The following is a 107,949-nucleotide window of genomic DNA, read 5'->3' as shown; positions in this document are numbered from 1 at the left end:
TGGACCAGAACGAGGAGATCTTCGTTCGGTACATGAACGACTCGCCATTCCGGGAGATCGTCAGCGGCTGGATGTCCGCCGAAGCATACCGGCGACTGCGGGCCGGCTCGGGAGTAGCGGGGGCCGCTGCTTCCGGCCCGGCACTCCCGCCAGGCTTGCGGCTCGTCGAAGGCCGTCCCGAAGAGCGTTACGTCACCTGTGTTCCGCTCGTTCCGCTCAAGGCTGCGGCCGGGGCGTTCAGCGATCCACAGCACATCGAGGACCAGGGCTTCGAGTGGGTCGCTGTGAACACGAAGCGCCGCCTGCGGCCAGGCATGTTCGTCGCTCAGGTGGTCGGCCGTTCGATGGAACCGCTCATCCCGGATGGGTCTTACTGCCTCTTCGCCTCTCCGGTCGTGGGCAGCCGGACGGGCCGCATCCTGCTGGTTCGGCATCGAGACATCTCCGATCCTGAGACTGGCGGCAGCTTCACCGTGAAGAAGTTCGACAGTTCCGCGGTGGCGGGCAAGGACACAGCCGAGCGACGCGGTACCATTTATCTCAGACCCCTGAACCCCGACTACCAGCCGATCGTGCTGACCAATGTACCGGAAGATGAGGTCGCCGTCATCGCGGAATTCGTTGAAGTTGTTGGGCACAACTGAGGAAAGTTTAGTGAGCCATTTGCTATATGCTTGCTCAATCCTTCAAGGAACGGGTTCATGAGCTCGTCCAATTAGCTTTCGAAGACTGCAGGACCCAGGCACGGGACGACTTCTCGAAGATGAGCGCCGATTATGCTCTGCGAGGTTTTAATCAGCCGATCCATACCATCATGATCGCCCACGCTGTTGCCTTGAAACAGGTTGACGTTCGTGTCTCAACCGTTTGGGAAGCCATGCAAAGAGTCCTGATCAGCCAGGATATCGCCTATTCGACCGGGCTCGCAGGAGAGCTTCAAGAATTCCATGCTTTTTACTGCCCGCTGAGCTTGTGGGACTTACCGACTCTCTATCAGGCCGTTGGTAAAGAGCTCGACGAAACTCAACGAAATGACCTGTTAGCCCAACGAGACAGAGGGATGAGCCGGGTAAGAGCTGAGATCAACTTGTTTGTCGACAGACTCCGGTCGAAGGCCCAGGCGCCGACCTCGCTTCAGCAGATGGAATTGGATCAGAAATCCGGTATCCTACTAAGTCCTGCCCAAGCGCCGCGAGACTTTGCAAACTGGCAGAAAGAGCTCCTAGATGCCCCCATGGGGGTGCTGTTTTTGGACTTTGACAGATTCAAGGATTTGAATACGCGACACACCGAAACCACAGTGGACCGCACCATCCTGCCCGAAGCTATGCGCCTGTTGAGAAAATTGACACACCTCCGAGGAGGCTGTTACAGACAAGGCGGTGATGAGTTTCTGGTGATCTTGCCGAACCACAATGCATCCGAAAGTGTCGCGTTTGGAGAAATACTTCGGTCAACTCTGGCTGCCAAGGATTTCCTGGTTGGCAGCGTAACTGAACGTATAACGCTCTCAGTGGGAGTCGCCTGCTGGCCAGATCACGGTGAGACTTTCGAAGAGGTTCTACAGAAGGCTAACGACGCAAAGCAGGTAGCAAAATCACGCAGGAATTGTGTTGTGTTAGCCGTTACTGAAAGGAAACCGTTTCCTATCATGATGTGCACGAATGTCCCGGTCATGACGCAGTTCATCAGACGTTATGTTACGCAGTTGATAGGTTCCAGTTACGATGTGACCTTCTCCGAGGTGGCAACGGCAGAGGATGTGAGGAGACTAGCTAATAGTCAACCAGTAGATATGTTCATCTTGGTCCTCAACAATGTCATGGTGAGGGGGCTGGGCCATCGCCCTGGGGAGCGTGCAGGGGTTGTCAAGCAGCTTGTCTCAGACCTCGCTAGGGAATACGGGAAGCCGATCATCGCCTTGAGCAGCGACGATATCTTCAGGTTTCAGGAATTAGAAGGCCCCGGAATCGTCTTCCTTAAGATCCCCTTTGACAGTGAAGCATTTGCTGGAGCTGTGCGGACTGTCCTTCGGACAAGCTCGTAGTGGAAGCAGTTCGCCCAGAATTGCGAACAACTAGCCCTGATCCGAAAATAATGGTGCGGTCCGCGAACTGTGTTCCAGCGGGTGGCGTGGCGAGCAGGCCCCCCGTCGCCCGCAGCGGAAGGGGCGAGCAGCCACACGGCAACCAACGAGCAGGTTCAGCAAGGGCCCTTGCGGCACCGACTCCCGTAAGGCCCCCCACGGGGGGATGGGTGGAGCGAGGACGACGGGGGTGATCGCCCCGACAGGACCCGCTGGAGCTTGTGTCCACATCATCGAGTATTTTCGGATCAGGGCTAGTTCGAGCGTAGGCTCCCTTCAAACTGAAAGGCGCTAGATTGGTGGCTTTCTGCTAGTCTCTGAGTACCGACGCGTCTGCCCGCAGCCGATCCGCCAGCGCCTGGATCGTGAGTGGGGTATTGCCCTCGGCGCGGTTGTTGACGAGGACGTAGGCGCGTCGCTCTTCTTGCACGGCCTGACGAACTAGTTCTACCGTATCCCGCCGCATCTCTGGTAGCTCCTCGGTGATCTTGTTGTACGGTTCGGCGCGTTTCTTCGCCTGTTCGTAAGACATCTTGAGCGGCGTGAGCAGGCGGAGCACGCAGAACGGCGCCGTGAACGTCGCCATCCGCTTGTGCTGGTCTGCCAACGAGGGCATGTAGGACCAATGGTTGTAGACGTGCGCTACGCCGTGGGCAGCGAGCATGTCCCGGTAGCGCGGTCCGAGTAACCCGGCGTTGCGGACCTCGACGGCGTAGCGCACGTCCTTCGGGAGCTGGGCGAAGAATCCGTCCAGCTTGCTCACGAACTCGTCGGCCGTCATCCCGTGACGCTGGAACTCGAAGATCATCGGGCCGGCGTGGGGGAGAAAGTTGGCTTCGCGGTAGGGCGCCAGCACGAGGTCGGTGAACACCTGGGCATCGAGAAACCGCGGGTTGGGCAGGCCCGCTTTGGTCCCGTACCGGGCCTGTTTCGCGTAACTCGGGATCGTGAGTTCCTCCCACACCTTGAAGCACATCTCGAAGTCTTCGGGAATCTGGTTGAGATAACGCCGGAGCTGGTTCGCCGTCGGGGGGCGATAGAAGGTGCTGTCGTTGCCGACCGTCCGGAAGAGCGGCTCCCCCTTGTATTGATATTGGCAGTATTCCCCCAAGCACTCCGATGCGAAGCGAGTCTTGGCATACGTGCGCTTGTAGGAGGTCTTGTCAATAGGTGTGTAAATGGAATCAGGCGGCGGCCTCCTTCGGCGTGGCCGGTTGCTGAACGCCATCGACGAATCGGACGCCGACGTGGACCAGCGGCAGTAGCTCCGGGGCATTCAGCCGCCGGAACGTACGCTCCGCCACCTGCAGCAATTTCCAGATCACTGCCGTCGCCGACTCGACCCGCTTGTACCGCTTGGCCGCGGTGGTCCGCAGCCGGACCGCCGCAAAGGGCGACTCGACCACGTTGGTCGTGCGCAGATGCCGCCAGTGCTCACGGGGGAACTGATAGAACGTGACCAGGCGCTCCCAGTCATGATGGAGGCGCTCCACCGCCTTGGGGGTCACGAGCAGGAATCGGCGACTGAACTGATCGCGTAACCGTTCGCACGTGGCCTGCGTGTCGGCGTACGGCATGGCTTTCAAGAGGGCGCCCGCCGCCGCCTGGTGTTTGGGCGGCAGGGCATCCAGCACGTTGATGATCTTATGGTTCCAGCACCGCTGCTCGGCCACGCTGGGCTGCTGCTCGGCGAGGGCGGCCCAGATCCCGAGGTGGCCATCGGCGATGGTGCAGCGCCACGGCTTCAGCCCGCGGGCTCGCAGATCCCGCAGCACCGCGCCCCAGGACTCCTTCGATTCCCGCTGGCCGCTCTCCACGGCCAGCACCACCTTGCGGCCGTCCGTGAGGGCGCCGATCAGCACGAGCAGCGCCGCCTTGCTGTCCTCCAGGCCAGCCTTCACGTACAGCCCATCGGCCCAGACGTACACGACCTCCAGATCATCCAGCCGGCGGGTCTTCCAGGTGTCATATTCCTGTTGCCACTGGGCCTTGAGCCGCTGCAGGGAGGCTGGCGCCAAGGGCGCCCCGTCGCCCAGCAGGCCCCGCAAGGCCAGCTCAAAGTCCCCGAGCGCCAAGCCGTGCAGATATAAGCGGGGCAGCAGCTCGCCCACCTGCTGGGTCCGCCGCTGGAACAGTGGCAGCATGCGACTCACAAACCGCTCGGCCAGGCCCCGCCCCCGCGGCCGCTGCACGGTGATCGTGCCGCAGGTGAGCGTCAGCTTGCGCGGCTTGCCGTACCCGTTGCGATATCCGGCCGGCGCATCGACCACCGCGCGCCGTTCCGACTTCACCCGGCCAAGCCGCATGGTGACCTCTTCCACTAAGAGCCGCTGGACGAACTGTTGGATATGGGCACGCACAAACTCCTCCAGGTGGTCCCAGAGATTCCTTGACTCGGCTCGCGTCTCTGTGCTCTGCTCCTGCATGGCGGTGCCTCCTTTCATGGCCGGGCGTCAGCCCGGTGGGTTTGGTCACCCGAAAGGTTGCCACCGCCTTTTTCCTATTTCCACACTTTCTGACTATACCGCGGAGTCAATCTTCATCCGACCATCACAGATAGGCCCATTGGATACTCAACCGCACTATGTTGCCTACAATCGAGAAGGCGCCAAGACCTGGCTGTATTCAGAGCCTCACCAGATCGAAGGATCTGTAGAAAGTGAACGATTCTTTTCCGAAATTCAGCATGCAGTTCGAGAGGCTCTGCCTCGCCCCGGTATTGAAGAGTATCTCGATGCCATGGCGACCGAAATGATCGCCAGCTTGGGGAAAGCAGCATTCCTCGCTGAAGAAGCGGCTAGGCAGTGGACACGTAGAGCCCAGGAGCCTCTCAGCCCGACATGGCAATCAGGCTACGATGAGCCGCCACGTGTACGAGCTGAGCGGGTAGAAGCTGAGGCTCGCAATAGATACAGGCTCGTACTTGAGCGTTTCGGCGCGAGCCGCGCCGCCGGTTACATGGCTAGGTTTTACTTTGACTGCGAGCTGCTCATCATGGCGACCGATTAGAAGCCTAATTGTCCAGGATCGGGGTGTTCTTATGAGAGTCACTGCCTGGAGGAACGGGAGTTACGGAATCCGAGTCGGCCTCCCTAATGTGAGGCAATACTTCAATCGCTCTTGGCGGACAATCGAGGTCGAGATTGATGGAGTAAAGAGAACGTTTTGCCTGAGCCGCACCTTCTGGACAACTTGCCCTGAGTTCCGCGGCAAAGTCATCGAGACCTGGCTGCGGAAGCATGGATTTGCTCAGTGGCCTGCTGGCCACCCGCCACGCCTGACCCTTGTTCATCTTGGAGGGAACAAGTTCCGTCTCAGGCGCTGACACCGGAGGATGCCAAGACAGCCAGTGAGGTTACGTTTCCAAACGACGGAGTTCCCAGTTCCCTCACCTCTTCGATCGGATAGGGTGCGCACCTGCGACATCAGCAAGGATGACGACCTTCTGGTGGGCACGAAGAGGCGTTCTGATGAGGGTAATCGTTGGAAGAGTGGTGCGCTTATGAGCACGGATTGGCGCAACAACGAAGAAGTCCAGCACGCGGTACGTAATCTCTTCTTGGGTGTGGTGCCAGAGCGCCGTGATGAAATGGCTGACATTTGGGCTCGGTATCAGCTCCGCTTTAATGTTCTGCAGGAGGTCGAGCCGGAAGGCCGGTTCATTATGGATGCGGGGGCCTTCCGAGATGTCCGGTTCAATCATCGCACAATGAGAGCGTTCTGGCTTGCTGGGTTTATTGCATGGGAAGGATATACCGCAATACACAGGACGTTGGTAACGGGCCAAAAGGATTTTGGGCGTTTCAATGGAATGATCGAGGTCTTCTTTTGCATTTTACGGGCAGACGACTCGACAATAGTACCGCTGCCAGAAGGGGTGCCCGAGCCTGGGACATATCCGGACGGAGCAGAAACTCGGGTTGCGGCCGAGCTGTCCACGTTTGCAGTAGGTTGGGCATTGTTGCACGAGGTTCGGCACATACGCCATCAACATGAAGGAACGTCGACAGGCCAAGACGCGACGCTGGCGGCAAAGCATGCTGAGGAGCTATCATGCGACGAGTTTGCGACTCGTTTCATGTTGGAGCGGGCTGACGAGTACGCATCAGCGCATAGCGTGGATGCCGGGTTGGTGAGGCAGAAGCGAGAGATCGGCATTTACTTCGCGCTGTTTGCGTTGACCCTGGTCGGAGCGGACAGTTGGGGTAGCTCCGACACCCACCCGGCAATGCAGACCAGGATTGACTCAGTCATCCGGCAGATGAACGGAAATGGCACACGGATGTCTGATGCGATCGCTCACGCAGCGTTCGGTGCCCTGTGGTTTCGGTGGTCGAACGCTCCGGGTCCCTTCAAGCAACATTAAGATGATTCATCTGCCCGTAACCGTTCCGCCAGGGCCTGAATCGTCAGCGGTGCGTTGCCCTCTGCGCGGTTGTTGACGAGGACGTAGGCTCGTCGCCCTTCTTGGACGGCCTGGCGAACCAGCTCCAGCGTGCCCCGCCGCATCTCTGGAAGCTCCTCGATGAGCCTTGTGTATGGCTCGGCGCGCTTCTTGGCCTGCTCGTAGGACATCTTGAGCGGCGTGAGGAGGCGGAGCACGGTGAACGGCGCCGTGAACGTCTCCATCCGCTTGTGCTGCTCGGCCAACGGCGGCATGTAGGACCAGTGGTTGTAGACGTGCGCGACGCCATTCTCCGCGAGCATGTCCCGGTAGCGCGGGCCGAGTAATCCCGCATTGCGCACTTCGACGGCGTAGCGCACGTCCTTTGGGAGCTGAGAGAAGAAAGTATCGAGCTTGCCGACAAACTCGTCGGCGGACATCCCGTGGCGCTGAAATTCGAACAGGAACGGCCCAGCGTGCGGCTCGAACTGAGCCTCACGGTAGGGCGCCAGCACGAGGTCGGTGAAGACCCGCGCATCGAGAAAACGTGGGTTGGGCTGGCCCGCCTTGGCCCCGTACCGGGCCTGCTTCGCATAGGCCGGGATCGTGATCTCCTCCCAGACCTTGAAGCACATCTCGAAATTTTCGGGGATCTGGTTGAGATAGCGCCGGAGCTGGTTGGCCGTCGGGGGCCGATAGAAGGTGCTGTCGTTGCCGACCGTCCGGAAGAGCGGCTCCCCCTGGTACTGATACTGGCAGTACTCCCCCAAACACTCCTGCGCGAAGCGGCTCTTGGCGTACGCCCGCTGGTAGACCTGGCCTTGCCAGCCTTCATAGGTCCAGGTGGACGTCCCAAACCGCACGAGGGGAGAGAGCGGCATCGCGCTCAGTGTACGGCTATCCGGCGATTTCCTCAACCGGCTCGCACGGTATCCCCGCGTCGCGAGCGGTGAGGAGCCGCAGCGTCTTGATCGTGAGGGTGATGGTCGAATACTGCTCCTCGACCCGGCCGGTCACGACATAGGCGTGGTTCGGCGCCAGGAGATGACAGGACCGGCGGTAGACGGCTGGAAAGAGCGTGGCGTCGAAGAGGGCCGTCTGATCCTCGAGGGTGATGAACTCCATCGGCTCCCCCTTCTTCGTCGAGATGATCTTCTCGGTCATGAGCCAGCCCACCACCGTCACCTCCTCGCCGACGTGCCGGGCCAGATCCTTGGCGGGCACGTGCGGGATGCGCACGAGCACGTCCGTGAAGAGATCCAGCGGATGGCAACTCAGCGGGAAGCCGAAGAGCGCATGCTCGTGGGCCAGCTTTTGCCGGAGTGAATACTCGGGCGGAATCGGGAGGTAGCCCGGCGGCTTGGCCGCTTGGGACGCGAACAGGCGCCAGAGCAGCGCGGGTCGCGTGAGCTCTCCCGCGATCGAGTCGAAGCAGCCCGCCTTGATCAGGAGCTTCGCCTGGGCAAGGTCCGGCTGCACCCGGTCCAAAAAGTCCCGCAGCGACCGGTAGGGGCCGTTCGCCCGGCGCTCGGCGACGATCCGCTTGGCCAGGTCCTCCTGGAGGCCCTTGATCTGCATGAGCCCCACCCGAACGGTCTTACCCGAGCCCGTATAGGCCCAGTCGCTCGCGTTGAGGTCCGGCGGGAGGATCGTGAGCCCCATCCGGCGCCCCTCGGAGAGATACGCGTAGGTCGAATAGTAGCCGCCCTGATTGCTGATGACGGCCGCCATGAACTCGGCGGGGTAGTGGGCCCGCAGGTAGGCCGACTTGAAGCTCACCTGGGCGTAGCTCGCACTGTGCGGCTTGCAGAAGCTGTAGCCGGCGAAGCTCATGATCATGGCCCAGATCTGGTCGATGACCGGTCGCCGGACGCCGCGTGCCGCTGCACCGGCATAGAAGTGCCGCTGGTAATCGCGGAGCTTCCGTTCTTTGTGCTTCTTGCTCAGGACCTTTCGGAGTTGATCGCCGTCTTCCACGGTGAACCCGCCCAAGGCGACGGCGACCTTCATGACGTCCTCTTGGTAGACCATGATGCCGTGCGTTTCGGCGAGCACGTCATCCAGCACCGGATGGAGCGAGGTATAGGGCCGCCCGTGGGCGCGCCGGACGAACTCGTCCGCCCAGACGTGGGCGGCCGGCCGGATGATCGAAGAGACGACGACCAGGTACTCGAACACGTCCGCCTGCGCGCGCCTGGCCGGCGGCATGCCGGTCCAGAGCTTCTTGAGCAGGAGCCGGGTGGCCGGGGATTCAATGTAGAAACACCCCATCGTGTCGCCCCGCCGGATCAGCTCGTTGGTCGCCGGATCGCTGATGGGGTCCCAGGTCGCATAGTCGATCACGCGGCCGGTGTTCCGGGCGATCGCCGCCAGCGCGTCCCGGATCACGGCCAGGGACCGGTTGCCGAGGAGGTCAATTTTGACCAGGCCAGCCTCCTCGGTCTGGTCTTTCTCCCACTGGATCACGGGGAGGCCGGAGGCGGAGATCTCGACCGGGACGTAGCGCCGGATCTCGTCGGGCACCAGCACGACGCCGCCCGGATGGAGCCCGAGGTTCCGGAAGTGTCCGTGAAGCTGGACGGCCCAGCCCAGGATCTCTGGCCAGGGGGATCGGAGCCGCAGGGCGACACAGACCTTCTCCGCCCAGGTCCGGACGGTCATCCCGGGCGTCACGTCCACAAAGTCGGCGCGCCGCTGAATCAGATCCAGGGCCTTGCCGATCTCCTCTGCCGGCATTCCATACACTTTGGCGAGCTCGCGCAGGGCGGCCCGCGTCGCCAGGGTGTTCTGGTTGGCTACCATCGCCGCCCGGCTCTGGCCGTACTGGGCAAAGACCCAGTCCAGAATCTGTGGGCGCTCGTCCCAGGGAAAATCAATGTCGATGTCCGGGGGATCGTGCCGGCCGGGGTTGAGGAACCGCTCGAAGAGCAGGCGGTGGCGAATGGGATCGACGTGCGTGATCCCGAGGCAGTACGACACGATGGAGGCCGCGGCGGAGCCCCGGCCGCAGGTCCGCGGCGCTTGCCGGACGATCTCCTCGACAATGAGGAAGTAGTGGGCATATCCCTTTTCCCGGATGACGGCAAGCTCCTGCTCGATCCGCTGCGTCACGGCCTCGGACAGGGCGCCGTAACGCCAGCGCGCCCCCTCGTAGGTCTTGGCTCGCAGCGTCTCATAGGCGGCCCCGGCGGAGAGCTGCCGGAACGCGGGGAAGATTGTCTCCTTGAAGTCCCAGTCGGTGTGGCAGGCGTCCGCGATGCGGCGTGCATTGGCGAGCGCTTCAGGGAGGTTCGGGACATAGCGGGCCAGGACCGCCTCCGGCATCAGCCACTGCGTCGGTGCGGCGCAGGACTCCGCGCGGAGCCGGGAGAGGGTCGTGTTGTCCGCAATGGCCCGGAGCAGCCGGTGGGCGTGGTAGTCACCCGGCCGAAGAACACACGCCTGGGCGGTCGCTACCGGCGGCAGCCCTCGCTGCCGGCTGAACTCGATGGCCCCATGCAGCGTCGGGCCGGGCGTCAGCTCGACATAGAGATCTTCGTCCGACTCCTGCTGCCAGGCGGTCAGGGCGGCGCGGTCATCCGAGAGGATGACCAGCCCGGTCCGGTGCCGGGCGACCGTGCTCGTGACGTCGAAGGCGTCATCACAGTGGCGCGCCGAGAGGATCCGGCACAGGTTGGCGTAGCCGGCCGGGGTCTTCGCCAGCAGCCCCGCTCGGTGGGTCCCATGGACCAGTTCCGCGCCCAGGATGGGTTTCAAGCCGGCGTCCCGCGCCACCTCGAGGAACCGGATGGCGCCATAGAGCCCGTTCGTGTCCGTGAGGGCGAGCCGGTCCTGGCCCTGAGCGCGCGCCGCCTCGCAGAGCGCCTCCAGGGTGGGGACCCCCTGCATGGGGGAGTAGCACGAATGGGTGTGCAGGTGCACGAAGGCGGCCGGCACTCAATGACTCCTCCCGTAGCGAATCGCCCGCTCGCCGAACCGGGCTTGGAGCCGGTCGAGGGCCACAGCCAGGGCTTGGGCGCGCGCCCGCCTGCGGGGCTCGTCCCCTGGCTCTGCGTCGAAGAGCGAGCCCTGCTCCGCGTAGACCGTCAGGCCGGTCAGGCTGACCGTCATCCGGCGGAGGCGGACCCGGCGCCGGAAGCCTCGCTGGAAGAGTGACGCGAGCACAGGCGCGAGATCGTATTCCCAGCAGGTCTCCGGCGTGACGCGCGCCTGCTTCGTGACCGCGACCTGGTCGCTGTAGCGGATCGTGAGAGACAGCCCGCCGCAGGCGCGCCGGTGGCTCCGCAGCGTCCGGCAGAGGCGTTGCAAGATATCCAGCAGGCGCCCCCACAGCACCGGGTCGTCCAGCTCGTCCGGATCGAGGGTGACGGTCTCGTCGAGACGGGGTTGCTGGGCGGGGGGCAGCACCGGCACCTGGTCGATCCCGTGGGCCCATCGGAAGAGTTGCCCCGCATAGTCGCCGACCGCGAGGGCCAAGGCCTCGATCGGACTCTCCGCCACCTGGCCCCAGGTGAGGAGGTTGAGGTCGTCTAGCCGTTCCAGGACTTTTCGCATGCAAGGGCGCTGGATCCCCGGCAGCAGCCGGACCGAGAGCGGGGCCATGAAGGCGCGCTCGGACCCCGATCGGACCTCGTAGAGTTCCGAGGGCTCGATCAACGTCGCGGCCGTCTGGGCCACAAGTTTGTTGCTCCCGACGCCGGCCAGTCCGTCGAGCCGATACCGGTCGAGGACTTCCCGCTGGACGTTTGCCGCCACGTCACAGGCGGGCCCGAACAGCCGGCCGGTGCCCGTCACGTCCAGCAGGACGGCCCCGGGCCGGCAGGGCTCCCAGACCGGTGCATAGTGCGTGACCACGCTCAGGAGCGCGTCGTTCCCGGAGCGGACCCGATGCGGGTCGGGCGGGAGCACCGACAGAGCCGGGCACAGGCGCAGCGCCCGGTCGACCGGCATGCCGATGGAGAGCCCCTCCCGTGCCGCTTCAGGCGAGACCTCACGGAGCAGGGCGCGCGGCGTGCCGAGCGGGGCCAGGGCGAGCGGGCGGGCCCGGAGGGTCGGGTCGTTCAGACGGGCCAGCGCGAGTTCGAACGACGGAATCGCAAAGCAGATGATCTGGCGGTCCATGGTGCGGATGCAGCAGGCTCGAGCGCGGACCTATTTCCGCAAATGACGGATGACCCCCACCACGATACCCTCGATGCGGAGGGTGTCGGTCTCCTTCACCACGATCGGCCGCATGCTCTCGTTGGCGGGACGGAGTTCCACGACCCCGCCCTTGCGGACGTACGTCTTGATCGTGGCCTCCCCGTTCACCAGGGCGATGACCGTCTGCCCGTTCCGGGCCGTGGTCTGCTTCTGGACCACGACCACGTCGCCCGGGAGAATCCCCTCGTCCCGCATGGACTCCCCCTTGACGCGCAGGGCGAAGGTCTCGCCGCGACCGACCATGCTCCGGGGCACCTCCACCGCTTCCGTTTGCGGAAAGGCTTCCAGGGGATCCCCGGCCGCGACGGTGCCAACCAGGGGAATGCGGGTTGGCGTAGTGAGCTGCTGGATCGCGACCTCCACCAGCCAGGGGATCCGGCGGGTGCCAGTCTCGTAGCGCACCACGGTCACCCGGTCGGTCCGGAGCGCTTCGGCGAGCGTCGCCTGGGTCCATCCCAAGGCTTGTCGGGCACGTTTCAGGTCTTGTGGGAGCATGTAACCATTGGCTACAATGTAGCCAATGGTTACATAGGCCACGTACAAAGTCAACCTTTGATCAAAGGTTCGCTAACCTCTTAAATGCACAAAGAGTTCCGGCAGGGGACCGCTCGTCTGTGACGGGGGAAGCGTGACGGGAGGTCTCGCTCGCTTCAGCGCGATGAGTCGAGCAAGTCGCGCACTTTCTGCAGAAGAACCGGGAGGCTCACGGGCTTGGGCAGAAGCGGGACATTGAGCGACGCGATCGGCACGCGGAGATCCTGCAAGGCTGTCCCAGATACAACGATGACTGGAGTCTGCGGGCGATGCGGGTGGGTGGACGAGGTCGCGCGCACGGCCTGGACCAGATCGAAGCCGGTCATCTTGGGCATGATCAGATCCGTAATGATCAGGTCGATGGAGTCGGGGTGTTGAGCAAAGCGCGTGTACGCCTCCAGGCCGTCCGACGCTTCCAGGACCGTGTAGCCCTGTCTGAGGAGGGTGGCGGCGATGAGGCTCCGGACGGAAGGGTCGTCATCTACGACCAGGATGGTCTGCTTCCGGGGGTCCGCCTGAGGTGTCATCACGGTCTGAATCCTCGGAATAGAACGCCGTAGTAGAACAACAGGGTCATTTTCTATTCGCTGGATTGAGAAGTCTATCTACAAAGTTGAGTTTGTCAACATCATTCTACCTCAAAGACCGTTGCCTCCCGAGTCGGTTCACGGTCTCATGCTCGGGAGGCACCCATGCAGGACTTCTCACGACGACTTGGAGTCCGGATCAAAGAGGTCCGGAAGGCGCGCGGCTTGACGCAAGAGCAGCTTGCGGAGAAGGCCGGCATCAGCACGCGCTATCTCAGCCGGCTGGAAGTGGGGATGCAGATCCCGTCCCTGGAGACGCTGGTCGACGTGGCCGATGTCTTGGGGGTGGAGCTCTGGGAGCTGTTTCAGATCAGGCATGCGGCGCCGGCGAAGGAGCTTCAGGACGAGCTGAAGAAATTGATCCGGGAACTCGATGAGGAGAAACTACGCCTCGCCGTGCGAGTGCTTCAGGCCCTCGTCCGTTGACCCGTGCGTCATGTGGCGGCGGCGCCACGGGCCCGTAACTGTGATTTCGGCGTATTTGTTGAGGATCGCAGGGTGAGCGGGATGCACCCGCACCGGAGTCGGGTCCCATAATGCCGGTTGCGATGTCTGGGCGTATCGTGATAGAGTTTAACTCCGTTAAACTGGAGGGAACCCCGTGGGACGCAACACCGCGGTGCTGGGATTCTCCGTGAATCCCGAGCTGGCCAAGGAGTACGAGCGGCTGGCCGCGCAAGAGGGCACCACGAAGAGCGAGCTGTTTCGCCGGATGATTGAGTGTTACAAGGCGGAGCGTGAGGAGGAAGAATTCTTCAAGCTCCAGCGGAGGATGACTCGGCGCACGCAGAAGGCCCGTGTCCTCACCGAGAAGGAGGTCGAGCGGATCGTGTTCGAGGACCGCTAGTGAGGGTGGTCTTCGATTCGAATGTGTATGTCTCTGCGTTCCTCGTCCCAGGGGGCAAGGGTGAGCAAGCCTTCCTCCTCGCACGCCGACGCCAGGTTGTCCTGTACGCTTCCATTCCCATTCTGACGGAAACCGCCCGCGTCCTCCGAACCAAATTCAATCAGCCGGAGCAGGATATCAAGGCCGCTTTGAAGATGATCGGCCGCGCGGCTCAGATTCTGCAACCGGCACGCAAGGTCACCATCCTTCAGGATGCGCCCGACAATCGGATCCTCGAGTGCGCCGTGTCCGCCCATGCCGACCTCATCGTGACAGGCGACCACCATCTCCTGGTCCTCAAGAAATTTGAGGATATCCCCATTGTGCGGCTTGCGGACTTTCTGCGGTTGTTCCCCGGAGGCGAAGGCGCGAGCTAAAGCTTCTTGACTCTTTTAGGTGCCCCCGCCATAATCCGCCCCTCGTAGCTTCCACAAGAGGAGACTTCACGTATGGCAAAAGCACTGACGAAGGCCAAGATCGCCGAGATCCTGGCCGGCAAGCACGACGGGATGACGAAGAAGACCGCCACCCAGGTCCTCGACGATCTGGCAGCCTTGGCTTACAAGGAAGCGAAGAACACGTTCTCGATTCCCGGCATCGGGAAGCTGGTCCTGATGAACCGGAAGGCCCGGATAGGCCGGAATCCGCAGACCGGCGAGGCCATCAAGATTCCCGCGAAGCGCGTGGTGAAATTCCGTGTTGCCAAAGCGGCCAAGGACGTCATCCTCGGGAAGAAGTAAGCCTCGGAGCAGGGGCAGGCGAGGGCGGCGTCCGGTGGTGCTGACACCCCGGCATCGCCAGGTGGTCAAGCTCGTCTGCAGCGGTCTGACCAACCGGGAGATCGCCGAGCAGTCCGGGATCAGCGTCCGGACTGTCGAGGTGCACCGGTTCAACCTCATGCGGCGGCTCCGCGTCCACAACGTGGCCCAACTCTACCAGGCGGCTGTCCGGCTGGGGCTGGCCTCCGGCCGGCAGCCACACCGAGCATCGACTCCGGCACGCCGGAGATCGGCCTAACGGTCGCCGCTATTTTTCCCCAAATTCTGCTTCCTCTTTGGTGTAATCAGGTCAGAAACACCAGTCATACGCTGTAGCGTATAAGTGTCTGATATACGCTAATGCGTATATTTCTCTGCCATACGAGAACTCCAATCAGAACCGAGCAACCGTAAGCAGACACGTCCCGTTCTCCACCCACAGAGTCAAACCGTTCTGTCAGATGGCCGGCCCGCTTGTGCTCGTTTCCGGTTAGGGCCGGACTCTTTACTTCGCGCTGTCCCGTGGCGGCCGATGGCTGTAATACTCCCGTGGAACCCACTCGGGAACGAGAGGGATCAACAACCACAATCCACAAGGAGGGTCTCAGATGTCGGCAAGCCGGGGGACGATCGCGCTGGCGATGGTGCTGAGCTTCGGGATCGGGGCGATGACGATGGGGGCCTTGCAGGCGTCCGCGGAGCATCCATGTCCGGTCCAGGAGGCGCTGCTGGCGTTCATGGGGGACGAGGAGGACAAGGCGCCGGAGGAGCCCAAGGACCACGAGGACCAGCACGACGAGAAGAAGGACGAGTACGGCGAGTAGGTGTGTTCGGGGCTGGCCAGCGCGGAAGCTAGGCGCCAGGCCCGGCTTCCGCGTCCGGTAGGCGAAGCCCGAGGCCCCGTGAGCCGGCTGTAATATGAAGGATAGACGGTGTCGCTGCTGTAGGCCGGTATCGGCCGAACTGCCCCTCTTTGATCTCTCGCCGGGCTGAGTACGTCCTGCTCCCTGTTCACCGCGGGTCAACCTCGCTAGCGGCAAGGACAACCTTCCCTGAGTGTTGACTGCGCATCTGCTCATAACGCCGTGGACCACAAGCTCTTCTCCAGCGTTCCTAAACAACTACGTGAGCTTCTACCTTCGACAAGGAGGTGCGATGTCGTTTCTCGACCAGATCAGGGCCGCGCGCCGTGTGTCGGTCCCGCTCGTGGCGGTGACCACGCCGGACCAATACGGCACGATCAATTCGCTCATCGAGCCGCTGACCAGCGGGAAGGCGGCCCCGGTGCTCAAGTACGACCTCACCCACGGGCTGACGCCGCTCAATCAACCGGGCAGGGAGGCGTTGGCGGAGCTGCTGCGGGATCTCGACCTTGCTGCCAAGTCTGACCCAGTGGTGGCATTGAGTCGCCTGGAATGGCTGCCGGCCGGCGGGATCTGCCTGGCCCTGAATGCGCACCGGATCTTGACCAATCCGGCTGTGTCCCAGGCCGTCGGCAATCTCCGGGACGCCTTCAAGGAGAACAATCGCATGCTGATTCTGCTTGCGCCGAGCCTCACCTTGTCGGCGGAACTGCAGAACGACGTGTTGATCCTGGATGAGCCCTATCCCACCCCGGCCGAGCTTCAGGCCGTGCTCGAGGAGCAGTATGAGGTGGCCAAGGCGGAGAAACCCGACCCTGACCGGCTGTCGCGGGAGGTGGATGCCATACGGGGACTCTCACTGTTCACGGCGGAGCAGGCGGTAGCCCTGTCCATGCGCCGGACCGGCGTGGAACTGGACCGGTTGTGGCAGCGCAAGGTGAGCCTGATCGAGCAAATCCCCGGCCTGACAGTTTGGAAGGGACAGGAATCCTTTGCCCAGATCGGCGGGCTCGCCGCGCTGAAGGCCTATCTTCGGCAGATTCTCAACGGGAAGATCCGGTACCGCGCGATCGTCTTCATGGACGAGATCGAGAAGATGCTGGCGGGAGGGATCGGCTCCATGCAGGATCCCACCAGCCGGGCACAGGTCGGCAAGCTGCTCACCTTCATGCAAGACCGGAAGGCATCGGGCCTGTTGTTTGTCGGCCATCGGGGGACTTGTAAGTCGCAGGTCGCCAAGGCCGCCGGCAACGAAGTAGGCATCCCGGTCTTGTCCTGGGACGTCGGCTCGACGAAGAACTCCCTGGTCGGCGAAACCGAACGGAACACTGATCTGGTGCTCAAGGTAATCAGCGCGGTGTCGGACGACGCGGCGCTCTTCATCGCGACGAGCAACAACTGCCAGCAGCTCCCCCCGGAGTTGCTGCGCCGCTTCAAGCTCGGCACGATTATGTTCGATCTGCCGGATGACGAAGAAAAGCCGGCCATCTGGAAGATCTACCGGACCCAGTACGAGATCCCGGACCACGACCCTCAGCCGGACGACACGGGTTGGACGGGGGCGGAGATCGAACAGTGTTGCCAGACGGCGTGGAACCTGAACCTGACGCTGATCGAGGCCAGCGCCTACGTCATCCCGACCAGTAAGGCGGCGCCGGAAGCGGTCGAGGAGCTCAGGCGGCAGGCAGCCGGACGCTACCTGTCGGCGAGCTACCCGGGCGTCTACCGGTTGCCCTCCGCGCCGGACGTGGCGGCGACGAAGAAGAAGCGGGCGATCGGCCTGAACTGACCCGTCCCGACTCCCTGACCAACCTCACCTCCCTTCGGTCCATCCCCAACACAGAAAGGATTCTATGGCCAACGTTCGGTTTTCGCCGGATGAGTTCGCCGCCACGCGGTGGGACACGCCGGCAGAGAAGGCGAAGTTCGCCAACCACTTCGTGACCTTCGTGGAGGCGGACTTCCCCGAGTCACGATTCTACACCTGGTTCTACGAGCGACTCAGTCACACGTTCGGCCACATCGCCCATTACAACCGGCGGGGATTCTACGACGAGTGGTTCAGCTCGACGGCCCGGAAGGTGCGGTTTCTGGAACTGACCGTCAAGGCGCCCGGGTACCTGGGCGGCGACCCCGCGCACTCGTGGAGCGACGTCGAGGGCACGCTGGCCGAGTGGGTTCGGGCCAACGGCTGGCTGGATCGTTATCGGGCCCGCCTCGCCGCGGAGATCGAAACGGCCGAACGGGCTGCCCTGGCCCGGCTGCTGGAGAAGTACGGGCCGGTGGCTGGCGCCGGGTCGGCTTCTGTCCCTGAGGTCCAGACGTCACAGAGCAAGGACGGCCAGGCTGCCTGACCTCACACGGAGCTTCATGGCATGGCGAAAGTATATACAGTGCAGATCGAGGTCGAGGAGTACGACAAGAAGAAGGATCGGTATCGGACTCTCGACCTGCAGTTCACGCCGGTGGCGACCTTCAAACAGGACAATGATGCGGTGAGGTTCGCGACCTTCCTGTACGAGTTGGCCCGCCGGCTGATCCTCGAACTCAGCGGGAAACCGCTCCGGATTGTGGATACGGAGGACTGAAGGACGGACGTGGGAGAGCACGACATGAGTCACATCACCGACATCACAGAAGACGCCGTGGATATGAAGGATCTCGACGCGCTGGCGGAGGGCTGCGCCCTGTTGGGCCTGGAGCTGGTCCGGGGCCAGCGGACGTACCGCTGGTATGGCAGGAGTGTGGGCGACTATCCCTTGCCGGCGGGGTTCGAAGTCGAGGACCTCGGCACGTGCGAGCACGCCATCCGGATCCCGGGAACCGAGCAGGCCTATGAGATCGGCGTCGTGCGACGCCGGGATGGGCGCCCGGGCTATGCGCTGCTGTGGGATTCCTGGCAAGGCGGGTACGGGCTGGCCGAGAAGATCGGCGAGCAGGGCGAAACGCTGCTGCACGCGTACTCCCTCCAGGCCACCCTCCGGTCGGCCCAGCGACATGGACGCACGGTGAAGGGACAGACCGTGCTGGAGGATGGGTCGGTCGTCCTTCGGATCGGCCTCGGGACTATCGGGGGGGCTTTCGGATGGAAGAGCTGATCGTCACCATCGGTCCGACGGGGACAATCAGGATCGAGGTGCAGGGTGTGAAGGGACCGGGGTGTCTGAACCGGTCTAAGTGGCTGGAAGACGATCTCGGGATCACCAGTAACGACCGGAAGACCGCGGAGTTTTACGAAATGGAGCACATCCATGGACACCTTCGCAATCAGGGTCAAACCTGACGGCTCGCTGATCATGCTTTACGACGATGCGCTCCAGCCGCTCATCGCGGACCTGGGCCGGCCGACGATCCGGCGGGCTTCGCAGATCGAACCGACCAGTGACGGCTGGTGGCTCGTGGATCTCACCCCGGTCGGCGGGCCGGTGCTGGGGCCCTATCCGCTGAGGAGTCAGGCGCTTGAGAAGGAACGGGAGTGGCTCAACGGCCATGTGCTGGGGCTGCCGGCCGGAGAGGGAGGTACGCGATGACCACGGAGACCTTGGAACGGAACGGCACGGAGACGGCGCCGGCTGAGCCGCCGGCGCGCCCGTCGGGGCTGACCTACGCGGACCTCTGGAAGAACGCCGTGGCGCTCGTGTTCGAGTGCAAACGGATGGGGGTGACACGGGTGGTGACCGGGCATACGCCGGCCGGCGCCGACCCGGAGATGACCCGCACGACCAAGTACATCATCAAGGACAAGCGGTATCGGGCGATCGCCAACCTGGACCACCGGATCAAGCACCAGATCGAGAAGATCGGGCTCCCGGTGTCCAAGTATTTCAAGGGGGTGGTGATCGTGCCCTTGAACCTGATCGACAAGGCGGAGGCCCTGCTCGCGCGGTACGAGGCCGAGCGGCAGGCGGCCGTCACCGTGCTCAAGGAGGCCTGGGACGAGGTCGTCGCACAGTCCGTGGCCCGTTTGGGCACGGTGGGCGACCCGAGCGATTATCCGCCGAAGGAGCAGATCCCGGACCTCTTCTCCGTCTCGACCAATTACCTGACGTTCGATCTGCCGGGCGTCCTGGATGTCTTCTCCTCCAAGGCGCAGCAGCGCGCCATGGCGGAAGGGGGGCGCAAGCTCGAGGCGGCGGTCGAGGAGATGCAGCAGCATCTCCGGGAAACCATGGCCGGGCTCGTTACGCACTTGTCGGACCGGCTGACCCCAGACCCGGTGACGGGCGAGGCGAAGGTGCTCTACGCGCGGACGGTGCAGAACTTGAAGGAGTTCCTGGACCTCTTCGCGGACCTCAACGCGGCGGCCCGTGACCGTGACTTGCCCACGCTGGTGCAGCAGGCCCGCCAGCTCCTGGCAGGCGTGGAGGTGCCGGCGCTGCGCAAGGATCAGGCCCTGCGCGACGTCGTCCGGGAGGGGCTCGAGGCCATCGCGACCAGGATGGACACGCTCCTGGTCAAGAAGGGGGCGCGGCAGTACGTCTGGGATGACGAGGAGGCGTAGGTGACGGAACGGACCCGCGGGCCCCTCTCGGATGAGCTGATCCGGCGGGCCCGCAGCCGCAACCTCATCGAATACCTCATCGGCCTCGGCCATCGCCCGGCGGCCCCGGTCAAGGGCTCCAAGGCCATGTTCCATTCGCCGCTTCGGACCGATAAGAACCCGTCGTTCTCTGTCGGCGAGAAGCACGGGGCGTGGGTCTGGTATGACTTCGGGTCCAAGGAGCATGGCGACGTCATTGACTTCGCGATGCAGTATGACGGCTGGTCGTTTCAGGAAGCCGTGGAGCACCTGGCGGGAACGGCTCCGGCCGCGCCCCGCCGGGCGGCCCCACCGCCTCGGCCTCCCGAGGGGGACAAGTCTGACACGGAGAGGGTCCTCGAAGTCCGAGCGCTCTACCGGCAGGTGAAGCTCGCGCAGACGGCGCAGGACCAGGCGGCAATCGCGGCGTACCTGTTCGACCGGTATCGCCTGCCGGTGCCCCCGGAGCTCCATGCCGTGGTGTTGCCCTGGATGGAGACCCGCTATCTCGCCGTTCCGATTCCGAACCTCACACTGATGCGCGGGCTGGAGTGCCGGGCCCTGGATCCGGACCGGACGCCGGAGGCCTGGCGGAGGATCACGCTGGGCAAGAAGACGCTCTGGGTGCTCAAGCGGGATTCACCCGCCGTGCTCGTGACGGAATCGATCGTAGACGCGCTCGCCGGGGATCAGCTTTACCCGGACTGGCACTTCACGCTGGTCGGGCTCAACGGGATCGGGAACTGGGAGAAGCTCCCCGGATTGGTGGAGCAGCTCAAGCCCAAGGCAGTCTGGCTCGCCTTGGACAACGACGAGCCTGAGAAGGGCCCGGCGACCGAACGGGAGATCGCGGCATGTTTGACGCCCAAAGGCGTGGACGTCCGGTACGTCCGGCAGCACCACGCCCATGGCGTGAAGGATCTGGGAGCGCTGTGGCGGCAGGTGGCGATCGCCAAGGTACGTTCCGCATGACGCCCAGGGAGCCGACATGGTGAAGCAACCGAGCTATCATCTCATCGCAAGGTTTGAGCACCTGCGGGTCAAGGACGCCATCCAGGAGGCGCGCGTCAAGGCCGGGAATCCGGCGACCGCGGTGGCGCGGGGCTTGCGCGAAATCCTGGCCCGAGACGGAGTCAAGGGACGCCGGCACCGGCAGATCAAGATGGTCCTGATTCGCGAGGACGGCAGGCCGGGGACCGAGACGTAAGGCGGGAATTAATCGAGGACGGGGAGGGGCAAGACACGCCTCTCCCCGTTTTTCATTTTCGGCCGGGTTGGGCGGCCTCGGCCAGATCGAGCAGTATTCCGCCATGAACATATCATGCAACGCCGCGGCGACGCGCAGCCGTCGCCTGGAAACAGTGGCAGCCGGAGAGGTATCGGTTGACTGTCGTGCCGCCTAACTGTATGATTTTGTCATACAGAGGTGTCGTATGAAACGGAGTCGGGTGCCCGTCACGCTCTCCGTGCCCTCGGACCTAGCGGTCAAGTTCACGCGGATGGCGAAAGCCGAAGCCAAGAACAAGAGCCAGCTTTTCAGGGACATGCTGGCGACCTATGAGCAACGCCGGTGGGAGGAAGAGTTCTTCGCGCTTCAACGGTATGGCGCCAGACAAGCGCGCAAGAAGGGCGTCCTGACGGAAGCCGACGTTGAGGCCCTGGTGTTTCGGAACCGCTGACGGTGCGGGCGGTCTTCGACACCAACATCTACATCTCGGCCTTTGCCATTCCGGGTGGCAGGGCGGAAGACGCCTATCTGCATGCCGTCCGAAGAGACTTCAGCCTCGTCACCTCCCCGGCCATTCTGACCGAGGCGGCGCGAATCCTCCTGACCAAATTCGACTGGTCGGACGGAAAAGTCCAGGAATTCGTCGAGTCCGTGGGCCGGCTAGCGATCGTGGTCAAGCCGCGCGTCCACCTGCACCTGCTTCAAGATGAACCGGATAACCGCATTCTCGAGTGCGCGCTGGCAGGCCAGGCTGAGTACATCGTGACGGGGGACCGCCCTCTGCTGGCCCTTGAGCGCTACGAGGGGATCTGCGTCGTCACCCTGGCAGGGTTCCTGGACTTGCTTCGGCAGCCGTCTGCCTAAGCGGCCCCGTCACTGATCTCTACCGCCAGCCAAGGGGGGATGGTCCATGTTCTGGACAGGTTGCGGCGCACCAGTGACACTCAGGTCTTGTTTGGCTAGTCATGCGGAGCCGCTCTGTCGGTCCTGGTAGGAACGCTTGACGACCACAGGGAATCAGGGCAACCTTTCCTGCGAACGTCTGGCTGCGAAGGAGGCGCTGGTGAGGGAATTCCACAAGATCTGGATCGAGCAGTGTGAGGCTGCCTGTGAGATCAAAGAGCGGTACGGGACAGAAAAGTCGCTGGGCTACCTGATCGGCGAGAAGCTCGTGGATTTCGTCCGTGAGGCGGACGCACACCCGGAGTGGGCGGCCGAGCTTCCACACTTCGTGGCGGAGATCGAACGGATCTTCGAGCCATACGAGATCCGCGAGTACCTCGACAACATTCGTCGGGTGGGGCCCGCGGGCCACATCGGCACGGAGGAAGAGGTCGAATTCATGCAGGAGGCCGGGGACTTCGAGGACGATCCGGTCCTGGACGCCGAAAACATCCACGTTGTCGAACGCATTAAGAAGATGCTGCTGACATGAGCAGGGGCGAGCCCTTTCTGGGGACATGGCGAATCGTCGAGATGGAGGCCTGGGACCAGGAGGCGTTCGATCTCCTGGGCTCGGCCCACTTCACATTCCGCAATAGCGGACTCGGCGACTTCCAGTTCATCGCGGTTGCAGGGGACATGGACTGCCGATTCGGTGAGCGGGAGGGGAAACCGCTCGTGGAATTCACCTGGGCTGGGCATGACGAGACTGATCCCGCCAGCGGCCGTGGCTGGGCGGTCCTGGATGGCGAGGTCCTCACCGGCCGGATCTTCTTCCATTGCGGTGATGACTCTGGGTTTAGCGCAAAACGCGGGGACGACATGGGAATGAAGGTGAGGAACCCGAGGCGGCGAGTCGGACGATCTGGCCGCTAACGCTTCGGGCGTTTCCGTTTGAGCCCTCCGTCGGACGCCACTTCCTTGGACGCTCGATCGGCGAGCTGCGCTGCCAGCTTCGGGTTGGCGTTCCGCCACCGCCGAAACCACGCCTTGAGTCCGAGCAACTGAACATACACCTCCAACACACTTCCACGAACAGCCCGTACCTGGCCACCCTCGATATCGTTCACCCGATACTGCGGCACACCGAGCAGGCGGGCGGCGTCCTTGGCACTCCAGCCGCGTACCATCCTTGCTTGGCGACAGCGGGCGCCGACTGGACCGAAGCGGAGCGAGTCCTCAAAGGAAATGCCATAACGGTCGAACAGGCCGACGAATTCCGGGCCCAAGAGCAACGGCATGGTCTTCTTGAACAGCCGCAATTCGGAGGCGAACAGGATGGTCGTGGGTGTGAGTGTCCGTTTCAGGCGCACCGGCATGTGAACACCTCTATGGCGCAATCCACTGCTGGGGGGGCAGCTACCTCGCTTTGCTCAATGGCGGCGGGATTGTCCGGAGTTCCCGAGGCCTTGTCAAGATAAGATTGACCAACGCTGGGCTAACCACAGCCCTGTCGAGCCGTAATACAGATAGAGGAAGGGATCTGCGTGGAGGAGAACCGACAACCGGGTAACGGGGCTCAGGACGCCCTCGCGCGCCTGCGGGAGCTCGGCGCCAGCAGGCCGCTGGTGCGGGGGAGGCCGGACCAGACGGTCCTGGGCCTGGGCGCCGACCTCGACTGCCCGGAACAGGAGGGGTACATCTCGATCCGGGACGCGGAACGGAGCGGCCATTTCGGCTGTTTCGGGACGACGCGCGTGGGCAAGACGAGGCTGATCGAGAACATCATCGAGCAGGACATCGCCAAGGGGTACTCGGTGATCGTCTTCGACCCGAAGGGGGACGTGGAGTTGTTCAGCCGGATCGTGCAGGTGGCGGCGCAAACCGGGCGCCTCGACGATCTGATGCTGCTCACGCCGGTGTTCCCGGATTGTTCGATCCGGATTAACCCGCTGGCCTCGTACTACATGCAGGACGAGGTGGTGAACCACATCGTGAGCGGCATCAAGGCCAAGGAAGACTACTTCATCGCCGTGGCGACGGAAGTGTCCCAGGCCGTGGTGGCCGGCCTCATCTTCCTGGCGGAACGGCGAGGGGAGGTACCTCGATTAACCTTTGAAGAGATCAAGGCGCGGATCAGTCATACCGATTTAACGAACCTGGGCACGTCGGTGTCCGGGTATCGGACGGACCCGGAAGCCTTCAAGATCTGCCAGACGATCGAGCACATCACGTCGGGGCCGAGCCAGGCGGACTTCTTCAGCAAGATCTCCTCCTCGCTCCGCACGATGCTCTCCGCGCTGACCTTTGGGGCCACCGGGCAGGTCATCGGGACGGCCCAGGAGAACGAGATGATCGCCCGGCTGGAATCGGAGCGGCCCGTGATCGTGTTTGTGAACACCGGCTCCATGCTGACCCGCCGCACCTCGCACATCATCGGGAAGGTGCTGCTGTCCATGATCCAGAGCTTGGTCGGCCGGATCTTCGCCTCCGGACGCAAGCTCAATCCGCCGCTTTGTCTGCATCTGGACGAGGGACACAACCTGCTGTACCAGGACATCCAGGAACTGTTCTCCAAGGGGGGCGGGGCGAACTGCTGGGTCCATTTCTACTCCCAATCGCAGGCGCAGATCGAGGAGGCGATCGGTCCGGCCGCGGCGCAGTCGCTCATGGACAATATCAACACCTGGGTCTACATGCTGGTGAACCACCCGGCCACGGCCAAGTACGTGGAGCAGGCTTCCCCGCAGGTGGCAAAGCGGAAGGGGGTCGTCGCCCTCGGCGGCGGAATCACCAGCCAAGCCATGGACAGCCCCCTGGTGCCGGCCTACCAGGTGCTCCAATTGCCGAAGCGGTGGTTCTTTCTGCGGTCCTACGGGAAGATGTTCAAGGGGCGGACGTTGGAGACGAACCCACTCTGGATCCGGGTGCAGTTTCCGCGGCTGGAGCCGTCAGCCCAGGCGGAGCCGGCGGAAGAGCCCGCGGGCGTGGCATGACGAACGGATGGCGCGTGCATCACAAGGTGACGGAATTGGTCACCGGCTCGGCCGTAATACAGGGGTAGGTCGTGTCGGTGTCGTAGGCTCCGTTGAGAGTCGAATATCCCCCTTTTGCCCCTGCTGAGTCTGCGGCTGTCCTGCTGACCGGCCGTAGACCGCCCGGATCTGCCCGCCTTCCCCTTCCCGCCAGGTTTCTCTTTTCCGTCTGATCACATCCGTATCTGCTCGTCCCTCGCGCTCAACCCCCTCACTCTGTCCGCTGATTCCACCAGCTCGGCTTCAATCGCCGGTACCCGACCAATCCCGGACAGCTACCTTTCCGTTCACGCGCTTCCTGTACCCATTCCATCAACCCAACGCACTCATCCAAGGAGGTGTCCCATGTTCTGCTCGGCCCGAGAAGCGTTCGCCATCTACACGTTCGCCACCGATCGCCGGCATCAGGCCCGGAGTCGGAAGGCGCTGCTCGACAAGATGGAGCAGCACCCCCACGTGGTGGATTGCTGGCTGCAGTCCTTCCCGAAGCACGAGCTGCGGGAAGTGGCCCTGTTCTACCGGAACCGGGCCGCACGCCGCGGATAGGCTCCCGGTCGGTCCTGAGAGGAAGGGGAGGCCCACCATGATCATCGTGTTTGCCGTTCTACTCGCCGCGCTGGCGCTCAGCGCGCTCACCGTTCGCCATTGACAGCGGCCGACCAAGGCCACCCCGACTGTCACCTAAGCACACGGAGGGACCCATGAAGGACCTGAGGAGAGTGAGCCTGAAGGACATCCTCGTCACGGCGATCGTCGTGATCGTGGTTGTGGCGACCGGGTGCTACGCGATCACCGACTACCTGAACGGCCCGAGCTTGGCGGAGACCATCGCGGCCGAGCTGACGAAGCTGACGGCCGGCCCGGGCTTCTGACCCGGTATCCGGTAAGGAGGCGCTCCTATGGTGCTGTACTGGAAGCATAATCGGATGGCCATTCTGTCACGGCGCGGCAGGACGCACATGGCGCGGGCCTTTCGGCGATACGGGTGGGTCCGCCGGCCGGAGCTGATGCCGGCAAGCGTAGACCAGATGACCAACCTGCTGGCCTTGGAGGGGCGGCGCAGGCGTTAAAGGGTTGGGGTGTAATACAACAGGGAGGATAGGGAGACCGAGCACGATGCCCACGACGTATCGGATCGCCTACCGCACGGACTTGAACCACTTGGGCGACTGCACGGTGCCGAACCTGGAGCCGCTTCGCCGGGCTCAGGCCTCGGATGCCCTGGTGCGCTTGCCGGACCAGGCGCGGATCCGTCCGAGCTGGCTGGTGAGCATCGCCCGGTACGAGGACGGCCGGTCGGTCGTCGCCTGGCTGGTCAGTCAGCATGGCCTCGATGGCACGCGGTCGGCCGCCGACGAGGCAACCCCATCGGGGTTCAGTTGGCTGCAGGCCTGGCGGGATGTCGTCGCCATGACGGAGGGGGTGACCGCCGAGGATCCGCGCCTGCCGGCTGTGCTGCAGCGGCTGGACGAGCTGGAGGCTGCCTATCAGGCCGGCGATCCACCCGGCTTTCTGGCGCTGATGGACAGCCTGCGGCGCGACCTCGCGGCCTCCTGACTCACCCAATCGAGGACTCCATGCTGCTGTGTGATTTCTGTTCACAATCGATGCCGGTCTATGCCTATCCCTGCCAGACCTTCACGATGCCGGGAGTGCCGGCCGGGTCGGCAGGGGGATGGGCCGCCTGTGAGGCGTGCGCGGCCCTGATCGACGCCGAGGATCTCGACGGGTTGGCCGACCGCGCGGCCCGACTGGCGGATCGGAGCCTGCTGCTCGGCCACCTGCCCCTGGATCTCCCGTACCACAAGGCGTTTGCGATGATGCGCGACCTGCACCGGCTGTTCTTCGCCCATCGCACGGGCGAGAAACGGCCGTGCATGCTGAACTGAGGTCGGGCGGACGCCCCGGAGGAGGCTCCTGCATGAGCACGGACACCCATCCGATCTTTTCGTCCCAGGCCCTCACGGTCCTGCGGGAACGGTATCTCCAGAAGGACCCGCGCACCGGCGCGGTCATCGAGACCCCGGCGCAGTTCGTGCGCCGGGTGGCCCACGGCATCGCGCAGGCCGAGCGACGGTACGGCGCGGACGAGGCCCGGGTGCAGGCCATCGCCGAGGAGTTCGAGCGGCTGATGGCTAACGTGAAGTTCCTGCCGAATACGCCCACGCTGATCAACGCCGGCCGGGCCAACGGCTACCGGCAGTACAGCGCCTGTTTCGTGATCCCGGTCGAAGACGACATGGGCAGCATCGCCGACGCCATCAAGGCCGCGATGCTGATCTGGCAGTCGGGCGGGGGCACCGGCTTTGCCTTCAGCCGGCTGCGGCCCAAGGGGGATCGCGTCCGGTCGTCGGGCGGCGTCGCGAGCGGCCCCGTCTCGTTCATGAAGATCATCGATACGGCCGCGGAGCAGGTCGCCCAAGGCGGCACCCGCCGGGCCGCGAACATGGCGATCCTGACCTGCGACCATCCGGACATCCTGGAATTCATCCGCTGCAAGGCCACGGACGGGCAGATCCGGAACTTCAACCTCTCGGTCGGGGTCACCGACGCCTTCATGCAGGCGGTACAGGCGGACGCCGAGTGGGCGCTGATCAATCCCCGGACTCGTCAGGCCGTCAGGACCCTGAAGGCCAGGGCGATCTGGGACGTCCTGGTCGAGCACGCCTGGACGAACGGGGAGCCGGGCCTGTTCTTCCTCGACAGGGTGAACGCCGACAATCCGATCCCGCACCTGGGCCGGATCGAGGCCTGTAATCCGTGCGGCGAAAAGCCGCTCCATCCCTACGACGCCTGCACGCTCGGGCACGTCAATCTGGAGCGGCACCTCCTGCGGCATCCGGAGACCGGGCGCGTCGAGCTGGACTGGACCGAGCTGACAAAGACCATCCGGCTGGGCGTCCGGTTCCTGGACGACGTGGTCGAGGCCAACGATCATCCCTTGTCGGAGATCAACGCGATGACCCGGACGACGCGGCAGATCGGGCTGGGGATCATGGGCCTAGCCCGGGTGCTGTTCGCCAAGGAGCTGGCCTACGATTCGGAGGGGGCGCTCCAGGAGACCGAGCGGATCATGGCGCGGTTCAGGGAGCTGGCCTGGCAGGCGTCGGCGGAGCTGGCCGCGGAGCGCGGCGTGTACCCCGGCTGGCCGGGCGGCCGGCACGAAGCGGAGGGCCGGAAGGTTCGGAACAGCTACGTGACGACGATCGCGCCGACCGGGACCACCGCCATGCTCGCCGACACGAGCTACGGCATCGAGCCGGAAGTCTCGCTGCTCTGGTTCAAGCGCGTGCTGGACGGCAAGGAGCTTCCCTACGTCTGCGAGCCGTTCGAGCGGACTGCGAGGCGGGACGGGTGGTGGACCGACGACCTCATGGCGCGGATCACGGCGAACCACGGGTCGTGCCGGGGCCTCGTTCAAGTGCCGGAGCGATGGCAGCGGGTCTTCGCGACCGCGCATGACATCGCGCCGGAGTGGCACGTGAGGATGCAGGCGGCCGTCCAACGGCACATCGACAGCGGGGTGAGCAAGACCATCAACCTGCCGCGGGGGGCGACCGTCGAGGACGTCGCGACGGCCTACCGGCTGGCCTGGGAGCTCGGCTGCAAGGGCATCACGGTCTACCGGGACGGGTCCCGGAAGGATCAGGTGCTCAACGTCGGGCACGCCCGGCCGGCGGACCCGGCGGCGGGCGGGAACGGGTCCCTCGCAGGGAACGGCCGTCCGACCCCGGACGGGCCCGCGCCCGCGGCCACGCGCGTCACCCTCCCGGCGATCCTCGAGTCCAAACGCATCCTGGTGAACTCGCCGGACGGGCCGATCTACGTGCACATCGGTCTGCACGAGGGCCGGCCGATTGAGCTGTTCATCACGACGCCCGAGGAGGCCAAGCACGAGGAGGTGTACGAGGTGCTGGCGCGCTGGGGGTCGGTGGCGCTCCAGTATGGCGCGCCGCTGGCGAAGCTTCTGAAGCACGCCGATGGAGCCAACAGGAAGTACGGCTCCGTCGCGACGATTCCCGCGGCCCTTGTCCGGGCCTTCCGGATGATCGAGCGGGAGGGGAGGCCGGACGCTGCCTGCCCCAAATGCACGGGCACGGTGATCGACGCGGAGGGTTGTCTCAAGTGCCTTACCTGTGACTGGAGCCGGTGCGAGTAATCAAGTCGCGCAACGGGCACAGGTGCCCCGCGCGTCGCCGGGAATCCCAAGCCGGGCTGCCGTTCATCCACGCGAGCGGTGGCCCTTCGTGTTCCTAACGGCTGAAACGGAGGGAAGAGAGCCTATGCACATCGTGGTCGAGGTGAATGGGGGTGCGGTCCAGGCCGTCTACGCGGACCGCCCGGACGGCGTCAGGGTGACGCTGGTGGATTGGGACAGTCACGAGGCAGGAGGGCCGGCGGCCTGCGAGACGGACGTGGAACCCCTGACCGCCATGTCCGAAGACACCGCTCAGGCAGTGGGCGGCATGCGCCCCGCGGTCGGTGGCGGGCGGTGACCTCGAATCGGAGCGAGCCTGACGATGTATGACATCCCCCGGTACCGGCTGATGCTGGTCCGGGACAAGGGCGGGGCGAGGAGGAACAAGCCGCCCCGTGTGCGGAACTCGGAGGATCTCTACCGGTTGCTGACGAGCTACTTTGACGCACTGGACCGCGAGCACTTTATGCTCGTCGCGCTCGACGCCAAGCACGCGATCATCGGCCTGCACACGGTCTCGGTCGGCAGTTTGACGCTCAGCATTGTGCACCCGAGAGAAGTCTGGAAAGCGGCCCTGCTCATGAACTGCGCCGCGGTCATCCTGGCTCACAATCACCCCAGCGGGGATCCGACCCCGAGCCAGGAGGACCGGGCCCTGACCGCCCGGCTGGTCGGGTGCGGAGACCTCCTCGGGATTCGTGTCCTCGATCACATCATCTTCGGGGAGGACCGGTACTGGAGCATGGCGGACCGGGGGCAGATGCCCGCCCCAACCGAGTACGCGAACTCAGTTGCCGCCTAGGTGGAGATCCATGGGGAGACAACAACATGAGATTGGCCGAACGAGCCTGATATGCTATCCTTGAGCCAAACGGACGGAGGGCAACGCAAGCGACTCGCGGACATCTGTGAGAAGCTTGGCGTCACCCTCTTCGCGGGAACGATTCTCCAAGGGTTTATCGCCGCGGCAACCAGTGTTCTTCAGATCCTTGCCGTCGTCGCTGTACTTTCGGCAGGCACTGCGCTGCTCGGTGTTGCGGTCATCCTCTCAAAGGAGAATTCTCCATGATGAACTTGGTGCTTGCTGCGGTCTTTGCTCTGGGATTCGCCTTCGCAACCTGGTGGTATCTCAGCCACCAGCATCGGTGACGTCTAGCCGGTTTCGATCAGAATAACCGCCGCCCCCTTCCGCTTGAGGCCAGGGCAGGCCGAATCGTCAACGAAGAGCCCCGGGTCCCCCAAGGATCCGGGGCTTTTTCCTGGCCTCGAGCCGCCCTTCCTGTCGGCCGTAATACCTGAAGGAAAACCGTGTTGGTGCCGTAGGCCCGCCTCGTGGTCGTGCCGAACCCCCCTGGTTACGCATCTCCGCACACGTGAACACTTCATACAATCCGAAATATCAATGCGTTAGGTCTGGAATCTCACCGAACACAGAAGGAATGATTGGAATGAATCAGGGGATCAGACCATCAACCGTTTTCAATCAGGAGGGGAAACCGATGCCCCGTTATTTGGTGACCTGGGAAATGGACATCGAGCAGGCGAGCTCGCCGCGGGATGCGGCCGAACGGGCTTGGGCGGCCATGCGCCGTCCGGGCAGTACCGCCAACGTCTTCACGGTGTACGAGCATGATCAGGCCGGGGAGGGGATCACGGTGGATCTGCAGGAGCCGCCGGAGGCGGCGTAGTGCGCAACATGGACTCGCTAAACAAGAAACAGAAACGGCGGCTTGTGCTCCTGGACGATCGCCGCACGCCGACGTGCCGGCGAGCTGATTGCGATCGGGTTGAGAACCCGACCCATTGGGTGGACGCGGAACCGTCGCGTGAGTTGATCGAGCTCGCGCGGATCGCGCGGCAGGTCGTAAGAGACTTCTACGGGATGGAGAAGCTGAGCCGCGTGAGTGACGCGATCGAGGCGCTCCGCGAGCAGTTGTCCATCGTGGATGCCGTCGCACGGGGCAGATCGTAAGGGAGTGATGGCCACGGAACCCGCACGCAAGGTCATGACGCGGTCCGCTCACACGGATCTCCTCCCGAGCGCCTACGCGCTCAGCCAGCTCTGCCACCCGGATCATCCCAGTCTGACGCGAAAGCAGTTCGTGATGGTCCAGAGCCGACGCCGGCGGCGGCTGGTGTGGCTAGGCTTCGGCGCCGCCCTCGGCTGGTTCGTCTGGATGCTGGTCTGAGCCGGCAAGGTGCCCACGATAGGAACGTCGAACCTGCGGGAAGAGGACCACTTGCCGTGATCACTATTCTCAGCAATGGATCGAAGTTTTTCGGCCAGGAACCGGACAGCATTGCGGACCTGATTGCGGTGCTGCTGCGGGAGCCGCTGGATCCGCGTTTCGAGGACTACGGCGGCGTTATTAAGATGGATGGAATGCGGCCCGGCTCACTTCGCATCCATGGCAACTTCCTCCGCCTCTCGCACGTGTTCGACATCCGAGCGGATGCGGAAGAAGAGGTGGACGACCTCATCCAGGCCGTCAAAGCGAACCTGGCCAGTGAAGCTTACCAACAGGCCCGTGCGGTGCAGACGCGGTATCGGCGGAAGCGCAGGAAAGGAGGATCGCTGCCATGAAGTTGGAGCCTGTGACCTGCCCCGATTGTGGCGGGGTGGTCAGAGGGACGCGGGATTGGATCCCGGGCATGGCTGTCCTCAACATCGATGGAAACGGCAACGCCCAGTACGGGGGAGAAACGGAACTGTTCTGGGATGACCAGACCACCCAGGCTGGCGAGCCACCGAACACCGTGCGTCTGGTCTGCGGCAACGGCCACGAATGGGATGCCACGATCCTGGATGCGAACGGCCTGGGCGGTCGAGTGCGGGTCACAAAGGCGGACGGGGACGCGCTCCCGCTGCGCCCCGCGATCCGTTGGGTAAAGGACCTGCATCCGGTTGGCCAAGAGCCCGATCCGTGGACAAAGCTACTTGGGTCTGTCGAAATACTGGGAGCTTCGTTCCACGTCGAAGCTTGGCAGGTCACGAACGAGGAGGTCGGGCAAGTAGTGGTCAATCCGATGGAAAACTGCTACCACTTCATCACCCGTTTCATGACCGAAGGGGACGGGGAGACCGTGAGGATCAACGACCGGGACTACTTCCTCGTGGTCACCCCCTTCCAGAGATAGGGGAAACGCTGACATGGGCACCAAAACAGAATGCACGATGACGAACAGCACAACATGGACCGTCCAGTCTCGGCTGTTGGCCGACGCCTTGGAGCGGATACTCCCGGTGGCCGCAGATCATTGCCTGTCCCACGAGGCCACGGTGGAGTTGTCAGTCGAGCCGGGCGCCTTGCGGGTGCGGGCGGCCAATCAAGCCACCGAGGTCAGTGTGACGCTGCCGAGCGAGGCCGACGCACCGACCGTTCTCGCCATGCCGGCCCGGACTCTGCGGGAAACTGTCCGGGTGCTCGCCGGGGACCTCAAGATGACTCACAAGGGCGACGCCGTGGTCCTGACCATGGAGTCCGGCGCCTTCAAGACGACGCTGCACACCACCGACAGGATGCCCCAGGCCAGACCTCCCGTCTTGGAGGAGGAGCCGCATGCCAAGGTGATCCTGCCGGCGCCCCGCCTTCGTACCATGCTCGAGGCGGCGGCCTCCTGTGTCGCCCATGACACCTCACGACCGGGGCTGAACGGCGTTCTGATGGAACTGGATCCGGACCGGCTGCGCGTGGTCGGGACCAATGGGTTCCAACTGGTCAGCGTCTGGGAACCGGCCGAACCCCTCGGCTCCTGGACGCTGCCGACCAGGACAGCCATCATGCCGGCCCTGGCGGCTCGGACGACCATCGGCATCCTGCGCATGACTGAGGCGGCCAACGAGGAAGATGCCTGGGTTACGGCGATCTTCAGGAAGGAAGAGATGGAAGTCACGATCGGTCCCTGGTGCCTGCGGACGGAATACCAGCCGGGTCCCTATCCGGAGTGGCGGAGGGCCGTCGAGAGCAGCTCGTCGGAGCGGAACGTCAGGACGCTGACGGTTGACCGCGACGAGGTGATCGCCGCCCTCAGACGGATGACGGTGCTTGCGCCCGAGGGGCATCCGGCCATCGACTGCCTGTGGATCGACGGCCTGCTCAGGCTCAGTACGAAAAGCGACCTGGGCCAAGCCGAAGAGGAAGTGCCGGCCACGTACAAGGACGAGGCTCACTCCGCCTGCTTTAACCCGCACTTCCTCCTGGATGTGCTGAAGGCGTTCAACACCGAGCAGGTGGGGCTGTCACAAGGGGCCAACGTGACGTCTCCTCTGGTGCTCGCCGGAAAGGACGACGAGAAGGCCATCGGCATTGTCATGCCGCTGAGGAAATGACTGTCAATCGAGAGGCCCCGGGGCATTAGGCTCCGGGGCTTCTTTTTACGGTCCGAAACGGCCTCCTATGGACGCCACGGCGCCCGAGGAGTTTTGTGGAATTGAAGGTATGGCGTTGAGTCTGCAATCAGTAATACCGAGATAGGTGTGGAGTCTTGGGTCCAGCGATCGACACTGGCATCGGGACGGACCGATGAAATGGTTAGCTCACTTGGCTTTCGTCACCGTTGCGCTGACGCTCGGTGGGTGTGCATACCTCGATTGCGAACGGCAATGGCGTGAGAGCTATGCCCCGCCGCTCACGATGGAGAGCTCCTCGGCGACCCGGGCGGACATCGACCGGGGCCGGGAAATGATGAAACAGGACTTCATCCGCGCCTGCATGGGCTACAATTGAACGCTATTCCGGTTCGACCACCCAACTCTCGCCATCGCCTGCGACAGGAAGGTCCTGCCTCTGGCTTCGGCTTAGCCTGCTCAATCAGTGAAGGGATAGAATTCTGGCCAGGGGCATTCCGATGTAGCAGGAGTTAATCGCCCTTTCTACGGCTTTTACGCGGGGTCGAAAAGAGGAATCAGGCCCGATCAACCGACCTTGCCTAATTCCGGGGAGTCAATCCCATTTTTAGTTGAAATTGCGAAGCGGCCTCCTGCATGGGTCGTGCGGGATTTCCGCGGACGCACGAATGTTGGGGCCTCCAGTCTGAAAACCGGCCTCCGCATTTGCCGGAGGATCAACGATCGTCATGCGGTCCATACCCAACCCTGGGGTCCTGAGGTCAGGCGATGCGGGCCTCGGGCACATCCTCGCGCTGGATCTCCCGCTGGAGCGCGGCCTGGAGCTGAGGCAGATGCCGATAGCCTTTGATCCGCCGCAAGCGGGGTTCGATCGCCAAGAGGGCGCTCGCCACCCAGCGGTGCTTCTGATCCGACGTGCGCCAGCGGTCCACCTTGTCCGTCAGTTGGCCGAGTTGGGCGTTGAGCGACTCCAAGCAGTTCGTGGTCTTGAGACTGCGACCCAAGGCGCCGAAGACCCCCAGCCGATGCAGTGTCAACGTCTCCTCCCAGCCTTCCTCCAAGCTGGCCGCCGCCGACCGGTTGACGAGCCGCAGCTCCCGCCGGAGGTCCAGCAAGGCGGCCCGCGCTTCCGCAGAGGTGGGCCGTTCGTAGGCCTGCCGCAGTCGTCGGCGCCACGGGGTCTGCTGACCTTTCGGCAGATAGGCCACCACGTTCTCCCGTTTATGCCACTGACAGCGTTGCACCACGGCCTGGCGGCCGAACACCGCCTGGATCGCCTTGTGCAGCCCTTTGGCGCCATCGATCACGCAGAGCAAGCCGCAGTCTGTGCGCAGTCCCCGCTCCACCAGGCCCCGCAGGAACGCCGTGCAGACCGCGGCGTTCTCCGTGGCTGTCTGCACCACCCCCAGGAGCTTTTTCTCCCCCGTCCGCAGAATCCCCAAGGCCAGGACCATGCTGTCCTCAGCGAAGGTCTTGCCGTCGAGCACGAGCACGACCACGTCATCCTGCTCCAGCCGGCGCTCGCTGAACGTCTTCAGGGCCTGGGCGCTGGCCCGGATGAACCGCCGCGAGACACTGGAGGCGCTCAGCCCGAAGGCGTCGGGCACCGCGTCGGCACAGGCTTCATACCGGCGGCAACTCAGCCCGTGCAGCACGTTGCGGAACAGCCCCGCATCAGCGGCCCGTGGGGCGCCCAGGGCCTGGTAGGTCGGCAAGGGCACCTCCACGTTCCGGAGACGGTCCCGGACTCGGGTATAGGTCACCGGCACTTTCTGATCGAGCAGATAGACCGAGCCGCGCTGCCGGCACCAGCGCACAGCCCCCGGCTGGCCCCCCGTCCGGCTATACCGTTCGCCCGCGAGGTCGGTCACCTCTTGCTGCAAGACGTCCTCGACCGCTTGAAGCCCCAGCGGGATCACCGCCTGGATCAGGGCGACCAGGCTTGCCCGGTCCTCCACCGCCGGGATTCTGTCCAGGGCCCGCCGACGGACCGGTCGGACCTTGCCTTCTTGGGTGATTCAGACTACTGTGCGCATGAAGCGGCTCCTTTCGTTGGTGTGGGGTGGTGGTTGTCTGATCCACGCTCAGCGCCCGCCCAAACTGGCTCATGGGCTTTGCGCCGGCAAGCTGCTCGGCCACCGTCGGCTCGGCCGGCGACTGGTACGTCGTATGCTTATCGGCGTAGACCGCCAGCGGCAGCCCATACTGCCTCACGTAGCACTGGAAGCTGCCCATGGCCGGAATCGTCCCTTCATACGCATAGAACCGGGCAAACACCCGACTGGAGGCATCATCGATATACGCCATCAAGACACAGGCGGGACCGCGGCCCTCCAACCAGTCGTGGTGCGACCCATCAAGCTGGACCAGCTCACCCACATGGGCTTTCCGCTCCCGCCACGCCCGATGCGGGCGCTTGCGCCGCCGGAAGTGCGTCACGCCCTGGGCCAAGAGCCAGCCCCGCAGCGTCTCCGCGCTCACCGCGATCCCATGCCGCTCGGCCAGCTTCTCGACCGCCAGCGTCGGGCCAAAGTCCCCATACCGCTTGTCGTACAGCGTGAGCGCCTTGGTCTTGACCGGCTCCGCAATCCGCCGGTTCGACGGCTTGCCGCGCCCGCGATGCACCAGCCCCTTGTCGCCCTCCTGCGCCACCCGCCGAATGAGGCGCCGGATCTGGCGATCCGTCAGCCCCAACAACGTGCCTGCCTTCACCTGGGTGATCTGCTTGTCCATCACGTGGCGGATCACATGGACCCGCCGCAACTCCTTGGCGCTCATCACCACCCGGTCCTCTCCGACCATCCCGCCCTCCTTGTGAGGGCCGGCAGTCTACCAACGAAGAGGACATTTCTACTTTGGCGAAAGCGGACATTATCATTTTGGGATTACAAAGCCCTGTGATCCTTTCGTGACAAGCCTGTGCTAGATATGTACAATCACAGTTCTACCCAGCCTCGCTTCACCATGTCGAGAAGACTCCTTGTGATTGAAGATGACCGGGACATTGCCCATCTTTTGAGCCTTCACTTGCGAGATTTAGGGTGTGAGGTCACGCTGGCCCATGATGGCACGGCGGGTTTGGCGCAGGCTCTTTCCAAACCGTACGATCTCATCATCCTGGATCTGATGCTGCCGGGCATCGAGGGCTTGGAGCTATGTCGGCGGCTGCGCACCAGAGTTACGTATACCCCTATCTTGATGCTGACGGCGAAGTCCTCCGAGCCGGACCGGGTCCTCGGTCTCGAGGTTGGCGCAGACGACTATTTGACCAAACCATTCAGCATCCGAGAGCTTCTCGCGCGGGTGAAGGCGCTGTTCCGGCGTGCGGAGGCATTTGCGACGGAGATCTCCCCCGTGGCAGAGAAGCCAATTCGGGTGGGTCATCTGGCCATTGATGTTAGCAAGCGCAAGGTGACGGTGGATGGTAAGCCGGTAGATCTCACGGCCAAAGAATTTGATCTGCTGCTCCAGTTTGCTCAGCACCCCGGTCGAGTGTACACGCGCTCGCAGCTCCTCGATCTCGTGTGGGGATATGGGCACGAAGGTTACGAACACACCGTCAATTCGCATATCAACCGGCTGAGGGCCAAGATCGAGAGAAGCCCAGCCCGTCCCGAGTTCATCCTGACCGTGTGGGGGGTTGGCTACAAGTTCTCGGATCTAGAGGACCTCAGGAAGAAGTAGCGCGATGCGCAGGACACTCTACGGAAAGTTGGCTGCTGTTCTCCTCGGTCTGTTCTGTTCAATCGGGATGCTGGACGTCCTGCTGACCCTGTTCACGACCCGCGCCTATCTTCAAGAGGTAAACCAGAAGCTCAATCGCACCCTTGCTAGGCATCTAGTGGCCGAAAAGATCCTCATGAAAGAGGGTCAGGTGAATGAGGAAGCGCTGAAGGAAATTTTCCACATGCTCATGGTCATCAACCCCGGTATCGAAGTCTACCTGCTCGACCCGGAAGGGACCATCCTGGCATTCTCTGCCCCGCCGGGAAAGGTGAAGCGATCGAAAGTTTCCTTGGAACCGGTGAAAGGATTCTTGAGCGAGACCGATGCGTTTCCCATCCTGGGCGATGATCCCCGTGACCTCGATCGCAAGAAGGTCTTCTCCGTGTCACCTGTCCCAGTGACGGGAAAGCCTGAAGGCTACCTGTACGTGGTCCTCGGCGGTGAGGAATACGATTCCGCGGTTCAGATGCTTCAAGGCAGCTACATTTTGAGGTTGAGCTTGTGGGCGGCAGTGGCCGGCCTGCTCTTTGCTTTGCTGGCAGGGCTGCTGCTCTTTAGCCTTCTGACCCGGAGGGTCAGAAGGCTTGCTTCCACTATGGAGTCCTTCGCGAAGAGCGATTTTTCAGCACAGCTTGATGTGGCGTTGTGCGTTGAGCCTCCCAACCGTGAGGGCGATGAGATTGACCGGCTCGGGACCACCTTCAACCGGATGGCACAGCGAATCCTGCAACAAGTCACGAAGCTCAAGCAGACCGACACGCTCCGCCGTGAATTGGTCGCCAACGTGTCTCACGATCTTCGTACACCGCTTGCCTCGCTCCACGGATATCTCGAAACATTGCTCATGAAACAGGGGAAGCTGACGGCCGAGGAGCAGCGGAATTTTTTGGAAATCGCTGCGAAACAAAGTGGGCGACTGGGAAACCTTGTGGCGGAACTCTTTGAGCTTGCCAAACTGGACTCACAAGAGACACCGGTTCACTGCGAAGCATTCTCCTTGGCAGAGTTGGTCCAAGACGTGGCCCAGAAATTCCAGCTTGCCGCAGAACATAAACAGATTAGACTGCAAACCCATTTCCGAGCAGACCTTCCGTTCGTGTTCGCGGACATTGGGCTCATCGAACGGGCGCTTGAAAACCTGATCCAGAACGCACTTCGTTACACTCTCCAGGGCGGGACTGTCACCGTGGCGCTGATTCACGAACAGAGTAAAATCACCGTACGCGTTTCGGATACCGGCTGTGGGATCCCGGGCGAGGAGCTGCCGTATATCTTTGATCGATTCTATCGCGTGGGAAAGGATCAACGATCGGAGGGTGCTGGCCTTGGTCTAGCCATCACCAAGAGGATCCTGCAGCTACACGGCAGCATGATTGAGGCCCACAGCACGCTGAATGCCGGAACCACCATCGGATTCCAGCTCCCCGTATATTCGTCCTAAGTGCATCTGAGGCACATCTACCACGACGCTCAGGCCACGCGCCAGGCGTCACATTGCTGTTCGAATTCAGTGACAGGATGATACTTGTTCCGCTCTCAAAGCGACTTCATGGGGTAGCGTGATCAAAAAGTGACCGTTTTGTGAGATTCATGTGAGATGTGAGGAGGACTATCCTGATCGAGCCAGGGAAAACGGTTTAAGCGGTGTCCGCGTGGGGTCCCACACGTTCACAAGGAGAAACCACTATGAGCACGATCAGCCGTCTCACCTTTCATATCTTCGCGTCGGTGCTGGGGGTACTGATGGCGTTCTCGGTGCACGCGGCAGTGGACCGGGACAAGCTCTTGAAGGACCCCGGTGTGTACGGGACGTTTGCGGTCTTCAAAGCGGACGAGGAGTGGTGGAAGCTCGACAAGGCAAAGAGACAGTCGGCGGTTGCCGAGGCTAAGGAGGTCATTCAACAACATAGTGAGAAGGTCGCGATCGACGTCTATCTGCTGCGAGGCCTGGTGGAGCGCGCAGATTTCTTCGTTCGGGTTCATTCCACCGACCTGCTGAACAACCAGAATTTCCTCGTCGACTTGATGGGCACATCGCTCGGCAAATACCTTCAGAACATCTCGACGTTTAATGGGCTCACGAAGAAGGCGAATTACGTCCCAAGCTTCCCCGAGGACTTGAAGACCGGGCTGAAGACCATGACGGATGCCGGGCCGAAGCCGTACGCGATCGTCGTGCCGATCAGGAAAGACGCGGAATGGTGGATAACTGGCCAGGATGGGCGTACCGAGATGATGAAGGAACACACGGAAGCGGCCATGGCCTATCTGAAAACGGTCGCAAGGAAGCTCTACCACTCGAGCGGCCTGGATGACCTCGACTTCGTCACGTACTTCGAGACCGCCAAGCTGGAGGACTTCAACAACTTGATCATCAGCCTTGAGCGGGTGAAGGAGAACCGCCATAACAGGCAGTTCGGACATCCGACTCTCATAGGGACGATCCGCCCGCTGGATGAAATCTTGGAAATCCTGGCCAGGTGAGCAAGTTGGCGAATCTATCCTTATGAGACCGGGCCGGCGTCGAGAGCGGCGCCTACGGCGCTATTTGCTTCTGCTCTGATCGTTGACTTAACAAGGAGAGGGGATGATGAAGGCTCGGATTTTCCCCTTCTATCTGGCTCTCGGGAGTGTCGTAGCCATTGCCCTCTTGAGCGGTTTGGCCTTACAGGCTCTGTGGCCAAACTGGCGGTGGGAGAATAGTCCGCTTCATTCCACTGTGGAATCCATAGGAGGAATGGCAGCGGTTGGAATGGCGAAGTCAATATCGCGGTCCAATCAGATCTTTCCGTGGAGCGGGGGCATAAAATCGCTCCAGAAGTCCAACACCAGCTCCTTCATCACTTGCCATATCTGTCAAATGCCATCATCCACGTTGATCCTTTGAGTGCGTCAGGCGAAGCCCATCATCGAATCATCAAGCATGCCCATGATCAACTCTCGACTCATTCCCACTAGGAGGGGCAGACGGATTGGCACCATATCGAAGAAGGTTCTTGGAACCAGGCTGATGCTTTTCTCCCTCGTATCCTTGCTCGGCGTGGTCACAGGGCAATTTGGCACGCCGAAGGGGGATCAGGGCACGTGGATCCCTGTCAAGCCACCTGACACTCTTACACTGTAGGGGAGTTGACCTTCCACCGACTGGAAGGTTTAGACTATAAAATATTCACACTCTTACCATGACGAAGACGCCATTCCTCACGATCGCGAAGGTCGCCGAGCTGACCGGGGTGAATCCCAAGACCATCCGCTACTACGAACAGATCGGGCTTATTCCGAAACCGAAGCGGACTCAGGTGCCGCATGGGAACGGGTACCGGATCTATTCCGATAAGGATGTTCGTCGGTTAACCTTCGTGAAGCAGGCTAAATTGCTGGATCTGTCCTTGCGTGAAACCCACGAGCTCCTGGCCGCGGCGGAGGAAGGATGTTGCGCATCGATGAACCCGAAGCTTGGGCTGCTCATCGACCAGAAATTGGGCGAGCCTGACACACGTCTTGCTGAGCTTGAGGCGCTTCGTAGGAATTTAACGCGGCTCCAGCAGCAATTCAAAGACAGTCTCATCAAACCTCAGAGGCGACCAAACAAACTCGTGCTTTTCCACGTCCCGTGTCGAGATGATACCTGTGTCAATGGCAAGACCTGAGGCCCGGAAGCTTCTTCCGAGTCTCAGGCACCAGCAGAAAGGCGGTGAACAGAGATGACCACACCGTGCACACGACTCAAGGTGATCGCGCTGCTGGGGTGGCTGGCTTTGCTTGCCGGTCTCCTGGCCCCGATTACCAAGGAGACTTTGGCCGGACAGCCTGTGAGTAACGAGGGGCTGCCGGCCATCGAGGTGATCCACAAGCAGAATATTGGCCAACTGCATGGCCTGCACCATGAGATGCGGGCGACCCTCAAGCAGTTGAGTAAGGGCCGAAGTGACCACGACGCGGCCCGGCAATTGGCAAGCCAGCTTAGGGCGGTGAATCAGGTCTTAGCTACTATCGCGGCGACAGAAAAAGACCACCCGCAATGGGCCAACAGTTGGAGTCAGCGGCATGCCCGACTGGTCCTGCTCACTCAAGACATGGAGCTCCTCCTTGCCAGACAAAGCGGGGATGATAAACGGCCGACTGACCAGCTCGGTAAAGTGCTTCAGCAGATGAAAGAGATCCTGGATATCTGGTGAGCTGGCCAACTCCTCGGCTGGCGGGCTTTGCTGGCGCGCCGGCCAGGGCGAGACATCCAGTGGCCGCTTCCTGGAAACTTATTTCTTGGGCGCTGGCGCCATAGCAGTTTGAACCCCGAAGAGCTGTAACCCTTTCAGAAACCCGTGCGCTGCCCTCTCGTGCTTGGCATCCCGATCCGGGGGCATAGCGCCCTCCGCCCGGTAGGCCTCGATCAGATCCAAGGTCGTATTCATTTCCAGGAGCGCATGCGCTACATCGGCGTGGAACTTGGCTCGTTCTGGATGCTCCTGAGCCTGTGCAGCGGGTGTGAAACCTGCGAACCAGACTCCCACCGCCACAATAAAAGCAAGGGAAACTCTTCCTGCGAATGTTGTGCTCCTCATGGTGCGTCCCTCCTCTAGTTGGGATTGCTCAGGGGGTGCGATCTATGACCCGGCCGTTCTCCAGAGACTCGGCCCTGATGAAGAATTATCAAGTGTCCAGTGGCTGGAAGGTCAACGGGTGTAGGGGTAGCTCGACAAAAATTTGTCTTGACCTTCCAGCGGCTGGATACTGTACGTAAAGACCAACCTGGCCTGACTAAGCCAGGTCTCCAGTTCGGAGGATCCGCATGGCAGAGCCACAAGAGGCAATGAAAGAAGCAGTCCAAAACAATCTGGAGGAGATCCTCGCAGAGGATGGGATGAGGTATAGTCAGAAAGTGTGGAAATAGGAAAAAGGCGGTGGCAACCTTTCGGGTGACCAAACCCACCGGGCTGAGGCCCGGCCATGAAAGGAGGCACCGCCATGCGGGAGCAGAGCACAGGGACGGGAGCGGAGTCAAGGAATCTCTGGGACCAGCTGGAGGCGTTTGTGCGCGGCCACATCCAGCAGTTCGTCCAGCGGCTTTTAGTGGAAGAAGTCACCATGCGGCTGGGCCGGGCGAAGTCGGAGCGCCGGGCCGCGGTGGACATGCCGGCGGGATACCGCAACGGGTATGGCAAGCCCCGGAAGTTGACCCTGACGTGCGGGACGATTACGGTGCAGCGGCCACGGGTGCGTGGGTTGCAGAGCGCTTTGTCAGTCGCATCCTGCCGCTGTTCAAACGCCGGACCCACGAGGTCGGCGAGCTGCTGCCCCGGTTATACCTGCATGGGCTCGCGCTGGGCGACTTCGAGCTGGCCCTGCGGGGCTTGCTGGGCGACGGGGCACCCTTGTCGGCCGCGTCGCTGCAGCGGCTGAAGGCCCAGTGGCAACAGGAATATGACACCTGGAAGACCCGCCGGCTGGATGACTTGGAGGTGGTGTATGTCTGGGCTGATGGGCTGTACGTGAAGGCAGGCCTGGAAGACAGCAAAGCCGCGCTCCTGGTCATGATTGGGGCCCTGACGGACGGCCGCAAGGTGGTCTTGGCCGTAGAGAGTGGCCAGCGGGAATCAAAGGAATCGTGGGGCGCGGTGCTCCGGGATCTCCGCGACCGGGGCCTGAAGCCCTGGCGCTGCACTGTCGCGGATGGCCACTTGGGCATCTGGGCGGCCCTGGGGGAGCAGCAGCCCACCGCCGCGGAGCAGCGGTGCTGGAACCACCGGATTCTGAACGTGCTGGATGCCCTCCCCAAGAACCACCACGCCGAGGCGACGGCCATGCTGAAGGCCATGCCGTATGCGGAGACGCAGGCGACGTGTGAGCGCCTGCGGGACCAGTTCAGTCGCCGGTACCACCTGCTGGCCCCCAAGGCCGTCGCGCGCTTACACCAGGACTGGGCGCGGCTCGTCACGTTCTACCAGTTCCCGAAAGACCACTGGCGGCATTTGCGCACCACCAACGTGGTCGAGTCGCCGTTTGCCGCGGTGCGGCTGCGGACGACGGCGGGCAAGCGGTACAAGCGGGTCGAGTCCGCCACGGCGTTGATCTGGAAGCTGCTCCAAGTTGCGGAGTGCCACTTCCGGTGTCTGAATGCCCCGAAGCTGCTGCCCCTGGTCTACGCCGGCATCCAGTTTGCCGATGGCGTTCAGCAACCGGCCACGCCGAAGGAGGCCGCCGCCTGATTCCATTTACACACCTATTGACAAGACCTCGCTTCCATTCGTAGTGGAGCCTGGGCAGGTGTGCGGATCGCGCGCAAGGGAAAGACAGGCAAGGTGGGCGTTCTCTCGCGGCACAGTCCGGTCCAGCATATTGCCCCCGGTGAGGTCGCAGCGAAGTCCCAAGTAGGAACTGTACTGTAACCCCCATGGAGGGGTCAACTCTAGGGGGTAGGAAAACTTGGCCAGAGGTGAGAACTGCAACCGCACACTGACAAGATCGGCTCAAGTGTAATCATCTCAACGATACTTGTAGGACACATTTTCCGCGGACTTGGCCTGGGGCGATTATGGCGACCACGAGGCCCCGCGGCACAACAGGCGCGGTGGGCGGTACTGGTACCACCCGCTGAGAAGGTCTTCCTCCACGCACATCGGCACGACCTCGTCCGGATCCTCAGGTTCCGCGGGGAGCGGGAAGACGGCATCCCAGAACGCCTGCTCGGCGGGCAACTCTCCCCCTGAAGACACCATCATCTGGGGAAACCAGAGAAAGGGGAGGGGGCAGGGCCCGGCTCGACCCAAAACTGGCGAGATCGCCAGGGTCGGGGGACAGCCGGGCAGGAGTGTAAGGGCTGGTGGCTCCGCCCAGGCTGTCGAAGGCGGGAGCCAGAGCCCAACCAGAAGCAGCAGGGCCGTGCTGAGGAGCCGGACCATCTGGGACTGGGTCACGAAGCAGCCATCTGGCGCGGGACGGTTCGGACCGGATGGATGGGGACCGCGGGGGATGGCCAGCCGGGAGGAGCTAGTGGCGCTTGGTTGAGTGGCCATGGCCGACGGACCCCATGGTATCCAGATAGTCAGCCCATTGCTGCATCATCTGCCGCCGTTCCGCCAGAAATTTGGTGCGGTTGTAGGCCTCGCCATTCGGATCGCGGACGGTGTGCCCGAGCTGGTGTTCGATGATATCAGGCCGGAACCCCAGCCGCTCGGCGAGGATCGTCCGCGCGATCGCCCGGAACCCATGCACGACCAACTCGTCCTGTTCAATGCCCAGACGACGGAGGGCCGCATTGAGCGCATTGTCGGACATGGGGCGGTCTTTACTCCGGAGACTCGGGAACACGTACGGGCTGGACCCGGTCACCGGCCGCAGCTCCCGCAGGTAGGCGACGGCCTGTCTGGCTAAGGGGACGATGTGATAGCGCTTCTTCTTGATCGGTGTCCTGGTTTTGCTCAACGGAAATTCCCACTGCGCAGCGTCCAAGTCCATGTCAGCCCACCGAGCTTGCCGGAGTTCCCCGGGACGAACGAAGACCAATGGGGCGAGGCGCAAGGCCGTGGCCACGACGAGGGTCCCCTTGTAGCCGGCGATCGCCCGAAGAATCTCTCTCAGCTTCTCCGGATGGGTCGCGGCCTCGGCCGCGAAATGTCCCTGCTGCGTGGGCTTCAGCGCCTTCGCTAAGCGGCGCGTCGGATCCTTGTCCGCCTCGACCCGTCCGGAGGCCATGGCATACGCGAAGAGATCCCGGCAGTTCCCGAGGACCCGATGGGCGGTTTCCGGAATGCCGCGCTCCTCGATCTTGCGGAGCACGCTGAGCAGCTCGGGCGCGGCGATCTCCCGAATCGGCCGGCTGCCCAGGAACGGGAACAGGTAGCACTCCAGCCGGCGGAGCACCTTCGAGCTGTAGGAGGCGGCCCAGCCCGACGCCTGGTTGGCGAACCACTCCCGGGCGACGACCTCGAAGGTCTCGGCCTGGCAGCGCGCCTGGGTCTGCTGGGCCTGCGCGCGATGCGCCAGGGGGTCAACCCCGTTGGCGAGCAGCCCCAGCGCGGCATCCCGTTGCGCCCGCGCGTCGCGGAGACTGATCTCCGGGTAGGTGCCGAGTGAGAGGAGGTGTTGTCGGTGCTGCAGCTTGTACCGAAACCGCCACCATTTGCCGCCCCCGGGTGAGATGAAGAGGAAGAGCCCGTGCCCATCGTACAGCTTGTAGCGCCGGGCCTTCGGCCGGGCCGTCCGGATCTTCGTGTCGGTGAGCAGCCCCCGCGTCCGATTGGGCGGTCGGGCCTGCGCGGTCGCCAGTTCCAACATGGGACGTCCTCGCCGCGTGGACACCGCAGAGTGGGGACACTCCTCGGGATCACACTGGAGTGTCCCCACCGAGTGTACCCACCCTGCCCGGAGCTGTCAAGCGACCGCTTGAGTGGGTGTGACAACGAGAAGTGAAGAAAACCAATGACTTGTAGAAACGGTGAGACGGCCAGACACCACGTGAAAAGGAGGGATGGTGGCGGTGGAGGGTATCGAACCCCCGACCCGCGGCTTATGAGTCCGCTGCTCTACCAACTGAGCTACACCGCCAACAAATTGAATTTACTTAACTTTATTGAGCTTCAGCCTCCTGGTCATGGCAGGTGACGATAGCAGTTCGATAGTAGTTGGAACAAGGCATTTCGGATTCATCGCTGCCGCCTGCTCCATCGCTGCCCGCTTCGCGGGATCATGCGCTCGCGTGTACAGTTCGGTCATGCGGATATCACTATGACCGAGGAGGTCTTGCAGGATCCTCGTGGGGGCTGTCTGCCCTCCCCTGGTCGCGAATGTATGTCGGAGCGTGTGAAAGTCTACTTTTAACGCAGACAGCCCTGCGTCTGCAACTGCTTTGCGGAAGTGTCGCCGATACCAGTTCGCATGGTTGATCGGCTTCTCAGGATTCAAGGCCTGCGGGAACACCCATCCCTGTTCGGGTTGGCCTTGCTGCTCCCACAGCCAGCGCAGGTACAGCATGCCTTCGCTAGGGATCGGCAATTCCCTCGCCTGGTGACACTTGAATTTGGGCAGGTAGAACAGGGCGGCTGGCCAGGAGAGCCATTCCCAACGGAGCGTGAAGAACTGCGCGCGGCGCAGCCCCAGCACCACGTCCAGTCGCGTGAAGAGCCGATCGAGCGGCCGGAGCTGCTTGTAGAGCCGATCTTCCTGATCCGGGGTCAAGGGGATCCGGCGGGCCTTGTCCTGTTCCGCGTCATACCATTCGATGTCGGCCCAGAAGTCTAGGACCCAGGATTTGGGCTTGATCTTGCGGTTCATGAAGGCCCGGAGGAATTTCCCATAGTGGTTGACGGTCGAGGCCTTGCGACCCTGGGTGTGCAGCTCGGCGAGCGCCGCGGCGACCTCGGATGGCTGAAGCGAGAGAGGCGGCCGATGGCCGTACCGCTGTTTCCAGAACTTCGCGAACCGCTCCTGCCCGCGATAGTCCTCGCGCTTGCCTTTCAAGTCGAGAAGGTACTGATCGATGAGCTGCTCCATCTGGCCGGTGGTCGGCTGGACCTGGCCGGGGGCTTGTTTCTGCTTGCGCTCCTCGGCCTTCTTGTCTTGGATCGCGTTCAGCGCCGCGGTCTTCGTCTTGTAGGGCCCGAACCAGGTCATCTTTCCGAACCAGGCAATGCGGATGCGGTGCTCGATCTGCCCAGTGCGTTTGTTCCGGGTCGGGAAGTAGCCCTTCTCTCTAGACGGCTTCTGCCGGCGTGGCATGGCGATGGCCCTTCTTGGTGAGCATCGGACGAATGCCCTGGTCGAGCAGGAACTGCACGATGTCCGGTGTCGGGTGATACCACTCACCGTGTGAACGGCTCTTGTGGAACAAGAGGTGCAGGGCCTTTTCCTGCTTCTCCGTTCCTGGCAGAACCCCCAGCAGGGTCAGCGGATGGGAGTTCATGAACTGAAGACCACGGAGGCGCTTGGCGATGTTGGTTGCGTACCCGAGCTTGATGGGGCCGCCCGGCCCGCCTTGGACAATGTAGATGCCGGGGCCCTGTGGTGCCTGATCCATCCTCGCGGGGAGCCGAGTGATGATGCTGCGGTGAATCTCCAGGGGAATCGAAAGGCCGAGATCTGCGCGGTCTTTCAGCGCGCGCTGATGGATCTTCTTCTGTTCGATCGTCTGGAGAGCCTCGTCCTTGGAGGCGTAGGGGCCAAATCCCTTCATCTTCCCGAACCAACTGATGCGAATCCAGTGCTCCACAGCGCCCGTTCGCCTGTTGATCCGTGGAAAGTAGCCTTTCTCGCTCGCCGGCTTCAGTCGTTTGGGCATAGGTCCTCCTACAAAGCCCGTCCCCACATCTCCAGTTCCCAGGTATCGAGATGCTGCAGGCGGGGGCACCAGGTGCACTCGTAGGCCGTTAAGGCCTGCTCGACCTGCGCCCGGATCCCGGCGGGGTGGGTGACGGCGATCCTGGCGACGGCCGGCTCGGCATAGCGGCAGGGGAAGTACCACGGTCGGTATCCAGGGCCGGAATACTCCACCTGGCTCTTCCCCGGCTCGTTCGAGCAGCCTTCGGGCCCACACCCCAGTTCAATCGTCGTTCGCACGGTGTAGGTGATCGGGATAAGCTGCGCCTCGAAAAAGCCCTTCTGTACAGTGTAGCAGTGGGCCTTCCACTGACTCGGCCCGAAGCTCTTCTCGTAGCACCGGAGGATGCTGACGACGCGCTGAGGGTTGACCCGCTGGCCGTTCCCGTAGGCTTCCGCGCAGGGATGCCGGAGGAGGAGTTCTGCCAGGGAGAGGGCCGCATGCACCTGTGCTCTGGAGGACAGGGCGAACGTGACCTGATACCAATCCCCATCCTTCATCGGCGTGAACGGAGTCGTCAGGTGGCCCTGTTCGGCGACCTGCAGCATGGCGCGAAGCCGTGCCGACCGGTAGTGGGTGAAGCGGAAGGTGAGGGTGGGGGGCGCCATCGTGTGTTTTCGTGCTCCCCGATCTACTCCCGCAAGAGGTCAAAAATCGTCTCTGCAATGCGGAGCCTCTTTGGATCAGGCCTCCCCTTTCCGCCCAGCGACCCATCTGGTCGTAGGTACTGATGAATTTCCACAACCCATTGTCCAGAAGGCTCGCAATACCGTATGACCTGGCTCCGCGTTCCTGGGGGCTCGCCGCGGAGGTGCGGTTCTTGCAAAACGCTATCCCAGAGCATCACGGCATTAAGTTCTCCGGCTGCGATCCGATTAGGATATTGACTCCGGTTGAATAGGTCGCGCATAGTAGCAGCAGACACTCGCTTGACCGGCAGGGGAGGCATTATGCTGGAAACTCGACTTCAACAGTTTGCGGCGCTTCGACAGGTTATTCTGTCGTATCTCACCGGCGAGCGGTCAATGGATGAACTCGAAGAATACCTAGTTGGTAATCTGCAGGACATCCTCGATTCTGGTGAGCAGGCGGCGATCGATGTAGCAAACGAAGTGGATGCCTTGCTCATCCAGTTCGGCGAAGGGCTGCTTGCTGAAGACCAACTCAAAGCGCGATTCACGGTGTTGTTATCCGAGATGCATATCCCTTCCATGACAACGGGGGCATGCAACACGATCACCGTCGATACACCAGTTGTGTCCTCTCTGCCTACGTTTATACGCGTGTCCCACTCTTTTGCTCAGGTTGCGGGAGGTAAATGATTCTGAACGGAATCCGGCTCACCCGCCGGACGCGCCCTTGCCCGCTGAGCCAAACGTCAAACCACCAGAGCCCCGGCACGTCAAACACCACCTCCATATCGGCAATGATGCCGACGCCTCGATCTGCGGGTGATTCAAAGTTCACTGCGTATACTGCAGGCCGTAACTTTTCATTGCTTCCGGGTTTGATGGGCTGAATGGTGATTTGATAGGGGCCGATTGCCTCCCCTGACTTAAGCGAGATCAGGAGGCCCATTCGATAGGGAAATGGATCCATGACCTCTTTACCGCCATGGACGGCGTGGGTCACACGGTCAATGATCCGAACCGCTGAAATCACGCCGTCCTGTTCCCGCAAAATCTTTTCACAGATGAGCGCGGCAGTCAGGTACGGCCCATACTCCTCCGGCGTCTTGGCTTCATCATCTACCGGCATTGTGCCCCCCTAGTCATTCAACCACTTCTTGAGCCTCTCAACGGCGTCCGCTCATTCTCATCTGCCGATCGGCGGCCTGCTAGGGTGATTGCTCTTCACCCGTCCACGGCAGCGCTTCCTGTGGAGACCCTGCCTGCTTCGCCACTGGGGCTTTCTTGAACGTCACATTGGCCCTCGTGGGTGGGTAGGAGACCGGCTTCCCACCGAAGAGCTCTTCGACCGTGAGCAGTTGGAGACGCGGATACTTCTTGCCGTCCCAGGGAGACTCGTAGAAGCCAGCCTTGGCGGCCTCGCTCCTCATCGGCTTGGTGGGTTCTTCCAGGGAGATGAGGACGCCGATCTGGGCTTTCTCCCGTTCGACGACGCCCCTGAGGTCTCGCACGAATTCAGCCTTCAGTTTCCCGGCCTTCACTGAAAAGACGATCTGTTTGGTCTTTCCGCCAGCCTCGTCGTGGAAGTACAGTCGACCATCAATGCCCTGGTCAGCCCCTTTCTTTTGCTCCGCAGGTCTGGCACCGACGAGGCCCAGTGCCCACCATTGGAACTGGTATGGGTCCTGCTGAGCAAGGACCTCGGCGCTGGCTGCGTCCACGGGTTCCCCAATAACCTTGTAACTCGCTGTGTCGCCAAACGCGCTTTTCAATCTGTGCTTGATCAGGGTGATCGCTAGGTGGGTAACGTCAATTCCAATCCATTGGCGGTTCAGAAGCTGAGCTGCCGCGATTGTCGTTCCACACCCACAAAATGGATCAAGGATATTCCCATCTGCAGGGCATGAAGAAACGATGATGCGTTCTAAAAGGCCCACAGGCTTTTGAGTTGGATAGCCCAGCCGTTCGGCATCGTGCTCGAGCCACTTCACATCTTCATCGATGCCTTCCTCGGTTCCGTAGAGGCAACCCTGTGTATATGGCTGGTATGCCCAGATGTCCTGAAATGGCACTCCTTTGCCAATATATTGTTTGTACTTGGGCTGGCCAGCTCCGTCGCGAGGCACATAGATCAGCTTTTTCTCGTAAAGATAGTCCAGCACCTGCTGAGTATCCCAAGAAGATGCCTCCGCCGGCAGCTCGCCACGAACGGACGCAGGTATGGCCCAGTGCCTTCCTACTGAGGACGGATTGAAACCGCGCCATGGTTTTCCGCTCGACCCGGTGCGGGTTCCTGGTCCAGTCAACATGTTTGTCCGGAACGGCCCCTTCTCGTCCTCTCCGGTAAACCATTCACGAATATAGCCGCTCATTGGTGGTCGTGTCCCTGGCTGGAAATACATGCTCTGGGTTTTTGAGTAGAACAGGATGGTGTCGTGGACTGGCCCATATTGTCGAGTGACCTTGTTGTGGGCATTGCTACGACGCCAGATTATTTCACTTCTGAAGTTGCCTGGTTGAAAGACAGCGTCCAGTAGAAGTTTGAGGTAATGGCTGGCTGTCGGATCGCAGTGGAGATAGATGCTCCCGGTTGCCTTCAGTACACGGCGGAGTTCGACAAGACGTGGGGCCATCATCGCCAAGTAGGCCAGCATGTCATTCTCACCCAAGAACGTCCGGAACGCCTGCATGGCCAGAGAGACTTTCCCGCCCCCTTCGACGACTTCCTGATAGGCGATGGCCGCGGCCTGGTCCCACCGCCACGTATCCTCAAATGCCTTGATCTGTGCGGCCGATCTGGAGCCGTCCTGTTCCGCAAAGAGGACATTGTAATTCTGGTCACTCTTGAACGGCGGATCCAGGTAAACAAGATCGACCGATTCGTCCTTGATGTAGCGCCGCAGGACGTCCAGGTTGTCGCCGTAGTAGAGCGTGTTCATATTAGCGTTTGCCGGCACCAGTGCCTCCCTGCGATTCTGGAGCCTGAAAGTCTGTCTCGGTGATTCCCGCCAGCGCCAACCAGTCCTTCTGGCCGTACAGCCGGATCCGGACGCGGCACCGCACGGTCTGGTGAAGTTCAAGACCGTAATTCGTAATCGCTCGAAACCGCACAGTCGAGCCCGGCTCCAGTGGCCCAGGGATCAAGGTTGGACCATAGGAGTGTCCAGTGGGGCGTGACCCTTCTGGGGCAAGCAAGGTGGTCTCGATTTGTATGTTTGCCAGGGGGCGCTGGGTTAGGTTCCGCAGCGTGCCGGTTGTAACGACCAAGGTCTGGAGACCTGGCTCTGGCCGCTCAGTCGTGCAGCGTAGGGCATCCACAGCCACGGCTGGATTTTGGGCGGCAGCGGATACGGGAAGGAACAGGGCCACCAGCCCAAAAAGACCGGTAGCGGCTCGACCGGCATAGAGGAGTCGACTCAGCATGAGATGCCTATCCTCTGGTTTCTAAGAGGGGGACTGCCCAGCCATGCGCCTTGGAAGGGCAATCCGACGCGGTGCGCTGCCACGTCCGGGCTAAGCCCGCCGCTCTAGCTTCATCCCACCATCATGGCTGATACGCCTCTCCTGGTCCGGAGTAAGGTAGACGTAGTACGTCCAGACGCATCGGCAATGTTCGTGGAGAGGCATGGCCGGCACCTTGCGTTCTGCGGATGTTCGCAACCTCAAGCGGCCATCCGGGAGGCGCTTATAGCGCGTTGACCGTCGCCCCACGTTGAGGGCCACCTTCCCCACCCACACATGAGACTCCGGATGCTTCATGACATTGGCAGGATGAACGACTGTAAAGACTCTCCCGTTCAGGGCCTGGCAATGCCGGCAGGCTCCGGGATGCGCGAGCCACTTGACCTGGCCACCGCAGGGGACACTGGCCAGGAACCGTTCGCTGCTCAGCAAGGCGGTTTCGGTGACGGCGATCCGGCGCCAGTCGCGGTTCAGTTCACCGAAGCTGTCCCTTAAGGCTTGTTCCAGCGAGGACCACTGCCAGTCATCAATCCGTTGCCCAGTTCTGACCTGCTCATACATCAAGATCAATTGCCGAAGCCCTGCACGCTGGGGTTCGGTTAAGTCCGTCACGAATCGTCCGACGTGTTGAGTCGGGTCCACGCTGACTATGCCCCTACACCCGCCGGCCTGCCACCCAGACCACCTTTCCCAAGACCTTGATCTGATCCTGGCGCACCGTGGGGCGCTGGTACCGTTTGTCCGGGTTGTCACTGTGGATCTCGACGAGCCCCTTGTCCTTGAGACATAGTCGTTTGACGATCGCGCCCTCATCTTCATCCCGCAGCACGTAAATCTGATCGTGGCGGATCTCCCTCCGGCTGATATCGAAGAGCACCAGATCCCCATCACAAATCGTCGGCTCCATAGAGTGGCCGGAGACCTGGATCAGTTTCAGGTCGGCCACATTTGCGCGGAGCTTGCCTTTGATCCAGGCTCGCTTGAAGGCGAGCTGGTCCAGTCGGCGTTCGTGTTCGATCAATGCCCCACCGCCGGCTGCCGCCTTGAACTCCATGAGATCCACATACGCGAGGTCATCTGTTGCGGCGCTTTCTCCGGACTGCAGTGATTGCCCGCCTCCCCCGACAAATGCCCGCGCGTAGTCATGGGGAGAAGCGCCCATCACCTCCAATAGCTTCGTCATTGTCTTGCAGGTGGGACCTTCAGGGCCGCGGACTAGTCTGCGGTAATTGGCCCGCGACATACCTCCCTTCTGCTCGATGACAGAGAGAGAGACGTTCTTGACGTCGACCCGCACGATCTCCAAGGCCTTCCCCCATGGAGTCTCCGTGGGAATCTTTTTGATTTCCTGACCCTTTCGCCGCTCACGCATAGCCGAGAAATTTATTTCAACCGGGAGAAAAAAACATCTTGACTGCATATAGAGCCGGGTGTATAACTACCCACTATGCCCAAGCGCTCTCGTTTCAATCCTCAGCGGCTTCGTGATCTCCGGGAACTCCAAGGCTTGTCGGTCGAGGCCTTCGCCAAGCGCATCGGCAAGACTGGTCGCTCGATCATGAATTGGGAACGAGGGGTAACCTCGCCCACCATGCGCGATCTGGAGGCCATTTGTGAGGCCTTCGACGTTGATCTGGCTTCCTTCTTGGTGAGCACGCCGGCTCGCCAGAAGGAGTCCGTTGTCCTTGCGCGCTGAGGACACCATGGTTCGCACCGGCCCGGCACACGGGCCCTGTTCAAGGAGGTTGCGTCATGAAGTGTTCACGGTGTTCCGCCACGATGATCGTCACCTTCCCTCTCACCTGCTTCGCCCAGCCGCAGGACCGGCCCTCGGTGCGGCCGGGGACCTTCGAGCCGCCAGCGTGGCACTGCCTGATCTGCGGCAACTACGAGGATGGCGTCGTGTTGACCAATCGGCGCGCCCAGCAGCTCGTCCGGCGCCGGCAGGCCGCGCTCAGGCTGGGCAATGAGGCCGAACTGGTCGCGGAGGCCGAGGCCATCGCCCAGCGGGCCTTCTTGGGGACAGACGGGGAGGCGGTCGCAGTCTGATGAAAGAGGACGATCCGATCCTGAACACGCGGGTGGACCAGGCCGTCAAGGATGCTTGGGCGCTGTCGTCCCAACGGCTGAAGAAAAAGCCCGGCCCTCGGCTCCGCGAGCTGGTCCTGCGCGAACTCCTGGCCGAGATCGCCATCGAGTGTGTGGAGCGGGTCGGGTTCGTTGAGACGTGCAAGAGGTTGAGACAACCCACCTATCCGGCCCATGGGTCAGATGGTAGCAGGGGGGACGTGGAAGGAACCACGAAAACTTCGTTTTACAGCGGACACAGGGACCCGGTTTGTAAAACGGGGTAAATGCAGCATGGAGACGGGGCGTCTCTCCGCGCGGATTGCGACGTGCACCAAGCTCTGGTCGGGGGCCACGGACCCCGAGGTTCGGCAAGGGTATTGGCTGGAACTCACGGGGCTGCGCGTGGCGGCGGGAGAGAGTCACCCCCTACGGATCGATCCGGGAACTCCGGTGAGGTGGCAGCAGGCCTACCAGCAAGGCCTACAGGACGGGGAGCTGTTGAGGCAGTTGGACGAGGAGGGGGCGCGTGCGGCACCGCAGAGAGCGACGGACGTCGGGGATGCGACTCTTGAAGCGGCGCTGGTGGGTCACGAGACGGCACCGCCGCCAGATGGCGAAGGCCGACCGGCGCCGGAATCGGAGGATGACATAACGGGCGTGGGGCCCGACGCCCATTGAGCCAGCCTGGATCATCACTCCACGGCTTCTTCGCCGTGGCCCCATTGAAGGGCGATGAATTGCACCAGGCGGCTCGGGCCGGGAAGGGCGCGGGGCTCCGGACTCTCAACCGGAGCCTCGCACTTCCGAACCAGGTGAGCACGGGAGACCGATGGCGAAGCATCAGGCCACCTATCCAGCAGACACGGTTCAGTCGTTGGCGCCAGGCCAGGAGACCCTCGAGTCCTCTGGGGCCGAGCTTGCCCCGTCAGGACTTCGAGAGCCGTGGGTCAAGGCCACGGACTTGGAGCGGCGACTCGGGTTGCCCCCGCACACGCTCTACAAGGCGGTCGAGCGGCATGGCTGTCCCCACTATCGCATCGGAAAGGCGATCTGGTTCGTCGAGAGTGAAGTGCTCGCCTGGTGCCGGAGGAACCGGACTCTGACCGACACAAGGGGACGCGGATGAGGCGGTCCGGGATCCTGCGACTGGCTGAACTGGTGCCGATGAAGCCGGCCCATGAAGCCTGCGCCACGCTGCGGTGCGCGGGGGCGGGGCGGGTCGAATACCGCGGGGCGTGGTGGTGTCTGGATTGCTACGCGGCGGCGCTGGTCCGGGATCATCGGCTGTATGTAGCGAGGAGGCGCAGATGGACATCCTGTGGAATCTGCTGTTGGCCATGCGAACCCTGTTGGACCTCGTGGTTCTCGTCGTGCTGGGACTGCTCCTGTGGAAGCTCCGCGACCCGAAGCCCCCGCGCCGTCGCCCCACGCGACCGAATGTGCGGAAGACGATCGAGCCGGGTGCGGCGTGATGTGCTGGCAGATGTTCATCGGCATGGGGCTGCTCAGTCTCGTCGAGCTCCTGGTGATCATCTGGTTGCTCGACCGTCTGGAGGAGACCCGCCCCCTGGGGATGCCGCGGCCGGCTGAGCCTCGCCAGCATCTCCCGTTCATGGAAGAGGAGGAACGTGATGAGTACGAAGCCCACGCCCGCGCCGGTGGCGCCCGAGGAACGGGGCCTCACCGTCGTGCAACAGATCAATAAGGAACTCGAAGCCAAGCAGAAGGAAGGCTACATCGTGCTGGGGGTGCCGACCCTGCAGCATCCGCCGGCGCTCCATCGGTTGGTCGTGAAGAAGGTGACGCCCGATCTCACGATCACGAACGAGAAGAAGGTCATTTCGACGGACCTCTACCCGCAAGCCGGCGGCATGGTGTCGTTCCGCCGGAACTTCTACGACAAGCTCGCCGACGCGGCCGGGATCAAGTGGGCGTATCACGCCTTCCGCCGGATGGACAGCGGCCGGGACCCGCGGTTCTGCCATTACCAGGCTGTCGGCCTCATCAAGGGCATGGATGGGCAGTGGCGGCCGGTGGTCGCGGACAAGGCCTTGCACATGGACACCATGGAGCAGGAGCTGCGGGACAACTACCGGGCCAAGGCCGAGGCCTACCTGCACGATCCCAAGGAGGGGCCTGACTTCAAAAAAGCGTTCCCGACGCCACGCGATGTGGAGGCGTGGATCGAGGAGAAGGTCAGAAAGGACGCGCTGCAGATCCAGAAGCACATCGTCGCCCGGGCGCAAACCGGGGCGATGAACCGGGTGGTGGAGAAGGCGCTCTCGCTGCGCAAGGCCTACAAGCCCGAGGAACTGAAAAAGGGGTTCGTGTTCGCCACACTCATGTTCAGTCCGGACCCCGACCACCCCATGGACCGGCAGCACATGCTGGACGAAGCCTCCGGGGCCAAAGCTGCCTTGTGGGCTCCGGCTCCGGCCACGGAGGTCCCGCCCGAGATCATGCACAGCGGCCGGAGCCCCGAGTACCCGGAAGTCGACGGCGAGATCATCGAGTTCGAGCGCAAAGATACGGCGCCCGTCGGCTCCGCGAAGGAGGAGGCGCAACCGGTTAAGGCCACCGAGGCGACGACCAAACCGGCCTCATCCACGGACCCAGGGACGCGCCCGAGTCCCGCCGAGCAGGCCCGGGCGGACTTTTAGGCGGCCGACGTGGAGCAGCAGCTCAAGATTTTGAACGAGCTGATTCAGCGCAAGCAATTCGACACGAAGAAGGTCCAGGGCAATCCGGCCAAGTGGACGGCGCTGCACCGGCTGCAGTTCTACGACCACCTGATCGGCCTGGCGGATCCGGGCGGTCCGACGACGGCGCCGCTGCCGTGGGAATGAGATAACTCCGAGTGCCTGGCACGTGCGGCGTGGCTGCGCCGATCAGCCCCGTGCCTGTAGCGGCTGCCCCTGCGACCAGCCGTGAGCGCAATGGGGGACGGCCCGGAGAGACGGGCAACACTCAGAGTCGAGCGGAACCGCTGCAGAAGAGAGGTGAAACGTCATGATTCGCTTGGCCCATACTGGCGATCTCCACCCCAATGCGAACGCGACCTTCGCCGGCAAGTTGGTGATCGACCAGCAGACTGGCAAGAACCAGGCTTTGACCGACCTCCGGAACAGCCTCGCTTTTGTGCGCGAGACTGCGACAGCCGGAGAGACGCGGTGCGATGCGCTCCTGATCGGGGGCGATGTCTTCGATTCAGTCAAGCCCACGATGGATGAGGTCCAGGTGATCCTGGAATGGGTCGAGTTGATGGCCGACTCGATGCCTGTCGCGATCATAGCCGGAAACCACGATATGGGCCTCTCCGGCAACATGGCGACGGCGCTGGAGCCGCTCAAGCATCGAGACAACATCTTCCTGATGGAGCGTCCGGAGTCGCTGCTCCTCAAACTCAACGGCCAGTACGTCAGGATATGTGGATTGCCTTACCCGCAAAAGGGCCGGCTCTTGGCGATGGAGCAGCACAAAGACAAGTCGCCGGAAGAAATCCTCGCGCTGATCAACCAAGGGTTGGCGGCGATCCTGCGCGGCTTCACGCTGGAGATCGAGCCCGGCATCCCTACCGTTCTCCTGGCGCACGGCTCGGTCGGTAACGCCAAGGTCGGCGTGCAACCTCGCTCGCTGAGCCAGGACATTCTGATTCCCCTGTCGGAGTGTGCGGCCTTCGAGTACGTCGCGCTCAATCACGTTCACGCCCACCAGCAGATTGCCTCGAATGCCTGGTACAGCGGCTCGCTGATGCGGAACGGGTTCGGCGAGGAGCACGAGCCGAAGGGCTTCAACGTGGTCGAGATTGAGGCCGGCCAGGATCCCCGCGTCACCTTCGTCGAAAACCCGCACGCCAGACTCTTCAAGACCATCACCCTCGTGGATCGGCGGGGCGATGCGGTCGAGGGGCCGTTCTCTCTGGGGGAACTCGCCTGGCAGCACGTGAGTCCTGAGCACGTCTACCGGATCAAGGATTGCGTGCCGCCAGACACCTACGAGCAGCACACAGCCCTGATCGAGCAATGGACAGCGGACCATCCTCTGACGCAGCTCGACATCGAAATCGTCCAGGAGGACCGGGCCCGCGATGCGGGCATGGCCCAGTGCTTGACGATGGAGGAGGCCTTGACCCGGGCGCTGGCGGGACACGTGGACGAGACGGATCAGGCGGTCATCCTCGGGAAACACCGACGCCTGGTAGAGGAATTGGCGGCGTGAAGTCTGGGGTGTGCACGATCACGGTCCACGAGGTCGGGCCGCCGGAGTTTCTGAAGGGGCTCGCCAGGGTCCAGGTCACGAGTCCGTATGACACAGAATTCGTCGAGGCCCTCAAGAACCTGGCTCCCCATCGAGCCCGGGCCTGGGATCCCGAGGAGAAGTGCTGGTGGTTCACGGAGGCCTACCTGGATCACCTCAAGGTGTTGGCCCAGGAGTTCGAGGACGCCTGGCTGGTGGAGCGGGATGTGCGGATCAACCTGCACACGGGCGAGCGCGTCGAGCAAATGGGCCTGTTCACGGGAGACTGACATGAAGCTCGAAACGATCAGCGTAGCGAACTTTGGGTCCTACGTGCAGGCCGACCTGGATCTCAGAGGGGTCAGCGCCGCCACTGTCGTGGGGCCCAACGGGGCCGGAAAGTCCACCCTCTGCGTGGATAGCGTGCTGTGGGCGCTCTTCGGGAAGTGCCGGACTGAGACAGACAAGATGATCCGGATTGGCGCGGAGACGATGAGCGTCGCCGTCATCTTCCGGCTCCACGGTCAGCGGTATCAGGTCAGGCGGACGCGGAGCCTCAAGACCAAAGCGGGCAAGAGCGAACTCGTCGTGATGGTGGAAGCCGATGGACGCTGGCAGCCGGTGTCCGGTGCCCGTCTCGTCGACACCCAAGCTAAGATTGAGCAACTCCTCAGCGCCGACTACGCTCTCCTGGCGTCGACGGGGTTCCTGCTGCAAGGTCAGGCCGATCGCTTTTCCCGCGCCACGCCGGCCGAGCGGAAGGCCATCCTCGCCCAGATCCTCCGGCTGGATCAGTACGCCCTGCTCCGCCAGGCAGCGAACCGAGAAGGGATCACGCTCACCGCGCGCCGGCCTGATCTGGCGGCCGACCTGGAGCAGGCGGGCGCCCAAGCCGCCGAACTCCCCACGCTGGAAGCCTCCTACGAGCAGCAGTCCGCGGCCGAACGGCAGGTGCGGCAAGCCCTCGCGGCTCTGGACGGGGAACAGGCCGCCCTGCGTGCGGAGCGGGACGCTGGTCAGGCCAAGCTCGATGCGCTCCCGGCGGTGGCCGACGAGTTGGAGGCGGTGAGGACGGCCCTGCGCGACACCGAGCAGGAGATCGCCCGCCTCACTTCGCGCCAGGCAGAGCTGATCACCAGCCACCAGCGAGATGCCTTGGCCGAGGAGACGACTCGGGAGGCCCTGGCCTTGGCAGACCGGACCCGGGCATCTCTCGTCGAGGCGCTGACGACGTGTCGGTCCTCTCTGGGGCAGGTGGCGGATGTCGAGGCGGACCTCACGGCCCACCGTGATCGCCTGCAGGCTTTGGACACCCGGTCCCGCGCGCTGAACGAGCGGCGGGACCGGCTGCAGCGCATTCTGAGTCGGGCCGCGGACATCCGGGCCAAGGTCGGGGAACAGGGCGACATCGAACGGGCGATTCAGGCGGGACTGGCCCACACGACCCAGTGGCAGACGACCCTGCAGTCCCTCGATGCGGCGTTGCAGGAGGTCCGGCAGAGACGGGAGCACGCGCAACGGCTGCAGATGGAGGCCCTGGCGAAGCGGCAGGAGATCGCGACAGCGGTCCGAGCCTATGCCGATGAGACCAAGCAGCTCGAGGCGGCGCTGGAGCGGGACACGAAGGCCGTGGCGTTGCTCGGGCAGGTGCCCTGTGATGCCGGTCTGCAGGCCCGGTGTCAATTCACCGTCCAGGCGGTCGACGCTCAACGCCGGATTCCGGAACAGACGACCGCCTTGGCGGCGAGACCGCGCACGGAGGAGGCCATTGCGGCGCTCGTCGTGCCGGACCTGGTGTCGGTGCTCGCCGGGCTGGACCAGGAGCGCGAGGCCGTGCTGCGGGAATGCGAGAGTGAGGACAGGCTCCAGCAGCAGCGGGCGGGTGTCCTGTCCAACCTGCAGGCGGTCACGCGCGAGCAGGAAACCTTGCAAGGCCGTCTGACGAAACTCCGGGAATGGACCGTGCTGGTGCCGGAGCTGGAGCAGGCGGAGCGCGAGTTGCCGACGTTGGAGGCCGACCTGGCGAACCTGCAGGCGGAGATGGCCGACGTTCAAGAGCGTCGGCAGGCGCTGGAACGGCGTCGGGAGGAACAGCACGAGCTTCGAGAGCAGGAAGGCCGACTCCTGGCCGACCTGACGGCCTGCGACGCGCAGAAGCAAGAGCTGGAGACCTCGCTCCGTGATCTCCTGGCCCGGTTGGGTCAAGCCCAAGCGGAAGGGCCCACCTTGGCGGCCGCGTTGCAGACCGCACGGGACCAGGCGGCGGCGAGCCGACGACAGATCGCGACGCTGGAGCAGACGCTGGCGGAACGTCAGGCACTGAGCGAGCGCCAGGCGACCGTGGAGGCGGCGCTGGCGGCCTGTGACCAACAGCGTGCCTCGCTGGACACGCAGCTTCGCGACGTCCTCATGCAGATGGGCCAGGTGGCGGAGCGGATGCAGGCGGCTCGGGAGGCTCAGGCAACGGCCGGTCGTCTCCGCGCGGAGCTGGCCGCCCTGGACTTGGACCTCCGGCACTACCAGGCGTTGACCGACGCCTACGAGCGGATCCCGATCCTCATCCTGGAGAGCGCGATTCCCCTCTTGGAAGCAGAGACCAACCGGCTGTTGGCCAGGATCTCCGCCTCAGGGATGCGGATCACCCTGGCGACCCAGCGGGCCCTCAAGAGTCGGGAGGGCTTGGCGGAAACGCTGGACATCACCGTCCGCGATGTCTACGGCGAGCGGCCCTACGAATCGTTTTCGGGCGGCGAGCGAGCGCGGCTGGATCTGGCCTTGCGGGTCGGGCTGTCGAAGCTGCTCGCCCATCGGGCCGGCGCCAGGATCGAAACCCTGGTCATGGATGAGGCGTTCGCGGCCGTGGATCGGGAGGGGGTGGAGGCCTTGGTCGAATGCCTGCCGATCCTGTCGCAAGAGTTCTCGCCGTTGTTGTTCATCACGCATGACGAGGCGTTCAAGAGCGCGGTCGCCCAGCAGATCATGATCTCGAAGAACGGTGCGGGATCGACCGTGGCGCTGAGTACCTGATCGGCTGGCCTGGGGATCCGGGGGCCAGACCTGCACGGGCGAGCGGGCCGGTGCAGGGCATCAGCCGGGCCCGCGGTAGGGCGTGACGCCCCCTGCCGCGCCTCATAGCGGCCGGGTCCCCCAGTCGTGTGCCGGCTGGGGGCCCCGTGCGCCTTGTAGAGGCCGGTGGGCTCTACGGAGGTTGGCCATGCAGGCCAGGACGACTCCTCAGATTCCCAACCGTGAACTTCAAGTTCTTGCGCTCGTCGTGGAAGGCAACACGACCAAGGAGATCGCGGCCGTGCTCGGGCTCTCGCCCTCGATGGTCACCGGCTACCGGAAATCGCTCCATGCGCGGCTCGGTTGCTCCAACGCGGCGTCGCTGGTGCGTATCGCGCTGGAGTCCGACCTGGTGCCCCGGCAGACACGGGCTGCTGGCTAAGAGGGGTGTATGGGGCACGGCACGGAGACCCTGTCTTTGTTCGATCCGCCGGTCGGCAAGGCGGACTCTGTGCGCTTCAACGGGCCGGACTACGACCCAGCGCACGATCGAGACCGGCTGGCGAGTCAGCTTGGGCGGGTCTTTGAGGTGATGCGCGACGGGCGGTGGCGCACGCTGCAGGAGCTTCAGGAGGCCATCGAACAACGGTTCGGCGTCCAGGACCCGCACGCGAGCTGCTCGGCTCAACTTCGCCACCTTCGGAAGAGCCGCTTCGGTGGACACACCGTCGAGAAGCGGGCGCGCGGAGAACGATCCCATGGTCTCTATGAGTACCGGCTGCTGGTGTGCGCGGATGGCTTCACGCCCCTAACCCAGTGAGCGAACCCGATGGGCCTCGAGGAGCACTTCGTCTGCGATGTGTGCCAGGCGATCAAGCGGGACGTGAACCGTTGGTACGTGGTCGGAGCTGGTCCGGTGCAATTCGGCATCACGGTGTTCACGGACGAGGCGGCGCGGGTCCCTGGGGTCAAGTTGGCCTGTGGGCAGTCCTGCCTCAACGCGCTCCTGGGGCAGTGGATCCAGGGCATGGTGCATCGGGCCTCGTCATGAACCGGGCCCATCGCTATGAATCCCTGATCGTGGAGGCGCAGGACGAACTGATTCAGCGCCTGAAAGCCTTGCGGTACGAGGGATCGCAGCCGAACGGCGCCGGCGCCATCATCGGCATCCAGTGCAGGAAGGAAGGCAAGACCTACACGACGTTTCTGTGGGGACCGGGCGAGACGTTGGGTGCGGCGCTGGCCCGGGTGGACGAGCAATCCGCCTCGGGCGGGCGGGCGACAAAGAAGGGCGAAGGAGCGGGGGCATGAGCGAGCTGATTGTGGACAGCTTTGCGGGCGGGGGCTGGGCCTCCCTGGGGATCCTGTGGGCGCTCGGACGTGGCCCGGACGTCGCCATCAATCACGATCCCTCCGCGATCGCCATGCACCGCACGAATCATCCGGAGACCGTGCACCACACGGAGGATGTGTGGAAGCTCTCGTCGCGGATGGTCACGCGCGGCCGGCCGGTCGGATTGCTCTGGTGCAGCCCGGATTGCACGCACTTCAGCCGCGCGAAGGGTGGCAAGCCCGTGGAGAAGCAGATCCGGAGCCTTGCCTGGGTCGTGGTCAAGTGGGCGGAGCAATCCCGGCCGCGGGTGATCGTCCTTGAAAATGTTCGGGAGTTCGAGCAATGGGGCCCGCTCGTACCACGCTGGCGGTGCGGAGAATGCGGCTGGAAGGGGACGGAAGGGCAGGCCGTCTTGGATCGGCAACGACGGGCCTGTCCTCGCTGCGAATCGGCGGCACTGAAGCAGACGCCCGAGCTCGTTCCGGATCCCGACCGGATGGGCCTCACCTTCAAGCGATTTACGGGGCGGCTGCGGAACCTGGGCTATGAGGTCCAGTGGCGCGTGCTGAATGCAGCGGACTACGGCGCCCCCACGCATCGTCGCCGGCTGTTCCTGATCGCCAGGAACGATGGGCAGCCGATCGTCTGGCCGGCGCCCACGCATGGCGACCCCGGGCGGGCGGCGGTCCATCGCCTGCCGGCATGGCGGACGGCCGCCGAGTGCATCGACTGGTCGGTACCCTGTCCCTCGATCTTTGAGCGGAAGCGCCCCCTGGTTGAGGCCACCCTGCGGCGGATCGCCCACGGGATCAAGCGGTACGTGCTCGACAACCCGAAACCCTTCATTGTGCCGGTGACTCATCACGGCGAGCGCCGGTCCCATGACCTTGATGAGCCGCTCCCCACGGTGACTGCGGCGAACCGGGGCGAACTGGCGCTGATCGCCCCCACCTTGATCCAGACGGGCTGGGGCGAACGGCTGGGACAAGCCCCGCGGCAACTGAACCTGTTCCGGCCGATGGGGACGATCGTGGCCGGGGGCTGCAAACGGGGCCTCGTGGCTGCCTTCCTGGCCAAGCATTTCGGCGGTCAGGTCGGCGTCCCGGCTGATACCCCGCTCCCGACCACGACTGAGCGGGGCACACAGAACCAGCTCGTCACCGCGAACCTGATCCATCTGAACCACGGAGACAAGCAGTGGTCCGGCGTCGACGAGCCGATGCGGACGATCACCACGGGCAATCACGCCTTTCTGGTCTATAGTTTCCTCGTCAAGTACTTCGGGACCGGGATCGGCCAGCCGGTCGATGAACCCCTCCATACCGCGACCAGCAAAGACCGGTTCGGCGTGGTGACGGTCGAGATCGACGGCGAGGCCTACGTGATCGTGGACATAGGCATGAGGATGCTCACGGCCCGGGAACTGGCGAGGGGCCAGGGGTTCCCGGACAGCTACATCCTGACCGGCTCGCATACGAGCCAGGTGGCCAAGATCGGCAACAGCGTGGCGCCTCATGTCGCGGCAGCCGTGGTCCGGGCGAATGTGGCGGAGCGGCGCGCTTATGGGGAGGCGATATGAAGGGCGTGTCTCATCAAGACGGGGACACGCGTGCTGCGGGATGCGCGGTCAGTGGAGAGAGCATGAAACACGCGCCGCCCGCTCCACGGTGCCCGCTTGCCGTGGTCTTCGTCTGTCCGGGCTGCCGAGTGGTCTATGAGGAGCCCGGGACTTGTGAGGACTGCGGGGTGGCCCTCGTGGAGATGGTTGTGCGTCTCACCACGATGGCTGCGGGAGACACCAACTGAGTCTGTTCTATCGGATCAGCGCGAGGGGGCGAGTGGGGAACTATTCGAGGATTCACGTGCAACTGTGGAGCGACGACAAATTCATGGCCTTGTCTGCCCCGCCGCCGAATGCCCAGACGTTGTGGCTCTACCTCTTGACCGGGCCGCATGTCGGCCCGGTCCCTGGGCTGTTCACCGCCGGCAAAGCGTCGATGGCGGAGGCGCTGAACTGGGCCACGGAAGCCTTCGGGTATGCCTTCGAGGAAGTCTTAGGGAAAGGGCTCGCGAAGTACGATGAGCGGGCCCGCGTGGTCTGGATCCCCAACGCCGTCATCTACAACCCGCCGCAGGCGCCGAACGTGGTCGTGAGTTGGCGGTACGGCTTCGACGGTATCCCTGAAAGTCCCTTAAAACATGAGGCGTTCGCGCGCATCAAGGCGTACCTCATGGCTTTCGGTAAGCCTTTCCGTAAGCCTTTCGATGTGCCTTTAGGAAAGCCATACGGTAAGGGCTCTTCTCTCTCCTCTTCTACTCTGAGTTCTTCGGAAAGAGAGGAGTCCGAGGAGAGAAAACTGCCGCGCGCGAAGCGACTGTGGCCGAATGACTTCGCGCTCACGGAGGCGCGCCGCGATGTCGCGAAAACGCACGGCGTCCCGGAGGACTGGATCGAGCACGTCTGGACCGAATGGGAAACGGCGTGCCGGTCGAAGGGCTTCGCGTATGTCGACTGGGACAAGGCGTGGGTGAACAACTGCCTGCGAGCAGTGGAGCGGTGCCCGTGGGGGCGGGGCGGGGTGCGGCCGAAACCGCCTGCGATTCCGCCATGCACACAGAGCGTGCGTGACGGGACGCGGCTGAAGCCCTGCGGGGCGCCGTCTGATCCGCGCGCAGTCAAGGCCGGGCTCAAGGCCTGTTCGGCCTGTCTGCCTGCGCTCCTGCAGCACCTGGAGCGGATCGGGAAGCCGGTGACACTGTGATTTGTCGCGAATGCCAGCAAGCAAAACCGGTCGGCCAGATCCGCACGTGCTGGTGTCAGCAGGATTTTTGCGACGCCTGTCTCGCGGCCCATCTGCTGGCCTGCGAGCAGCTGGGGCAGCTTCCGCCGGCACCGAAGCCGACGCCACGTCGAGACCAGACGCCGGCGAAGATCGCGGCGGGGTTTCAGCGGCTCAGCGAAGCGATGCGGAACACGCAGATCGGGAAAACGCAAAAGCCCGTTCGTCGCTGGCGGGACCGGTAGCATGGCGTGGGCGATTTGTACCTCCTGCCAGCATCGGGTGCACTGGAGCGCCACGCGGGGCAGCCGCTTGAGCGATCAAGCCTGTCAACACTGTGGACAACGAACCTTGCAGGGGCAGACCGTGGGGCGGCCATCCACGGTCAAGGGGCAGCGGTTTCAGCCCTGCGCGGTCTGCCGGCGCCGTCGTCTGGAGAGAGCCATGATGCGGTTGCCGTATCCAAGCCTGACCACCTACGGCGGGGCCAGCCGGGAACTCTGCGCAGGGACCCTCATCTGCCGCGTGCACCGCGAGTTCGTGGAGCCGTTCGGGTTTGTCCGCCCGAGCGCCATCCTGACACGGGACCATATCGTGACCTGGCAAGAGCTGCGGCGGATTCCGGAGTCGGCATGAGCTCGGTGAAGGCCAGGATCGGCGGGCGGGAGATCGAATTGCCGGTCGACGTGACCGGCAACCGGGCACGAGTGGTGCGGGGAATGGCTGGGGCCGTTCAGGCCGAGGGGAAAGGGAGCCGCGCTCCGCTCCAGCCGACCAGCCGGGGACTCGGGGCGGCCACTGGCGAACCCCGCTATCGCTCCAAGTGGGAGCAGGCCTACGCGCAACATCTGGATCTCTTGCAGAAGGCTGGCGAAATCCTCGGCTGGTGGTACGAACCGATCAATTTCCGTCTACTCGGAAGGCGAAACTTCTACAAGGCGGACTTCCTGGTGCAGACACGGACGGGCATGCAGGTCCGCGAAGTGAAGGGGTACTCCAAGAACCGCCGGGAGGGCATTGTGAAGTTCAAGTCAGCCGCGGAACTCAACTCGTGGGCCGCGTTCTGCTTGGTCTCGTGGGACCGGGAACAAGGCCAATGGATCGAGCAGTGGGCGTGAAAGGAGTCTGACGGCATGGGGAAGCTCACGATTGGGTCAGGGTTCTCGCTGCCGCCAGAGGCGGTGACGCAGACGTTTGCGATTCTGGCCAAGCGCGGAGCGGGCAAGACGTACACCGCGCTCGTCTTGGTCGAGGAGTGTCTCAAAGCCTCCCTGCCGGTCTGTGTCGTGGACCCGGTCGGCGTGACCTGGGGACTTCGTGCGGCCGCCGATGGAAAGGGGCCTGGGCTGCCCATCGTCGTGATGGGCGGCGATCATGGGGATGTGCCGCTGGAAGGAGCGGCCGGTGTCGTCGTCGCAGATTTCCTCGTCGAAGAAAGGCGGTCGGTCGTGCTGGATCTCTCGTTGTTTCGCAAGGCCGAACAGGTCCGGTTCATGACGGAGTTTGCGGAACGGCTGTATCACCGGAACCGGGCGCCGTTGCATGTCCTCCTGGACGAAGCGGATGCCTTTGCTCCGCAGCGGCCGCTGCACGGACAGGAGCGGATGCTGGGCGCCATCGAGGACCTGGTGCGAAGGGGACGGGCTCGTGGGCTGGGGTTGACGCTCGTTACGCAGCGCGCGGCGGTCTTGAACAAGGATGTGCTGACCCAAGTGGAGGTGCTGGTCTGCCTCCGGACGATCGCGCCCCAGGATCGTGAGGCGATCGATGCGTGGATCAAAGTCCACGGCACGCCGGCTCAGCGAGAAGAACTGATGGCCTCCCTGCCATCCCTGCCGATCGGCACGGCATGGTTTTGGAGTCCGGGCTGGCTCGATGTGTTCAGGAAGGTCGAAGTGCGGCGGCGCGAGACCTACGACTCCTCGGCGACGCCCAAGGCAGGTGAACTCACGCGTGGCCCCAAACAACTTGCCGCGGTCGACCTTGAGGCCCTCAAGGCGCGCATGGCTGCCACGATCGAGAAGGCCAAAGCCGAGGATCCTCGGGAGCTGCGCCGGCGGATTCAGGAGTTAGAGGCCGAGATTCGGAAATTGAAGGCCCAGCCAGCGCCAAAGGCCGATGTGCAGGTCAAGGCGGTGCCCGGGCTGAAGGAGGCAGACTTCAAGCGACTGGAGGCGGCGCTGATCAAGTTGGACGCGGTGCAGGAGCGCGAGTCCAAGCTCCAGTTCGCGGTTTCGTCGTCGATCGGCGTTCTGCGCGAGGCTCTGTACCAAGTCAGGACATCCGGAGCCGCTCCAGCGCACCGTGCTCCGACCAGCAGGCCAGTTCCTCCGGTCCCCCCGCGGGTTGGCACTCGGGAGGACCGGCCGGCGGGAATGGCATTGCCGGGCCCGGAGCAGCGGATCCTGGATGCCGTGGCGTGGCTGGAGGCGATCGGGATCACGGAGCCTGCACAGGCGGCGGTCGCCTTCCTGGCCGGGTACACCGTCGGGGGCGGGGCCTTCAACAATCCTCGAGGGGCCCTCCGCACGAAGGGGCTGATCCGGTATGTGGGCGATCGGCTGGCCCTCACGGATGCCGGCCGGCAGCAGGCCCGCTGCCCGGAGACGCCGCTCACAGCCGAGGAACTACATCGCCGGGTCCTCGATCGGCTCCCGGGTCCGGAGCGCAAGCTTCTGACGACCCTTCTCGAAGCCTATCCGCAGAGTGTCTCGAACGAGGAGCTGGCAACCCGTGCTGGCTATCAGCCGGGCGGCGGCGCCTTCAACAATCCGCGCGGCCGCCTGCGGACGTTGGGCCTGATCGATTATCCCGAGCGGGGGCAGGTGCGCGCCTCATCGTTGTTGTTCTTGGAACGCTGAACCGTGGGAGAAGGGAGTGAAGGGTGAGCCAAGCGAACTACGTCGTGATCCAGGGGTGGCTGGTGCAGGATGCCGAGACCTCATGCAGTCGGGAGCAAGAGCCCGTCACCACGTTCCGGATCAGTCATCGTCAAACCCTTGGCCGCCGGGGGCAGCGGCGCGAGGATCTGTCCTTCTGGGACGTGGTCACCTTCGGTCCGCTTGCGGTGTCGTGTCGGGGCTTGAAGAGCGGACAGGAAGTCACGATCGAAGGGCTTCTGACGCAGCAGACGATCATGAAGGACAGTCGGGAGCATCGCCGGATCGAGATCCGCGCGAGCAAGGTCCACTTCATCGGTAGGCCTGGGGAGTCAGCCGCATGATGGAAGGACGTCCGAGCAACCTCCGGGGCCGCATGACCGCCGCCGACCTGATGGCGGCACTCCGGACCCGCTTTGCACCGCCTGCGCATGCCTTCTTTGAGGAAGTGCGGAACGGGACCGGGTACTCCCGGCGAGAACGCACCGCCGATGCGCTCGCGATGTCCCTCTGGCCGAGCCGGGGGCTGGAGCTCCATGGCTTCGAGGTCAAGGTGTCACGGGGGGATTGGTTGCGGGAACTGAAGGCCCCGGAAAAGGCTGAGGAGTTCTTTCGGTTCTGTGACGCCTGGTGGATCGTGGTCGCCGACCGGACCATCGTCCAGCCGGGTGAGCTGCCGCCGACGTGGGGGCTCATGGTGCCTCGCGGCGCGACGGTCAAGATTGCGGTGGAGCCCAAGGTGCGGTTGCAGCCTGAGCCGTTCACGAAGCTCTTTCTCGCGTCGTTCTTGCAAGGACCGACTGGCAAGCTGTTGGGATTCACGGGGAAGCGGATGCTGTGACTGGCGCGACTTGGGGAGGGGCGTAATGGAACACTGGAGGGGAATCGGAAAGGTGATCGAGGAGTGCGGCGAGGTCTTGCAGCTCCTCGGCAAAGCGATCCCTTTTCCGACTGGTGATCATCCGGACGGACAGGGCGAGGTCCGGTCGCGGATGGACTATTTCATCGAAACCAATCACCTGGACCCCGAAGTGATCGATGGCCGCTATGTTCAGAAATTGGAGCAGTTCCGTGCCTGGGGACTGACAGGCATCGCGGCCAAGCAGGGAGGGGCGTGATGGAGCTGTCCGGCGGGGTAAGGGTCACGCGGCGGGTGCTGCGGAGCGGTCGTGTGGTCTACACCGTTCGCCCCACCCTCCGGTTGCCTATCTATCCCGGATTCACAATCAAGCGACACTTCGAGGAAGTTGTGCGGCTCATCAAGGAGGGCAATAGGTGAGCTTCGAGTTCATGCGCCCCGAACATGGGCTGCGAGAGGAGCCATGCGGCTGTCGGTACTGGGCACCGACTGGCGTCTACACCGCGCGGTGTCCTCGGCACCGGGGGGATAGGGTGACTGAGATAGACCGCAAGCAGGACCCGATCGACGTCTTGCGCCTGGACAGTCTCTTGCACGAGTCGCAGCGATACGACTCCTTCATGACGCAGATGCTCCATGTGGATAAGGAGCACGCGGTCCCGCTCATGCTCATGGCGGTGGCGCGCCGAACGGTCGGGCCGGCGGACGGTGTACCCACTGAACAGATCGACATGCGCCGCAAGATCGCGGAGATGCGCGAGTTGGTCGCGGAAGGCCCCGAGCATGTCGCGGCCGTGTTGATGTGTTTGGCGGTCGAACTGTCGCTCATGATGGATCGGGCCTCAACGGTCGTGCAGTGCGAAGAGCTGGGAGAGCCAAGGGAGCCATCATGAGCGACCTCGTCGTCACCTGCCCGAAGGGATTCTGGGAGGACTGGCTGGTCGAAGGCGACTGTGCCGGCGAGCCCTGGAGCGGTGAGGAATGGGGCTGGTGGCTCAGCGATCGTATCCCCCGGCCCCCGATCGGCACGGGGACGCCCGGCATCGACGAGGCCGGCCGCACCTTCTGGCGGCCGAGCGGCGAACAGCGGCTGTATGTGGTCGCGCACGGCCAGCTCCGCGGGTACGCCCCGATTGTGCGGTTGGTGCATGATCGGGGTGTCGAGCCGAGCCGTAATCCTGCTGTGTCCGTGCGCAGCAGTTGGGTCATTTGCCGGCAGGGCGGCGCCGTCGCCGTCACGATCCCGGAGCCGATCCCTGGATTTCGCGGCTGGCGGCGTGTCTGGTGGTCGCGGGACCAGGAGATTCCGTTTCCGAACTGGAAGACGGCTGGCGTCGGTAAGGATTCGTGATGCTGAAGTTTGTCGCCCAAGGCCAGAGCCGGAAGATCATCGGCCTGGGACTCAGTGCGGAGAATGTGTGCCGCCTCCAGGCGGGCCAGCCGATCCACTGCTTCGGGGAGGACTTGGGATTGCCCGGCCTCGATCTGGTGATCTTCTACGGCGAGACGGAAGCAGCCATGCGGCAGGACCTGTCCAGCCTGATCGGGCCGAAGACGGTGGTCAAGGGATCTCCGGATGATGCCCCGCCAGAGTCAGCCTGAGGGAGGGAAGAGATGGGCGACGAGACCCCGCAGAAGCCGAGCGCGACGACGGTCATCCACTATCCGACCCCGCCAGCTGGTTGGACCCTGAAGCTGGAGAGCTACGTCATGCGGCACGAATGCGAGCGGTGCGGGTGGTTCCTGGAGAACGTGCTGCACTCGCCGTTGGTCGAGTGCTGTCCGAAGTGCGGAGAGACGAAGCATCTCGGGCGGCGTCCACTCCGGCTCGTCAAGCACCTCCGGCGGCGGTGGTTTCACACGGAAGAGCGCGTGGTCGCGGTCCAGTGTCCAACTCGTGGGGTCCTGCGAGTCGGCCAGACGGCAACGATTTGAAGGAGAAGACCATGGAGATGGTGCTCATCTCCAATTCAGCTGGGCGGATCGTCTGCGGGGGCCTTCGAGCCAGAGGGACCTTCATCGGGGTGCAACAGGCGACGGACGGGGCAGAAGTTGGAGTCTTGGGATTGCGTGAGGCGTTGACAGTCTCGCAATGCACGGAGCAATGGCACATCGGCGGATAGGATCGCTCGACTCTTCAGGAACCAGAGCAAATCCTCGAAGATCTGCTCCGGAGTGCCTCGGGCCACGAATCGGGGCACCGTCTGCGGGATGCTGGGTGGGCAGGAGGGGGAGGATTCGGCAGGGTGGAGGGGGGGCCTGTCGTTATTCTCGTGCAACGCTAGCCGGAGGCGGCCGAGGGGACACTGCGGGTTGGTTGTCGCGTTCCGCAGACAGTTCGTCAAGGCATCGGCGAAGGCTCGATCACCCATGGTATCGATCGCGTGCCGCAATTGGGCGACGAGCCGTTGGAACTGGTCACGATCGTGTGTCATGGCTGCCTCCAGGATTCATCCGCCGGAATCCATTACTGCAAATATCATAGGCGAATATCCTCAAGTGCACAAGCAGGGAGGGGGAAATGGAGATGGTACGCATCAGGATCGGTGAGCTCGGCGCCCCGCCGTTGTTCCCCGATGTCTCTGTCCACCCGGAGGATCAGGTGGTACTACGGGCTGTCGGTATTCTGGAGGCAGCCACGCAGCAGGGGAGGACGGGAGTCGCGTTGCTCGTGACCGATCGTGCGGGCCGGACCCTCCTGGTCGAACTCCCGGCAGCCCGGTTCCTGACGATCGCCGGGGCGGTCAAAGGTGCCATGGCCCGGTTCGGGGAGCCGTGGGACGGCGCATGAACCGGATTCTGGCACAGGTGATCTGTCGGCTGAGGGGCCACGCCTGGGCGTTTCCGCTCTGGAAGCTCTCTCACCCTGCCCCGATCCGCTGCACCGACTACCGGTGTTCCCGGTGCGGCCAACGGCGGGAGGAGCCATGACGCGGCTGAGTCCGTGGACGATGAAGCTCAGGGCTTGGCAGGAGCGGGCGAAGACCTGTGTCCTGACCAGTCCGAAGGACGATGTCCTGATCGAGGCAACGCCGGCCGCCGGCAAGACGAACCTCGCCCTGGCGGTCAGCCACGCCCTGATCGCAGATCGGGTGATTGACCGGGTGATGGTGGTCTGTCCGACCAACCATCTCCGGGAGCAATGGGCCAGGGCGGCCGGTCGGGTGGGGATTCACCTGGATCCAGCCCTGACCAACGAGCAAGGCCAGGAAGCTCGGGACTACCACGGCTGCGTCGTGACCTATCAGCAGGTCTGCCTGGCGCCGGTGGTCTATGCCCACGCCTGCACCCGTCGACGGACCCTCGTGATCCTGGACGAAATCCACCATGCCGGTGATGCGAAGAGCTGGGGCGAGGCCCTACGGACGGCCTGTGCGTCGGCGGTCAAGCGCCTCGGGATCTCCGGGACGCCATTCCGGACCGACAACACCCCGATCCCCTTCGTGACCTACATCCAGGGCCAGAGTCGGCCAGACTTCACGTACTCGTATGCGCAGGCGCTTCGGGACGGCGTGTGTCGCCCGATCGTGTTCCCGAGCTATGAGGGGGATGTCCGGTGGCTGTCCAAGGGAGTCGAGCACGCGGCGTCCTTCCGGGAGGGACTGTCGGAGGAGTTGAGACGGGAACGGCTAAAGGCTGCGCTACTCCTGGAGGACTGGTTGGGGACTGTGATCGAGGAGGCGGATGCGCAGCTCTCAGCCCTCCGCAGGGATGGGCATCCCGGGGCCGCTGGCCTCATCATCGCCATGGATCAGGAGCACGCCAGGCAGATCGGGCGACTGGTCGCTCGACGCCTGGGGGTTCTGCCTTCCATCGCGGTGTCCGATGATCCGCGCTCTTCGGAGACGATCAAGGACTTCGAGTCCGAGGAGGCCGGCCGCTGGCTGATCGCGGTCAACATGGTCTCCGAAGGGGTCGACATTCCAAGGCTCCGCGTCGGCATCTATGCCAGCCACGTGCAGACGGAGATGTATTTCCGACAGGTGGTCGGGCGGTTTATCCGGTGGCAACGCGACGTGCCCCGGACGCAGCGGGCCTACCTCTACCTGCCGCAAGACCCGATCCTGGTCCAGTACGCCCTCGCGATCAAGGCGGAGCGGGATCATGTGCTCACCGAGGAGGCCGAACGTCGCAGGCAGCCCCGTGATCCCCGGCCCGAGCGAGAGCCTTCCGAGCTGGTCCCGCTCAGCGGCGTCGCGCAGGCCTCGCACTTGATCGGGGATGACGTGGGCCCTCCATCGACTGCCCAGGAGCCCGGCGACAGCCCGGTGCCGCTCTATGCCGAGAAGGACCAACTCCGGGACGAACATCGCCGGCTGGTAGGGAAGGTCGCCAGCGCCTCCGGCATCGCGCATCGGCAGATCAACGCCACGCTGATGGAGCGGGCCGGCGGCTCGATTGAGAAAGCCACGGTGGCCCAGCTTCAGAAGCGGCTCCAAATCCTGCGGCACTGGATGTGGAAGGGGTATGACGGGCGACGATAGGCAGCCAGCGGCGCCGGCGGATGAGAACGTCATTGTTGGGGACTTCGGCAGGCCGCGGGAGCCCGGCATGTCGATCGCGTTCTTGCCGCCGAAGGAACGGTACAAACGGCCTCGGTGCAACCACTCCCATGTCTGGCTCGACCTGGACAATCGGGTCTTGGAATGCAAGGACTGCGGGACTCCGGTCGAGGCGTTCGATTTTCTGGTCCGGTATGCCCGCCGTGAGCGTGAGCTGGATCACCGGGTTGGGCTCATCAAGGAGTTCGAGGAAAAGGAGCGTCGGAAGAAAGAGGCCAAAGAGCGGAAGCGGCGGCCGGAAACGGACTGGGAGAAGCCTCTCGGACAGATCCAGGAAGAGCACCATCGGCTGGGGTGTCCGCGCGCGTGGATGTGGCTCACGTGCAAATACATCTGCTGCTACTGCGGCACGCGGCTGAACCGGAAGGGCTACGCTCGGATTGAGCAGGAAGTCTTGGCAGCGCGTGCTGAGCGAGAAGCGCGGGGAGGACACCGACGGCGATGAATTTGATGCAACGCCTGGGGCGGTGGGAAGGCAAGTGGGTGCTCGTAGAGAGCTGTCGGCTCCTGTCGGACCCTCTCACCAGCACCCAGGCTCGGCGAGGTCGGCTCCTCGCGGTGGGACCGGATCATCTGGTCATCCGCGGCGTCGATGGGGTGGAGATCGTGATTCCCGCGATCGCGCTCTGGAGCGTGGCGTTGGTCGCGGATCAGGCGGCGGCCGAGCTCGATGCCCTCACGGCTGCCACGGAGCGGGAGGATGGGCGAGGCCGGGGCCATGCTTGATCTTCGACAAGTTCCCGGCAAGGTCCGGTTGGCCATCGAGACCATCTTTGCCCTTCAAAAATCTCGGTTTCGTGGTAAACTGGTCATCGAGTTTTCCGGCAACGGGGGGCTTGGAAACATCTGGAAGGAAGAAAAGGTCGTTGAGCCGGTGATGGTGCCGGGTCCCGCTGTGGACGCACCGTATCGGCTGCCGGACACATAACCGGAGCGGTCGGCGTTTCGTCGAGCCCGGAGTGAGGCTTTCGCAAGAGAGCCTTGCTCCGGGCTTTTCGTTTTTTCGGCCTATGCCACGTGCCAGAGAACCGTGGATGTCGGTGACGGATGCGGCCCGCCGTCTTGGGGTCTGTCGGCAGACCATCTACAACTACGTCGCCCGGCGCATCCTCCGCCCGGTGCGACTCACGCCCAGCCTGCGCGGCATCGCGGTCCGGTCGGTGGAACGCTACGAAGCGGAGATTGAGCGCCTGAACCAGGAGAGCTATGTTGGCGTGTAAGCCGGTGGCGCGGCGCCGGCACCTGACTGGCGAGGGTGCCTCCTACGACGACGACTCGTCCGAACGGCGGACCGGGCGGGTGTTGGCCCAGATCCTCACCCTCGGCCTCTCGCCGGACACCCTCTATCCTGCCTGCGATGTCTGCGGCGGCGCGGCCGTTCCCGGGAACCCGATCCTGCCGGTTGGGCGGTGGGTCGTGCACCAGACCTGCCAGGATCCGGAGCTCGACAGCCTGCGGCAACCCCGGCTGGACTATCAGGCGCTCGGGCCAGGCAGTCCGACGATCCTCCTGATTCGCATGCGTGTCCGGCTACGGTATGCCGGAACCGGCGCAACCGGACAGCCCAGCCTGTTTGCCGATCCCTGTCATGTCTTCGACTTGAGCGTTCGAGCGCGGAATGCGCTGAAAGCCTTGCGCATTCACACACTTATGGAGCTGACCGGCAAGCATGAGCGGGAACTCTTGGGGGCCAACTGCGGCCGGCTCACCCTGGCCGAACTGAAAGAGTTTCTGGCCTGTGTCGGGCTCAGTCTGCGGGCGGAGCCTTCACCGAGGGGGCTTGGTGGCAAGACCCTATGACGAAACGGCTGAAGAAACCAGCCGGAAAAAGTCGAGGGAAGTCCGGGCGCTCCCAGCCGGCTGGTGTGCCCAGCGAGCGTGGACCGCTGTGCGGCGCGAAGCTGCGGAAGAAGGACCGGACGTGCACGCAGCGAGCTGGGCACAAGACCGACCATCCGGGGATCGGGCGCTGTTGGCTGCACGGCGGGCGGGCCAAACGCAAGCATGGGCTCTACTCCGACGTCCTGGCCGAGCACAACCGGGAGCTGATCGACCAGCTCGCGGCGGCGCCCGACTTGGTGTCGTTGCATCACGAGATTGCGCTGGCCCGCGCGGCGCTCGTGGAGTTCGCCGCGCTCACCAAACAGGCCTCAGAGACGACCCGTGCCGCGGCGGCGGACCCTTCGCCCGCTGGGCTCTCCGTGACGCCAGAGGCTGCTGCTCCCGGCTCTACGGGACCATCTGCCATGGTCCCGGCGCTGTCACCGGCGGCCAGCCGGGCCATGGAGACCGAGCGGCAAGTCTCCCGCCTCGGGGCCATGTTCGAGTTGTTGGAGGCCATCAGCCGCATGGTGAAGCGGCAGGCCGACATTCAGTTCCAGGGCTCGTTCAAGCTGACCGATGCGCAGTTGCGAGCCTTAGCCCAAGGAGTACAAGCCGTCCTTGCTAAGCACGTGCGTGACCAGTCCCTTCGTCAGGCGATCCTCGCGGATCTCGCCGCTCTCTTCGCTCTTCCAGGAGGCGATGCGGCTGGATCAGGAGGCGACGAGTAACCTCACGCCGGCGATCCCGCCGTCCCTGGCCTCGTTGCCGCCGGACCTGTGGGGGTTCGTCCACGAGGTGCCGTTTCAGGTGGACAAGGAGCCTCTGGACTTCGCCTCGCACGGGTATCTGGAACCGATCTACCGGATGATCACCTACGACCGGAAGCGGTCCCCGGACGGGTTCACCTTCACGTCCATGAAGGGAGCGCAGGTCGGGATGACCATCACCGCGTTTGGGGCCCTGCTGTTGGCGGCCCTCCGGTTCTGGGGGCGGAAGTTCGGATACTTCCTGCCGACCCAGCAGATGGCCTACGACTTCAGCTCAGACCGGTTCGTTCCTCTGCTGCAGTCCAACCCGTTCCTGGCCTCGCTGTACACGGATGCTGCGGCCCGTCGCGGGAAGAAGGTCGATGACCGCATGGGGCTCCGCCGGATTGGGGACAGCTCGGTCTACTTCAAGCACATGCACGGCAAGGACAGCACGGAGTCCATTCCGATGGCCGGCGTGTGGTTCGACGAAGTTCGGCGGATGTACGTCCACGATATCGAGCGGGCGGAGGAGCGCATCTCCCATGCCGCCTACCCGATCAACGTCAAGATCAGCACGGCCGGCCATCCCGACACGACCATTGACCTGTTCTTTCGGAAGTCCACCCAGCATGTCTGGCATTCCACGTGCCGGTGCAAAGACGGGGTAGCGCTGGCGTGGTGCTGGCCGGAGTGCATCGGCGAGCGCCGCGGGGAGGTGTTCTACCGGTGTCCCCGCTGCGACAAGCGCATCGATCAGCCGGGGATCGGTCGGTTCCTCCCGCGGACGCCGGAGAAGGCGCCGCATCTGGGCGTTCACGTCCCGCAGATTCTCTCGCCGCGGAAGACGGCAGCGATGCTCCTGCAGAAGTGGATGGATGCCACGGATCGGCAGGAGTTCATGAATTCCACGCTGGGCATCCCCTACACAGACCCGGAGTCCATTCTGGTGCCCGAGAGCATCGCCCGGACCTGTGTGAGTCCGACCCTCCGGTGGGCCCGAGAGGGCACAAATTGCGTGATGGGCGTCGACCAGCGTCCGAACGAAGTCCATGTCGTGATCGCCGATCGGGACAAGAAGCTGCGGCTCCGGCACCTCGAGATCATTCAGGGCGATGAGCCCTTCGACCGGCTCTATCCGCTCATGGAGCAGTTTGATGTGGACTGCTGCGTGATCGACGCGGAACCGCAATACAACCCGGCCGTGCAGTTCGCCAAGACCTTCAAGCGGCGGGTCTTCCTGGCCTACTACACGCCGTCCCTGCACATGATCCGCTGGAGCGACCGGGACATCAAGGCCACGGAGCGCACGGAGAAGGACGCGAAGTTCGAGTTCTACGTGCTCATCGATCGGTACAAGGCCATCGAGTATGCGCTGATGCAATGGGTCTTGCGACGCGTCGTCTGTCCGCCGCCCGAGGCCCTGACTCAGGACGTTTTGGTGAAGGGGATCAAGCGGGTCAGTCAGATTTGTCTCGGGAATCGGGAGACCGGCGAGCAAGGCCTGTTCCTCCACCTGCGCTCGGTGGCGAGACGGAAGGTCGAGCGCCAGCGGCATGACACGAAGGAAAAGGAGACGTTCCAGGCCGGCGAATACGAGATGGTCTGGGAGGAGATGGGGGTCGACCCGCATTTCCTCCACGCCTTTCTGTATTGCTGTGTGGCGGCGGCGCGTCGGCCGAGCACGACGGAGCTGTGGATACCTGAGGCGGGCACGGTCCAGTCCACGAGTGCAGAAGACCTCCGCGCAGCCAAGCCGAAGATGACCCCGCAACAGGCCGGGGATCAGGCTCAGTTCAACGCGCGGCTGGCGCCGGCCTTGCCCCTGCCAGACATCCGGCGGGAAACCTGCGGGGCATGCGTCAGGCTTGCCAACGATCAGGTCACCTGTACCTTCCATGGCTTCCGCGTGACGCCGGCCATGCCGCGGTGCGATGACGGCTATCTGGAGAAGGAGCCCACGCCATGAGGGACTCGGGCAGGTTCAGACCGCGATGGTTGAGACCGGGCTGGTGGGTCGATCCTGACCAACGTCCATCGGTCTACCTCTATGAGGCTCGGCTGCTTGTTCCGCCGGGCCGTCTGTTCACGCGAGGCCTCGAGGTGGCCGCAGTCATGATCGAGGCTGCCCGGGACCGGGATGCGGTTGTGGATCATGTCTTCGGCGAAGCCTGGCGACTGGTCGAGCGGGCCTCCCGTGGGGCCAGGCGTCGGGCGTTCATGCGGCTCCGAGTCGAGCCTTCGGAGCGTAGGGTCCCGGTCCTCACGCAGTCGCTCCCCGTGCCCGATGACGTGAGGGGCCCCGCCGCACCGGAACCGATCGAGGCGGTCAACTGGGAGTGGGCCTGGCTGCCGAAGCTGGGGCCGGCTGCGGTGGCGCGACTCGGCCCGCCGCAGTGCCTTCTGCAAGCCTCGGGCTATCACCGCGCCCTGTATCACATGGCCCTCTCCGATAGGCTGCTGGACCGGCAGGTGGGTCGATGAACGCAGCCGATCTCGCCAAACAGGCCTCGTATCCCGGTGCGTCGTCCGTGGAGCGGATTGAGGCGCGGACCGAGCTGGAGAAATCCTTCATGCCGACCCGTTCGGATTTCCCGCCCAGAAGCGACGTCGACAAGCTGGTCCAACTCGTGCTCTCCGCCTGGGAGCATGATGATTTCCTCAAAAGCCAGCGGCCGGTGAATACCTGGCCGACTGCCCCTGTCGGTACGACCAAGCGGGGCACGGCTCACCCGGTCGCGGTCTACATCGATCAATTCGGGGTGTTCGGCTCCGTGCCAGGAGGCTACCGACTACGGCCCTCGACCTTCGGGGCGGAACACCTCCGCATGATGGTCGAGCATACGCCCTTGATCAACGCCATCATTCTCCGCCGGCAGCGCACCATCGGCCGGTTCCTGCGGCCGGTCGAACGCAACCGCGACATCTACTTCGAGGTTCGGCGGAACGATGAAGCCGGCACGATCAAGCCGCGGAAGGGCCCCACGGAGACGGCCCTCGAACAGTTCCTGATCCATTCGGGCTGGGACCGGGATCCAGCCCGGATGAGCGACGACAAGCGGGACAGCCTCACGGCCTTCGTCGCCAAGTCCCTCCGGGACATCCTCACCCTGGACGCCTGGGCGATCGAGACGGTCCGGACCCGCAACCGGAAAACCCTTGCCAGTTTCCATGCCGTCGATGCCGGCACGATCTATCTCGCCAGTGAACAGGGCTACGAGGGCGACGATGCGATCCGGACGGTGCAGATCGTCAATGGCGTGCCGGTGCGTGGCTTCACGGCCGACGACATGATCTACGCGGTCCAGAATCCCCGGACCGACATTCGACACTACGGTTACGGCTATCCGCCGCCCGAGATGATTGTCCGGATCATCACCGGGTATCTCAATGCGCTCACCTACAACCTACGCGGCTTCGACAGCAACAGCATCCCCAAAGGTCTCCTGACGCTCTTCGGCAACTTCGACCAGAACCAACTGACGTTCTTCAAGCAGCAGTGGAACGCCATGGTGCGCGGGGTGAACAACGCCTGGGCCCTTCCGGTCCTGATCTCGGAGGGCCAGGAAGCCAAGGCCCAGTTCGAGAAGTTCGGTGTCGAGTTCAACGAGATGTACTTCGCCAAGTGGATGGTTCTGTTGACCGCGATCATCTGTGCGGTCTACGGCATGGACCCCGCGGAAATCTACTCCGAGTCGTTTAGCGCCGGGCGGTCCACCCTGTCAGGACGGGATACGGCCGAACGGCTGGCCGATGCTCGGGACACCGGCCTCGAGCCCCTCATGACGTTCATCGAGGACGTCTTCTCCACCCACCTCATTGGGCGGATCGAGCCGGACTACATCTTCCGGTTCGTCGGCCTGCACCCCACCGATCAGGAGCGCCAGCACGAAGTGGACAAGCTCGTGCTGACCAGGAACCAGCTCGCGGAGAAGTACGGCTACGAGCCTGTGAACGAGGCGTGGGGCGATGCGCCGCTCAACCCCGTGCTGCAGCAAGCCTGGATGGCGGGACAGGGAGGAGGGCAGGGACCGGCGCCGGACGGACCTGGCGCCGCCGGAGAGACCCCGGAACCGGTCGTTGAGGAACGAGGGGATCGGGAAGGGGCCGATGCCACACCGCCGGAGCCGACCATCGAGGAAACTGGGGACCGGGATTTGTCTCAGCCGGCCGATGCGCGGGAGGCTAAGCGACCTGAGGGCACGGTCCGGGAGCGTCGACCCCGCGGCGGTCCTGACGAGCCCTCTACGATGATGCGGAAGGCCCTCGCGGGTGACGTGTTGGTGGTCGGATGAGGCGGGCGTGGTCGTGGGCGAAGCGGGCGCTGTGGGGCCTGGTGATGGGCCTGAGCCTCTTGGCCTTGGCCGGCGTGATGCTGTGGCTGACCTGGTGGGAGGATCGCCCGCCGACGGACTGGTCGGACTACTCCGGTCCGTGGGGGCATCCGTAAGGGGGAAGCGGTGTTCTGTGATCGCTGCCGGTGCGCGATGGTGACGCGCCAAATCCCCGAGGTGTCGAGGCCGATCACGCCCAAGAAGATCGGTCGGGCAAAGCGGCATGCCCTGGTCAGCTTGTGCGAGCGGTGTGGCCGTTCCGAACTCATCGGACATTGTGACCCTGTGCCTCTGACGGCGGCCTACTGGCAGACCGAATGGGTGCATGCGACAGGGAGGACTGCATGAAGGCCAAAGACGGCGTGCGCGAACGGCTCGTGACCCTGATCGTCTGGGAACTCGGTCTCTCCGACCGGTATCTGCTTTACGGCTGCCAGATGGCCAACTGGGGCTATCGGCAGCTCGCGGACCGGTTCCATGAGCTGGCCGAGTACGAACGAAAGGATGCGCGGCGTTTGCTGGAGCATCTGCTGTACCTGGAGGGCTCCGGAAGCCTGACCGGCCATCCGGACCAGACCATTTCCGCGTCCAGTCCCAAGGATGCTCTGGAGACCGCATGCGTCCGCGAATACCAGAGCGTGGAGCATCTGCGGGAAGCGATAACCCACTGCGCGGTGGTCGGCGACTTCACCACCCGGAAGCTCCTCGAGGAGCTGGTCGCGGATGAAGAACGGCACGTGGACTGGTTGGAGACCCAACGGGTCTTGATCGAGCGGATCGGCCTCGAGCTGTACCTCAGCCAGCAGGTGCGGGCGTAGGCCGAGCGCCCCTGGCGGGAGGTGTCCATGCAACGACTCAGCTCCGTTGGACGCATGCCTGGTCTGGATCACTCGTTGATGGCCGCGATGCTGATCCTCATCGGCCTGTTGGCCGTTCAGTCGTGTGCCGTGGTGACGGTCGGGCCGGCGGCCGCCACGGCGTCGGAGCTGATGCCGGACCATCCCTGCCATCTCTTCGGGGAGGTCGACTGGGTTGTGGTCGGGACGGTGACGCGGATGGGGCTCAGTCCCGACTATGGGTCCATGGTCCTGGTGATCGCCTTGGAGGACGGGTGTCAGTGTCAGGTCTTCGTCGCGGAATGGACCGCAAATCCGAGTCTGTTTCCCAAGCATCGCCGGCTGGTGCTGCAGGGGGTCGAAATTGGGGCCCCGGGGACGGACCGGCATGTGCTGGTGCTCGTGGACGTGCTGACCAATGGGGACGATCTCAAGCTCTGAGGTGGCGGTGACGGACTCCCAGGTCTCGATCCGGCGCGAACTTCCGAACCGCCGGGAGTCGCTGAATCTCAAGGCGGTGATCCATAGCCGCCGCGGCCGGACGAAGCTCTATGTGACCGTGGGCCTGTATCCGGACGGCAGCCCGGGCGAGGTGTTCGCGATCCTCGAACAGGTCGGGTCGCAGGAGCGGGCGCTGATCGACAACGTCGTGCGCACCCTCTCCATCGGGCTCCAGCACGGCGTGCCGCTGTCGCGCTTCGTGGAGCTGTACGAGGGAACGCGCTTCGAGCCCTTCGGGCCGGTCTCCTGTCATGGTCGGGTCAAAGTGTGTACCTCGCCGCTGGACCTCTTGGCACGGATCCTGGGCGTCGAGTTCTGTGGACGCGACGATCTGGCCCACGTACCTGAGGCGCCGACGGTTCCCTTGGGGGAGTGACGTATGGACGCGGATCGGACGAGTCAGGCCGTCGTGAGCGTCAAGGACGCTGAGTTGATGCTGGAGAAGCTCCACGTCGAGGACGGCGATATCCTCATGCTCCGCATCTCTGACCAGGTCAGTGAAGCCGACGTGCATGCCGTCTGCACACGGTTGGGGCATGCAATCATGGCTCGCTACCGTCAGCGTGTCCTGCTGGTTGTCATGCCGGAGTGTACGGACCTGAAGACGCTGTCCGACGAGGATCTGGAGCGGGCTGGCCTGGTGCGGAAGACTCCGCGCGGCGGCTCTGCGGCGGACCCGCAAGGGGCGGAGCTGGCATGACGATCGACCAGGTCTTGGCCGGTCAACAGCCGTGGACGATGGTGCTCGGGGACTGTCGGGCCCTGCTGCCCCAGCTCCTTGCGGACTCAGTCGACGCGGTTGTGACCGATCCGCCCTACCACTTGACCCAACTGAGCCGGAACGGGTCACCCCGAGTACCGGGCACGGGCCAATTTGGACGTGTGCACGTGGGAGAGCGGGGGTTCATGGGCAAGACCTGGGATGGTGGAGGGACGGCCTTCGCTCCGGCGCTGTGGACAGAAGTCCTGCGCGTGCTCAAGCCAGGCGGCCATCTGCTCGCCTTCGGGGGAACGCGCACCGCGCACCGGCTGGTCTGCGCTATCGAGGATGCCGGCTTCGAGATTCGAGACTCGCTCCTGTGGTTGTACGGAGAGGGAATGCCCAAATCCCTCAACCTTGAGGGGGGATGGCGAGGGTGGGGGACCGGCCTGAAACCGGCCGTGGAGCCCATTGCGCTGGCTCGGAAGCCGCTTTCTGAATCCTCAGTGAAGGCGAATGTTGCCCGTTGGGGTGTCGGGGCGCTCCACATTGACGCCTGCCGGATTTCTGGTCCGAAAGGGAACGGGGTGTGGGGTTCACGGCAAGCGGGGTGTCAGAGCACCTTCAATGCGTCGCCTGAGAATCCAGGTTATCGAACCGAGCGCCATTCTCTGGGGAGATGGCCGGCGAATGTGATCCTCGACGAAGCGGCCGCGCAGCTCCTCGACGAACAGAAGGGTGAGCTGACCTCGGGCGCGAACCCGACGCGGCGGGGCGGGGACACAGCCCGGCGTACTTACGGCGATTTCCAGGGGCAGCCCATCTGTCAGCCGGCACGGGGCGCCGACTGGGGGGGGGCGTCCCGCTTCTTCTACTGCGCCAAGGCCGACCGATCGGAGCGCGAGGCTGGGGTCGAGGGGTTCGAGGAAAAGCCCTTGCACTGGTCGAGCGGCGATCAGAACCCCGGCAGTTTTCAGACGCCCAGCACCCTCAAGGCCGCCCGCAACTACCACCCCACGGTCAAGCCGGTGGACCTCATGCGGTGGCTGGTCCGGCTGGTCACGCCGGCTGGCGGAGTGGTGCTCGACCCGTTTGCAGGGTCGGGCTCGACAGGGATGGCCTGTGCCATGGAAGAGGTCCGATTCATCGGCATCGAACAGGAGGCCGAGTACGTGGCGATTGCCGAGGCGCGCATTCGGCATGCCCACGGGCCCCTATTCGCGCGAGTACCCCATGCTGATTGACGCCACGCAGGTACGGGCCGAGCAGGCCAACGCCGCGGCAGACTACCTGTGTAAAAGTGTCGAGGATTCCCTGCTGTTCGAGCCTCATCCAACCGACCGGATTCTGGCGGCCGCGGAGGATGCGGCCACGGAGCCCGGCCGGCAGGCGTTGCAGGCGCTCTATGGGGCGCTCCTGCGGGTCCTGATCACCGGCGGCGGGACGGTAGCCAAAGCCACCCCGACGGGCGAGGACGACCCCTGCCGACGGCTTGATCGGAAGGCCGCGGCCGCTCAGCCCGGCAGCCTTCGGCTTGACGACTACCTGTCCATGATCGACTGTCTGATCGCACGGTATCTGCCGGAGTCCATCCTCCAGTCCGCGGCGAAGCGGCATGCGGTCAAGCAGTACCTCTCGGGCTTTCTGCGCCGGGATCTCGTCCCCGAGACAGCCACGGTCGCGGTGAATGCTGTCGCCGAGCTGCCGGAAACCATCTGGCAGGCCAGGCGGGCCTACCCCATCACGCCGCAGGATGCCGCCCGAATGGCGGTGGCGGAAGCATCGGCGGCGCGCCTGGTCTCCGATCTCACTGCGTCGGCACGATCTCGAATGCGGAAGCTCATCCTCGACGCGGAACGGGCCCGGATCGAGAATGGCGCGTCCAGCTACGCCGTCCAGCCGAACCTGCAGCAAGCCCTCTCGGACGCCTTTGGCGATCTGAACCGCGACTGGCGCCGGATCGCCGTCACCGAAACCGCAATCAACGGCGCCGACGGGTTCCTGGCCTCCTTGCCGACTGGGACACAAGTTCGGTGGCTGGCCCATCCAGGGGCGTGCCGATACTGCGAGGCCCAGAACGGCAAGGTGTTTACCATGGTGCGGGCCGATGCCCGGGACAAGGATCCAGATACCCAGGTCTGGGTCGGGAAGCACCTCATGAACATCGGCCGGGCGATCGCACCGCGGAAGCGCCTGGAGGATGGAACGCTGGTCGACCGGGAACCCCATGAACTGGTCGTGCCGGCCATTCCCGCGCATCCGCATTGTCGGTGTATCTGGGTCTACGTCGTGGCGCTCACCCCTGAGCAGCTCGCCCGGATTGGGAGAGGATGACCGGCATGACGTGGCGAGCCTCATTCTGGTTCTGGTTTCTGAAGCGGAGCGGGCTCGGGGCGGTGCTCTACTGCCTGATGGACGAGCGCCTCAAGCACACCATGCCGCCACCCGCTCCCCGGCCTGTGCCGAAGGCGACCTCGGAACTGACTGCTTGGGAGCGCCTCACGGCGGTCGAGCAACGCTTTGAGAATCACGCGGACAGCCTGCGCACGCCGGATGGCTGTCTCTGGACCAAGGTTGGCTCGACCTACGTGCCGCAACAGTAGGAGAGGAGGGCCTCACGCCATGCCGTCTTGGGTGAAGGATCACGAGGTCTGGGAGAAAGCCAAGGCGCGGGTCCGCGAACAGTATCCGGACCTGTCTGAGGACGATGAGCGCTTCTACGCGCTGGCCACGGCCATCTACAAGAAGATGGGTGGCGCGATCGGGACGGCGAAGTGTCTCCTCGTCTTCGGTAAGGCACACGTCAAGGGGCACTACCGGACTGATCCCAGGACCGGCCGTCAGGTGTACGTGCAACCGTATGACGACAAGCGGCCGACCGCGAGCGGTGAACAGCCTGCCAGTCAGCCCGCTCCAGCAACGCCGGAAGTTCCAACGGTGAAGCTGAACAACGGGCGGGAAGTCGCCGCTAAGTTCAATGAGGGTGAGCTGGTGGCCCTCACCTACGCGAACCGGACTCAGGCAGAGCGGAAGCGTGAGCAGTTGGGGGATGGGTGGGAAGTGGTAGGTGGGACGGGATTGATTCGGCCGTTTTACGTGGCGAAGGTTCCCGCGGAGAGGGCCAAGGAGACAGCGCCCCGCGAAGCGGCGCTGTCCGGGCTGTCCGATGACGAGCTGCGGCGGATGCAGGAGACCGGGGGACGGCATGAGCGCGAGCTGGCCCGTGCGGCGCTGGAGCAACGCCGACAGCGGGCGGCCGGTCAGGATCCTGAAGCCTCCACGATGGCGCCGGCCGACCTGCCCCCTGACGTGCGCGATCAGATTGCGCGGGATGCGCCGCTCAACCCGAAGGTGGCTCCCCTGGTGTACGCCCTAAATCGGGCCGGGATCAAGACGACGCTCTCCGGCGATGCCTACGGCGATGAGTTGGTGTATGTGGACGTAGCGCCAGAGGCCGCGGAGCGGCTGGATCCTGACAAGCTCCCGTCCGGATGGAAGTTGGTCCCGGTGGATACGGCGCACATGAACGAGCAGGTGCTCGGGCTCCCGTTGTCGGACGCTCAACAGCGACAGGCGGAGTATCTTCGCCGGGTCGGCGCGTTTCCGGATCGGCGGAGGCTGGCCAGGGCCGAGAAGCATGGTGTGACGCAGGACGAGGCGGCTCAGATTGTCCAGGCCTTTTCAAGGCAGCCGGAGAAGAAAGAGCCCTGGCAGATGACACGGCGGGAATGGATCGAGCGCGCCCGTCACGCCTTTGTCCGGCGTGATGGTGAACGCCGTCTCTGGCTGCAGTGGGGCGATGCCCTCTACACCATCAAGGACCAGAAGAACGGGAAGCTGACACGCCACGTGGATGACATCCTGGCCGACCTGCACGAGTGGCTTGTCAGGGGCGCGGCCGATCTGCGCCGGCGTGACCGGATTGACGCTGAGCATGCGGAATATCCGGCGCAGCGCGAGGATGCCAGGCGCCGACTGGAGCGTCCAGAGCAATTCTATCCACCCGCAGAGGTCATGGCCGACTACCCGGACCTCCAACCGCAGCGCGAGACGCCGCCGCCAGCCGCGGCCTCACAGTTGCCGATCCAGGTGGAACACCGCACGGGACAGGAAGGGTCCGTCTACGAAGGCGACGATCTCGCGGCGCTCCTGAGGGCCACCAAGAAGGAACAGCGGGGCCGATTCCGGACCATTCAGACCCTTCGAGGCACGCTCGCGCTCGGCACGCACCCCACGACCGGCCGGCCGCTTACGCCCAAGCAGCGGGAGGAGTTGGAGAAAGAACTGGCCAATCTGGAGAAGGAGTACGCGGGAGTCTATGAACAGGTTGAGCAGGCGGCTGGGGACCAGGACGCCCAGCACCTGCGTGAACAGGTGGAGCAGCCGGCTAACTCAGGTCGATCGTTCTCAATTGAGCGCCAGGACCCATCCACCGGTCAGTTGAAGACCCAGACATTCAGGGTTGGGGATTATGTCGAAGTCTGGTTGGGGGAAGGCCGGACCGTGCATGGCACCATCACCGGCATCTCTCATGCCAGGCGTGAGGCGAAAGTTGATGGGACGTGGATGGAATTTGGACGCATCTATCCGGCCTCGCAGACTCCCCTCTCAAGGAAAAAGCAACCGACTGTGCCCCTCAGTAGGAGCATCCGTGAGGCGGAGAAGACGCCTCCTGGTGGATGGAAGGGTGGCGACCAGCTCTCGCTCTTCAAGCGGATCGAGCGCGGCGTTCGGCTCTTCTTCGGAAAGACGCTGACCACCATGCAGCCGGTTCCGGTCAAGGGCCATACACGGACAGTAGGGGGCAAACAGGTGGTGGTGGCGCCGCACGTGGCCCGGCATGCCAAGCGCGCCGACTGGACGAAGCCGATCGGCACGTCGCGGGATGTGTCCCTCGAGGAGCTGAACACGGCCATCCGTCGAGGAGACCAGGTTTGCCAGGAAGACTGTGCAGGTCAGGCCGCGCGCCTGGAAATCCTCCTGCAGCCGCATGTGTACAAGGTCTGGCAGAAGCTGAACACGAAGGACGCTGGAGCCGGGTATCGGGCCTTCCCGCGGGTTCGCCGTGCCACCAATGCCAAGTATGGGGACGGGTATGTCTTCGAGTGGGTCCGCCAAGAGCCGGGCGGCCAAGAGACCGTGATCCCGTGGAACGCGGTCCGCGACGACTACTTCAGCCATCAGCCAGGGACGGCGTGGAACGGGGTGAGCCGGGAGACGCTCCATCGATTCGTGGACGATCTGTACATGATCGCGCGGGGCTATGTGTCCGACGAGATTGTGGACAGCGAGTTCATGCGGCGTGCGGCCCGGGCCGGCCTCCGTGTGCTGGTCCGTCGCGATCTGCCGGCTGGCTTCGCGGTGGGCGAACGGCTCGAACGCCCGTCCGGCGAGCGGGTGACCGTGATCGGGGGGCGGCAAGACCTGGGCGACCCGACTCATTATCTGCTGGTCCAAGATGAGCAGGGGCAGGTGTCGGACCTGAGCCCGGACGCGGTCACCAGTGGGCGAGTGCAGCGGTTACAGAAGGCGCTCGGCCGGGCTTGGCAGCTCCTCTTCGGCAAGGCCCATGTCCGAAGCTATCAACGCACCACGGCCAGCGGCCAGGTTGTCACCGTCCGAGAGCATGACGACAAACGCCGGGCGGCTCACGAGGACCCCGCCGCCGGGCGCCGCCCTCGCCAAGAGGAACCGGCATCGGGGCGCCAGGACCCCCGCCGACCGGTCCAGCCGACCCAGCGTACGGCGCTGGGAACCCCCTTCAATGCGGTCGAGCCGCCGGAGCCCGGACGGTTGGCCGAATGGCTGCATCTGGTCAATCGCGAGCCGGACATCCAGCAGGCGATGCGGGAGGTTCTGGAGGGAACCTCGACGAGGCAACTCTATCGTCAAGCAGACGGAAGCTACACTCCTGAGCGCGCGCAGCTCCATGAGTCCATCGTGGCCAGCATGCTGAATCCCCGTGCGGTGGCCCAGGAGGGGCAACGCCCGCAGGTGTGCATCCTGCTGGGCGCCCCGGCCTCCGGCAAGACCACAGCCCTCCAACCGGCCGCGCGTGAGATCGGTGTCGAGTTCACCGTGATCAACGCCGACGACGTCAAGGAGAAGCTGCCCGAATACAACGGCCGCAATGCCGGGCTGGTCCATGAAGAGTCCAGCGACATCGCCGAAGGCCGCTTGCTCCCGCGGGCCCTTCAGGCGCGGCATCATCTGTGCCTGGACATCACGGGCGCCAACGGGAAGAAGGTCCTGGCCATGGTGGAGGAGTTCCACAAGGCCGGCTACGACATCTCCGTCATGTACGTGCATCTGCCACTGGAAAAAGCCGCGGCGCGGGCGGTCGGCCGCTTCCGCGAGAGCGGGCGCTTCGTGCCGCCGGACTACGTGGTGCACAAGGTAGACGGCGGCCCCGAGCAGACCTATAATGCTCTCAAGAACGACCCGCGTGTCTCCCACTGGAGGAGGTACAGCACCGATGTTGAAAGAGGAGCCCAACCCGTCCGACAAGAGATCGGCCGACGCGACGCCGGAGCCCGGGACGTCGGCAGACCCGTCGCCAAATCCATCGCTCGTGACAGCAGCCTCGCAGGCTTACGAGGAGATGGAGGAGTACCGGAACGACACCATTCTCCAGAGCCTCCAGACCTTCAACAGCACGCCCCGTCAGTAACTGCGCTCCTTGAGCAGGCCGCGGCAAGCCTGCGTGATCATGCGCAGGCGGACATTATGGCGCTGGAAGAGCAGGGCATCACCTCTCAGGATCGTCAGGAGCGGTATCGTCAGGCACTCGACGGCCGGCGCCGGTGCGATCTGGTCAGCCGGATGATCGAGGACCCTACACACGAGGAGGCGTTGTGACACCCAGCAAGGCGAAATTGCTCTTTCGAGTGGCAGTCCTGGAGAACCAGGTCATGGAGATCACGGCCAAGCACAATGCACTGGCCGCCTATGTGAAGACGCTCAGTCTGGATGTGCGGGAGTGTCAGGCGGTCCTCGGTGAGCACGTCGCGCGGCTGCTGGTCACGGAACGGTTGGTGCTCAAGCTCGGGGTGACGCAGGCGGATGTTGAAGCGGAGATGGCGACGGTAACAGCCATGCTTGCGGAGACGCAGAGATCTCGATCGGCGGGAAATGTCGGAGGGTCGGCTTCTGCTCAACTCACTTGAACGTGCGCGCTACTCGTCTATCAGGTCCGCCTGCTTGGTGGCAACAATGGAAGCGTTCATCTGTGGTTGGTTGTGAACGTGTCCCGCTAAGGTGAAGCCGGTGGACGTCATCACGCCGGTGAGTTCGACCCGATACTGTTTCAATTGACCGAACACGGAGTTGGGGTTCCCTGAATAGTTGGAGACGTCCACGGTCACGGAGATCCTGGTCGAGCCGCTGCTGTCATCGAGGCGAAACTTGCCTCTGTAGATATAATCGGCGTCCCCACCGTGCATTTTATTCTCTTTGTCGACGATGACGATGCCGCGACCGTCCAGTCCTTGATTCGACCGAAACTCCGCCGAGTAGATGCCGTGAATCATGCGGGTTCCTCCTTCCTGGGGGCTTGCTACCGCTCCGTTGTCCCCGAGCGGTGAACCGGCTGTGGCGGACGGTGCGTCCACGGATCCGGCTCATGGAACCGGACCGGCAGCGCTGGCCGAAGCTGTTCAAACCGCCTAGCCGGATCGGGATCCGGATCGCCGGTCAGTAAGTCCCCAAACGACCACACGATTGCCACCGGGGCCGCAAGCCCGGTCCAAGCGACCCACCACGGCATCGCTGCCCAGTCCGCCGCGACCTCGATCGCGGTGGATTCTTCATCGTCCTTCTCGGCATCCTCAGTAAGCGTTTCCAGATCAGCGGCGAGGCTGGTCCCCAGCTGGACCGGCGCCAGAGGGGTAGGCATGACCGCCTCCTTGGCGGCACAGGCGGAGAGGAGAAGGCCCAATGCGAGGAGGAGCTTCATCGTAAGCCCAACTCATCTGACATCTGTTTCATTTCGGTCAGGAGATCGCCCATGTGGATCACATCGGCAGTGAGAGGATCAATCTTCCGCTGTTTGGCTTTCAAGCGGAGTTCGGCGACGAGGCCGATGGCTTCTGAGCGGCGACGCTGCCGCACTTCCTCTGGTTTCATCACAGTGTGAACCTTGGCCAGTCGGCGACAGAGAGGACAGACGACATTGACGGGAATGCCTCCCCCATAGTCCTTGACTCTGACAAACACCGTCCTGGCAGGGCATTCGGGGTTGTCACAGTAGAGCTCGATCTCGCCTATCGGCTGAGCCAGTCCTTTAAGGATCTCGTCATTCGGCAGCACAGAGAACAACTCCCCTCGTGGGCACCCATCATTTCTTGCCCCTGGCCTTCTTCTCGGCCGGGGCTGGGGCGAGCTTGAAGTAGGCGTCCAAGGCTTCCCGGACTTGCTCGCTGTGGGACTTCCCGGTGTCCCATTGCGTCTGCTCCAGCCGCTCGATCTGGTCGGGACGGATCAGAAAGCCCTTGAGCACATGGGCACCGACCTTGCGCGAGGGAGCCGGAGGTTTCCGCATCGTCGGATCTGATGCTACTCCTGATAAGGTGGTCATCTCAAGGCCTTTTTCTCAGATGGCGCGGCGCGCCCGGCCTCTCCCGAACCTCCGGCGAGATCGAGAAACTCCAGCTCGCCGTCCTTGTCGAAGCCGTCGCGCAGCAGACCACTGCGGACCGCCGGCCGACCGTCGTAGGCGCGATATCCATGTGGCAAGGGACGATCAGGAAGATCCCACGCAACCATGACGCCCGAGCCATAGTCCTGGTCAATCACTCCTTCGGTGCCCGCGGGGACGCCCGCGAAGTCGACAAGGCTTCGCACGCGCGTTCCGACGATCGCGTCCTCTGGTTTCATCGCATCACCTCCACTGTTGGAAGCTGCTCGTCCGGAACCGGCAGGTGTTCGCCGATCTCGGCTGCGAGCAGGCAGGGGACATGGTAGAGCCAACCCTCTTCATCTTCGACGAAGGGCTCGCTGGCCTGAAAGTCCTGCCGGCAGCCGGAACACCGCTTGCCGACTTCGATCATGATCCCGATCATGGCGTGCCTCCCTTCTTCCGTGTCGCAGGCTCCACCTTGAGGTGGGCGATCACGGTCTGCCGGTAACACCAGTCCACCGGCAGACAGTAGGTCTTCCGCTCGCCCTTCAACCGGAGGCCGATCGTGTCCCCGGGCGGGGCGAGGCTGACGATGACCGGTCGACGCCGGCCATTACTGAAGACGGTCGACGCGGCTTCTCGCCGCATGGGATGGGTGACGGTCGTCATTGCTCGTGCTCCTTCTGGCCGAAGACCGCCATCGCCTGATCCCGGATGGATCCGCGAAAGCCGGCTGCGCGGGCGCTCTGGATGTACTGCCTGGCCATGGTCGCATGCTCCCGATAGTTGACCGGCACGAGATGGTGGCAGCGACGCCCCGTCTTGAACCGTGGCACCAGGTCGTGCCGGTGGCGAAAGTAGCTCAGCGCCAGGAGCGCGTACTTCAGGCCGTCATTCATCATGACGGGCGCTGCCCGTTGTTGCCTGTTCATTTGCCTTCGGCTGCGCCGCTCATCAAGGCATGCAGGTTCTCCGTGTGGAACATGATGCGTTCGTTCTGGTACCGGATGGCCTCGGCTGCATTCTCTGCCGTCAGGACTGGAAACTGTCGCTCTCGGTCTTGGATCGCCAACGTGCAGGCTCGCTGGTGGATGCTCCGCTCCCGAATGTCAGCGAGGGTGTCGGGCAGCGGGCTGACCAGGCGGTAGTGTCTCCGGCTGTATCCCGTCCGCCCCATGCTCAGTTCTCCTCCGGCAATAGGATCGTGATCACCGGCTCGCCGTCATCCCCAGGACCGCAAATCGCTTTCAGGGTGACCAGCTTCGGCCGGCGGTTGTCGTTCCGCACGTAGAGCCGATAGAGCAGCGGGTTGCTGCCGTGGCGAGCGGACTGCCGAAACATCCAGAGGATGTCCCACAGTCGCCCGGCCTCATCCTGGCAGCTCACGCCGGCGGGCACTTCCACGTAGCAGTCCCAGACAGCCCGCGTGAGCGCCACCGGGAACGTGATCCCTGCCTCCTTCGCGACACTGGTGACGTCGACCAACGTCCCGTCCTCGATCGCCTGCGCCCGCGTGTAGGTCGAGACAACTTCCACGCCTTCCCAGAGTCCTGAATCCTGCGCGTTCTCCATCGTGCACCTCCTCACTGACTGCCCCGTGAACCGAGGAAATGATAATATGATAACCTTATCATGTCAAGCGGTGCAGAAACTTTTTCTGTCCACGGTGTCCACAGTGTCCAAATCCGGCGATGGTGGCGTGCTAGGGAACGGGCATGCTGACTGCGCTGGAACGGCTGACGGCCTTTCCGCTGGCCCTCAAGGCTGTGCCCAAGCTCGAAGCTGGGCAGCGGATCATCTACTGCGAGCCCAGCAATGAGGGCACGGACTTGGAGGGGGAGCGCGTCCTCCGGGAGGCCCTCCGCGACTCTCGCGACTACTTCCTCGCCAAGGGCAACTTCGACATCGACCACCTCACCATCCGCGGCTACCAGATGCCGCACATCGACAACCCGCGGCTCTGGGAGATTGGCCGGCCGACCGAGGTGCGGTTCGACGATCGGCGTACTTTCGTCAAGGGATTCATCTATCAGGGCACCGGCCCCATGGCCCAGAAGGCCAATGAATTCTGGTCCAGCTTGACCGAGCTAGAACCGCCGATGGTCTGGTACCCCTCGGTCGGCGGCCATATCCGAGAAGCCGGCACCATCCTGCCCAAAGGCGAGGCTGTCCCCGTCCGGGCCATCCGCAAGGTCTTCTGGAACAACGTCGGGTTCTCGCGCGAGCCGGTCAATCCGACCGTGCCCGGTGTGTCGCTGATGCCCTTGGGTGAGTTCGCCAAGTGCTGGATTGGGGCTGGGTCTCGACTCGACTACACCCCGGTCGCCAAGGCCATCGACGCGGGGTACGGGACGGATGTCGCCTCGCTGACTGGGGGCGGCGCCCTTCGGCGGGAATCCCTGCACGGAGATCCCCGCTACCGCGCCGCGGTGGTGCGCCTGGAAGGGGCAATGCGCACGGGGGATCTGGCTCCCCGCGGCGACAAGCTCACCGTCTGCGATCTGGTGGACTACCTGATGGATCAGGGGCTCGTGCAGGACGAGGCCCTCACCATCGTCCGGCAATTCCTGTCCGATCTCTCAACCCAACGAAAGGAGCACGCGCATGTGGGGTAACACCACGCTCATGGCGAAGTCGGTCGCGGCCGGCGAGGACAAGAAGGCGGCCGCGGAGCAGGAGATGGAGCAGCTCGAAAAGGCGTTCACGGGCGCCATGGAGGGGCTGGATGCCTTCCTGAAGGCCCACACGGCCAAGCCGCCCGAGAACGGCAACGGGGGCGGTGGGGCCCCGGCAGGCAAGGCGGCGGGCGAGTCCCCGGTACGGCCGTGGGAGCAGGCCAAGACCATCACGAAGTCGGTCCAGCAGCCGCCCATCGACGATCCGGACGTGGTGGACGGCGAGGCGTTCGTCAAGGGCGTCCACCTGCATCTCGACCAGATCGAGAAGAGCTTCGGGACTCTGCAGGAGCGGATCGGGCGCTTGGAGGAGCAGCTCGTCAGGCAGCTCGAGGGGACGGTGACGATCGCCAAGAGCTTGCAGGCGTTCGGCTCGCTCCAGAAGGCCCTGGCCGGAGAGGTGGCGCATCTCGGCTACCAGCCGCGGATGCGCAAGAGCGTCCTGAGCATCTTCGACAAGGAGTCCAGCGGCGCCGCCGCGGGCGAGGGCAGCGCCGGCAAGCTGAACCAGGGCGAGGTCATGACCAAGGCGCTCCAGGCGCAGAAGGCGGGCCGGCTGTCGGCGGTGGAGGTCGCCGAGATGGACAGCTACTTCCGCATGGGCCTGGAGCCGCCCAAGCGGCTGCTCGAGGCGGCCACGGGAAGCTGACGCGACATCAAGCAAGTGGCTGGGCCTAGCCTTGGCCAGCGAACGGGGTGGCGTCCCTACACCCTGGCCCAGCCGCGATGATCACAGGGACTGACGCACGCGGGGAGGTGCCCATGAGGAGACCCTATGAACACCTTCTACGGCAACGCCCAGTTCGGGATGGGCTACCCCGCTGGCGTCATGATGGGGCTGCCCGCCTGGCAGGAGCTCATGAAGGCCATCGAGGCCGGCTACGGGACCGATGTGGCCGCGCTGAGCGGCGGTGGCGCGCTCCGGCTGGAGAGCTTGGAGCATACCCTGATGGCCACCATCCAGGAGAACAAACACTTCCGGCTGATGAACGTTCTCAAGAAGACGCCGGCTGGGGCCACCGTCGACCAATGGGTCGAGCAGTCCTCGATCGGCGGCCGCGTCGGCGGGGCGTTCAACACCGAGCTGGGTGACATCGCGTCCGCGAGCGGGCAGTACGACCGGCGCGTCGCGTTCGTCAAGTACCTGATGACCCGCCGGAGCGTGTCGGTCGTGCAGATGGCCCAGGAGAGCATCGTCAACGCCAAGGCCCAGGAAGAGGTCAACGGCTCCCGCGAGCTGTTGACCTCGGCCGAGTGGGGCAACTTCTACGGCGACTCCTCGGTGGTGCCGGAGGAGTACGACGGCCTGGTCAAGATCCTCACGGATCTCAACAGCGTCGATCACGTGATCGACATGGAGGGCCAGCCGATGGACTCCAACGGCTTCCAGAAGATTCTGGAAGCGGCCGGGACGGTCTACGACTTCGGTCAGTTCGGCATGCCGACCGACCTGTACCTGTCGGTGCGGGCTCAGACGGACCTGGACCTGTACCTCGATCCGGCCTTCCGGGTGAACCTGGACAATAACCCGGCCAGCGTCACGCTGGGCGCGCCCGTCAAGGCCATTCGGACCTCCTTCGGCGACATCGGCACGAACCCGGACGTGTTCATTCGGGAAGGCGACATGCCGGCTGAAGCGAAGAGCCCGGCCACCAACACCACGTCGGACCCGACCAAGCCGCAGGCAGTCGCCTTGGCCGTGGCGAGCGATGCGTCGAGCAAGTTCGGGTCCTCGCACGCGGGGAACTACTACTACGCGGTCTCCGGCATCAGCAAGAACGGCGAGTCCGACCTGCGGATCTCCGCCCAGCAGGCCATCGCCGCAGGGGAGAAGTGCACCCTCACGATCACGGCCTCGGCGGCGCAGGACGAGACCGGGTACGCGATCTACCGCAGCCGGAAGAACGGCAGCAACACCAAGACGGACTTCCGGCTCGTGACCCGGATTCCGCGGACCGGTGCCTCCAGCACCTTCGTGGACCTCAACCGGCTGATCCCGGGGACCAGCATCGCGTGCGTGCTGAACCTGGCGCCGGCGTACAACGCGATCGGGTGGCGGCAGCTTCTGCCGATGACCCGGTTCCAGTTGTATCCGACCGCGAAGGCCGAGGACCCGTGGGCTCAGCTCCTGTTCGGGTACTTGCGGGTGACGAAGGCCAGGCAGCACGTGCTCATCAAGAACATCCTGCCGAAGAAGGTGAAGGAGAACTGGGATCCCTTCGCCTGAGGTCGGCTGAGGGCGATCGGGAGGGAGTCTGGGACTGAGCATGGGGTGGGGGTGTCTGGCCTCCACCCCGTGACACTACGCGAAGGGGGACGTGATGCCACGAGTGCTGTGCACGTTGCGCAACTGCTCCGAGCTGGTCAGTGGAAAGACCTTCAGCCCTGTCCCGGGCGGGATGGTGTCCGAGGACCTGACGCCAGCCGAGGCCGAACGGTTCCTGCGGATCCCTGGCTACGTCGTGTACACCGGGGACATGCCCGCGCCGAATGCCTCCACCGTGAGTCCCGCGCCGGAGCTGACTACGGCCGTGGAAGCGCCAGCGCCCGGCCCCGCCGACGAGCCCGATCGGGCCAGTGGGCCCATGGTGGACGGGGAGGCTGAGTCTGGCGCCAGCAAGAAGAAGGGCAAGAGCGGCAAGGTATAACCCGTCTGGCCATCACGACGAGCGAAGACGGATCACGGGAATCCAGATGTAGGGAGGGCAGCGCATGGCGACGAAACAAAGCAAGGTGTCGCGGATGACACCCGCGGCCAAACAGGCCCAGCTTGGCGAGAAGCTGGCCGCGCTCATCGCCCTGGGGAACGAACTGCGGGACGATCACGCCACCTTCAAGACCGCGATGGACAGCCTCCAGGCGGCGATGAAGTACATGGCGCTGTCGGCGGCCGGACTCACCATCGGCGATGTCGGATCGAGCGAGAAACACAAGGTCAAGATCGCCAACACCGTCACGTACCTGAACAACGGCCTGTTCAAGACGAAGACCTCGGCCCACGTCGCCTTCACGGACACCACGCACGACATCGCGGCGGACGCCGGCGCGGTGAAGGAGGCCGTGTACCTGATGAGCCTGGCGGCGAACGGCACGCCCACGCTGACCATGGGGGCCATCGCCACGGGGGCCGGCAACGCGGCCATTCCGGCGGTCCCGGCCAACGAAACGCCCATTGGGCACGTGCGGATCGCCGTGGCGGCGGGAGCGACCCCGTTCAACGCCAACACGGACAACCTGGATGCCGCCCATCTCACGGTGACGTATACCGACCTGGCCTTCGTGGCCGGGGCCATCGGCGCGGCGCCCGCGGCGCTCTCGGCGGCAGCAGTGGAGACGCTTGATTAACGGATGCCGGACCCGATCACCAAGAGCGGGATCACCGCCGCGGACTTGCGGGCGTACCTGTTTGGGATCGTCTGCCATCTGAAGAAGGCCGAGTCCTTCAGCGACGGCTACCTGGAGAACAAGATCCGGCAGGCCGAAGACCAGCTTGCCCGCGACCTGGGGATCTTGTTCAAGAAGACCGTCATCAAGTGCGAGCCGCAACCGGGCGATCAGTTCGACCTCGAAGAGCCGGCCTACGACTACGAGTCCGATTTCTTCCTGGGCGAACGCTGGGGATGGCTGCGGGTCCGGCGGTACCCGGTCCGGTCGGTGGAACGGATGGTGTTCGCGTTTCCGAACATCGAGTCCAAGGTCTTCACCGTCCCGGCTGCCTGGATTCGACTGGACAAGTTGTTCGGGGTGATCCGGCTCGTCCCCGCGCAAGCCGCGATCTACGCGCCCATGACCGCCTATCTCCTGTCGCTCATAGGCGGTGGGCGCGACATTCCCCAGGCGATCTTCGTGGACTACACCGCCGGGTTCGACGGGCCCGACGAGATCAAAGTCCATGACCAGGACATCCTGGAGTTGGTCAAGCGTCTGGCGGTGCTGGAAATCGCGGCGGATGGGCTCCTCCCGGCGTCGTTCTCCTCGTCTGGGGATGGGATCACCCAGTCGTTCTCCTGGGACCTGAAGACATACCGCGAAGACACTCGAACAAAGGAAAGTCATCTGCGGGACCGCATCAAGGGGGTGCGGTTGGCCGTGGTGTGAGGGGACATGGAGGGCCTCGGGTTCTCGGTTTGCGGATTCAATGCGATGCTCGCCCTCGCCGGCCAGCCGGCAACGTGGGAGCGGGCCCTCGTCTGCCCCTGCCGCACCACCCGCACTGGTGGAGCCGATCCGGCCTGTGCTGTCTGCCAGGGAAGGGGGTTCATCTGGGAATCGCCCCAGGCGGTCACGATTGGCCTCAACGGCGTGAATCTGCGGCGTGAGTGGGCGCCGTTCTCGCAGTGGGAAAACGGGGACATCGTCGCGATCATCCCCTCCGATTCGCCTGCCTATCGGGCCGGGGAGTACGACCGGTTCACGCTCACGCAGGCCGTCTTGCCGCTCACCATGATCCTGACCCGCGGGGTGAACGACACGCTGAAGTATCGCACCATTCAGAGCGTGCTGAAGGTATGGGCGATCGTGAATGGCGCCAAGAAAGAGTTTGTCGAGGTCGTCGCCGGGGAAGGCGATTACACCCTGAACGGGAACACCTTCGCGTGGGTCACCAACGAGCTCCAGCCAGGGCAGCAATACTCGGTGCTCTTCGAGGCACATCCGGAATACGGCGTCTACAAGGATCTCCTGCATGATCGACCGATCGGGGGCCAGGCGCTGCCGCGGCGGGTGCATCTCCGGCACATGCCGCTCCTGCTCCAGGCGGTGACGTGATGGCGCGCATCGAAGTCCAGATCCCGCTCACGGTGTTCCTGCCGCCGCAGGTGGACCGCTTGATTCGGGAAGCGTTTCGCCCGGATGCCGTGGCCCAGCTCTTCCCCAACACGATTCGACGCCTGGGCGAGCTCGGCCAGGTCGGGGTCACGCTCTGGCGGGAGCGGGCGACGCAAATCCCCGGCACGGAAGGCCGGCCGCTGAAGCTCGGGCCGCCCATGGTCCGGCTCAACCGGCAGGAGTATGCGAACAGCATCGCGCTCCGTCCGGCCGAGATCGCCCCTGATGGCCTGTCGGTAGAGATCGCCACGGCCGATCCGCAAGCCGAGACGATCGAAGATGGCGGCACCCTCATCGACTTGCACGCCGTCCTGTCCTACGCGCCCAAGGCACGTGTGAGCAAGGTTGGCAAGAAGTACCTGTCCATCCCCTTTCGGCATGCCACGACGGCGCCAGGGGGGACAGGGGGGCAGCGATTCCAGGCCACCAGCGCCAAGTGGGGCTCCAACGTCCTGCCGCCGAAGGTGCTGGCGGTCATGCAGACCAAGAAGCCCTCGCAGGTCGTTGGGAGCTACTTCGAGCGTGGGCCGAACACTCGGGGCGGCATGGTGCAGCGGTTCCTCTACAGTCGGCGCCCCGGCCGTCTGACGCTCACGGAACTGACGCAGCTCGGCTATTCGGCCCAGTCGATCGAGGCGCGGAAGTTGACGGGTCTGTTCCGTACGGGCCGGGCCGGACACGGGGCATACCTGACCATTCGGACGCTGTCGGAGGCTCAGCCTGAGGGCTGGCGGATCCAGCCCTACCAGGCCCAGCACCTGGCCCAGAAAACGGCGCAGGACCTGCGCGCTCTGGCGTCTGACTGGTTCGATGGCGCGTTGAAGGCCGACGCGGCCCTCTGGGCGGCGGCGGTGGGGGCTGAGGGATGAATCCGGTCACCTTCCAAGAGGCGAGGCCACTGACGTTCGGGGGCGCGGTCCGGCTGCTGTGGGTGCAGCCGACCGACCCGGTCTTTCATCACGTCAAGATCCTGCGGAAGCTGACCAACGACATCACCGGGCACACCGATCCTGGCGCGACGGTGGTCTACAGCGGGGGCGGCGTCAGTGCCGGTGAATACCGCTCGGTCTTTCTCCCGGATGACCTGATCCAGGCCGACCAGTATCGCACCACGCTGGACCTGCAGGCGTTGAGCTGGGCAACGACCTACTACTACGCGATCTTCGCCTGCAACGCCGATGAGAGCGAGGTCTCCGTCGCGGCCACGATGCAGGCCCGGACGCCAGAGGCGAGCACCTTCGAGGAAGTCGATGTCATCGGGGAACTGCTGGCCTACCTGAAGTCGTACCTGGCTCGGCAGATCCAGACCGCGAAGCTGCCGGTCCGGGCTGGGGTCAACGTGGTCCAGATCATCGAAGGCCCACCCTTGATCGACTCCAAGTTTCCGGTGGTGTCGCTGCATTTGGACGCGGACACGCCCGTGGCGTTCACCCTGGCGGACGAGTTGGATCAGCTCGATGAGGCCGGTGACGTGAAGGTCCGCCGGCGGGGGTACCTTTCGGAGGTCCACATCCGCGTCCAGGGGTGGAGCGAGAACCCTGACACCCGTCGGCATCTGTATCGGACCCTCAAGGGGGCGCTCGTCTCGGTGCGGGAGCTGATGGAAACCCTGGGAGTCATGAATCTGTCCATGACCGGCCAGTACCTCGAGGAGTTCGAGAAGTACAACATGCCGCTCTTCATCGGGGCCCTCACGTTGACGGGGCAGATGCAGACCAGCGTGCGGGAGACGCCGGACGAGCCGGTCATCGCTGAAATCGACGTGATCGAGCCCACCCTGACCGGGGTGTCGATCGCGGCACCGTAGAAGGAGCCACCATGAACCCGAAGCGAGGAGAGGAACGGACTGCCGAGCCCAGGTCGGAGACGAAAGTGTCGGCTGGTGAGGCGGCGCCCACCGCGGCGCCCCTGATGAGCCTGCAGGAATTCATGGCCACGAGCGGGGAAAACCGAACGCTCCTGGCGGGCTTTCGGCGGGCTGCGTTGCAGCGCAAGGGGGCGATGCGACGGACGGAGGCCCAGTGGCGGGCTGCGCTCCACCAGTGGGCGGCCCAGCCGGCCGGGTAACGGAGGCGCATGGAGGGCGCGGCGCTCCTCGCAGCCATCTGGTTGCAGTACGTGGCGCCCCTCCGATTGCCAGAGGCGCCGTCGCTCTGGGTGGGCCAGGCCGTGATGAGGGCCCAGCGGATCACCGAAGTGCCGGTCTGTGTGGAACCGAGGCAGGCGCCGCGGCGGTGCCACTATCTGATCTTCGAGGGGCGGAAACTCATCGCCGTCCAGCCGGCCACGGTGGCCCGGTGTGACGGACTGACACACGAAGGAGGCTGACATGCCGGACAAAGGCATCTATTTCGGGGGCCGCAAGATCAGCAAGCCAGGCGTCTATGCGACGGTGAACGCCGACGCCATGGTGCCCAACCGGGTGGGCGCGGCCAACACCATCGGCGTGATCGGGACGGCGCTGGGCGGGCTCCCGCGGACGATCACCACCATCAACTCACCGATCGAGGCCCGGGCACAGCTCCGGGGCGGGACGCTCCTGTCCGTGATCGAGCTGATGTACGACCCGAGCCCGGACGTCCCCGGCGCGGGCGAGGTGAAGTATTACCGGCTCAACCAGGCCGTGCAGGCCTCGCGCGTGCTCAAGGACGCGGGCGCGGCGGACGTGATCACGCTCAAGAGCCGGGACTATGGGGTCTGGACCAATCAGATCCGGGTCAAGGTGGAGAACGGCTCGGTCGCCGGCAAGAAGATCACGATCAACGACGTGCTGGACACGGAGGTGTTCGAGGTGGGCGACAACCTCGGACCGGCGTTCGCCATCCAGTACGTCGGCAGCCTCTTCGCCGCCCGGATGACGGTCACCAAAACCGGGGACACGGCCACGGCGCTGAAGCTCGAGACGCAGGCGACGAGCGGGGTGGACCCCTGGGTGACCGAGTTGAACTTGGATCTGACCAACCCGTCGGTGAACACGCTCGGCAAGCTCGTGGACTACCTGGACGCCCTGGCCGACTACACGGCCACCATCCAGGGCGATCCGAACATGCCGGTGGAGGACCTGGACGCGGTCAGCAACCAGGACATCAAGACCGCGGCCTACACGCACACGGCCAACATCGGGGCGATCCTGTACTGGCTCAAGGCCAACTCGCAGTTGGTCGAGGGCACCCGGGTCACGGGGGCGAGCAATGCCCCGGCCAACATCGCCTACAGCTTCCTGTCCGGCGGGTCGGAGGGCAGCGCGCCCACGAACCAGGACTGGCAGGATGCCCTCGATGCCTTCCAGCAGGAAGACGTGAGCTTCATCTTCGTGGCCTCCGAGGACGCGGCGATCCATGCGATGGCCCTCGCCCACTGCACCTTCGCCAGCGACGTGAAGCAGCGCAAGGAGCGGATGACCTTCGTCGGGGGCGCGGCCGCCGAAACCGTCGCCCAAGCCGTAGCGCGGGCCGCTGAGCTGGCGGACAAGCGGGCGGCTCTCTGCTATCCCGGGATCAAGCGCCGAAATCTGCGCACGGGCGAGATCGACGCGCTGTCCCCCATGTACGGCGCGGCCATCGCCTGCGGGATGGCGGCCGGCGTGGTCCCAGCGACGCCGCTGACCTTCAAGCAGATCCGGGTGTCCGGGTTGGAAAAGTCCCTATCCCTCACGGAGATCGAACAGCTCCTGGACAAGGGCGTGCTCCATTTCGAGGCCGTGCCCTCGGACGGCATCTTCCGGATCGTCCAGGGGATCACCACCTACCTGAAGGACGCCAACGTCGTCTGGCGGAAGGTCGCTGGGGTGCGGATCGCCGACTACATCGCGCGGGAGGTGCGGAAGTCGGTGGAGCGGTTCGTCGGCGGGACGGCGGACAAGCAGACGATCACGAACATCAAGAACGCGATCGTCTCCAAGCTCCAGGCGTTGACGAGGAGCGCGACCAACCTGACCGGGGTCCTGACCGAGGGCACAGACGCGGACGGGAATCCCGAGCCGGCTTTCAAGAATGTGCGGGTGGAGTTCGACGGCTTCGACCTGGTGGCCGTGACCTTCGAGGCGCATCCGGTCGGCGAGGTGGCCTACATCACGATCACCGCGGGCCTGACCCCAACTCGGATCGTCGCGGCGGCGTAAGCGGCCACGAGGATCCCTAGCGAAGGAGCACGAGCATGGCAGACGCCAAGAACCAAATCGCCCAGGGCGGGCACGTCGTGCGGATCATGGCGGGCGGCCTCCTGGTCGGCTACGGCCGCAGCGCCAGCATGCAGCAGAACTACGGGACCGAGGGGGCCTACGCACTGGGGGCCGTCGGTCCCTTCGAGAACAACCCCTTGCGATGGTCTGGGCGGATCACGCTCGATCAGTTCGTGATCCAGCGGAAGAAGCTGAACGACGCGGTCCAGCTCATGAACATGGCGCCGATGGGGCCGGACAACACGCTGGAGGCCGGGCTCATCGACTTCGAGATTCTCGACGACCGCGACGAAACGATCATGGTGTACGAGGAGTGCACCATCGAGGGACACAACTACCAGGTGACAGCCAACCAGTTCTCCGGACAGAACGCGACGTTCGTGGCCAAGAACGTGCGGGAAGGGGCCCACCCCCAGATGGGCCTCTCTACCGGTCCGGTCGGCCGGCCGGCGGAATAAGCAGGAGGCACGATGGGACAGCAGGACAACGAGGTCGCCGCGGCCAAGGTGGCGCTCGGCGTGCAGTACACCCAGACCTTCGAGGTCCAGTCCAAGAAGCTCCCCGAGCTCAAGGGACGGATCACGGTGGCTCTCCCGACGCAGCTCGACCGGATGCGGATCGGCGTCCTGCAGCATGCCCTTCGAGAGGGTGTGCCGCTGGAGCAGCTCGACATGAGTACGGCTGGGCTGGCGGTGATGCTCAGCACGCTGGCTGTGGTCGTCCGCGACGCCCCGGACTGGTGGTACGAGATCGAGAAGGACACAGCTGGGAAGGTCATCAAGCGGGAGCCGAACCCCGGGGCGATCCTCGACGAGGAGCTCCTCTGGGACATCTACGGGAGGTATGTCGCCTTCCGCGACACGTTTCCCGGACCCGTCGGCGGTCAAGGCACTGGCGGCGCTCCCGCGTGAGCGGAACCGCTGGCTGGTGTCGCGCATCCTGGGGGTCAGCCCATTCAGTCCTGACGTCCTGTCCCTGACGGACCCGCAGTTCGACCTGATCCTGGCCCAGGTTGAGCTGGATCATCCACTTCCGCCGCCGGATCCCGTGCAGGAACGCTATGAGGCCAAGGTGAAGGCACTGCTGCAGGACTCCGAGGCTCATGCCTGAAAACGTCTCCATTCGGCTCCACGGCAAGCTGGCCATGGATACCTCGCAGGCCGAACAGGCTGCGCGGGAGTATCGAGAACGGGCCCAAGCCGAGATCCAGAAGATCCAAGAGACGATCGGGCAGACGCCGGCGCTCCAGCTCGATGCCCGCTCGATCGAGGCCGCCAAACAGGCGCTCGAGGACCTCGCACGGCAGGCTGAGCAGCTCCGCCGTGCCCACGTCGGGACGCCGCCCGCGGGCGGCCGGTCCTGGCAGGAGCAGATGGCGGAAAGCCGGGGATTCCTGCCCGTTCCGGGGCGGACCGCGACGGACATCCTTCGTGAGCGTGAGCAGGCCAACCGCGGCTTGCCCGGCCCCGAATTCCACGGTCCGCCACGGCCGCCGCGTCTCCCCATGGACCCCTATGAGGACGTGCAGGCACGAAGCCAGGCCAACCTGACATGGGTCAACAACGAGCTGGGCCGGATCCTGGGGGCCACGGGGAAGATCCACGACCACAACAGGGAAATCGCCGCGCTCGTGGAAAAGCAGCGGAAAGCGGTGCGTGAGCTGCGGGAAGAGTGGCGCCAGGCGGAACGGGTCGCCAAGGAACAGGAGACCGACCGGGCCAAGGACCTCGCCTATACGCTCCGGCAGGCCTATGAGACTACACAGGCGCGCAGTTACTTGTTGCAGCGGGTGGTCGCGCAGCGACGCGCCGATGAGGCAGTCGGCGGGGCCATGCAGGGCAAAGGCTCGCTGGAGGGCCTGACGATCCAGCAGGCCATGAGTGGCGGGGCGCTGGGAGCGCTGTTCGCGGGGGCAGGCCGATTCATCATGCGGCATCCGTTGCTGGCGATTCCGGCGATCGTGGGCGGGACGGCGCTGTGGGCGGAAGGCAAGGCCAGCGAGATGGCGAAGTACAGCGAGGACATCGACCTGGCGTTCCTGAACACGGGCCGGCGCACCGGGATGGGGCCGAACCTACGCCGCTTCTACGAGCCGCGTCCCGGCCAGATCCGGCCGGAGTTCGAGCGGCTGGGGTATGCCGGGGAGCACGTGGCGCGTCTGGTCGACGCCTATGGGATGCCGACGTCGCCCAACACGCTGCTCCGGGCGACGGAGGCCCAAGCCCGCTTTGCCCGTGCCTATGGGTTCGGGGATTCGCCCGAGATGATCGCCGCGCTCGGCCGTCGAGTCACCCAGCTCGGGACGGCGGAGCCGGCCCAGCAAGGCCAGTTCTGGGCTCTGATGGCGGCGGCGGTCGAAAAGGGCATGCGTCAAGGGGTCGACGCGAGCGAAACCATGAAGGCACTCCTGGCCATGACGGAGCACGCCGCCGCCCAGACAGGGACCGTCTCTCGCGAGTACGTGGCCGGCTTGGCGTCCATCCAAGGGTTGCTCACGGGCGGGGGGCGATTCTTTGCCGGGGAGCGGGGAGCGCAACAGGTGACAGACCTGCTCGCCGCGTTCCAGCGGCCTCAGTCCGTCGCCCAGCAGCGGTTCATTCAACAGGCAATCCTCGGCCACTTCGGCGGGCGGGCGCCATCCGCACAAGAGCTGGGCCTGACGGGGTATGCGGGCCGTTCCTACGGGCACATGACCGAGATCCAGCAACTGGAGTACGTGCAACAGATGTTGCCCGAGCTGTTGCTCAGCGGGAATGCCCGCGTCCGGCAGCTCCTGCCGACGATTGCTCGCAGCCTGGGGGCGGGCAGCGGCGCCGGCGGTGAGCAGCTCATGTTCCAAGCGGTTTTCGGAATGGAACCGGCCAAGGGCCTGAAGGCCCAGCAAGCCCTCGCCGATGCGGTGGAGAAATTGCCGGGGATGACGCCGGAACGGGTGCAGCAGATGGGACCCTTCGACCTCCTGGCGGCGCTGTTTGAGCGGGGCCAGGGGGGCGATGCGCGACGGATTCTCAGCGGCACGACGCCGTCGGTGGAATTGAGCAAAGTCGAACAACTCCGCCTGAAGGATACCCAGATCATGGAAGCCTTCTCGGCGGCTGTCTCTGAAGCGTCCCCAGCCTTCCGGGAAGCGGCCAAGGACATCAAGAAAGCGGCGGCCGACTGGTTGGCGACGCTGGCGGGGCGCCCGGTGGAATCGCTCAACCGGTCCAGTGTCGAGCGGGTGGCACGGGAGAAGGGGGTTCCGGTGGCGGCCCTCCGTGGGCTGGCCGGGGCGCGTCTGAAGGAGGAGGCGCTCTCCGAGCAGGAACTGAGCACGCTGGCTGAACAGGTGCGGCAGATGGTCAAAGGGCTGTCTCCCTCCTTGCGGGACCAATTCCTGGCCGACATGGCGGCAGACGAGAAACTCGGCCGAGCGCCGACCCCGCAGGCCTTGGAATGGTGGCGACAACAGGCGGCCAAGCCTGGCAAGGCTGACCGTCAGGCACGGGAGGCCGACCGAGAAGGCGCGGCCATCTCCGACTGGATCTTGGAGCGCGAAGAACGTCAGCAGGGCAAACCCTACCCGCAGGCCTGGAGTCCCGGGGAGGCTGGCCGAGCGCCGACCCCGCAGGCCTTGGACGTGCGGATCCAGGCTGCTGGCGAGATTCGCCTCGTGGGCGAGGGGGTCGCTGAGGGCGTGAGCCTGCCCGCCGACGCGCTGATTCCGTTTGTCCTCCGGGCTCTGGAGCAGGAGCGCATGGGCATGACCCACCGGTCGTCGGTGCGTCGACGGCTCTACCAGACGGGGATGACGGTCTGATGGGATATCCCGTTTGTCTCGTGGAGATCCACGGCGAGGCGCGGTCCTGGGAACTGGAGGGGATGGTCGACCCTGCGCGGCCCCATGGGAACGCCCCAAGCGGCGACCTCATCGCCTGCCGGACCGACAAGCGGCTGAGCATGGACACGCCGGCCGGCGTCTTCGAGCTCACCCTGGCGGCTGTGCGGGATCGAGACGGCCTCACCTGGACGGACAAAATCCGCCCCCAGGACGTGGTGGTGATTCAGATGATGAATTACCAGGGCCGCCTCGGAGACCGGGGGGAAGGCGAGCTGCACACGATCATGATCGGGTTCGTGGACCGGGTGACCGAAACCGTCGCGCTGACCGCTCGCGGCGTTCCCCAGCACGTCATTCAGGTCCGCGGGCGCGATGTCGGGAAGCTCTTTGTGAACGGGATCGTGACGTACTGGACGTTCCTCGGCGCCTCGTTGCTGAAGATGCAGGAGTTCATCGACGCCTCACTGCTCAATGCGAAGCCGGATGAGGTCATCGAGCGCCTGCTCGACCGCGTCTACAAGCAGTTCCTGCAGATCAAATTGACGGTCCAGGGGAGACAGCGGGACTTCTGGGATGCCCTCGCCTATCGCTTGGAATCCTATGGCGCCGAAGTCCCGGCCGGACTCGACTTTCAGTTCCTGGCGGGCGAGGGGAGCTTCTGGTCGTTCTTTGTGAAGGTGGCCAGCCCGCCCTTTCATGAGCTGTGGGTCGACACCAGGCGGGTCAGCAGCCTTGGGGGCGGCGACGCGGTCACGGCCCAGGACGCTCAGTTTGTGCTGGGCAAGGACGGTTCAGCACCGACCCTATTTCTCCGGCCGACCCCGTTTCCCTATTTGACCCCGCCACCGGCTCCGCCGACGAGTGTTCCGCCCTCGACGCCGTCTGAGCCTGGGATCGACGTCGGGGTCCCGGAGACGGTCGTCCGTCCATCCGACAGGGTGAGGGCAGATGCCTGGACAGCCTTGGTCCGGCATCAGGTCGGGGTGGAAGACCTGATGGGGGAGCCCTTCGATCACGTGCTCTCGGTCTCGGATGAGGAGCAGGCGAACTTCTACCTGGTGTCCCCGCAGTACGCCTGGATCGGGGAGAAGCACTGGCTGTTGAGCGTGCCAGGGATCATCGATGAACCGAAATTTCGGCGGTACGGGTACCGACCGATGTTGCCGGCGACGTCGCTCATTCAGCCCAAGGCCATCGATACGCTGCAGGACCCCATCGTGCAGTTTTACACGGCGCTGAATTGGCGGATGGCGTCCTGGAACGTGCTGAACGATCAGTTTCGGTCCGGGAGTAAGACCTTCAAGTTGTTGCCACACATTCACGTGGGCGAACGGCTTCTGGATCACTCGAACTGGCAGAAGCCCTACGAGTTCTACGTCGAGCAGGTGAGCCATCACTTTGTCCAGAACGAGCGGGCCACCACCACCCTCGGGCTCACGCGCGGTCTGCCGGCCCGTGACTATGAGACCTACGGCGACAAGCTCACGGGGGCCGGCTTGGTCACGGTCGCGGGGGCAGAGGTGCG

Annotated in this window: 137 protein-coding genes, 1 tRNA gene and 3 pseudogenes (2 of these 141 only partly in view); 112 read left to right on the top strand and 29 right to left on the bottom strand. The window is 63.9% G+C overall.

Annotated features, from left to right (window positions below):
- The 3 genes and pseudogenes from AC1U7O_RS13110 to AC1U7O_RS13100 form a co-directional block, all read left to right on the top strand.
- Positions 1-101, top strand: a pseudogene (locus tag AC1U7O_RS13110) (type I restriction endonuclease subunit R); its annotated part reaches 2,908 nt to the left of the window's first position; the annotation flags it as partial.
- A 54-nt stretch (positions 102-155) separates the two neighbouring features.
- Positions 156-644: a S24 family peptidase gene (locus AC1U7O_RS13105; protein WP_479895277.1), complete on the top strand. Its 489-nt coding sequence runs from the start codon at positions 156-158 to the stop codon at positions 642-644.
- A 119-nt stretch (positions 645-763) separates the two neighbouring features.
- A complete protein-coding gene (locus AC1U7O_RS13100) occupies positions 764-2,047 on the top strand; it encodes a GGDEF domain-containing protein (RefSeq protein WP_479895232.1) in 1,284 nt (427 codons plus the stop codon).
- Between the two features lie 349 nt (positions 2,048-2,396).
- Here AC1U7O_RS13100 and AC1U7O_RS13095 read toward each other — a convergent pair whose 3' ends face one another.
- Both AC1U7O_RS13095 and AC1U7O_RS13090 read right to left on the bottom strand, forming a co-directional pair.
- On the bottom strand, positions 2,397-3,197 hold the full coding sequence (locus AC1U7O_RS13095; RefSeq protein ID WP_479895231.1) for a DUF72 domain-containing protein: 801 nt from the start codon (positions 3,195-3,197) through the stop codon (positions 2,397-2,399).
- A 73-nt stretch (positions 3,198-3,270) separates the two neighbouring features.
- Entirely contained in the window at positions 3,271-4,512 is a 1,242-nt protein-coding gene (locus tag AC1U7O_RS13090; RefSeq protein WP_479895230.1) for an IS256 family transposase, read from the bottom strand.
- A gap of 16 nt (positions 4,513-4,528) precedes the next feature.
- Here AC1U7O_RS13090 and AC1U7O_RS13085 point away from each other — a divergent pair, with 16 nt between their 5' ends.
- Together AC1U7O_RS13085 and AC1U7O_RS13080 are read left to right on the top strand one after the other, a co-directional pair.
- Positions 4,529-5,095 (top strand): hypothetical protein, encoded by a 567-nt coding sequence (locus tag AC1U7O_RS13085; RefSeq protein WP_479895228.1) that lies wholly within the window; start codon positions 4,529-4,531, stop codon positions 5,093-5,095.
- Positions 5,096-5,495: 400 nt separating this feature from the next.
- Positions 5,496-6,452: a phage exclusion protein Lit family protein gene (locus tag AC1U7O_RS13080; protein WP_479895227.1), complete on the top strand. Its 957-nt coding sequence runs from the start codon at positions 5,496-5,498 to the stop codon at positions 6,450-6,452.
- Here the strand turns inward: AC1U7O_RS13080 and AC1U7O_RS13075 are convergent.
- The 5 genes from AC1U7O_RS13075 to AC1U7O_RS13055 all read right to left on the bottom strand — a co-directional run bounded on the left by AC1U7O_RS13075 (position 6,449) and on the right by AC1U7O_RS13055 (position 12,733).
- Positions 6,449-7,351, bottom strand: a complete 903-nt coding sequence (locus AC1U7O_RS13075) for a DUF72 domain-containing protein (protein WP_479895226.1) — start codon at positions 7,349-7,351, stop codon at positions 6,449-6,451. The genes AC1U7O_RS13080 and AC1U7O_RS13075 overlap by 4 nt on opposite strands.
- Before the next feature lie 16 nt (positions 7,352-7,367).
- Positions 7,368-10,406 carry a DNA polymerase III subunit alpha gene (locus tag AC1U7O_RS13070; protein WP_479895225.1) on the bottom strand — a complete coding sequence of 1,013 codons (3,039 nt, stop codon included), beginning with the start codon at positions 10,404-10,406 and terminating at the stop codon, positions 7,368-7,370.
- Positions 10,407-11,591, bottom strand: coding sequence for a DNA polymerase Y family protein (locus AC1U7O_RS13065; protein WP_479895224.1), 1,185 nt, complete (start codon positions 11,589-11,591; stop codon positions 10,407-10,409). It abuts the gene before it with no gap.
- A 30-nt stretch (positions 11,592-11,621) separates the two neighbouring features.
- Positions 11,622-12,167: a transcriptional repressor LexA gene (gene lexA, locus AC1U7O_RS13060; RefSeq protein WP_479895223.1), complete on the bottom strand. Its 546-nt coding sequence runs from the start codon at positions 12,165-12,167 to the stop codon at positions 11,622-11,624.
- A gap of 155 nt (positions 12,168-12,322) precedes the next feature.
- Positions 12,323-12,733 (bottom strand): response regulator, encoded by a 411-nt coding sequence (locus AC1U7O_RS13055; RefSeq protein ID WP_479895221.1) that lies wholly within the window; start codon positions 12,731-12,733, stop codon positions 12,323-12,325.
- 165 nt (positions 12,734-12,898) lie between these two features.
- Between AC1U7O_RS13055 and AC1U7O_RS13050 the strand changes: the two genes are divergently transcribed.
- The 19 genes from AC1U7O_RS13050 to AC1U7O_RS12960 all read left to right on the top strand — a co-directional run bounded on the left by AC1U7O_RS13050 (position 12,899) and on the right by AC1U7O_RS12960 (position 22,865).
- Complete coding sequence (locus AC1U7O_RS13050) at positions 12,899-13,219, top strand: helix-turn-helix domain-containing protein (protein WP_479895220.1); 321 nt, start codon at positions 12,899-12,901, stop codon at positions 13,217-13,219.
- Between the two features lie 175 nt (positions 13,220-13,394).
- Positions 13,395-13,640, top strand: coding sequence for a ribbon-helix-helix protein, CopG family (locus AC1U7O_RS13045; RefSeq protein ID WP_479895219.1), 246 nt, complete (start codon positions 13,395-13,397; stop codon positions 13,638-13,640).
- Positions 13,640-14,056, top strand: a complete 417-nt coding sequence (locus tag AC1U7O_RS13040) for a putative toxin-antitoxin system toxin component, PIN family (RefSeq protein WP_479895218.1) — start codon at positions 13,640-13,642, stop codon at positions 14,054-14,056. The genes AC1U7O_RS13045 and AC1U7O_RS13040 overlap by 1 nt, the downstream gene beginning before the upstream one ends.
- Positions 14,057-14,128: 72 nt before the next feature.
- Positions 14,129-14,419: an HU family DNA-binding protein gene (locus AC1U7O_RS13035; protein WP_479895216.1), complete on the top strand. Its 291-nt coding sequence runs from the start codon at positions 14,129-14,131 to the stop codon at positions 14,417-14,419.
- 34 nt (positions 14,420-14,453) lie between these two features.
- The gene (locus AC1U7O_RS13030) at positions 14,454-14,696 is read left to right on the top strand and encodes a LuxR C-terminal-related transcriptional regulator (RefSeq protein ID WP_479895215.1); all 243 of its coding nucleotides are present in this window, start codon (positions 14,454-14,456) and stop codon (positions 14,694-14,696) included.
- Positions 14,697-15,045: 349 nt separating this feature from the next.
- Positions 15,046-15,261 carry a hypothetical protein gene (locus AC1U7O_RS13025; RefSeq protein ID WP_479895214.1) on the top strand — a complete coding sequence of 72 codons (216 nt, stop codon included), beginning with the start codon at positions 15,046-15,048 and terminating at the stop codon, positions 15,259-15,261.
- A gap of 232 nt (positions 15,262-15,493) precedes the next feature.
- Positions 15,494-17,089, top strand: coding sequence for an AAA family ATPase (locus AC1U7O_RS13020; protein ID WP_479895213.1), 1,596 nt, complete (start codon positions 15,494-15,496; stop codon positions 17,087-17,089).
- A 64-nt stretch (positions 17,090-17,153) separates the two neighbouring features.
- A complete protein-coding gene (locus AC1U7O_RS13015; RefSeq protein WP_479895212.1) occupies positions 17,154-17,654 on the top strand; it encodes a hypothetical protein in 501 nt (166 codons plus the stop codon).
- 21 nt (positions 17,655-17,675) lie between these two features.
- A complete protein-coding gene (locus tag AC1U7O_RS13010; protein ID WP_479895211.1) occupies positions 17,676-17,888 on the top strand; it encodes a hypothetical protein in 213 nt (70 codons plus the stop codon).
- A 24-nt stretch (positions 17,889-17,912) separates the two neighbouring features.
- Complete coding sequence (locus AC1U7O_RS13005) at positions 17,913-18,398, top strand: DUF1257 domain-containing protein (protein ID WP_479895210.1); 486 nt, start codon at positions 17,913-17,915, stop codon at positions 18,396-18,398.
- Positions 18,386-18,583, top strand: coding sequence for a DUF2997 domain-containing protein (locus tag AC1U7O_RS13000; protein WP_479895209.1), 198 nt, complete (start codon positions 18,386-18,388; stop codon positions 18,581-18,583). Before AC1U7O_RS13005 ends, AC1U7O_RS13000 begins: the two co-directional genes overlap by 13 nt.
- Positions 18,552-18,830 (top strand): hypothetical protein, encoded by a 279-nt coding sequence (locus AC1U7O_RS12995; protein ID WP_479895207.1) that lies wholly within the window; start codon positions 18,552-18,554, stop codon positions 18,828-18,830. Before AC1U7O_RS13000 ends, AC1U7O_RS12995 begins: the two co-directional genes overlap by 32 nt.
- Positions 18,827-19,801 (top strand): hypothetical protein, encoded by a 975-nt coding sequence (locus AC1U7O_RS12990; protein WP_479895206.1) that lies wholly within the window; start codon positions 18,827-18,829, stop codon positions 19,799-19,801. The genes AC1U7O_RS12995 and AC1U7O_RS12990 overlap by 4 nt, the downstream gene beginning before the upstream one ends.
- On the top strand, positions 19,802-20,791 hold the full coding sequence (locus tag AC1U7O_RS12985) for a CHC2 zinc finger domain-containing protein (protein ID WP_479895205.1): 990 nt from the start codon (positions 19,802-19,804) through the stop codon (positions 20,789-20,791).
- A gap of 16 nt (positions 20,792-20,807) precedes the next feature.
- Positions 20,808-21,026 carry a hypothetical protein gene (locus AC1U7O_RS12980; RefSeq protein WP_479895204.1) on the top strand — a complete coding sequence of 73 codons (219 nt, stop codon included), beginning with the start codon at positions 20,808-20,810 and terminating at the stop codon, positions 21,024-21,026.
- A gap of 226 nt (positions 21,027-21,252) precedes the next feature.
- Positions 21,253-21,498, top strand: a complete 246-nt coding sequence (locus tag AC1U7O_RS12975; protein ID WP_479895203.1) for a ribbon-helix-helix protein, CopG family — start codon at positions 21,253-21,255, stop codon at positions 21,496-21,498.
- Positions 21,499-21,500: 2 nt separating this feature from the next.
- Positions 21,501-21,911: a putative toxin-antitoxin system toxin component, PIN family gene (locus tag AC1U7O_RS12970; RefSeq protein WP_479895202.1), complete on the top strand. Its 411-nt coding sequence runs from the start codon at positions 21,501-21,503 to the stop codon at positions 21,909-21,911.
- Positions 21,912-22,110: 199 nt separating this feature from the next.
- Positions 22,111-22,482, top strand: coding sequence for a hypothetical protein (locus AC1U7O_RS12965; RefSeq protein ID WP_479895201.1), 372 nt, complete (start codon positions 22,111-22,113; stop codon positions 22,480-22,482).
- Positions 22,479-22,865, top strand: coding sequence for a hypothetical protein (locus AC1U7O_RS12960; RefSeq protein ID WP_479895200.1), 387 nt, complete (start codon positions 22,479-22,481; stop codon positions 22,863-22,865). Before AC1U7O_RS12965 ends, AC1U7O_RS12960 begins: the two co-directional genes overlap by 4 nt.
- On the opposite strand, the gene AC1U7O_RS12955 is transcribed toward AC1U7O_RS12960, so the two are convergent.
- A complete protein-coding gene (locus AC1U7O_RS12955; protein ID WP_479895199.1) occupies positions 22,862-23,308 on the bottom strand; it encodes a helix-turn-helix domain-containing protein in 447 nt (148 codons plus the stop codon). The genes AC1U7O_RS12960 and AC1U7O_RS12955 overlap by 4 nt on opposite strands.
- A gap of 168 nt (positions 23,309-23,476) precedes the next feature.
- On the opposite strand from AC1U7O_RS12955, the gene AC1U7O_RS12950 reads away from it, so the two are divergent.
- The 16 genes from AC1U7O_RS12950 to AC1U7O_RS12875 all read left to right on the top strand — a co-directional run bounded on the left by AC1U7O_RS12950 (position 23,477) and on the right by AC1U7O_RS12875 (position 33,889).
- Positions 23,477-24,925, top strand: a complete 1,449-nt coding sequence (locus AC1U7O_RS12950) for a type IV secretory system conjugative DNA transfer family protein (RefSeq protein WP_479895198.1) — start codon at positions 23,477-23,479, stop codon at positions 24,923-24,925.
- Positions 24,926-25,309: 384 nt separating this feature from the next.
- Entirely contained in the window at positions 25,310-25,510 is a 201-nt protein-coding gene (locus tag AC1U7O_RS12945) for a hypothetical protein (protein ID WP_479895197.1), read from the top strand.
- Between the two features lie 155 nt (positions 25,511-25,665).
- Positions 25,666-25,836 (top strand): hypothetical protein, encoded by a 171-nt coding sequence (locus AC1U7O_RS12940; protein ID WP_479895196.1) that lies wholly within the window; start codon positions 25,666-25,668, stop codon positions 25,834-25,836.
- A 244-nt stretch (positions 25,837-26,080) separates the two neighbouring features.
- Complete coding sequence (locus tag AC1U7O_RS12935; protein ID WP_479895195.1) at positions 26,081-26,521, top strand: hypothetical protein; 441 nt, start codon at positions 26,081-26,083, stop codon at positions 26,519-26,521.
- 20 nt (positions 26,522-26,541) lie between these two features.
- Positions 26,542-26,853, top strand: coding sequence for a hypothetical protein (locus AC1U7O_RS12930; protein ID WP_479895194.1), 312 nt, complete (start codon positions 26,542-26,544; stop codon positions 26,851-26,853).
- 32 nt (positions 26,854-26,885) lie between these two features.
- Positions 26,886-29,123: an adenosylcobalamin-dependent ribonucleoside-diphosphate reductase gene (locus AC1U7O_RS12925; RefSeq protein ID WP_479895193.1), complete on the top strand. Its 2,238-nt coding sequence runs from the start codon at positions 26,886-26,888 to the stop codon at positions 29,121-29,123.
- Positions 29,124-29,247: 124 nt separating this feature from the next.
- A complete protein-coding gene (locus tag AC1U7O_RS12920) occupies positions 29,248-29,460 on the top strand; it encodes a hypothetical protein (protein ID WP_479895192.1) in 213 nt (70 codons plus the stop codon).
- Positions 29,461-29,484: 24 nt separating this feature from the next.
- The gene (locus tag AC1U7O_RS12915; RefSeq protein ID WP_479895191.1) at positions 29,485-29,964 is read left to right on the top strand and encodes a JAB domain-containing protein; all 480 of its coding nucleotides are present in this window, start codon (positions 29,485-29,487) and stop codon (positions 29,962-29,964) included.
- Positions 29,965-30,015: 51 nt separating this feature from the next.
- Positions 30,016-30,231, top strand: a complete 216-nt coding sequence (locus AC1U7O_RS12910; protein WP_479895190.1) for a hypothetical protein — start codon at positions 30,016-30,018, stop codon at positions 30,229-30,231.
- 430 nt (positions 30,232-30,661) lie between these two features.
- Entirely contained in the window at positions 30,662-30,850 is a 189-nt protein-coding gene (locus AC1U7O_RS12905) for a hypothetical protein (protein ID WP_479895189.1), read from the top strand.
- 8 nt (positions 30,851-30,858) lie between these two features.
- A complete protein-coding gene (locus tag AC1U7O_RS12900) occupies positions 30,859-31,134 on the top strand; it encodes a hypothetical protein (RefSeq protein WP_479895188.1) in 276 nt (91 codons plus the stop codon).
- 7 nt (positions 31,135-31,141) lie between these two features.
- A complete protein-coding gene (locus AC1U7O_RS12895; RefSeq protein ID WP_479895187.1) occupies positions 31,142-31,351 on the top strand; it encodes a hypothetical protein in 210 nt (69 codons plus the stop codon).
- Positions 31,352-31,407: 56 nt separating this feature from the next.
- The gene (locus AC1U7O_RS12890) at positions 31,408-31,746 is read left to right on the top strand and encodes a hypothetical protein (RefSeq protein ID WP_479895186.1); all 339 of its coding nucleotides are present in this window, start codon (positions 31,408-31,410) and stop codon (positions 31,744-31,746) included.
- 68 nt (positions 31,747-31,814) lie between these two features.
- Entirely contained in the window at positions 31,815-32,300 is a 486-nt protein-coding gene (locus AC1U7O_RS12885) for a hypothetical protein (RefSeq protein ID WP_479895185.1), read from the top strand.
- A gap of 13 nt (positions 32,301-32,313) precedes the next feature.
- Positions 32,314-33,492 (top strand): DNA polymerase III subunit beta, encoded by a 1,179-nt coding sequence (locus AC1U7O_RS12880; RefSeq protein WP_479895184.1) that lies wholly within the window; start codon positions 32,314-32,316, stop codon positions 33,490-33,492.
- 193 nt (positions 33,493-33,685) lie between these two features.
- On the top strand, positions 33,686-33,889 hold the full coding sequence (locus AC1U7O_RS12875; RefSeq protein WP_479895183.1) for a hypothetical protein: 204 nt from the start codon (positions 33,686-33,688) through the stop codon (positions 33,887-33,889).
- 382 nt (positions 33,890-34,271) lie between these two features.
- Here AC1U7O_RS12875 and AC1U7O_RS12870 read toward each other — a convergent pair whose 3' ends face one another.
- Positions 34,272-35,528: an IS256 family transposase gene (locus tag AC1U7O_RS12870; RefSeq protein WP_479895275.1), complete on the bottom strand. Its 1,257-nt coding sequence runs from the start codon at positions 35,526-35,528 to the stop codon at positions 34,272-34,274.
- A 595-nt stretch (positions 35,529-36,123) separates the two neighbouring features.
- Positions 36,124-36,288 (bottom strand): annotated as a pseudogene (locus AC1U7O_RS12865) (helix-turn-helix domain-containing protein); the annotation flags it as partial.
- Between the two features lie 186 nt (positions 36,289-36,474).
- Between AC1U7O_RS12865 and AC1U7O_RS12860 the strand changes: the two are divergent.
- The 7 genes and pseudogenes from AC1U7O_RS12860 to AC1U7O_RS12830 all read left to right on the top strand — a co-directional run bounded on the left by AC1U7O_RS12860 (position 36,475) and on the right by AC1U7O_RS12830 (position 43,442).
- Complete coding sequence (locus AC1U7O_RS12860; protein WP_479895274.1) at positions 36,475-37,194, top strand: response regulator transcription factor; 720 nt, start codon at positions 36,475-36,477, stop codon at positions 37,192-37,194.
- Between the two features lie 4 nt (positions 37,195-37,198).
- Positions 37,199-38,677 carry an ATP-binding protein gene (locus AC1U7O_RS12855; protein ID WP_479895182.1) on the top strand — a complete coding sequence of 493 codons (1,479 nt, stop codon included), beginning with the start codon at positions 37,199-37,201 and terminating at the stop codon, positions 38,675-38,677.
- Positions 38,678-38,922: 245 nt separating this feature from the next.
- Complete coding sequence (locus AC1U7O_RS12850) at positions 38,923-39,720, top strand: chlorite dismutase family protein (protein WP_479895181.1); 798 nt, start codon at positions 38,923-38,925, stop codon at positions 39,718-39,720.
- A gap of 240 nt (positions 39,721-39,960) precedes the next feature.
- The gene (locus AC1U7O_RS12845; RefSeq protein ID WP_479895273.1) at positions 39,961-40,194 is read left to right on the top strand and encodes a cation transporter dimerization domain-containing protein; all 234 of its coding nucleotides are present in this window, start codon (positions 39,961-39,963) and stop codon (positions 40,192-40,194) included.
- Positions 40,195-40,418: 224 nt separating this feature from the next.
- Positions 40,419-40,886 (top strand): MerR family transcriptional regulator, encoded by a 468-nt coding sequence (locus tag AC1U7O_RS12840; RefSeq protein WP_479895180.1) that lies wholly within the window; start codon positions 40,419-40,421, stop codon positions 40,884-40,886.
- Positions 40,887-40,967: 81 nt separating this feature from the next.
- Positions 40,968-41,414 carry a hypothetical protein gene (locus AC1U7O_RS12835; protein ID WP_479895179.1) on the top strand — a complete coding sequence of 149 codons (447 nt, stop codon included), beginning with the start codon at positions 40,968-40,970 and terminating at the stop codon, positions 41,412-41,414.
- 787 nt (positions 41,415-42,201) lie between these two features.
- A pseudogene (locus AC1U7O_RS12830) lies at positions 42,202-43,442 on the top strand (IS256 family transposase).
- 781 nt (positions 43,443-44,223) lie between these two features.
- On the opposite strand, the gene AC1U7O_RS12825 reads toward AC1U7O_RS12830, so the two are convergent.
- The 5 genes from AC1U7O_RS12825 to AC1U7O_RS12805 form a co-directional block, all read right to left on the bottom strand.
- Entirely contained in the window at positions 44,224-45,510 is a 1,287-nt protein-coding gene (locus AC1U7O_RS12825) for a tyrosine-type recombinase/integrase (RefSeq protein ID WP_479895178.1), read from the bottom strand.
- A gap of 194 nt (positions 45,511-45,704) precedes the next feature.
- A tRNA-Met gene (locus AC1U7O_RS12820) sits at positions 45,705-45,780 on the bottom strand.
- Positions 45,781-45,792: 12 nt separating this feature from the next.
- Positions 45,793-46,950, bottom strand: a complete 1,158-nt coding sequence (locus tag AC1U7O_RS12815; protein ID WP_479895177.1) for a tyrosine-type recombinase/integrase — start codon at positions 46,948-46,950, stop codon at positions 45,793-45,795.
- Positions 46,925-47,509, bottom strand: a complete 585-nt coding sequence (locus AC1U7O_RS12810; RefSeq protein ID WP_479895176.1) for a GIY-YIG nuclease family protein — start codon at positions 47,507-47,509, stop codon at positions 46,925-46,927. The genes AC1U7O_RS12815 and AC1U7O_RS12810 overlap by 26 nt, the downstream gene beginning before the upstream one ends.
- Before the next feature lie 8 nt (positions 47,510-47,517).
- On the bottom strand, positions 47,518-48,156 hold the full coding sequence (locus AC1U7O_RS12805; protein WP_479895175.1) for a hypothetical protein: 639 nt from the start codon (positions 48,154-48,156) through the stop codon (positions 47,518-47,520).
- 342 nt (positions 48,157-48,498) lie between these two features.
- Between AC1U7O_RS12805 and AC1U7O_RS12800 the strand changes: the two genes are divergently transcribed.
- Positions 48,499-48,870 (top strand): hypothetical protein, encoded by a 372-nt coding sequence (locus AC1U7O_RS12800; RefSeq protein WP_479895174.1) that lies wholly within the window; start codon positions 48,499-48,501, stop codon positions 48,868-48,870.
- Here the strand turns inward: AC1U7O_RS12800 and AC1U7O_RS12795 are convergent.
- From AC1U7O_RS12795 to AC1U7O_RS12780, 4 genes are all read right to left on the bottom strand, one after another.
- Positions 48,824-49,306, bottom strand: coding sequence for a hypothetical protein (locus AC1U7O_RS12795; protein ID WP_479895173.1), 483 nt, complete (start codon positions 49,304-49,306; stop codon positions 48,824-48,826). The genes AC1U7O_RS12800 and AC1U7O_RS12795 overlap by 47 nt on opposite strands.
- A 79-nt stretch (positions 49,307-49,385) precedes the next feature.
- Positions 49,386-51,116: a site-specific DNA-methyltransferase gene (locus AC1U7O_RS12790; protein ID WP_479895172.1), complete on the bottom strand. Its 1,731-nt coding sequence runs from the start codon at positions 51,114-51,116 to the stop codon at positions 49,386-49,388.
- Position 51,117: 1 nt separating this feature from the next.
- A complete protein-coding gene (locus AC1U7O_RS12785; protein WP_479895171.1) occupies positions 51,118-51,600 on the bottom strand; it encodes an FxLYD domain-containing protein in 483 nt (160 codons plus the stop codon).
- 694 nt (positions 51,601-52,294) lie between these two features.
- Positions 52,295-52,936 carry a S24 family peptidase gene (locus AC1U7O_RS12780; RefSeq protein WP_479895272.1) on the bottom strand — a complete coding sequence of 214 codons (642 nt, stop codon included), beginning with the start codon at positions 52,934-52,936 and terminating at the stop codon, positions 52,295-52,297.
- Positions 52,937-53,086: 150 nt separating this feature from the next.
- Between AC1U7O_RS12780 and AC1U7O_RS12775 the strand changes: the two genes are divergently transcribed.
- The 47 genes from AC1U7O_RS12775 to AC1U7O_RS12545 all read left to right on the top strand — a co-directional run bounded on the left by AC1U7O_RS12775 (position 53,087) and on the right by AC1U7O_RS12545 (position 89,471).
- Positions 53,087-53,335, top strand: coding sequence for a helix-turn-helix domain-containing protein (locus AC1U7O_RS12775; protein ID WP_479895170.1), 249 nt, complete (start codon positions 53,087-53,089; stop codon positions 53,333-53,335).
- A 56-nt stretch (positions 53,336-53,391) separates the two neighbouring features.
- Complete coding sequence (locus AC1U7O_RS12770) at positions 53,392-53,688, top strand: hypothetical protein (RefSeq protein WP_479895169.1); 297 nt, start codon at positions 53,392-53,394, stop codon at positions 53,686-53,688.
- On the top strand, positions 53,688-53,993 hold the full coding sequence (locus AC1U7O_RS12765; RefSeq protein ID WP_479895168.1) for a hypothetical protein: 306 nt from the start codon (positions 53,688-53,690) through the stop codon (positions 53,991-53,993). The genes AC1U7O_RS12770 and AC1U7O_RS12765 overlap by 1 nt, the downstream gene beginning before the upstream one ends.
- A 545-nt stretch (positions 53,994-54,538) precedes the next feature.
- Entirely contained in the window at positions 54,539-54,835 is a 297-nt protein-coding gene (locus tag AC1U7O_RS12760) for a helix-turn-helix domain-containing protein (protein WP_479895167.1), read from the top strand.
- 181 nt (positions 54,836-55,016) lie between these two features.
- Positions 55,017-55,181, top strand: a complete 165-nt coding sequence (locus AC1U7O_RS12755) for a hypothetical protein (protein ID WP_479895166.1) — start codon at positions 55,017-55,019, stop codon at positions 55,179-55,181.
- A 159-nt stretch (positions 55,182-55,340) separates the two neighbouring features.
- The gene (locus AC1U7O_RS12750; RefSeq protein WP_479895165.1) at positions 55,341-56,369 is read left to right on the top strand and encodes a hypothetical protein; all 1,029 of its coding nucleotides are present in this window, start codon (positions 55,341-55,343) and stop codon (positions 56,367-56,369) included.
- Positions 56,370-56,378: 9 nt separating this feature from the next.
- Positions 56,379-56,555, top strand: a complete 177-nt coding sequence (locus AC1U7O_RS12745; protein ID WP_479895164.1) for a hypothetical protein — start codon at positions 56,379-56,381, stop codon at positions 56,553-56,555.
- 163 nt (positions 56,556-56,718) lie between these two features.
- Positions 56,719-57,927, top strand: a complete 1,209-nt coding sequence (locus tag AC1U7O_RS12740) for a metallophosphoesterase family protein (RefSeq protein ID WP_479895163.1) — start codon at positions 56,719-56,721, stop codon at positions 57,925-57,927.
- Positions 57,924-58,235, top strand: coding sequence for a hypothetical protein (locus AC1U7O_RS12735; RefSeq protein WP_479895162.1), 312 nt, complete (start codon positions 57,924-57,926; stop codon positions 58,233-58,235). The genes AC1U7O_RS12740 and AC1U7O_RS12735 overlap by 4 nt, the downstream gene beginning before the upstream one ends.
- A gap of 1 nt (position 58,236) precedes the next feature.
- Complete coding sequence (locus AC1U7O_RS12730; protein ID WP_479895161.1) at positions 58,237-60,972, top strand: AAA family ATPase; 2,736 nt, start codon at positions 58,237-58,239, stop codon at positions 60,970-60,972.
- A 187-nt stretch (positions 60,973-61,159) separates the two neighbouring features.
- The gene (locus tag AC1U7O_RS12725) at positions 61,160-61,393 is read left to right on the top strand and encodes a response regulator transcription factor (protein ID WP_479895160.1); all 234 of its coding nucleotides are present in this window, start codon (positions 61,160-61,162) and stop codon (positions 61,391-61,393) included.
- Positions 61,394-61,402: 9 nt separating this feature from the next.
- Positions 61,403-61,771: a hypothetical protein gene (locus tag AC1U7O_RS12720; RefSeq protein WP_479895159.1), complete on the top strand. Its 369-nt coding sequence runs from the start codon at positions 61,403-61,405 to the stop codon at positions 61,769-61,771.
- Between the two features lie 9 nt (positions 61,772-61,780).
- Positions 61,781-62,002: a hypothetical protein gene (locus tag AC1U7O_RS12715; RefSeq protein WP_479895158.1), complete on the top strand. Its 222-nt coding sequence runs from the start codon at positions 61,781-61,783 to the stop codon at positions 62,000-62,002.
- The gene (locus AC1U7O_RS12710; RefSeq protein ID WP_479895157.1) at positions 61,999-62,262 is read left to right on the top strand and encodes a hypothetical protein; all 264 of its coding nucleotides are present in this window, start codon (positions 61,999-62,001) and stop codon (positions 62,260-62,262) included. Before AC1U7O_RS12715 ends, AC1U7O_RS12710 begins: the two co-directional genes overlap by 4 nt.
- On the top strand, positions 62,259-63,863 hold the full coding sequence (locus AC1U7O_RS12705) for a DNA cytosine methyltransferase (protein WP_479895156.1): 1,605 nt from the start codon (positions 62,259-62,261) through the stop codon (positions 63,861-63,863). Before AC1U7O_RS12710 ends, AC1U7O_RS12705 begins: the two co-directional genes overlap by 4 nt.
- 283 nt (positions 63,864-64,146) lie before the next feature.
- Complete coding sequence (locus tag AC1U7O_RS12700; RefSeq protein WP_479895155.1) at positions 64,147-65,046, top strand: hypothetical protein; 900 nt, start codon at positions 64,147-64,149, stop codon at positions 65,044-65,046.
- 462 nt (positions 65,047-65,508) lie between these two features.
- Positions 65,509-65,700 (top strand): hypothetical protein, encoded by a 192-nt coding sequence (locus tag AC1U7O_RS12695; RefSeq protein ID WP_479895154.1) that lies wholly within the window; start codon positions 65,509-65,511, stop codon positions 65,698-65,700.
- The gene (locus tag AC1U7O_RS12690) at positions 65,697-66,182 is read left to right on the top strand and encodes a hypothetical protein (protein WP_479895153.1); all 486 of its coding nucleotides are present in this window, start codon (positions 65,697-65,699) and stop codon (positions 66,180-66,182) included. The genes AC1U7O_RS12695 and AC1U7O_RS12690 overlap by 4 nt, the downstream gene beginning before the upstream one ends.
- Before the next feature lie 15 nt (positions 66,183-66,197).
- Positions 66,198-67,925, top strand: coding sequence for an ATP-binding protein (locus tag AC1U7O_RS12685; RefSeq protein ID WP_479895152.1), 1,728 nt, complete (start codon positions 66,198-66,200; stop codon positions 67,923-67,925).
- A gap of 23 nt (positions 67,926-67,948) precedes the next feature.
- Positions 67,949-68,287: a single-stranded DNA-binding protein gene (locus tag AC1U7O_RS12680; protein WP_479895151.1), complete on the top strand. Its 339-nt coding sequence runs from the start codon at positions 67,949-67,951 to the stop codon at positions 68,285-68,287.
- Positions 68,284-68,784, top strand: a complete 501-nt coding sequence (locus tag AC1U7O_RS12675; RefSeq protein ID WP_479895150.1) for a hypothetical protein — start codon at positions 68,284-68,286, stop codon at positions 68,782-68,784. The genes AC1U7O_RS12680 and AC1U7O_RS12675 overlap by 4 nt, the downstream gene beginning before the upstream one ends.
- Positions 68,785-68,809: 25 nt before the next feature.
- The gene (locus AC1U7O_RS12670; RefSeq protein WP_479895149.1) at positions 68,810-69,061 is read left to right on the top strand and encodes a hypothetical protein; all 252 of its coding nucleotides are present in this window, start codon (positions 68,810-68,812) and stop codon (positions 69,059-69,061) included.
- Between the two features lie 274 nt (positions 69,062-69,335).
- Positions 69,336-69,695: a hypothetical protein gene (locus AC1U7O_RS12665; protein WP_479895148.1), complete on the top strand. Its 360-nt coding sequence runs from the start codon at positions 69,336-69,338 to the stop codon at positions 69,693-69,695.
- On the top strand, positions 69,692-70,153 hold the full coding sequence (locus AC1U7O_RS12660; protein ID WP_479895147.1) for a hypothetical protein: 462 nt from the start codon (positions 69,692-69,694) through the stop codon (positions 70,151-70,153). The genes AC1U7O_RS12665 and AC1U7O_RS12660 overlap by 4 nt, the downstream gene beginning before the upstream one ends.
- The gene (locus tag AC1U7O_RS12655; protein ID WP_479895146.1) at positions 70,153-70,404 is read left to right on the top strand and encodes a hypothetical protein; all 252 of its coding nucleotides are present in this window, start codon (positions 70,153-70,155) and stop codon (positions 70,402-70,404) included. The genes AC1U7O_RS12660 and AC1U7O_RS12655 overlap by 1 nt, the downstream gene beginning before the upstream one ends.
- A 12-nt stretch (positions 70,405-70,416) precedes the next feature.
- The gene (locus tag AC1U7O_RS12650) at positions 70,417-70,737 is read left to right on the top strand and encodes a hypothetical protein (RefSeq protein ID WP_479895145.1); all 321 of its coding nucleotides are present in this window, start codon (positions 70,417-70,419) and stop codon (positions 70,735-70,737) included.
- A gap of 586 nt (positions 70,738-71,323) precedes the next feature.
- Positions 71,324-71,593: a hypothetical protein gene (locus AC1U7O_RS12645; protein ID WP_479895144.1), complete on the top strand. Its 270-nt coding sequence runs from the start codon at positions 71,324-71,326 to the stop codon at positions 71,591-71,593.
- A 136-nt stretch (positions 71,594-71,729) separates the two neighbouring features.
- The gene (locus AC1U7O_RS12640) at positions 71,730-73,286 is read left to right on the top strand and encodes a DEAD/DEAH box helicase (RefSeq protein WP_479895143.1); all 1,557 of its coding nucleotides are present in this window, start codon (positions 71,730-71,732) and stop codon (positions 73,284-73,286) included.
- A 67-nt stretch (positions 73,287-73,353) separates the two neighbouring features.
- Positions 73,354-73,809: a hypothetical protein gene (locus AC1U7O_RS12635; RefSeq protein WP_479895142.1), complete on the top strand. Its 456-nt coding sequence runs from the start codon at positions 73,354-73,356 to the stop codon at positions 73,807-73,809.
- Entirely contained in the window at positions 73,806-74,090 is a 285-nt protein-coding gene (locus AC1U7O_RS12630) for a hypothetical protein (RefSeq protein WP_479895141.1), read from the top strand. The genes AC1U7O_RS12635 and AC1U7O_RS12630 overlap by 4 nt, the downstream gene beginning before the upstream one ends.
- Complete coding sequence (locus AC1U7O_RS12625) at positions 74,065-74,292, top strand: hypothetical protein (protein WP_479895140.1); 228 nt, start codon at positions 74,065-74,067, stop codon at positions 74,290-74,292. Before AC1U7O_RS12630 ends, AC1U7O_RS12625 begins: the two co-directional genes overlap by 26 nt.
- A 106-nt stretch (positions 74,293-74,398) precedes the next feature.
- The gene (locus AC1U7O_RS12620) at positions 74,399-74,584 is read left to right on the top strand and encodes a helix-turn-helix domain-containing protein (protein WP_479895139.1); all 186 of its coding nucleotides are present in this window, start codon (positions 74,399-74,401) and stop codon (positions 74,582-74,584) included.
- Positions 74,571-75,164, top strand: a complete 594-nt coding sequence (locus AC1U7O_RS12615; RefSeq protein WP_479895138.1) for a DNA-directed RNA polymerase subunit alpha C-terminal domain-containing protein — start codon at positions 74,571-74,573, stop codon at positions 75,162-75,164. The genes AC1U7O_RS12620 and AC1U7O_RS12615 overlap by 14 nt, the downstream gene beginning before the upstream one ends.
- Before the next feature lie 65 nt (positions 75,165-75,229).
- A complete protein-coding gene (locus AC1U7O_RS12610) occupies positions 75,230-75,916 on the top strand; it encodes a hypothetical protein (protein WP_479895137.1) in 687 nt (228 codons plus the stop codon).
- Positions 75,888-77,903 (top strand): phage terminase large subunit family protein, encoded by a 2,016-nt coding sequence (locus AC1U7O_RS12605; protein WP_479895136.1) that lies wholly within the window; start codon positions 75,888-75,890, stop codon positions 77,901-77,903. The genes AC1U7O_RS12610 and AC1U7O_RS12605 overlap by 29 nt, the downstream gene beginning before the upstream one ends.
- Before the next feature lie 146 nt (positions 77,904-78,049).
- On the top strand, positions 78,050-78,418 hold the full coding sequence (locus AC1U7O_RS12600) for a hypothetical protein (RefSeq protein WP_479895135.1): 369 nt from the start codon (positions 78,050-78,052) through the stop codon (positions 78,416-78,418).
- A complete protein-coding gene (locus AC1U7O_RS12595) occupies positions 78,415-80,229 on the top strand; it encodes a phage portal protein (RefSeq protein ID WP_479895134.1) in 1,815 nt (604 codons plus the stop codon). The genes AC1U7O_RS12600 and AC1U7O_RS12595 overlap by 4 nt, the downstream gene beginning before the upstream one ends.
- Positions 80,226-80,384: a hypothetical protein gene (locus tag AC1U7O_RS12590; protein WP_479895133.1), complete on the top strand. Its 159-nt coding sequence runs from the start codon at positions 80,226-80,228 to the stop codon at positions 80,382-80,384. Before AC1U7O_RS12595 ends, AC1U7O_RS12590 begins: the two co-directional genes overlap by 4 nt.
- Before the next feature lie 228 nt (positions 80,385-80,612).
- Positions 80,613-81,086, top strand: a complete 474-nt coding sequence (locus AC1U7O_RS12585) for a ferritin-like domain-containing protein (protein WP_479895132.1) — start codon at positions 80,613-80,615, stop codon at positions 81,084-81,086.
- 27 nt (positions 81,087-81,113) lie between these two features.
- Positions 81,114-81,545, top strand: coding sequence for a hypothetical protein (locus AC1U7O_RS12580; RefSeq protein ID WP_479895131.1), 432 nt, complete (start codon positions 81,114-81,116; stop codon positions 81,543-81,545).
- 7 nt (positions 81,546-81,552) lie between these two features.
- Positions 81,553-81,981 carry a TSCPD domain-containing protein gene (locus AC1U7O_RS12575; protein ID WP_479895130.1) on the top strand — a complete coding sequence of 143 codons (429 nt, stop codon included), beginning with the start codon at positions 81,553-81,555 and terminating at the stop codon, positions 81,979-81,981.
- A gap of 3 nt (positions 81,982-81,984) precedes the next feature.
- The gene (locus AC1U7O_RS12570) at positions 81,985-82,305 is read left to right on the top strand and encodes a hypothetical protein (RefSeq protein WP_479895129.1); all 321 of its coding nucleotides are present in this window, start codon (positions 81,985-81,987) and stop codon (positions 82,303-82,305) included.
- Positions 82,302-83,549: a DNA-methyltransferase gene (locus AC1U7O_RS12565; protein ID WP_479895128.1), complete on the top strand. Its 1,248-nt coding sequence runs from the start codon at positions 82,302-82,304 to the stop codon at positions 83,547-83,549. Before AC1U7O_RS12570 ends, AC1U7O_RS12565 begins: the two co-directional genes overlap by 4 nt.
- Positions 83,506-84,639: a hypothetical protein gene (locus tag AC1U7O_RS12560; RefSeq protein ID WP_479895127.1), complete on the top strand. Its 1,134-nt coding sequence runs from the start codon at positions 83,506-83,508 to the stop codon at positions 84,637-84,639. Before AC1U7O_RS12565 ends, AC1U7O_RS12560 begins: the two co-directional genes overlap by 44 nt.
- Before the next feature lie 5 nt (positions 84,640-84,644).
- The gene (locus AC1U7O_RS12555) at positions 84,645-84,908 is read left to right on the top strand and encodes a hypothetical protein (protein WP_479895126.1); all 264 of its coding nucleotides are present in this window, start codon (positions 84,645-84,647) and stop codon (positions 84,906-84,908) included.
- A gap of 19 nt (positions 84,909-84,927) precedes the next feature.
- Entirely contained in the window at positions 84,928-89,163 is a 4,236-nt protein-coding gene (locus AC1U7O_RS12550; RefSeq protein WP_479895125.1) for a zeta toxin family protein, read from the top strand.
- Positions 89,160-89,471, top strand: coding sequence for a hypothetical protein (locus AC1U7O_RS12545; RefSeq protein WP_479895124.1), 312 nt, complete (start codon positions 89,160-89,162; stop codon positions 89,469-89,471). Before AC1U7O_RS12550 ends, AC1U7O_RS12545 begins: the two co-directional genes overlap by 4 nt.
- Positions 89,472-89,480: 9 nt before the next feature.
- On the opposite strand, the gene AC1U7O_RS12540 is transcribed toward AC1U7O_RS12545, so the two are convergent.
- The 10 genes from AC1U7O_RS12540 to AC1U7O_RS12495 are packed head-to-tail and all read right to left on the bottom strand — an operon-like array spanning position 89,481 to position 92,494.
- On the bottom strand, positions 89,481-89,834 hold the full coding sequence (locus AC1U7O_RS12540) for a hypothetical protein (protein ID WP_479895123.1): 354 nt from the start codon (positions 89,832-89,834) through the stop codon (positions 89,481-89,483).
- 26 nt (positions 89,835-89,860) lie between these two features.
- On the bottom strand, positions 89,861-90,259 hold the full coding sequence (locus tag AC1U7O_RS12535; RefSeq protein ID WP_479895122.1) for a hypothetical protein: 399 nt from the start codon (positions 90,257-90,259) through the stop codon (positions 89,861-89,863).
- A complete protein-coding gene (locus tag AC1U7O_RS12530; protein WP_479895121.1) occupies positions 90,256-90,621 on the bottom strand; it encodes a hypothetical protein in 366 nt (121 codons plus the stop codon). The genes AC1U7O_RS12535 and AC1U7O_RS12530 overlap by 4 nt, the downstream gene beginning before the upstream one ends.
- A gap of 19 nt (positions 90,622-90,640) precedes the next feature.
- Positions 90,641-90,844 carry a hypothetical protein gene (locus AC1U7O_RS12525; RefSeq protein WP_479895120.1) on the bottom strand — a complete coding sequence of 68 codons (204 nt, stop codon included), beginning with the start codon at positions 90,842-90,844 and terminating at the stop codon, positions 90,641-90,643.
- Positions 90,845-90,876: 32 nt separating this feature from the next.
- Positions 90,877-91,179: a hypothetical protein gene (locus tag AC1U7O_RS12520; protein WP_479895119.1), complete on the bottom strand. Its 303-nt coding sequence runs from the start codon at positions 91,177-91,179 to the stop codon at positions 90,877-90,879.
- Positions 91,176-91,364 carry a hypothetical protein gene (locus AC1U7O_RS12515; RefSeq protein ID WP_479895118.1) on the bottom strand — a complete coding sequence of 63 codons (189 nt, stop codon included), beginning with the start codon at positions 91,362-91,364 and terminating at the stop codon, positions 91,176-91,178. Before AC1U7O_RS12515 ends, AC1U7O_RS12520 begins: the two co-directional genes overlap by 4 nt.
- Positions 91,361-91,591, bottom strand: a complete 231-nt coding sequence (locus tag AC1U7O_RS12510; RefSeq protein ID WP_479895117.1) for a hypothetical protein — start codon at positions 91,589-91,591, stop codon at positions 91,361-91,363. The genes AC1U7O_RS12515 and AC1U7O_RS12510 overlap by 4 nt, the downstream gene beginning before the upstream one ends.
- Positions 91,588-91,824 (bottom strand): hypothetical protein, encoded by a 237-nt coding sequence (locus tag AC1U7O_RS12505; protein ID WP_479895116.1) that lies wholly within the window; start codon positions 91,822-91,824, stop codon positions 91,588-91,590. The genes AC1U7O_RS12510 and AC1U7O_RS12505 overlap by 4 nt, the downstream gene beginning before the upstream one ends.
- Before the next feature lie 26 nt (positions 91,825-91,850).
- Positions 91,851-92,099 (bottom strand): hypothetical protein, encoded by a 249-nt coding sequence (locus AC1U7O_RS12500; RefSeq protein WP_479895115.1) that lies wholly within the window; start codon positions 92,097-92,099, stop codon positions 91,851-91,853.
- Between the two features lie 2 nt (positions 92,100-92,101).
- A complete protein-coding gene (locus AC1U7O_RS12495) occupies positions 92,102-92,494 on the bottom strand; it encodes a DUF6573 family protein (protein ID WP_479895114.1) in 393 nt (130 codons plus the stop codon).
- Between the two features lie 143 nt (positions 92,495-92,637).
- On the opposite strand from AC1U7O_RS12495, the gene AC1U7O_RS12490 reads away from it, so the two are divergent.
- The 17 genes from AC1U7O_RS12490 to AC1U7O_RS12410 form a co-directional block, all read left to right on the top strand.
- Positions 92,638-93,537 carry a hypothetical protein gene (locus AC1U7O_RS12490; RefSeq protein WP_479895113.1) on the top strand — a complete coding sequence of 300 codons (900 nt, stop codon included), beginning with the start codon at positions 92,638-92,640 and terminating at the stop codon, positions 93,535-93,537.
- Positions 93,527-94,246 (top strand): hypothetical protein, encoded by a 720-nt coding sequence (locus AC1U7O_RS12485; RefSeq protein ID WP_479895112.1) that lies wholly within the window; start codon positions 93,527-93,529, stop codon positions 94,244-94,246. The genes AC1U7O_RS12490 and AC1U7O_RS12485 overlap by 11 nt, the downstream gene beginning before the upstream one ends.
- A 126-nt stretch (positions 94,247-94,372) precedes the next feature.
- Positions 94,373-95,824 carry a hypothetical protein gene (locus AC1U7O_RS12480; protein WP_479895111.1) on the top strand — a complete coding sequence of 484 codons (1,452 nt, stop codon included), beginning with the start codon at positions 94,373-94,375 and terminating at the stop codon, positions 95,822-95,824.
- 94 nt (positions 95,825-95,918) lie between these two features.
- A complete protein-coding gene (locus AC1U7O_RS12475; protein ID WP_479895110.1) occupies positions 95,919-96,245 on the top strand; it encodes a hypothetical protein in 327 nt (108 codons plus the stop codon).
- Between the two features lie 64 nt (positions 96,246-96,309).
- Positions 96,310-96,942 carry a hypothetical protein gene (locus AC1U7O_RS12470; protein WP_479895109.1) on the top strand — a complete coding sequence of 211 codons (633 nt, stop codon included), beginning with the start codon at positions 96,310-96,312 and terminating at the stop codon, positions 96,940-96,942.
- 3 nt (positions 96,943-96,945) lie between these two features.
- Complete coding sequence (locus tag AC1U7O_RS12465) at positions 96,946-97,695, top strand: hypothetical protein (protein WP_479895108.1); 750 nt, start codon at positions 96,946-96,948, stop codon at positions 97,693-97,695.
- Between the two features lie 6 nt (positions 97,696-97,701).
- A complete protein-coding gene (locus AC1U7O_RS12460; protein WP_479895107.1) occupies positions 97,702-98,364 on the top strand; it encodes a hypothetical protein in 663 nt (220 codons plus the stop codon).
- Positions 98,364-99,293, top strand: a complete 930-nt coding sequence (locus AC1U7O_RS12455) for a hypothetical protein (RefSeq protein ID WP_479895106.1) — start codon at positions 98,364-98,366, stop codon at positions 99,291-99,293. The genes AC1U7O_RS12460 and AC1U7O_RS12455 overlap by 1 nt, the downstream gene beginning before the upstream one ends.
- Positions 99,290-100,231 carry a hypothetical protein gene (locus AC1U7O_RS12450; protein ID WP_479895105.1) on the top strand — a complete coding sequence of 314 codons (942 nt, stop codon included), beginning with the start codon at positions 99,290-99,292 and terminating at the stop codon, positions 100,229-100,231. Before AC1U7O_RS12455 ends, AC1U7O_RS12450 begins: the two co-directional genes overlap by 4 nt.
- 65 nt (positions 100,232-100,296) lie before the next feature.
- Positions 100,297-100,491 (top strand): hypothetical protein, encoded by a 195-nt coding sequence (locus tag AC1U7O_RS12445; RefSeq protein ID WP_479895104.1) that lies wholly within the window; start codon positions 100,297-100,299, stop codon positions 100,489-100,491.
- 9 nt (positions 100,492-100,500) lie between these two features.
- Positions 100,501-100,752, top strand: a complete 252-nt coding sequence (locus AC1U7O_RS12440) for a hypothetical protein (protein ID WP_479895103.1) — start codon at positions 100,501-100,503, stop codon at positions 100,750-100,752.
- Between the two features lies 1 nt (position 100,753).
- Positions 100,754-102,544 carry a phage tail sheath subtilisin-like domain-containing protein gene (locus tag AC1U7O_RS12435; protein WP_479895102.1) on the top strand — a complete coding sequence of 597 codons (1,791 nt, stop codon included), beginning with the start codon at positions 100,754-100,756 and terminating at the stop codon, positions 102,542-102,544.
- 35 nt (positions 102,545-102,579) lie between these two features.
- Positions 102,580-103,062 carry a hypothetical protein gene (locus tag AC1U7O_RS12430; RefSeq protein WP_479895101.1) on the top strand — a complete coding sequence of 161 codons (483 nt, stop codon included), beginning with the start codon at positions 102,580-102,582 and terminating at the stop codon, positions 103,060-103,062.
- A 12-nt stretch (positions 103,063-103,074) separates the two neighbouring features.
- The gene (locus AC1U7O_RS12425; protein WP_479895100.1) at positions 103,075-103,515 is read left to right on the top strand and encodes a hypothetical protein; all 441 of its coding nucleotides are present in this window, start codon (positions 103,075-103,077) and stop codon (positions 103,513-103,515) included.
- Positions 103,516-103,531: 16 nt separating this feature from the next.
- Entirely contained in the window at positions 103,532-103,714 is a 183-nt protein-coding gene (locus AC1U7O_RS12420) for a hypothetical protein (protein ID WP_479895099.1), read from the top strand.
- On the top strand, positions 103,707-106,403 hold the full coding sequence (locus AC1U7O_RS12415) for a hypothetical protein (protein WP_479895098.1): 2,697 nt from the start codon (positions 103,707-103,709) through the stop codon (positions 106,401-106,403). Before AC1U7O_RS12420 ends, AC1U7O_RS12415 begins: the two co-directional genes overlap by 8 nt.
- On the top strand, positions 106,403-107,949 hold the 5' portion of the coding sequence (locus tag AC1U7O_RS12410; RefSeq protein WP_479895097.1) for a hypothetical protein. It continues 49 nt past the right edge of the window; 1,547 of the gene's 1,596 nt are visible here — the first part of the coding sequence; its start codon is at positions 106,403-106,405; its stop codon lies off the right edge, out of view. The genes AC1U7O_RS12415 and AC1U7O_RS12410 overlap by 1 nt, the downstream gene beginning before the upstream one ends.

The organism is Candidatus Nitrospira neuquenensis (genome assembly GCF_979578155.1).
The sequence above is the reverse complement of the archived record's forward strand: the minus strand, read 5'-3'. Positions and strand labels throughout refer to the sequence as shown.

Bases quoted from the DNA above. Each gene is read 5' to 3' on its own strand.
- AC1U7O_RS13100 (WP_479895232.1), top strand. From the start codon at position 764: ATGAGCGCCGATTATGCTCTGCGAGGTTTTAATCAGCCGATCCATACC.
- AC1U7O_RS13090 (WP_479895230.1), bottom strand. From the start codon at position 4,512: ATGCAGGAGCAGAGCACAGAGACGCGAGCCGAGTCAAGGAATCTCTGG.
- AC1U7O_RS13085 (WP_479895228.1), top strand. From the start codon at position 4,529: ATGGCCGGGCGTCAGCCCGGTGGGTTTGGTCACCCGAAAGGTTGCCAC.
- AC1U7O_RS13075 (WP_479895226.1), bottom strand. From the start codon at position 7,351: ATGCCGCTCTCTCCCCTCGTGCGGTTTGGGACGTCCACCTGGACCTAT.
- AC1U7O_RS13065 (WP_479895224.1), bottom strand. From the start codon at position 11,591: ATGGACCGCCAGATCATCTGCTTTGCGATTCCGTCGTTCGAACTCGCG.
- lexA (WP_479895223.1), bottom strand. From the start codon at position 12,167: ATGCTCCCACAAGACCTGAAACGTGCCCGACAAGCCTTGGGATGGACC.
- AC1U7O_RS13055 (WP_479895221.1), bottom strand. From the start codon at position 12,733: ATGACACCTCAGGCGGACCCCCGGAAGCAGACCATCCTGGTCGTAGAT.
- AC1U7O_RS13050 (WP_479895220.1), top strand. From the start codon at position 12,899: ATGCAGGACTTCTCACGACGACTTGGAGTCCGGATCAAAGAGGTCCGG.
- AC1U7O_RS13035 (WP_479895216.1), top strand. From the start codon at position 14,129: ATGGCAAAAGCACTGACGAAGGCCAAGATCGCCGAGATCCTGGCCGGC.
- AC1U7O_RS13025 (WP_479895214.1), top strand. From the start codon at position 15,046: ATGTCGGCAAGCCGGGGGACGATCGCGCTGGCGATGGTGCTGAGCTTC.
- AC1U7O_RS13015 (WP_479895212.1), top strand. From the start codon at position 17,154: ATGGCCAACGTTCGGTTTTCGCCGGATGAGTTCGCCGCCACGCGGTGG.
- AC1U7O_RS13010 (WP_479895211.1), top strand. From the start codon at position 17,676: ATGGCGAAAGTATATACAGTGCAGATCGAGGTCGAGGAGTACGACAAG.
- AC1U7O_RS13005 (WP_479895210.1), top strand. From the start codon at position 17,913: ATGAGTCACATCACCGACATCACAGAAGACGCCGTGGATATGAAGGAT.
- AC1U7O_RS13000 (WP_479895209.1), top strand. From the start codon at position 18,386: ATGGAAGAGCTGATCGTCACCATCGGTCCGACGGGGACAATCAGGATC.
- AC1U7O_RS12995 (WP_479895207.1), top strand. From the start codon at position 18,552: ATGGACACCTTCGCAATCAGGGTCAAACCTGACGGCTCGCTGATCATG.
- AC1U7O_RS12990 (WP_479895206.1), top strand. From the start codon at position 18,827: ATGACCACGGAGACCTTGGAACGGAACGGCACGGAGACGGCGCCGGCT.
- AC1U7O_RS12980 (WP_479895204.1), top strand. From the start codon at position 20,808: ATGGTGAAGCAACCGAGCTATCATCTCATCGCAAGGTTTGAGCACCTG.
- AC1U7O_RS12975 (WP_479895203.1), top strand. From the start codon at position 21,253: ATGAAACGGAGTCGGGTGCCCGTCACGCTCTCCGTGCCCTCGGACCTA.
- AC1U7O_RS12960 (WP_479895200.1), top strand. From the start codon at position 22,479: ATGAGCAGGGGCGAGCCCTTTCTGGGGACATGGCGAATCGTCGAGATG.
- AC1U7O_RS12955 (WP_479895199.1), bottom strand. From the start codon at position 23,308: ATGCCGGTGCGCCTGAAACGGACACTCACACCCACGACCATCCTGTTC.
- AC1U7O_RS12945 (WP_479895197.1), top strand. From the start codon at position 25,310: ATGTTCTGCTCGGCCCGAGAAGCGTTCGCCATCTACACGTTCGCCACC.
- AC1U7O_RS12940 (WP_479895196.1), top strand. From the start codon at position 25,666: ATGAAGGACCTGAGGAGAGTGAGCCTGAAGGACATCCTCGTCACGGCG.
- AC1U7O_RS12935 (WP_479895195.1), top strand. From the start codon at position 26,081: ATGCCCACGACGTATCGGATCGCCTACCGCACGGACTTGAACCACTTG.
- AC1U7O_RS12930 (WP_479895194.1), top strand. From the start codon at position 26,542: ATGCTGCTGTGTGATTTCTGTTCACAATCGATGCCGGTCTATGCCTAT.
- AC1U7O_RS12925 (WP_479895193.1), top strand. From the start codon at position 26,886: ATGAGCACGGACACCCATCCGATCTTTTCGTCCCAGGCCCTCACGGTC.
- AC1U7O_RS12920 (WP_479895192.1), top strand. From the start codon at position 29,248: ATGCACATCGTGGTCGAGGTGAATGGGGGTGCGGTCCAGGCCGTCTAC.
- AC1U7O_RS12915 (WP_479895191.1), top strand. From the start codon at position 29,485: ATGTATGACATCCCCCGGTACCGGCTGATGCTGGTCCGGGACAAGGGC.
- AC1U7O_RS12910 (WP_479895190.1), top strand. From the start codon at position 30,016: ATGCTATCCTTGAGCCAAACGGACGGAGGGCAACGCAAGCGACTCGCG.
- AC1U7O_RS12905 (WP_479895189.1), top strand. From the start codon at position 30,662: ATGCCCCGTTATTTGGTGACCTGGGAAATGGACATCGAGCAGGCGAGC.
- AC1U7O_RS12900 (WP_479895188.1), top strand. From the start codon at position 30,859: ATGGACTCGCTAAACAAGAAACAGAAACGGCGGCTTGTGCTCCTGGAC.
- AC1U7O_RS12895 (WP_479895187.1), top strand. From the start codon at position 31,142: ATGGCCACGGAACCCGCACGCAAGGTCATGACGCGGTCCGCTCACACG.
- AC1U7O_RS12885 (WP_479895185.1), top strand. From the start codon at position 31,815: ATGGCTGTCCTCAACATCGATGGAAACGGCAACGCCCAGTACGGGGGA.
- AC1U7O_RS12880 (WP_479895184.1), top strand. From the start codon at position 32,314: ATGGGCACCAAAACAGAATGCACGATGACGAACAGCACAACATGGACC.
- AC1U7O_RS12875 (WP_479895183.1), top strand. From the start codon at position 33,686: ATGAAATGGTTAGCTCACTTGGCTTTCGTCACCGTTGCGCTGACGCTC.
- AC1U7O_RS12860 (WP_479895274.1), top strand. From the start codon at position 36,475: ATGTCGAGAAGACTCCTTGTGATTGAAGATGACCGGGACATTGCCCAT.
- AC1U7O_RS12855 (WP_479895182.1), top strand. From the start codon at position 37,199: ATGCGCAGGACACTCTACGGAAAGTTGGCTGCTGTTCTCCTCGGTCTG.
- AC1U7O_RS12850 (WP_479895181.1), top strand. From the start codon at position 38,923: ATGAGCACGATCAGCCGTCTCACCTTTCATATCTTCGCGTCGGTGCTG.
- AC1U7O_RS12840 (WP_479895180.1), top strand. From the start codon at position 40,419: ATGACGAAGACGCCATTCCTCACGATCGCGAAGGTCGCCGAGCTGACC.
- AC1U7O_RS12825 (WP_479895178.1), bottom strand. From the start codon at position 45,510: ATGTTGGAACTGGCGACCGCGCAGGCCCGACCGCCCAATCGGACGCGG.
- AC1U7O_RS12815 (WP_479895177.1), bottom strand. From the start codon at position 46,950: ATGCCACGCCGGCAGAAGCCGTCTAGAGAGAAGGGCTACTTCCCGACC.
- AC1U7O_RS12810 (WP_479895176.1), bottom strand. From the start codon at position 47,509: ATGCCCAAACGACTGAAGCCGGCGAGCGAGAAAGGCTACTTTCCACGG.
- AC1U7O_RS12805 (WP_479895175.1), bottom strand. From the start codon at position 48,156: ATGGCGCCCCCCACCCTCACCTTCCGCTTCACCCACTACCGGTCGGCA.
- AC1U7O_RS12800 (WP_479895174.1), top strand. From the start codon at position 48,499: ATGCTGGAAACTCGACTTCAACAGTTTGCGGCGCTTCGACAGGTTATT.
- AC1U7O_RS12795 (WP_479895173.1), bottom strand. From the start codon at position 49,306: ATGCCGGTAGATGATGAAGCCAAGACGCCGGAGGAGTATGGGCCGTAC.
- AC1U7O_RS12790 (WP_479895172.1), bottom strand. From the start codon at position 51,116: ATGAACACGCTCTACTACGGCGACAACCTGGACGTCCTGCGGCGCTAC.
- AC1U7O_RS12785 (WP_479895171.1), bottom strand. From the start codon at position 51,600: ATGCTGAGTCGACTCCTCTATGCCGGTCGAGCCGCTACCGGTCTTTTT.
- AC1U7O_RS12775 (WP_479895170.1), top strand. From the start codon at position 53,087: ATGCCCAAGCGCTCTCGTTTCAATCCTCAGCGGCTTCGTGATCTCCGG.
- AC1U7O_RS12770 (WP_479895169.1), top strand. From the start codon at position 53,392: ATGAAGTGTTCACGGTGTTCCGCCACGATGATCGTCACCTTCCCTCTC.
- AC1U7O_RS12765 (WP_479895168.1), top strand. From the start codon at position 53,688: ATGAAAGAGGACGATCCGATCCTGAACACGCGGGTGGACCAGGCCGTC.
- AC1U7O_RS12760 (WP_479895167.1), top strand. From the start codon at position 54,539: ATGGCGAAGCATCAGGCCACCTATCCAGCAGACACGGTTCAGTCGTTG.
- AC1U7O_RS12755 (WP_479895166.1), top strand. From the start codon at position 55,017: ATGGACATCCTGTGGAATCTGCTGTTGGCCATGCGAACCCTGTTGGAC.
- AC1U7O_RS12750 (WP_479895165.1), top strand. From the start codon at position 55,341: ATGAGTACGAAGCCCACGCCCGCGCCGGTGGCGCCCGAGGAACGGGGC.
- AC1U7O_RS12740 (WP_479895163.1), top strand. From the start codon at position 56,719: ATGATTCGCTTGGCCCATACTGGCGATCTCCACCCCAATGCGAACGCG.
- AC1U7O_RS12730 (WP_479895161.1), top strand. From the start codon at position 58,237: ATGAAGCTCGAAACGATCAGCGTAGCGAACTTTGGGTCCTACGTGCAG.
- AC1U7O_RS12725 (WP_479895160.1), top strand. From the start codon at position 61,160: ATGCAGGCCAGGACGACTCCTCAGATTCCCAACCGTGAACTTCAAGTT.
- AC1U7O_RS12720 (WP_479895159.1), top strand. From the start codon at position 61,403: ATGGGGCACGGCACGGAGACCCTGTCTTTGTTCGATCCGCCGGTCGGC.
- AC1U7O_RS12715 (WP_479895158.1), top strand. From the start codon at position 61,781: ATGGGCCTCGAGGAGCACTTCGTCTGCGATGTGTGCCAGGCGATCAAG.
- AC1U7O_RS12710 (WP_479895157.1), top strand. From the start codon at position 61,999: ATGAACCGGGCCCATCGCTATGAATCCCTGATCGTGGAGGCGCAGGAC.
- AC1U7O_RS12705 (WP_479895156.1), top strand. From the start codon at position 62,259: ATGAGCGAGCTGATTGTGGACAGCTTTGCGGGCGGGGGCTGGGCCTCC.
- AC1U7O_RS12695 (WP_479895154.1), top strand. From the start codon at position 65,509: ATGATGCGGTTGCCGTATCCAAGCCTGACCACCTACGGCGGGGCCAGC.
- AC1U7O_RS12690 (WP_479895153.1), top strand. From the start codon at position 65,697: ATGAGCTCGGTGAAGGCCAGGATCGGCGGGCGGGAGATCGAATTGCCG.
- AC1U7O_RS12685 (WP_479895152.1), top strand. From the start codon at position 66,198: ATGGGGAAGCTCACGATTGGGTCAGGGTTCTCGCTGCCGCCAGAGGCG.
- AC1U7O_RS12675 (WP_479895150.1), top strand. From the start codon at position 68,284: ATGATGGAAGGACGTCCGAGCAACCTCCGGGGCCGCATGACCGCCGCC.
- AC1U7O_RS12670 (WP_479895149.1), top strand. From the start codon at position 68,810: ATGGAACACTGGAGGGGAATCGGAAAGGTGATCGAGGAGTGCGGCGAG.
- AC1U7O_RS12660 (WP_479895147.1), top strand. From the start codon at position 69,692: ATGAGCGACCTCGTCGTCACCTGCCCGAAGGGATTCTGGGAGGACTGG.
- AC1U7O_RS12655 (WP_479895146.1), top strand. From the start codon at position 70,153: ATGCTGAAGTTTGTCGCCCAAGGCCAGAGCCGGAAGATCATCGGCCTG.
- AC1U7O_RS12650 (WP_479895145.1), top strand. From the start codon at position 70,417: ATGGGCGACGAGACCCCGCAGAAGCCGAGCGCGACGACGGTCATCCAC.
- AC1U7O_RS12645 (WP_479895144.1), top strand. From the start codon at position 71,324: ATGGAGATGGTACGCATCAGGATCGGTGAGCTCGGCGCCCCGCCGTTG.
- AC1U7O_RS12640 (WP_479895143.1), top strand. From the start codon at position 71,730: ATGACGCGGCTGAGTCCGTGGACGATGAAGCTCAGGGCTTGGCAGGAG.
- AC1U7O_RS12635 (WP_479895142.1), top strand. From the start codon at position 73,354: ATGTCGATCGCGTTCTTGCCGCCGAAGGAACGGTACAAACGGCCTCGG.
- AC1U7O_RS12630 (WP_479895141.1), top strand. From the start codon at position 73,806: ATGAATTTGATGCAACGCCTGGGGCGGTGGGAAGGCAAGTGGGTGCTC.
- AC1U7O_RS12625 (WP_479895140.1), top strand. From the start codon at position 74,065: ATGGGCGAGGCCGGGGCCATGCTTGATCTTCGACAAGTTCCCGGCAAG.
- AC1U7O_RS12620 (WP_479895139.1), top strand. From the start codon at position 74,399: ATGTCGGTGACGGATGCGGCCCGCCGTCTTGGGGTCTGTCGGCAGACC.
- AC1U7O_RS12615 (WP_479895138.1), top strand. From the start codon at position 74,571: ATGTTGGCGTGTAAGCCGGTGGCGCGGCGCCGGCACCTGACTGGCGAG.
- AC1U7O_RS12605 (WP_479895136.1), top strand. From the start codon at position 75,888: ATGCGGCTGGATCAGGAGGCGACGAGTAACCTCACGCCGGCGATCCCG.
- AC1U7O_RS12600 (WP_479895135.1), top strand. From the start codon at position 78,050: ATGATCGAGGCTGCCCGGGACCGGGATGCGGTTGTGGATCATGTCTTC.
- AC1U7O_RS12595 (WP_479895134.1), top strand. From the start codon at position 78,415: ATGAACGCAGCCGATCTCGCCAAACAGGCCTCGTATCCCGGTGCGTCG.
- AC1U7O_RS12590 (WP_479895133.1), top strand. From the start codon at position 80,226: ATGAGGCGGGCGTGGTCGTGGGCGAAGCGGGCGCTGTGGGGCCTGGTG.
- AC1U7O_RS12585 (WP_479895132.1), top strand. From the start codon at position 80,613: ATGAAGGCCAAAGACGGCGTGCGCGAACGGCTCGTGACCCTGATCGTC.
- AC1U7O_RS12580 (WP_479895131.1), top strand. From the start codon at position 81,114: ATGCAACGACTCAGCTCCGTTGGACGCATGCCTGGTCTGGATCACTCG.
- AC1U7O_RS12570 (WP_479895129.1), top strand. From the start codon at position 81,985: ATGGACGCGGATCGGACGAGTCAGGCCGTCGTGAGCGTCAAGGACGCT.
- AC1U7O_RS12565 (WP_479895128.1), top strand. From the start codon at position 82,302: ATGACGATCGACCAGGTCTTGGCCGGTCAACAGCCGTGGACGATGGTG.
- AC1U7O_RS12560 (WP_479895127.1), top strand. From the start codon at position 83,506: ATGCCCACGGGCCCCTATTCGCGCGAGTACCCCATGCTGATTGACGCC.
- AC1U7O_RS12555 (WP_479895126.1), top strand. From the start codon at position 84,645: ATGACGTGGCGAGCCTCATTCTGGTTCTGGTTTCTGAAGCGGAGCGGG.
- AC1U7O_RS12550 (WP_479895125.1), top strand. From the start codon at position 84,928: ATGCCGTCTTGGGTGAAGGATCACGAGGTCTGGGAGAAAGCCAAGGCG.
- AC1U7O_RS12540 (WP_479895123.1), bottom strand. From the start codon at position 89,834: ATGATTCACGGCATCTACTCGGCGGAGTTTCGGTCGAATCAAGGACTG.
- AC1U7O_RS12535 (WP_479895122.1), bottom strand. From the start codon at position 90,259: ATGAAGCTCCTCCTCGCATTGGGCCTTCTCCTCTCCGCCTGTGCCGCC.
- AC1U7O_RS12525 (WP_479895120.1), bottom strand. From the start codon at position 90,844: ATGCGGAAACCTCCGGCTCCCTCGCGCAAGGTCGGTGCCCATGTGCTC.
- AC1U7O_RS12520 (WP_479895119.1), bottom strand. From the start codon at position 91,179: ATGAAACCAGAGGACGCGATCGTCGGAACGCGCGTGCGAAGCCTTGTC.
- AC1U7O_RS12515 (WP_479895118.1), bottom strand. From the start codon at position 91,364: ATGATCGGGATCATGATCGAAGTCGGCAAGCGGTGTTCCGGCTGCCGG.
- AC1U7O_RS12510 (WP_479895117.1), bottom strand. From the start codon at position 91,591: ATGACGACCGTCACCCATCCCATGCGGCGAGAAGCCGCGTCGACCGTC.
- AC1U7O_RS12505 (WP_479895116.1), bottom strand. From the start codon at position 91,824: ATGATGAATGACGGCCTGAAGTACGCGCTCCTGGCGCTGAGCTACTTT.
- AC1U7O_RS12500 (WP_479895115.1), bottom strand. From the start codon at position 92,099: ATGGGGCGGACGGGATACAGCCGGAGACACTACCGCCTGGTCAGCCCG.
- AC1U7O_RS12495 (WP_479895114.1), bottom strand. From the start codon at position 92,494: ATGGAGAACGCGCAGGATTCAGGACTCTGGGAAGGCGTGGAAGTTGTC.
- AC1U7O_RS12490 (WP_479895113.1), top strand. From the start codon at position 92,638: ATGCTGACTGCGCTGGAACGGCTGACGGCCTTTCCGCTGGCCCTCAAG.
- AC1U7O_RS12485 (WP_479895112.1), top strand. From the start codon at position 93,527: ATGTGGGGTAACACCACGCTCATGGCGAAGTCGGTCGCGGCCGGCGAG.
- AC1U7O_RS12480 (WP_479895111.1), top strand. From the start codon at position 94,373: ATGAACACCTTCTACGGCAACGCCCAGTTCGGGATGGGCTACCCCGCT.
- AC1U7O_RS12475 (WP_479895110.1), top strand. From the start codon at position 95,919: ATGCCACGAGTGCTGTGCACGTTGCGCAACTGCTCCGAGCTGGTCAGT.
- AC1U7O_RS12470 (WP_479895109.1), top strand. From the start codon at position 96,310: ATGGCGACGAAACAAAGCAAGGTGTCGCGGATGACACCCGCGGCCAAA.
- AC1U7O_RS12465 (WP_479895108.1), top strand. From the start codon at position 96,946: ATGCCGGACCCGATCACCAAGAGCGGGATCACCGCCGCGGACTTGCGG.
- AC1U7O_RS12460 (WP_479895107.1), top strand. From the start codon at position 97,702: ATGGAGGGCCTCGGGTTCTCGGTTTGCGGATTCAATGCGATGCTCGCC.
- AC1U7O_RS12455 (WP_479895106.1), top strand. From the start codon at position 98,364: ATGGCGCGCATCGAAGTCCAGATCCCGCTCACGGTGTTCCTGCCGCCG.
- AC1U7O_RS12450 (WP_479895105.1), top strand. From the start codon at position 99,290: ATGAATCCGGTCACCTTCCAAGAGGCGAGGCCACTGACGTTCGGGGGC.
- AC1U7O_RS12440 (WP_479895103.1), top strand. From the start codon at position 100,501: ATGGAGGGCGCGGCGCTCCTCGCAGCCATCTGGTTGCAGTACGTGGCG.
- AC1U7O_RS12435 (WP_479895102.1), top strand. From the start codon at position 100,754: ATGCCGGACAAAGGCATCTATTTCGGGGGCCGCAAGATCAGCAAGCCA.
- AC1U7O_RS12430 (WP_479895101.1), top strand. From the start codon at position 102,580: ATGGCAGACGCCAAGAACCAAATCGCCCAGGGCGGGCACGTCGTGCGG.
- AC1U7O_RS12425 (WP_479895100.1), top strand. From the start codon at position 103,075: ATGGGACAGCAGGACAACGAGGTCGCCGCGGCCAAGGTGGCGCTCGGC.
- AC1U7O_RS12415 (WP_479895098.1), top strand. From the start codon at position 103,707: ATGCCTGAAAACGTCTCCATTCGGCTCCACGGCAAGCTGGCCATGGAT.